This is a genomic window from Streptomyces sp. NPDC008086 (genome assembly GCF_042957325.1).
Taxonomy (GTDB): domain Bacteria; phylum Actinomycetota; class Actinomycetes; order Streptomycetales; family Streptomycetaceae; genus Streptomyces.
The window spans coordinates 1-115,343 of sequence record NZ_JBIBIA010000016.1 but is presented as its reverse complement, the minus strand read 5'-3'; the positions used below and the strand labels follow the sequence as shown (position 1 = coordinate 115,343).

The 115,343-nt window shown below is 70.2% G+C and carries 92 protein-coding genes, 2 pseudogenes and 1 riboswitch (1 of these 95 running past the window's edge); of the genes and pseudogenes, 66 read left to right on the top strand and 28 right to left on the bottom strand.

The window, feature by feature from the left end; all coding sequences use genetic code 11:
* The 4 genes from dapF to hflX all read left to right on the top strand — a co-directional run.
* Positions 1-440: the 3' portion of a diaminopimelate epimerase gene (dapF, locus tag ACFZBP_RS39245; RefSeq protein ID WP_391420763.1), read on the top strand. 430 nt of this gene lie to the left of the window's left edge; the window shows 440 of its 870 coding nt (coding positions 431-870); its start codon lies off the left edge, out of view; its stop codon occupies positions 438-440.
* A gap of 297 nt (positions 441-737) precedes the next feature.
* On the top strand, positions 738-2,927 hold the full coding sequence (locus ACFZBP_RS39240) for a RelA/SpoT family protein (protein WP_383456975.1): 2,190 nt from the start codon (positions 738-740) through the stop codon (positions 2,925-2,927).
* Positions 2,928-3,085: 158 nt separating this feature from the next.
* Entirely contained in the window at positions 3,086-4,738 is a 1,653-nt protein-coding gene (locus ACFZBP_RS39235) for a M1 family aminopeptidase (protein WP_391420762.1), read from the top strand.
* Between the two features lie 190 nt (positions 4,739-4,928).
* Positions 4,929-6,422 (top strand): GTPase HflX, encoded by a 1,494-nt coding sequence (gene hflX, locus ACFZBP_RS39230; RefSeq protein WP_383456981.1) that lies wholly within the window; start codon positions 4,929-4,931, stop codon positions 6,420-6,422.
* 90 nt (positions 6,423-6,512) lie between these two features.
* Here the strand turns inward: hflX and ACFZBP_RS39225 are convergent, their stop codons facing one another.
* Together ACFZBP_RS39225 and ACFZBP_RS39220 are read right to left on the bottom strand one after the other, a co-directional pair.
* Positions 6,513-7,724 carry a trypsin-like serine peptidase gene (locus ACFZBP_RS39225; protein ID WP_391420761.1) on the bottom strand — a complete coding sequence of 404 codons (1,212 nt, stop codon included), beginning with the start codon at positions 7,722-7,724 and terminating at the stop codon, positions 6,513-6,515.
* Between the two features lie 317 nt (positions 7,725-8,041).
* Entirely contained in the window at positions 8,042-9,262 is a 1,221-nt protein-coding gene (locus tag ACFZBP_RS39220) for a trypsin-like serine peptidase (RefSeq protein ID WP_391420760.1), read from the bottom strand.
* 354 nt (positions 9,263-9,616) lie between these two features.
* Between ACFZBP_RS39220 and ACFZBP_RS39215 the strand changes: the two genes are divergently transcribed.
* The 4 genes from ACFZBP_RS39215 to ACFZBP_RS39200 all read left to right on the top strand — a co-directional run bounded on the left by ACFZBP_RS39215 (position 9,617) and on the right by ACFZBP_RS39200 (position 17,217).
* The gene (locus ACFZBP_RS39215; protein WP_391420759.1) at positions 9,617-11,347 is read left to right on the top strand and encodes a diaminobutyrate--2-oxoglutarate transaminase family protein; all 1,731 of its coding nucleotides are present in this window, start codon (positions 9,617-9,619) and stop codon (positions 11,345-11,347) included.
* Between the two features lie 398 nt (positions 11,348-11,745).
* The gene (locus tag ACFZBP_RS39210; protein WP_391420758.1) at positions 11,746-13,842 is read left to right on the top strand and encodes an IucA/IucC family protein; all 2,097 of its coding nucleotides are present in this window, start codon (positions 11,746-11,748) and stop codon (positions 13,840-13,842) included.
* A 178-nt stretch (positions 13,843-14,020) separates the two neighbouring features.
* Entirely contained in the window at positions 14,021-14,953 is a 933-nt protein-coding gene (locus tag ACFZBP_RS39205) for a GNAT family N-acetyltransferase (protein ID WP_391420757.1), read from the top strand.
* A gap of 284 nt (positions 14,954-15,237) precedes the next feature.
* Complete coding sequence (locus ACFZBP_RS39200) at positions 15,238-17,217, top strand: helicase C-terminal domain-containing protein (protein ID WP_391420756.1); 1,980 nt, start codon at positions 15,238-15,240, stop codon at positions 17,215-17,217.
* A 205-nt stretch (positions 17,218-17,422) separates the two neighbouring features.
* On the opposite strand, the gene lexA is transcribed toward ACFZBP_RS39200, so the two are convergent.
* Positions 17,423-18,202, bottom strand: coding sequence for a transcriptional repressor LexA (gene lexA, locus ACFZBP_RS39195; RefSeq protein ID WP_383457003.1), 780 nt, complete (start codon positions 18,200-18,202; stop codon positions 17,423-17,425).
* A 564-nt stretch (positions 18,203-18,766) separates the two neighbouring features.
* On the opposite strand from lexA, the gene nrdR reads away from it, so the two are divergent.
* The 4 genes from nrdR to ACFZBP_RS39175 all read left to right on the top strand — a co-directional run bounded on the left by nrdR (position 18,767) and on the right by ACFZBP_RS39175 (position 24,134).
* Positions 18,767-19,333, top strand: coding sequence for a transcriptional regulator NrdR (gene nrdR / locus ACFZBP_RS39190; protein ID WP_391420755.1), 567 nt, complete (start codon positions 18,767-18,769; stop codon positions 19,331-19,333).
* 165 nt (positions 19,334-19,498) lie between these two features.
* Entirely contained in the window at positions 19,499-22,393 is a 2,895-nt protein-coding gene (locus ACFZBP_RS39185) for a vitamin B12-dependent ribonucleotide reductase (RefSeq protein ID WP_391420754.1), read from the top strand.
* Positions 22,394-22,683: 290 nt separating this feature from the next.
* Positions 22,684-23,811, top strand: coding sequence for a tyrosine-type recombinase/integrase (locus ACFZBP_RS39180; RefSeq protein WP_391420753.1), 1,128 nt, complete (start codon positions 22,684-22,686; stop codon positions 23,809-23,811).
* Positions 23,808-24,134 (top strand): helix-turn-helix transcriptional regulator, encoded by a 327-nt coding sequence (locus ACFZBP_RS39175; RefSeq protein ID WP_030184412.1) that lies wholly within the window; start codon positions 23,808-23,810, stop codon positions 24,132-24,134. Before ACFZBP_RS39180 ends, ACFZBP_RS39175 begins: the two co-directional genes overlap by 4 nt.
* Positions 24,135-24,208: 74 nt before the next feature.
* Here the strand turns inward: ACFZBP_RS39175 and ACFZBP_RS39170 are convergent, their stop codons facing one another.
* Complete coding sequence (locus tag ACFZBP_RS39170) at positions 24,209-24,358, bottom strand: hypothetical protein (protein ID WP_391420752.1); 150 nt, start codon at positions 24,356-24,358, stop codon at positions 24,209-24,211.
* 880 nt (positions 24,359-25,238) lie between these two features.
* On the opposite strand from ACFZBP_RS39170, the gene ACFZBP_RS39165 reads away from it, so the two are divergent.
* From ACFZBP_RS39165 to ACFZBP_RS39155, 3 genes are read left to right on the top strand one after another with little or no spacing between them, the layout of a single operon-like run.
* A complete protein-coding gene (locus ACFZBP_RS39165) occupies positions 25,239-25,874 on the top strand; it encodes a hypothetical protein (protein WP_391420751.1) in 636 nt (211 codons plus the stop codon).
* Positions 25,874-26,482 carry a hypothetical protein gene (locus tag ACFZBP_RS39160; RefSeq protein ID WP_391420750.1) on the top strand — a complete coding sequence of 203 codons (609 nt, stop codon included), beginning with the start codon at positions 25,874-25,876 and terminating at the stop codon, positions 26,480-26,482. Before ACFZBP_RS39165 ends, ACFZBP_RS39160 begins: the two co-directional genes overlap by 1 nt.
* Before the next feature lie 18 nt (positions 26,483-26,500).
* Positions 26,501-27,250, top strand: a complete 750-nt coding sequence (locus ACFZBP_RS39155) for a hypothetical protein (RefSeq protein WP_391420749.1) — start codon at positions 26,501-26,503, stop codon at positions 27,248-27,250.
* A gap of 183 nt (positions 27,251-27,433) precedes the next feature.
* On the opposite strand, the gene ACFZBP_RS39150 is transcribed toward ACFZBP_RS39155, so the two are convergent.
* Positions 27,434-27,967 carry a TerD family protein gene (locus tag ACFZBP_RS39150; protein WP_391420748.1) on the bottom strand — a complete coding sequence of 178 codons (534 nt, stop codon included), beginning with the start codon at positions 27,965-27,967 and terminating at the stop codon, positions 27,434-27,436.
* 153 nt (positions 27,968-28,120) lie between these two features.
* On the opposite strand from ACFZBP_RS39150, the gene ACFZBP_RS39145 reads away from it, so the two are divergent.
* The 3 genes from ACFZBP_RS39145 to ACFZBP_RS39135 all read left to right on the top strand — a co-directional run bounded on the left by ACFZBP_RS39145 (position 28,121) and on the right by ACFZBP_RS39135 (position 30,424).
* A complete protein-coding gene (locus ACFZBP_RS39145; protein ID WP_383457014.1) occupies positions 28,121-28,726 on the top strand; it encodes a YdbC family protein in 606 nt (201 codons plus the stop codon).
* Positions 28,727-28,846: 120 nt separating this feature from the next.
* Complete coding sequence (locus tag ACFZBP_RS39140) at positions 28,847-29,506, top strand: histidine phosphatase family protein (protein WP_383457017.1); 660 nt, start codon at positions 28,847-28,849, stop codon at positions 29,504-29,506.
* Positions 29,507-29,518: 12 nt separating this feature from the next.
* Positions 29,519-30,424 carry an ADP-ribosylglycohydrolase family protein gene (locus tag ACFZBP_RS39135; protein WP_383457020.1) on the top strand — a complete coding sequence of 302 codons (906 nt, stop codon included), beginning with the start codon at positions 29,519-29,521 and terminating at the stop codon, positions 30,422-30,424.
* 352 nt (positions 30,425-30,776) lie between these two features.
* On the opposite strand, the gene ACFZBP_RS39130 is transcribed toward ACFZBP_RS39135, so the two are convergent.
* Positions 30,777-32,324, bottom strand: coding sequence for a DHA2 family efflux MFS transporter permease subunit (locus ACFZBP_RS39130; protein WP_391420747.1), 1,548 nt, complete (start codon positions 32,322-32,324; stop codon positions 30,777-30,779).
* 187 nt (positions 32,325-32,511) lie between these two features.
* Here ACFZBP_RS39130 and ACFZBP_RS39125 point away from each other — a divergent pair, with 187 nt between their 5' ends.
* The 3 genes from ACFZBP_RS39125 (at position 32,512) to ACFZBP_RS39115 (ending at position 34,629) form a co-directional block, all read left to right on the top strand.
* Positions 32,512-33,135, top strand: a complete 624-nt coding sequence (locus ACFZBP_RS39125; protein ID WP_391420746.1) for a TetR/AcrR family transcriptional regulator C-terminal ligand-binding domain-containing protein — start codon at positions 32,512-32,514, stop codon at positions 33,133-33,135.
* An 82-nt stretch (positions 33,136-33,217) separates the two neighbouring features.
* Positions 33,218-33,919: a ribonuclease HII gene (locus tag ACFZBP_RS39120; RefSeq protein WP_383457031.1), complete on the top strand. Its 702-nt coding sequence runs from the start codon at positions 33,218-33,220 to the stop codon at positions 33,917-33,919.
* A 68-nt stretch (positions 33,920-33,987) separates the two neighbouring features.
* Positions 33,988-34,629, top strand: coding sequence for a hypothetical protein (locus ACFZBP_RS39115; RefSeq protein WP_391420745.1), 642 nt, complete (start codon positions 33,988-33,990; stop codon positions 34,627-34,629).
* A 467-nt stretch (positions 34,630-35,096) separates the two neighbouring features.
* Here the strand turns inward: ACFZBP_RS39115 and ACFZBP_RS39110 are convergent, their stop codons facing one another.
* Positions 35,097-35,732 (bottom strand): hypothetical protein, encoded by a 636-nt coding sequence (locus tag ACFZBP_RS39110; RefSeq protein WP_383457036.1) that lies wholly within the window; start codon positions 35,730-35,732, stop codon positions 35,097-35,099.
* 336 nt (positions 35,733-36,068) lie between these two features.
* On the opposite strand from ACFZBP_RS39110, the gene ACFZBP_RS39105 reads away from it, so the two are divergent.
* From ACFZBP_RS39105 to ACFZBP_RS39070, 8 genes are all read left to right on the top strand, one after another.
* On the top strand, positions 36,069-38,228 hold the full coding sequence (locus ACFZBP_RS39105) for a RecQ family ATP-dependent DNA helicase (RefSeq protein WP_391420744.1): 2,160 nt from the start codon (positions 36,069-36,071) through the stop codon (positions 38,226-38,228).
* A gap of 377 nt (positions 38,229-38,605) precedes the next feature.
* Positions 38,606-40,384, top strand: coding sequence for a DUF4192 family protein (locus ACFZBP_RS39100; protein ID WP_391420743.1), 1,779 nt, complete (start codon positions 38,606-38,608; stop codon positions 40,382-40,384).
* A gap of 757 nt (positions 40,385-41,141) precedes the next feature.
* Positions 41,142-43,010, top strand: a complete 1,869-nt coding sequence (locus tag ACFZBP_RS39095) for a glycogen debranching N-terminal domain-containing protein (RefSeq protein ID WP_391420784.1) — start codon at positions 41,142-41,144, stop codon at positions 43,008-43,010.
* A gap of 129 nt (positions 43,011-43,139) precedes the next feature.
* Positions 43,140-43,898: an NUDIX domain-containing protein gene (locus ACFZBP_RS39090; protein ID WP_062719454.1), complete on the top strand. Its 759-nt coding sequence runs from the start codon at positions 43,140-43,142 to the stop codon at positions 43,896-43,898.
* A gap of 198 nt (positions 43,899-44,096) precedes the next feature.
* On the top strand, positions 44,097-46,124 hold the full coding sequence (locus ACFZBP_RS39085) for an ATP-binding cassette domain-containing protein (RefSeq protein WP_391420741.1): 2,028 nt from the start codon (positions 44,097-44,099) through the stop codon (positions 46,122-46,124).
* Positions 46,125-46,286: 162 nt separating this feature from the next.
* Positions 46,287-47,174 (top strand): FadR/GntR family transcriptional regulator, encoded by an 888-nt coding sequence (locus tag ACFZBP_RS39080; RefSeq protein ID WP_383457046.1) that lies wholly within the window; start codon positions 46,287-46,289, stop codon positions 47,172-47,174.
* Between the two features lie 428 nt (positions 47,175-47,602).
* Positions 47,603-49,138: an RNA polymerase sigma factor gene (locus tag ACFZBP_RS39075; protein ID WP_383457049.1), complete on the top strand. Its 1,536-nt coding sequence runs from the start codon at positions 47,603-47,605 to the stop codon at positions 49,136-49,138.
* Between the two features lie 134 nt (positions 49,139-49,272).
* Entirely contained in the window at positions 49,273-50,130 is an 858-nt protein-coding gene (locus ACFZBP_RS39070) for a trypsin-like serine protease (protein WP_391420738.1), read from the top strand.
* 111 nt (positions 50,131-50,241) lie between these two features.
* On the opposite strand, the gene ACFZBP_RS39065 is transcribed toward ACFZBP_RS39070, so the two are convergent.
* Complete coding sequence (locus ACFZBP_RS39065; RefSeq protein WP_266961483.1) at positions 50,242-50,472, bottom strand: hypothetical protein; 231 nt, start codon at positions 50,470-50,472, stop codon at positions 50,242-50,244.
* Positions 50,473-50,917: 445 nt separating this feature from the next.
* Between ACFZBP_RS39065 and ACFZBP_RS39060 the strand changes: the two genes are divergently transcribed.
* The 3 genes from ACFZBP_RS39060 to ACFZBP_RS39050 all read left to right on the top strand — a co-directional run bounded on the left by ACFZBP_RS39060 (position 50,918) and on the right by ACFZBP_RS39050 (position 55,272).
* Positions 50,918-53,041 carry a type IIA DNA topoisomerase subunit B gene (locus tag ACFZBP_RS39060; RefSeq protein WP_383457055.1) on the top strand — a complete coding sequence of 708 codons (2,124 nt, stop codon included), beginning with the start codon at positions 50,918-50,920 and terminating at the stop codon, positions 53,039-53,041.
* Positions 53,042-53,260: 219 nt separating this feature from the next.
* Positions 53,261-53,683 carry a DUF485 domain-containing protein gene (locus tag ACFZBP_RS39055; protein ID WP_391420735.1) on the top strand — a complete coding sequence of 141 codons (423 nt, stop codon included), beginning with the start codon at positions 53,261-53,263 and terminating at the stop codon, positions 53,681-53,683.
* Entirely contained in the window at positions 53,680-55,272 is a 1,593-nt protein-coding gene (locus ACFZBP_RS39050) for a cation acetate symporter (protein WP_383457060.1), read from the top strand. Before ACFZBP_RS39055 ends, ACFZBP_RS39050 begins: the two co-directional genes overlap by 4 nt.
* 145 nt (positions 55,273-55,417) lie before the next feature.
* Here the strand turns inward: ACFZBP_RS39050 and ACFZBP_RS39045 are convergent, their stop codons facing one another.
* The 4 genes from ACFZBP_RS39045 to ACFZBP_RS39030 form a co-directional block, all read right to left on the bottom strand.
* Positions 55,418-56,098: a response regulator gene (locus ACFZBP_RS39045; RefSeq protein WP_062719462.1), complete on the bottom strand. Its 681-nt coding sequence runs from the start codon at positions 56,096-56,098 to the stop codon at positions 55,418-55,420.
* Positions 56,095-57,771, bottom strand: a complete 1,677-nt coding sequence (locus ACFZBP_RS39040) for an ATP-binding protein (RefSeq protein ID WP_391420732.1) — start codon at positions 57,769-57,771, stop codon at positions 56,095-56,097. The genes ACFZBP_RS39045 and ACFZBP_RS39040 overlap by 4 nt, the downstream gene beginning before the upstream one ends.
* A 168-nt stretch (positions 57,772-57,939) precedes the next feature.
* Positions 57,940-58,881, bottom strand: coding sequence for a sucrase ferredoxin (locus ACFZBP_RS39035; RefSeq protein WP_391420729.1), 942 nt, complete (start codon positions 58,879-58,881; stop codon positions 57,940-57,942).
* Positions 58,882-59,090: 209 nt separating this feature from the next.
* Positions 59,091-60,353, bottom strand: coding sequence for a citrate/2-methylcitrate synthase (locus tag ACFZBP_RS39030; RefSeq protein ID WP_391420727.1), 1,263 nt, complete (start codon positions 60,351-60,353; stop codon positions 59,091-59,093).
* A 133-nt stretch (positions 60,354-60,486) separates the two neighbouring features.
* Here ACFZBP_RS39030 and ACFZBP_RS39025 point away from each other — a divergent pair, with 133 nt between their 5' ends.
* A complete protein-coding gene (locus ACFZBP_RS39025) occupies positions 60,487-61,653 on the top strand; it encodes a citrate synthase (RefSeq protein ID WP_391420725.1) in 1,167 nt (388 codons plus the stop codon).
* Between the two features lie 200 nt (positions 61,654-61,853).
* Here ACFZBP_RS39025 and ACFZBP_RS39020 read toward each other — a convergent pair whose 3' ends face one another.
* Positions 61,854-62,090: a hypothetical protein gene (locus ACFZBP_RS39020; RefSeq protein ID WP_383457075.1), complete on the bottom strand. Its 237-nt coding sequence runs from the start codon at positions 62,088-62,090 to the stop codon at positions 61,854-61,856.
* Positions 62,091-62,371: 281 nt separating this feature from the next.
* Positions 62,372-62,869, bottom strand: coding sequence for a DUF6082 family protein (locus tag ACFZBP_RS39015; protein WP_383457077.1), 498 nt, complete (start codon positions 62,867-62,869; stop codon positions 62,372-62,374).
* Positions 62,870-63,245: 376 nt separating this feature from the next.
* Between ACFZBP_RS39015 and ACFZBP_RS39010 the strand changes: the two genes are divergently transcribed.
* Entirely contained in the window at positions 63,246-64,346 is a 1,101-nt protein-coding gene (locus ACFZBP_RS39010) for a CobW family GTP-binding protein (protein WP_383457080.1), read from the top strand.
* A gap of 21 nt (positions 64,347-64,367) precedes the next feature.
* On the opposite strand, the gene ACFZBP_RS39005 is transcribed toward ACFZBP_RS39010, so the two are convergent.
* Positions 64,368-66,824: a DNA topoisomerase (ATP-hydrolyzing) gene (locus tag ACFZBP_RS39005; protein WP_391420722.1), complete on the bottom strand. Its 2,457-nt coding sequence runs from the start codon at positions 66,822-66,824 to the stop codon at positions 64,368-64,370.
* A gap of 492 nt (positions 66,825-67,316) precedes the next feature.
* Here ACFZBP_RS39005 and ACFZBP_RS39000 point away from each other — a divergent pair, with 492 nt between their 5' ends.
* From ACFZBP_RS39000 to ACFZBP_RS38985, 4 genes are all read left to right on the top strand, one after another.
* The gene (locus ACFZBP_RS39000) at positions 67,317-68,669 is read left to right on the top strand and encodes a M16 family metallopeptidase (RefSeq protein ID WP_383457086.1); all 1,353 of its coding nucleotides are present in this window, start codon (positions 67,317-67,319) and stop codon (positions 68,667-68,669) included.
* Entirely contained in the window at positions 68,666-70,054 is a 1,389-nt protein-coding gene (locus tag ACFZBP_RS38995) for a M16 family metallopeptidase (RefSeq protein ID WP_383457089.1), read from the top strand. Before ACFZBP_RS39000 ends, ACFZBP_RS38995 begins: the two co-directional genes overlap by 4 nt.
* 235 nt (positions 70,055-70,289) lie before the next feature.
* Positions 70,290-70,453: riboswitch (cyclic di-AMP (ydaO/yuaA leader) on the top strand.
* A gap of 13 nt (positions 70,454-70,466) precedes the next feature.
* Complete coding sequence (locus tag ACFZBP_RS38990) at positions 70,467-71,252, top strand: M23 family metallopeptidase (RefSeq protein ID WP_383457091.1); 786 nt, start codon at positions 70,467-70,469, stop codon at positions 71,250-71,252.
* 217 nt (positions 71,253-71,469) lie between these two features.
* Positions 71,470-72,165 (top strand): GntR family transcriptional regulator, encoded by a 696-nt coding sequence (locus tag ACFZBP_RS38985; RefSeq protein ID WP_383457096.1) that lies wholly within the window; start codon positions 71,470-71,472, stop codon positions 72,163-72,165.
* Between the two features lie 190 nt (positions 72,166-72,355).
* Here the strand turns inward: ACFZBP_RS38985 and ACFZBP_RS38980 are convergent, their stop codons facing one another.
* Positions 72,356-72,637, bottom strand: coding sequence for an HPr family phosphocarrier protein (locus tag ACFZBP_RS38980; protein WP_016432192.1), 282 nt, complete (start codon positions 72,635-72,637; stop codon positions 72,356-72,358).
* A 178-nt stretch (positions 72,638-72,815) separates the two neighbouring features.
* On the opposite strand from ACFZBP_RS38980, the gene ACFZBP_RS38975 reads away from it, so the two are divergent.
* The 4 genes from ACFZBP_RS38975 to ACFZBP_RS38960 are packed head-to-tail and all read left to right on the top strand — an operon-like array spanning position 72,816 to position 78,188.
* Positions 72,816-75,662 carry a GNAT family N-acetyltransferase gene (locus ACFZBP_RS38975; protein WP_391420717.1) on the top strand — a complete coding sequence of 949 codons (2,847 nt, stop codon included), beginning with the start codon at positions 72,816-72,818 and terminating at the stop codon, positions 75,660-75,662.
* Positions 75,663-75,714: 52 nt separating this feature from the next.
* Positions 75,715-76,302, top strand: coding sequence for a DUF5998 family protein (locus ACFZBP_RS38970; protein WP_383457101.1), 588 nt, complete (start codon positions 75,715-75,717; stop codon positions 76,300-76,302).
* Positions 76,302-77,495, top strand: coding sequence for an alkaline phosphatase family protein (locus ACFZBP_RS38965; RefSeq protein ID WP_391420714.1), 1,194 nt, complete (start codon positions 76,302-76,304; stop codon positions 77,493-77,495). Before ACFZBP_RS38970 ends, ACFZBP_RS38965 begins: the two co-directional genes overlap by 1 nt.
* Before the next feature lie 45 nt (positions 77,496-77,540).
* Positions 77,541-78,188: a thymidine kinase gene (locus tag ACFZBP_RS38960; protein WP_391420712.1), complete on the top strand. Its 648-nt coding sequence runs from the start codon at positions 77,541-77,543 to the stop codon at positions 78,186-78,188.
* 19 nt (positions 78,189-78,207) lie between these two features.
* On the opposite strand, the gene ACFZBP_RS38955 is transcribed toward ACFZBP_RS38960, so the two are convergent.
* Complete coding sequence (locus tag ACFZBP_RS38955) at positions 78,208-79,011, bottom strand: VOC family protein (RefSeq protein WP_391420710.1); 804 nt, start codon at positions 79,009-79,011, stop codon at positions 78,208-78,210.
* A 295-nt stretch (positions 79,012-79,306) separates the two neighbouring features.
* On the opposite strand from ACFZBP_RS38955, the gene ACFZBP_RS38950 reads away from it, so the two are divergent.
* Complete coding sequence (locus ACFZBP_RS38950; RefSeq protein ID WP_391420708.1) at positions 79,307-80,158, top strand: rhodanese-like domain-containing protein; 852 nt, start codon at positions 79,307-79,309, stop codon at positions 80,156-80,158.
* A 95-nt stretch (positions 80,159-80,253) separates the two neighbouring features.
* Here ACFZBP_RS38950 and sepH read toward each other — a convergent pair whose 3' ends face one another.
* The 3 genes from sepH to ACFZBP_RS38935 all read right to left on the bottom strand — a co-directional run bounded on the left by sepH (position 80,254) and on the right by ACFZBP_RS38935 (position 84,271).
* Complete coding sequence (gene sepH / locus ACFZBP_RS38945; protein ID WP_383457113.1) at positions 80,254-81,291, bottom strand: septation protein SepH; 1,038 nt, start codon at positions 81,289-81,291, stop codon at positions 80,254-80,256.
* 462 nt (positions 81,292-81,753) lie between these two features.
* Positions 81,754-83,073, bottom strand: a complete 1,320-nt coding sequence (locus tag ACFZBP_RS38940; protein ID WP_391420705.1) for a D-arabinono-1,4-lactone oxidase — start codon at positions 83,071-83,073, stop codon at positions 81,754-81,756.
* Complete coding sequence (locus ACFZBP_RS38935; protein WP_391420702.1) at positions 83,033-84,271, bottom strand: MFS transporter; 1,239 nt, start codon at positions 84,269-84,271, stop codon at positions 83,033-83,035. Before ACFZBP_RS38935 ends, ACFZBP_RS38940 begins: the two co-directional genes overlap by 41 nt.
* A 208-nt stretch (positions 84,272-84,479) precedes the next feature.
* Between ACFZBP_RS38935 and ACFZBP_RS38930 the strand changes: the two genes are divergently transcribed.
* Together ACFZBP_RS38930 and ACFZBP_RS38925 are read left to right on the top strand one after the other, a co-directional pair.
* Entirely contained in the window at positions 84,480-85,607 is a 1,128-nt protein-coding gene (locus ACFZBP_RS38930) for a ferrochelatase (protein WP_391420699.1), read from the top strand.
* An 8-nt stretch (positions 85,608-85,615) separates the two neighbouring features.
* Complete coding sequence (locus ACFZBP_RS38925; protein ID WP_383457122.1) at positions 85,616-86,449, top strand: inositol monophosphatase family protein; 834 nt, start codon at positions 85,616-85,618, stop codon at positions 86,447-86,449.
* A 79-nt stretch (positions 86,450-86,528) separates the two neighbouring features.
* Here ACFZBP_RS38925 and ACFZBP_RS38920 read toward each other — a convergent pair whose 3' ends face one another.
* The gene (locus ACFZBP_RS38920) at positions 86,529-86,702 is read right to left on the bottom strand and encodes a hypothetical protein (RefSeq protein ID WP_217211399.1); all 174 of its coding nucleotides are present in this window, start codon (positions 86,700-86,702) and stop codon (positions 86,529-86,531) included.
* Between the two features lie 417 nt (positions 86,703-87,119).
* On the opposite strand from ACFZBP_RS38920, the gene ACFZBP_RS38915 reads away from it, so the two are divergent.
* The 4 genes from ACFZBP_RS38915 (at position 87,120) to ACFZBP_RS38900 (ending at position 90,657) form a co-directional block, all read left to right on the top strand.
* On the top strand, positions 87,120-87,773 hold the full coding sequence (locus ACFZBP_RS38915; protein WP_007385219.1) for a response regulator transcription factor: 654 nt from the start codon (positions 87,120-87,122) through the stop codon (positions 87,771-87,773).
* Positions 87,774-87,779: 6 nt separating this feature from the next.
* Positions 87,780-89,012, top strand: coding sequence for an ATP-binding protein (locus tag ACFZBP_RS38910; RefSeq protein ID WP_391420695.1), 1,233 nt, complete (start codon positions 87,780-87,782; stop codon positions 89,010-89,012).
* A gap of 405 nt (positions 89,013-89,417) precedes the next feature.
* The gene (locus ACFZBP_RS38905; RefSeq protein WP_005481602.1) at positions 89,418-89,714 is read left to right on the top strand and encodes a DUF4193 domain-containing protein; all 297 of its coding nucleotides are present in this window, start codon (positions 89,418-89,420) and stop codon (positions 89,712-89,714) included.
* A 13-nt stretch (positions 89,715-89,727) separates the two neighbouring features.
* Positions 89,728-90,657: a hypothetical protein gene (locus tag ACFZBP_RS38900; RefSeq protein WP_383457128.1), complete on the top strand. Its 930-nt coding sequence runs from the start codon at positions 89,728-89,730 to the stop codon at positions 90,655-90,657.
* 17 nt (positions 90,658-90,674) lie between these two features.
* Here ACFZBP_RS38900 and ACFZBP_RS38895 read toward each other — a convergent pair whose 3' ends face one another.
* Positions 90,675-91,136 (bottom strand): DUF3093 family protein, encoded by a 462-nt coding sequence (locus tag ACFZBP_RS38895; RefSeq protein WP_391420692.1) that lies wholly within the window; start codon positions 91,134-91,136, stop codon positions 90,675-90,677.
* Between the two features lie 111 nt (positions 91,137-91,247).
* On the opposite strand from ACFZBP_RS38895, the gene ACFZBP_RS38890 reads away from it, so the two are divergent.
* From ACFZBP_RS38890 to ACFZBP_RS38855, 8 genes are all read left to right on the top strand, one after another.
* On the top strand, positions 91,248-91,832 hold the full coding sequence (locus ACFZBP_RS38890; protein WP_391420690.1) for a hotdog domain-containing protein: 585 nt from the start codon (positions 91,248-91,250) through the stop codon (positions 91,830-91,832).
* On the top strand, positions 91,829-92,380 hold the full coding sequence (gene dut / locus ACFZBP_RS38885) for a dUTP diphosphatase (RefSeq protein WP_383457136.1): 552 nt from the start codon (positions 91,829-91,831) through the stop codon (positions 92,378-92,380). Before ACFZBP_RS38890 ends, dut begins: the two co-directional genes overlap by 4 nt.
* A gap of 1 nt (position 92,381) precedes the next feature.
* Positions 92,382-93,143, top strand: coding sequence for a DUF3710 domain-containing protein (locus ACFZBP_RS38880; protein WP_234765590.1), 762 nt, complete (start codon positions 92,382-92,384; stop codon positions 93,141-93,143).
* A 179-nt stretch (positions 93,144-93,322) separates the two neighbouring features.
* A complete protein-coding gene (locus ACFZBP_RS38875) occupies positions 93,323-94,495 on the top strand; it encodes an alginate lyase family protein (protein WP_391420687.1) in 1,173 nt (390 codons plus the stop codon).
* Between the two features lie 151 nt (positions 94,496-94,646).
* Positions 94,647-97,223, top strand: coding sequence for a DUF4118 domain-containing protein (locus ACFZBP_RS38870; protein WP_391420685.1), 2,577 nt, complete (start codon positions 94,647-94,649; stop codon positions 97,221-97,223).
* Complete coding sequence (locus tag ACFZBP_RS38865; protein ID WP_383457144.1) at positions 97,217-97,933, top strand: response regulator; 717 nt, start codon at positions 97,217-97,219, stop codon at positions 97,931-97,933. Before ACFZBP_RS38870 ends, ACFZBP_RS38865 begins: the two co-directional genes overlap by 7 nt.
* 20 nt (positions 97,934-97,953) lie before the next feature.
* The gene (locus ACFZBP_RS38860) at positions 97,954-98,352 is read left to right on the top strand and encodes an OB-fold nucleic acid binding domain-containing protein (RefSeq protein WP_037642785.1); all 399 of its coding nucleotides are present in this window, start codon (positions 97,954-97,956) and stop codon (positions 98,350-98,352) included.
* Between the two features lie 3 nt (positions 98,353-98,355).
* Positions 98,356-99,087: a DUF3159 domain-containing protein gene (locus ACFZBP_RS38855; RefSeq protein WP_383457148.1), complete on the top strand. Its 732-nt coding sequence runs from the start codon at positions 98,356-98,358 to the stop codon at positions 99,085-99,087.
* Between the two features lie 89 nt (positions 99,088-99,176).
* Here the strand turns inward: ACFZBP_RS38855 and ACFZBP_RS38850 are convergent, their stop codons facing one another.
* Positions 99,177-99,854, bottom strand: coding sequence for a TrkA family potassium uptake protein (locus ACFZBP_RS38850; protein WP_062719493.1), 678 nt, complete (start codon positions 99,852-99,854; stop codon positions 99,177-99,179).
* Positions 99,854-100,525: a TrkA family potassium uptake protein gene (locus ACFZBP_RS38845; protein ID WP_062719494.1), complete on the bottom strand. Its 672-nt coding sequence runs from the start codon at positions 100,523-100,525 to the stop codon at positions 99,854-99,856. Before ACFZBP_RS38845 ends, ACFZBP_RS38850 begins: the two co-directional genes overlap by 1 nt.
* A 543-nt stretch (positions 100,526-101,068) precedes the next feature.
* Here ACFZBP_RS38845 and ACFZBP_RS38840 point away from each other — a divergent pair.
* From ACFZBP_RS38840 to ACFZBP_RS38820, 5 genes are all read left to right on the top strand, one after another.
* Entirely contained in the window at positions 101,069-103,117 is a 2,049-nt protein-coding gene (locus ACFZBP_RS38840; RefSeq protein ID WP_391420680.1) for an amino acid permease, read from the top strand.
* A gap of 108 nt (positions 103,118-103,225) precedes the next feature.
* Entirely contained in the window at positions 103,226-104,554 is a 1,329-nt protein-coding gene (locus ACFZBP_RS38835; protein ID WP_391420678.1) for a TRAM domain-containing protein, read from the top strand.
* A gap of 732 nt (positions 104,555-105,286) precedes the next feature.
* On the top strand, positions 105,287-105,616 hold the full coding sequence (locus ACFZBP_RS38830) for a CPCC family cysteine-rich protein (RefSeq protein WP_391420676.1): 330 nt from the start codon (positions 105,287-105,289) through the stop codon (positions 105,614-105,616).
* Between the two features lie 46 nt (positions 105,617-105,662).
* A complete protein-coding gene (locus tag ACFZBP_RS38825) occupies positions 105,663-105,830 on the top strand; it encodes a hypothetical protein (protein WP_391420674.1) in 168 nt (55 codons plus the stop codon).
* Complete coding sequence (locus ACFZBP_RS38820; protein ID WP_391420672.1) at positions 105,815-106,333, top strand: hypothetical protein; 519 nt, start codon at positions 105,815-105,817, stop codon at positions 106,331-106,333. The genes ACFZBP_RS38825 and ACFZBP_RS38820 overlap by 16 nt, the downstream gene beginning before the upstream one ends.
* Before the next feature lie 144 nt (positions 106,334-106,477).
* Here ACFZBP_RS38820 and ACFZBP_RS38815 read toward each other — a convergent pair whose 3' ends face one another.
* The 3 genes from ACFZBP_RS38815 to ACFZBP_RS38805 all read right to left on the bottom strand — a co-directional run bounded on the left by ACFZBP_RS38815 (position 106,478) and on the right by ACFZBP_RS38805 (position 109,662).
* Positions 106,478-107,416 carry an NAD(P)H-dependent oxidoreductase gene (locus ACFZBP_RS38815; RefSeq protein WP_391420670.1) on the bottom strand — a complete coding sequence of 313 codons (939 nt, stop codon included), beginning with the start codon at positions 107,414-107,416 and terminating at the stop codon, positions 106,478-106,480.
* A gap of 91 nt (positions 107,417-107,507) precedes the next feature.
* On the bottom strand, positions 107,508-108,401 hold the full coding sequence (locus tag ACFZBP_RS38810; protein ID WP_383457165.1) for an alpha/beta hydrolase: 894 nt from the start codon (positions 108,399-108,401) through the stop codon (positions 107,508-107,510).
* A 40-nt stretch (positions 108,402-108,441) separates the two neighbouring features.
* Positions 108,442-109,662: an FAD-dependent monooxygenase gene (locus tag ACFZBP_RS38805; RefSeq protein WP_391420667.1), complete on the bottom strand. Its 1,221-nt coding sequence runs from the start codon at positions 109,660-109,662 to the stop codon at positions 108,442-108,444.
* Between the two features lie 201 nt (positions 109,663-109,863).
* Here ACFZBP_RS38805 and ACFZBP_RS38800 point away from each other — a divergent pair, with 201 nt between their 5' ends.
* Both ACFZBP_RS38800 and ACFZBP_RS38795 read left to right on the top strand, forming a co-directional pair.
* Positions 109,864-110,772 (top strand): LysR family transcriptional regulator, encoded by a 909-nt coding sequence (locus ACFZBP_RS38800; protein ID WP_383457170.1) that lies wholly within the window; start codon positions 109,864-109,866, stop codon positions 110,770-110,772.
* 581 nt (positions 110,773-111,353) lie between these two features.
* Positions 111,354-112,025, top strand: coding sequence for a phosphotransferase (locus tag ACFZBP_RS38795; protein ID WP_391420665.1), 672 nt, complete (start codon positions 111,354-111,356; stop codon positions 112,023-112,025).
* A gap of 457 nt (positions 112,026-112,482) precedes the next feature.
* On the opposite strand, the pseudogene ACFZBP_RS38790 reads toward ACFZBP_RS38795, so the two are convergent.
* Positions 112,483-112,828: pseudogene (locus ACFZBP_RS38790) on the bottom strand (sugar hydrolase); the annotation flags it as partial.
* Positions 112,829-113,152: 324 nt separating this feature from the next.
* On the opposite strand from ACFZBP_RS38790, the gene ACFZBP_RS38785 reads away from it, so the two are divergent.
* Both ACFZBP_RS38785 and ACFZBP_RS38780 read left to right on the top strand, forming a co-directional pair.
* The gene (locus tag ACFZBP_RS38785; RefSeq protein WP_391420663.1) at positions 113,153-114,832 is read left to right on the top strand and encodes a Tat pathway signal sequence domain protein; all 1,680 of its coding nucleotides are present in this window, start codon (positions 113,153-113,155) and stop codon (positions 114,830-114,832) included.
* A pseudogene (locus ACFZBP_RS38780) lies at positions 114,832-115,343 on the top strand (sugar ABC transporter permease); the annotation flags it as partial. The gene ACFZBP_RS38785 and the pseudogene ACFZBP_RS38780, both read left to right, overlap by 1 nt.

The window sequence follows — 115,343 nt, the reverse complement described above, 5'->3', positions numbered from 1 at the left end:
TCGGCGAGCGCAGCTGGCCCGCGCGGAACGTGAACATGGGCAACCCGCACGCGGTCGCCTTCGTGGATGACCTGGCCCACGCCGGCGACCTGTACTCGGCACCGCCGTTCAGCCCGGCCTCGGCCTACCCGGACGGGGTCAACGTCGAGTTCGTGGTCGACCGAGGGCCCCGGCACGTCGCGCTGCGCGTGCACGAGCGCGGCGCCGGCGAGACCCGGTCGTGCGGCACGGGCGCGTGCGCGGTCGCCGTGGCCACCGCGCGCCGGGACGGGGCCGATCCGGCGGCCACCGGCGCCCCCGTGACGTACACCGTCGATGTGCCGGGCGGCACCCTGGTGATCACCGAGCGGCCCGACGGCGAGATCGAGATGACAGGTCCCGCGGTGATCGTGGCCGAGGGGGAGATCGACGCGGAGTGGCTGGAAACATTCGTTCGCTGAACGGTTTCGTGGCGTGGTATCGGCGTCTCGGGCCGGGCGTGGCTTGAGCGGGGCGCCAACGGCCTCCCGAGGTGTTCGAGATCGCGAACGGCGGCTGGCCCTCTGGCGCAAAAACGTATACCCGCACACCCTCGCTCGAATGGGTGATCCGTTTCACGCTCGGCGAGAGGCGGTCAGTCGCACGTGATGGGCTCGGTAGCATCAAGCACCGGCCCGGACGGGGGAGATGTCGCCATCCCCTGAGCCGTGTCCGCCATGGGGTACCCCGTCCGCCGGTCCACGCAGCCGGAGGTGCCCATGAGTGCGGAGGCCACGAATTCCGCGACGCCAGGCCCGGTAGCAGGCCCTGTGACGCCTGCCGTGCCTCGCAGGAAGGCCCGTGCCCGCATCGACCTGCGCCGCCTCGGCCGGGCGGCGTTGCTCGGCCCCGCCTCGCGCGGCCGGCTGCCCGACGCGATCAGCCATGTAGTCGACGCCCACCGGGCCCACCATCCCGACGCGGACCTCGAGCCGCTGCGCCGCGCCTATGTGCTGGCCGAGTCCTCGCACCGCGGCCAGATGCGCAAGAGCGGCGAGCCGTACATCACGCACCCACTCGCGGTGACCCTGATCCTCGCCGAACTCGGCGCCGAGACAACGACCTTGACGGCCTCTCTGCTGCACGACACCGTCGAGGACACCGACGTGACGCTCGATCAGGTCGGCGAGCAGTTCGGCGCGGAGGTCCGCTTCCTCGTCGACGGCGTCACGAAACTGGAGAAGGTCGACTACGGCGCCGCCGCCGAGCCCGAGACCTTCCGCAAGATGCTCGTCGCCACCGGCAACGACGTCCGCGTGATGTCGATCAAACTCGCCGACCGGCTGCACAACATGCGCACCCTCGGCGTGATGCGCCCCGAGAAACAGGCCCGCATCGCCAAGGTGACCCGTGACGTGCTCATCCCGCTCGCTGAGCGGCTCGGCGTCCAGGCGCTCAAGACGGAACTGGAAGACCTGGTCTTCGCGATCCTGCACCCCGAGGAGTACGAGCACACCCGGGAGCTGATCGTCGGCAACGCCTCGCGCGACGACGATCCGCTCGCGGAGACGGCCGACGCGATGCGCACGGTCCTGCGCGAGGCCGGCATCCAGGCCGAAGTCCTGATCCGGCCACGGCACTTCGTCTCCGTGCACCGCGTGTCCCGCAAGCGCGGCCGACTGCGCGGCGCCGACTTCGGGCGGCTCCTGGTGTTGGTGAACGAGGACGCGGACTGTTACGGCGTTTTGGGCGAACTGCACACCTGTATGACGCCGGTCGTCTCGGAGTTCAAGGACTTCATCGCCGTCCCCAAGTTCAACCTGTACCAGTCGCTGCACACGGCTGTCGCCCGCGCGGACGGCCAGGTCACCGAAGTCCTCATCCGCACCCACCAGATGCACAAGGTCGCCGAGGCCGGTGTCGTCGCGCTGGGCAATCCCTACGCTCCTCCTTCGGAGGAGCAGGCCACTGCCGGCGACGGCGAGCGCGCCGACCCCACGCGCCCCGGCTGGCTCTCCCGCCTCCTCGACTGGCAGGAGGCCGCCCCCGACCCGGACACCTTCTGGTCCACCCTGCGCGAGGACCTCGCCCAGGACCGCGAGATCACCGTCTTCCGGCCCGACGGCGGCACCCTGGGCCTGCCCGAGGGCGCGACCTGTGTGGACGCCGCCTACGCGCAGTACGGCGAGGACGCGCACGCGTGCATCGGCGCACGCGTCAACGGCCGCCTGGCGACCCTCAGCACCGTTCTGCGGGACGGCGACACCGTCCAACTCCTCATGGGGCAGGACCCGGCCTCGGAGCCCTCCAGGGAGTGGCTGGAGCACGCGCACACGCCTGCCGCCCGGATCGCCATCCAGCGGTGGCTGGCGGCTCATCCCTCGCAGGGGGCCGCGGAGGTCAAGGAGGCCGGAGTGGCCTTCCGGGGCGCGGCCGACGGAGGCATGAGCCAGACGGCTGCCTCGGAGGGGGTAGCGGCGCGGCCGGGTTCGGAGGGTCCGGTCGGCCGGTCCGAGGACGGTGACGTACTCGTCGACCGTCCCGGCGCGACCGTACGCCTCGCCGGCTGCTGCACCCCCGTACCGCCCGACGAGGTCACCGGATTCGCCGTGCGCGGGGGAGTGGTGACCGTTCACCGCGTCGAGTGCTCCGCGGTGGCGCGTATGAAGGGCGCCGGACGCGCGGAGATCGGCGTGCGCTGGGGGGAGATCACCGAGTGCCGGGTGACCCTCGTCGCCGAATCGTTCGTTCGCCCCCACCTCCTGGCGGACCTCACCGAGGCCATGGCCCTGGAAGGCGCGGAGATCGTCTCGGCGACGGTCGAACCCCCGACCCAGCAGCGTGTACGCCACACCTACACCGTCCAGTTGCCGGACGCGGCGCTGCTGCCGGGGCTCATGCGGGCGATGCGGAACGTGGGGGGCGTGTACGACGTGAGCAGGGCGCAGCCGCAGACCCAGGGGGCGTGAGCGGGGAGCGTGCGCGGGGGTGTGAGGGCGTGAGGGTGCGACGCGGGGGCGTGAGGGCGCGGGGTGCTCCGACGGCTGCACCCACCTGACATACCCGTTCGAGTGGGCCGGTCGCGCGTCGTCGACGCCTCGCACGCGCGCGCTGATAGCCGTGGTGCATGCTGCTCACCCCCCGCACCGAGGCTCGGCGACCAGTCCCTGGCGCTCTCCGCACCCGTCCCGGGAACCGTCGACGGGCCCAGGCGTCCGCCCTGGTCGCCCTCGCCGCGTCCTTCGGCCTGCTCGCCGTGAGCGCCCCGGCCGAACCCCTGGGCGTCGGCGACCGCCTCTTCCCGCACCTGGGCAACCCCGGCTACGACGTGGCCTCGTACGACCTCTCCTTCACCTATCCCGGCACGAACAGCAAACCCCTCCAGGCCGTCACCACGATCGACGCCTGGACGACGAAGGACCTGGACCGCGTCAACCTGGACTTCGCCCACGGCAATGTCGAGTCCGTCGAGGTCGACGGGGCGCCCGCGACGTTCCGCAGCGCCGGTGAGGACCTGGTCGTCACGCCGAAGGAGCCGTTGGCCGACGGCAGCTGGACACAGATCACCGTGCGGCACACCAGCGACCCCGTCTACGGCAAGACCAGGGAGGGCGGCTGGGTGCGGACCACGGACGGCCTCGCCATGGCCAACCAGGCGGACGCCGCCCATGTCGTGTTCCCGTGCAACGACCATCCCTCCGACAAGGCGATGTTCACCATCCGGGTCACCGCGCCCAACGGCTACACCGCCGTGGCCAACGGCCTGCCGACCGACGTGGACCGCGTGGGCGGCTCGACGACCTGGACGTACCGCACCCGCCACCCCATGGCTACCGAGCTCGCCCAGGTGTCCATCGGCCGCTCCGAGGTCGTGCACCGCACCGGGCCGCACGGACTGCCCGTCCGGGACGTCGTGCCCGCCAAGGCCCGCAAGCAGCTCGAACCGTGGCTGAAGAAGACCCCGGGCCAGATCTCCTGGATGGAGAGCAAGGTCGGGCGCTACCCCTTCGAGACGTACGGCCTGCTCATGGCCGACGCCGCCACCGGCTTCGAACTCGAGACGCAGACGCTCTCCCTCTTCGAGCGGGACCTCTTCACCGACTCCGCCTTCCCGAAGTGGTACATCGAGTCGATCATGGTGCACGAGTTGGCGCACCAGTGGTTCGGCGACAGCGTCAGCCCACGCGCCTGGTCCGATCTGTGGCTCAGCGAGGGGCACGCCACCTGGTACGAGACCCTGTACGCGGCGGAGAAGGCGGGCCGGCCGATGGAGGCGCGGATGAAGGCCGCGTACGCCGCCTCCGACCGCTGGCGTGCGGCCGGCGGGCCGCCCGCGGCGCCCAAGGTCGCCGCCGCCGGCCAGAAGAACGGGATCTTCCGGCCGAACGTCTACGACGGTGCGTCCCTGGTCCTGTACGCCCTCCGCCAGGAGATCGGCGCCCCGGCCTTCGAGCGCCTGGAACGCGCCTGGGTGCAGCGCTACAAGGACCGTTCCGCCACGACCGCGGACTTCGTCGCGCTGGCGGAGGAGATCTCCGGACGCCACCTCGACGGCTTCATGCAGGCCTGGCTGTACGGCGAGAAGACCCCGCCGATGCCCGGTCAGCCGGAGTGGAAGTCGGCGGACCCGACGAAGACGGCTGGGAAGAAGGCGACCGGGAAGAAGGCCGCCGGAAAGAAGACCAGCGGGAAGGCGGCTGTGAAGACGGCTGGGAAGAAGGCCGCCGCCAAGAAGGCCGCCGCCAAGACGGCCGCCGGGAAGAAGGCGACCGGCGAATAAGGCGGTGACGAGACGTGCCGTGCCGTGCGACCATCTTCAGGTCGGCACGGCACGGTGCGCGGGAATCTCCCGGGGCACTCGTGCGTTGTGGGTAGTGACGGAAAGTCTCCGGGCGCTACGGACCCGTTCCGAAGGCCAGGACCACTGCCACCGTCGCCGCAAACGGATTCCCCATCGACGTAAGGACCCAATGACCTCCTCTTCTTCCCCTTCCCAGGACACGCAGCGCTTCGCGCACACCTATCCCGAAGGTCTTCGGGCCGATGCCCTGATGGAAGAGGACGTCGCCTGGAGCCACGAGATCGACGGAGAGCGGGACGGCGACCAGTTCGACCGCTCCGAGCGCGCGGCTCTGCGCCGCGTGGCGGGCCTCTCCACCGAACTCGAGGACGTCACCGAGGTCGAGTACCGCCAGCTCCGCCTGGAGCGGGTCGTGCTCGTCGGTGTCTGGACCTCGGGGACCGTGCAGGACGCTGACAACTCCCTCGCCGAGCTCGCCGCCCTCGCGGAGACCGCGGGCGCGCTCGTGCTCGACGGTGTGATCCAGCGCCGCGACAAGCCCGACGCGGCCACCTTCATCGGCTCCGGCAAGGCCCTGGAGCTGCGCGACATCGTCGTCGAGTCCGGCGCCGACACCGTCATCTGCGACGGTGAGCTCAGCCCGGGCCAGCTCATCGCCCTCGAAGACGTCGTCAAGGTCAAGGTCATCGACCGTACGGCCCTGATCCTCGACATCTTCGCCCAGCACGCCAAGTCCCGAGAGGGCAAGGCGCAGGTCGCGCTCGCGCAGATGCAGTACATGCTGCCGAGGCTGCGAGGCTGGGGCCAGTCGCTGTCCCGGCAGATGGGCGGCGGCAAGGGCGGCGGCCTCGCCACCCGTGGTCCCGGTGAGACCAAGATCGAGACGGACCGGCGTCGGATCCGCGAGAAGATGGCGAAGATGCGCCGGGAGATCGCGGAGATGAAGACCGGCCGCGAGATCAAGCGCCAGGAGCGTAAGCGCCACAAGGTGCCCTCGGTCGCCATCGCGGGCTACACCAACGCCGGCAAGTCCTCCCTGCTCAACCGCCTCACGGGCGCGGGTGTACTGGTCGAGAACGCCCTGTTCGCGACCCTCGACCCGACCGTGCGCCGGGCCGAGACCCCGGGCGGACGGCTGTACACGCTGGCCGACACGGTCGGTTTCGTACGGCACCTGCCGCACCACCTGGTCGAGGCGTTCCGCTCCACCATGGAGGAGGTCGGCGAGTCCGACCTGATCCTGCACGTGGTGGACGGCTCGCACCCGAACCCGGAGGAGCAGCTGGCCGCCGTGCGCGAGGTGATCAGGGACGTCGGCGCGACCGACGTGCCGGAGATCGTCGTGATCAACAAGGCGGACGCGGCCGACCCGCTGACGCTCCAGCGGCTGATGCGGATCGAGAAGCGCTCCATCGCGGTCTCGGCCCGCACCGGTCAGGGCATCGACGAGCTGCTCGCGCTGATCGACAACGAGCTGCCCCGCCCGTCGGTCGAGATCGAGGCGCTCGTGCCGTACACGCACGGCAAGCTGGTCGCCCGTGCCCACACCGAGGGCGAGGTGATCTCCGAGGAACACACCCCGGAGGGCACGCTGCTCAAGGTGCGGGTGCACGAGGAGCTGGCGGCAGATCTCGCGCCGTACGTTCCGGCGCCGACCGCCTGAGCCATGCCGTAGCTACACCGGCTACCGGGCCGTGGATACGCCGAAGGCCTGCCCCTCACACGGGGGGCGGGCCCTTCGTATGCGCGGGTGTCAGCGACCGCCGTACGTCTTGCTCATGTACTGGTACACCGATTCGGCGCCCGGTCCCAGCTGCGGGCCCGCGAGCCAGGTGTTGTCCTCAGGGCCGATCGACGTGTTCGACACCAGCTTGGTCTCGCCGTCCACCACCCGGAACCAGCCGCCGCCTGAGGAACCGCCGGTCATCGTGCAGCCGATGCGGTACATCGTCGGCAGGGCCGTGCTCAGCGAGAACCGGCCTGGCTGGTCGAGGCACTTGAACATCTGCATGCCGTTGTACGGCGGTGCCGCCGGGTAGCCCCAGGCCCCCATCGTGCCGGCCTCGGTCGCCGACGGCGCCGAGAAGTCCACGTCGAGGGCGGCGCCGACCGTCTCCTCGAGCGACTTGGAACCCTGCTCCGGCTTCACATGCAGCACGGAGTAGTCGTACGCGGCACCCGCGCCGCCGGTCTCCGAGCCGCCCTGGATCCACTCGTTGGACGTCGAGACCCAGTCCGCCCACCAGTTGCCGTACGGGGCGACCTCGGTGGCGTTCGCGTTGCTCAGCTGCGCCGCGGACTTGCCGAGGTCGTTGTAGGCCGGGACGAAGACGATGTTGCGGTACCAGCCGCCGTCGCCACCGGCGTGCACACAGTGGCCGGCCGTCCAGACGAGGTTGGACTTGCCGGGGTGGTTGACGTCCTTGACGACCGTGCCGGAGCAGACGGCCGGGCCGTCGGGGGAGTCGAAGAAGACCTTGCCGACCGGGGCCGCGTTGTCGTGGTACGGCGTCTTCTCGGCGGTGGCCTGCACGGGGGCGGGCTCCGGGTCGCTCACGCCCTGGTCGGCCGAGGCGTCCTGCGTGGTGACCGTCTTGTTGGCCTCCTTGGCGGACTGCATCCGATCGGGCTTCCAGAGGCCCTCGATCACCGGGTTGACGAAGTCCTTGGCCTCACTCAGCCACTTGTCCTTGTCCCAGTCCTTCCAGCCGCCGCTGGCCCACTTGTCGACATCGATGCCGTGCTCCTGGAGCTTGTCCGCGATGTCGGTCGGGATCTGGATCTTGCCGTCGCCGATCCCGTCGGCCGCCTTGGAGGCGGCGACATCGGCCTTGTCGCTCGCCGCCTGCTCCACCGAGCCGCCACAGGCGGTCGCGGTGAGCGCGAGGGCGGCGACGAGGCCGGTGGCCGCGAGGGCGGAACGCCGTCTGCGGCGCGGAGCTGTGGGCATATGTGTGGAACGCATGGTGCGGTAACCCCCGTTGAAGCGTGCTGAGCGGAGCCGTGGTGCCGGTGCCTGATGTCAGGCACCGATCACGAAACGTCGATACTGATCGCGAAATGCCAGATGTCGGTCATGGAGAGCCGTGCACGCTCTCGTGCCGCCCCCTCGGACGCGACACCCCACTATGCCCGGGGAGTTGAGGGCGAACGGCGGTGAGCCGGTGAAGGTTTCTCTTCCGACTCACCGCCGCCGATGCCCACGGTGCCGCGGTCCTTTTCCGTCACCGGCTTCCGTCTCCGTCACCGGTTTCCGGTTCAGTCACCGGCTTTTGGTCGACGTCACTGACCGGCGAACTTCTCGCTCACCTTGTCGAAGATGCCGTTGGCCTCCTTGCCCAGCCGCGGGCCCGCAAGCCAGCCCGACTCCACCGGGCCGATGGAGGTGTTGGAGACCAGCGCCGGCTTGCCGTCCGAGCCCGTCGCGACCCAGCCGCCACCGGAGGAACCGCCGGTCATGGTGCAGCCGATGCGGTACATGGTCGGATCCGAGGCCTTGAGCGACAGCCGACCCGGCTTGTCCTGGCACTGGTACAGCTTCTGGCCGTCGAACGGCGCGGCGGCCGGGTAGCCGATCGCCTTGATGCTGTCCACGTCGGGGACGGCGGGCGCGTTGAAGTCCACCGGCAGCGCCGAACCGACCATCTCCTCCAGGGACTTGCCGTTGCTGCCCTCCTCCGGCTTCACATGCAGCACCGCGAAGTCGTACGAGGCGCCGTCCCCGCTCGTCGCACCGCCCTGCGCGATCCACTGGTCCGAGGTCTGCGCCCAGTCGGCCCACCAAACGCCGTACGGAGCGACCTGCTCCCGTGTGGCGTTCTTGATCTCCGCGGCCGACATGCCCGCGTCGTTGTAGGACGGCACGAACGCGATGTTGCGGTACCAGCCGCCGCTCTTGCCGGCGTGCACACAGTGACCGGCCGTCCAGACCATGTTGGACTTGCCGGGGTTGGCCGGGTCCTCGACGACCGTCGCCGAGCAGACCATCGTGCCTTCGGGGGAGTCGAAGAACACCTTGCCCGCCTCCGGGGCGTTGGCGTGGTACGACGTCGGCACGGCTTGGGCGTCCACGGGCTGCGGCGTCGGGTCGGTCACACCCTGGTCACCGGAGATGTCGCTGTCGTCGACGCCCCGGTCCGGATCCTCGGCGTCCCGCATACGGTCCGGGTCCCACAGGCCTTCGATGATCGGGTTGATGTAGTCCTGCGCCTCGCGGAGCCAGTCGTCCTTGTCCCACTGCTTCCAGGCGCCGCCCTTCCACTTGTCGATGTCGATCCCGTGCTCTTTGAGCTTGTCCTTGATGTCGTCCGGAATCGTGATCTTGCCCTCGCCTCCGGCCGCCGCGGACGGGGTGGCGGCGCCACCGGCCTCGGCGTCGCCCGACTCGCAGGCCGTGACGGTGAAGGCCAGCGCCGCGGCCAGCGCGACCACGGGGAGCGGGGAGGTGGTGCGGCGCGTGTTCCTCCCTCGACGAGCGGTGAACGACGGCCGTATCGAACGCATGATCTGACTCCCCCTGGGATGACGGTACTTGGCGCCGCGGCCGTGCATTCCCGTGGATCCATCGCTGGTCCGGCGGGGTCACGGCGCGTTGGGACGGCACCACACACTATGCGCTCGCTGTGGGGGTGTTCCGACGGAACGGCAACGGTTCCGTCACGGCAAGGATCTTGAAGCAACCCGTAACCCGGGGAACGGTCCGGGGTTGGTAGCGGTGGGGGGCCTGCTGTCCGTGTGCGGTTCCCCAGTGCCCAGTTCCCCGGAGTTTCGAGTGGACGCTCGCGGGGCTTCGTATGTCGGGTCGGGCGAGGATACGAGAGACCTGCTCGCCCCTGGACAGCGGGAGGACAGGGAGCCATGGCAGTGACCGAATCTGTGCGCGGGGAAACATCCGAGTCGACGGGGACGCACCCGGTGCACGAGGGGATCCTGCGGCGGCAGTCGGCGCGCGAATCGGCGGCACGCACCTACGCGCGTGCCCTGCCCATCGTGCCGGTGCGGGCGCGCGGACTGACCATCGAGGGGGCCGACGGCCGCCGCTACCTGGACTGTCTGTCCGGTGCCGGGACCCTGGCACTCGGACACAACCACCCCGTGGTCCTCGAGGCCATCCGCAAAGTCCTGGACTCGGGCGCACCGCTGCACGTCCTGGACCTGGCGACCCCCGTCAAGGACGCCTTCATCACCGAGCTGTTCCACACCTTGCCGCCCGGCTTCGCCGACCATGCTCGCGTGCAGTTCTGCGGCCCGGCCGGCACTGACGCGGTGGAGGCCGCGTTCAAGCTCGTCCGTGCCGCCACCGGACGCAACGGAATCCTCGCCTTCAGCGGCGCCTATCACGGGATGACCGCCGGAGCGCTCGAAGCGTCCGGAGGCGCCTTCGACGTACGGGTCGCGCGCCTGCCCTACCCGCAGGACTACCGCTGCCCTTTCGGGGTCGGTGGCGAACGAGGCGCCGAACTCGCCGCCCGCTGGACCGAGTCCGTTCTCGAAGACCCCAAGTCGGGAGTGCCCCATCCCGCCGGGATGATCCTCGAACCCGTCCAAGGCGAGGGCGGCGTGATCCCCGCGCCGGACGGCTGGCTGCGGCGCATGCGGCAGATCACCGCCGACCGCTCCATCCCACTGATCGCCGACGAGGTCCAGACGGGGGTCGGGCGCACCGGTGCCTTCTGGGCAGTGGAGCACAGCGGCGTCACCCCGGACGTCATGGTCCTCTCCAAAGCCATCGGCGGCAGCCTGCCCCTGGCAGTCATCGTCTACCGCGACGAACTCGACGCCTGGCAACCCGGCGCCCATGCCGGAACGTTCCGCGGTAACCAGCTCGCCATGGCCGCCGGCACAGCGACCCTCGCCTACGTCCGCGAGAACCGGCTCGCCGAGCGGGCGGCCGAACTGGGCTCGCAGATGCTGCGCCAACTCCAGGCGCTCGCAGGCGAGTTCACCTGCATCGGCGATGTGCGGGGTAGGGGGCTGATGATCGGCGTCGAGGTGGTGGAGCCAGCTGAGTCGGCGCGAACAGATGGGGCGCGGACGGCGAACATGGCGGCGCTCGAGGGGGCGGGCAGCGGGTCGGGTCCCTTGGTTCCTCTGGGAGGGCAGGGACGTGGTCCCGGCCAGGCTTTGCCTGCTGGTTCCGATGATCTGGGTTGGCCTGGAGGGGGCGTGGCGAACGGCCTCGTGGGTGCCAGCCCGGCCCGGACACCTGGCCGCCCCTCGGAGGACCTGGCACCCGGTGGTGAGGAAGCATGGGCGCTGGCGGCAATGCGGGACCAGGATCGCCACCCACGCCCAGCTGCCCCTGAACTCGCCGCCGCCATCCAACGGGAGTGCCTTCGACGCGGCCTGATCGTCGAACTCGGCGGCCGCCACTCCAGCGTCGTACGGCTGCTTCCACCCCTGACCATCACCGATGAGCAGGCCAACGCAGTACTGGACCGGCTGGCCGACGCCGTGGACGCGGTGTCCCGAAACCACGTCGGCCACGACGGGACTTACCAGCCGCACCCGGGCCGTCGAAAGCACGGCGACCGAACCACTCGTACGGATCGGACGGGCCGGGCCGACTGGGCCGATCGTGCCGTGTGACCCGGCAGCCGATGAGGGCGCCGCGCCACCTACCTCGAGCTGCGCCGTCGCGTCGGCGGATCCCGCCATCTCCTCGGCCTCAGTCGATCGGCCGGAGCCCGATCGCCGCTTTGCGCCCGTTCGAAACATCACCGCCAACTGACACACCTCCCTCCGAGCCCATTTCTGAAACGCGGGCCCCTCACGGCACCGCTCACCCTCACCACCAGCACGGCGGCCGTCGCCGCACGGCAGGAACCACCTCAAGAGGACCAGCCTTGACCACCACCCACGCGACCGACGGCGGTAGCGATACCCGCGCGCAGAGCGCGTCCGCTCGACGACTCTCCCAGCAGGCCGCTGAGCCGCCTGTGCCAGCTCAGGGCCCCGCCGCTTCCCAGCCGTCGGCACTGCCGCCCATGCAGCGAAGTGCGCCGGACGCGGAGTCGCTGTACCAGGGCCCCGCCGACCTCCTGGAGCATCCCGACCCGCATATGGCAGCCCAGGCTGCCGCAGTGGAGAACCTGCTCCGCTGCTGGGTGCGCGAGACGAGCGTCCCGGCACCCGAGAACGGGATCCTCCGAATCCCCTTGCCGGCCACCGGCACCGCCCTGCTGGTCCCGGTCCTCTACTGGTCCCCGACGGGGTACCACCGCTTCGGTCTCCCGCACCTGGCCGACAGCCCGCCCCACTCCACGCCGACCGACGCGGTCACCCTGGCCGCACTACTCCTCAGGGAGACGCCCGGCGACGGCACCCCTGCTGGTGGCGAGGGTCCCCTGTCGGCCTCCACCACCGATACCGCAGCACCTTCGACTGCCGCCGCATCGTGTGCCGGGACCTCCCTCGCTTCCTCGTCCGTGCTACCTTCCGCCGCTGCTTCCGTGCCTGCGGCTGCGGCTGCGTCTCCGACCTCTGCCGTGTCTCCGACTCCTGCCGCGCTCCTGACCCCTGTCGCGTCTCCGCTCCCTACCGTGCCTCCGCCCTCCGAGTCCTCCGCCTCTCCAAGGCCCACGATCCCGCCCCTCCCCGCGCTCTCCTCTGCAGCCACTGACCTCGTTGCCCGTGTCGCCGACTCCGTCCGGCGAACCGTCACGTTCATCAGCGAGCGTCGGGAAGACCCTGCCGACTGCCCCGACCGCTTCCTCGCGGCCGAGCAGGCGCTTCTGCTGGGACACCCGCTCCACCCGACGCCGAAGAGCCGCGAGGGTCTCTCCGACACCGAAGCTCGGCGGTACTCGCCCGAGTTGCACGGCTCCTTCCCCCTGCACTGGTTGGCTGTCGCTCCCTCCCTGCTGGCCGCTGACTCTGCTTGGACCGAACGGGGCCGGGCTGTCCCCGCCGCCCACCTCACAGCCCGACTCGCCGGGCCTGACCTGCCGCTGCCCGACGGGTTCGCGGCCCTCCCCCTGCACCCTTGGCAGTACCGCGAGGTCCTGTACCGCTCCGACATCGCCGCCCTGGTCGAGGCCCGTCTGCTCCGGGACCTCGGCGCCCACGGCGCCTCCTGGCACCCCACCTCCTCCGTCCGAACCGTCCACATGTCCGGCGCCCCCTCCATGCTCAAGTTGTCCCTGGGCCTGCACATCACCAACTCCCGCCGTGAGAACCTCCGCAAGGAGCTGCATCGCGGTGTCGAGGTGCACCGCCTCCTGCGCAGCGGCCTATCGACCCAGTGGCGGGCCGCGCACCCGAGGTTCGACATCGTTCGCGACCCGGCATGGCTCGCCGTCGACGGGCCGGACGGTGCTCCTGCCCCCGGCCTCGACGTGGTGATCCGGCACAACCCCTTCAGGCCTTCCGACGACGTGTCCTGCGTGGCCGGCCTCGTTTCGCCACGCCCCTACGCACAACCCGGCACTGCCTCCGGCAGACCTCGGACGGGCAAGGAACTCCTCAGGTCCCGTCTGGCCGAGGTGGTCACGCATCTCGCCGCCCGGACAGCGCGTCCTCGCGGGGCCGTTGCTGCCGAGTGGTTCCTGCGCTATCTCGAACAGGTCGTCCGTCCGGTGCTGTGGCTGGACTCCGAGGTCGGGGTCGCCCTGGAGGCACACCAGCAGAACACCCTGCTCCTGCTGGATGGCGAAGGCTGGCCCTCAGGTGGCCGTTACCGCGACAACCAGGGCTACTACTTCCGTGAGTCCCGGCACACGGAACTGGACACCCGGCTTCCCGGCATCGGCGAGTGCAGCGACACCTTCGTCTCGGACGAGGTCACCGACGAGCGCTTCGCGTACTACCTCGCGATCAACAACGTGTTCGGTCTCATCGGCGCGTTCGGTTCCCAGCGTCTTGCCGACGAGCGACTGCTGCTCGCAGCCTTCCGTCGTTTCCTCGGCGACGTCGCCTCCGGGCCCGCCCGCTTGCGCACAACACTGCCTGCACACCTGCTCGACTCACCGGTCCTGCGGTGCAAGGCGAATCTATTGACCCGTGTGCACGGCCTCGACGAACTCGTCGGCCCGGTCGACACGCAGTCCGTCTACGTCACCATCGCGAACCCCCTCCACACCTGACCTGACCCTCACGGTCGACTCCCGCCATTCCGTACTTGCCTCCTGGCGGCCGCCAACCCTCGCCTCCGTCGCTCTCCGCCGCTCGACTTCTGTGCTCCCGACACCGCCTCCGGCTATCACCAACCTCCTTCATCCCTGAGGAACATGAACCACCCCGTCTCCTGAGAGGAGCGTCGCCGTGCCTCCCACCGACGCGAGTACCGACGCCGATACCGCCCCCTTCACCGACATCGGTACTGCCACGAGCGCAGGGGCTCGTGAGAGTCGTGGCGGTCCCGCTGCCGACGCGAGCGCGGACGGTGAGGACACGCTGGACGTGCCCCTGCCCGACGAGATCACCGCGCTCTTCGCGGAGGACACGGGTGGCGGCGTGGCAGGGAGCCTGGGCGGAGGCTCTGCAGCGGGGGCGGCGGCCGCACCCGTGCCTGATCCCGTAGCCAGGCCCGTGCCGGAGTCCGAGCCCGTACTCGATGTCCCAGGCGGGCGCATGCCCGATCCTCCAGCCGCACCAGCGCCAACCTCCGACCTGTCCGTCGCCGAAGATCTGCTCGACCACATTGGCGACTGGGGGCCGATCAGCACGCCCGCAGGAGTGCTGCACATGGTCCCCGTGCGGGTCGACCGGGACCTTCCGATCATCGACCGTTGGATGAACGATCCCGCCGTCGCGGCGTTCTGGGGACTCGCCGGGTCCCAGAACGCGACCGAGGAACACCTGCGAACCCATCTCGCCGGTGACGGACGCAGCGTCCCGTGCCTGGGCTTGTTGGAAGGCACGCCGATGAGCTACTGGGAGATCTACCGAGCGGACCTCGATCCGCTGGCCCGGCACTATCCGGCTCGGCCCCATGACACCGGTGTCCATCTCCTCATCGGAGCCGTCGGTGACCGTGGCCGAGGACTTGGTGGAGCCCTCTTGCGAGCAGTCGCCGACCTCACCTTCGACAAGCGTCCCGCCTGTGCCCGCATCGTCGCCGAACCCGACATTCGCAACACCCCTTCCGTCGCCGCCTTCCTCAGCGCCGGCTTCCGGTTCTCCGCCGAGGTCGACCTGCCCACCAAACGGGCCGCCCTCATGGTCAGAGACCGAAGTCTGCGCCACATGCTGTGACGCCACGTCGCAGCGTCATCACTCTTGGTACACCGCTCGCGGCAATCCGGTTCCCACTCCCGACGAACCGGTTTCAGGCAGAGCCGATCTCTTGTCCGGCCCGCCCACATCACAGACGTTCAGCCGTCGACCCCGACCGAACCAGTCCCAGTCCCACCCGACCCGATCCCGCACCCACCCGAACCGATCCGATCCCCACCCGAGGAATCCCAGGTCTTGATCCCGCCGCTCGTCCCCACCGTGGGCACCCCCTTGTCAGTGCCGGGCCGTAGGGTGGTCGCGCTATGACAAAGCCCTCACTCCCTGAACTCCTGCATGCTGCCGTCACTGCCGTCGGCGGTACGGAGCGCCCCGGCCAGGTGACCATGGCCGAATCCGTCGCGGAGGCCATCGACGGCGGGTCCCATCTGCTGGTCCAGGCCGGCACCGGCACCGGAAAGTCGCTGGGCTACCTCGTGCCCGCGCTCGCTCAGGGGGAGCGCGTCGTCGTGGCGACGGCCACCCTGGCGCTCCAGCGCCAACTCGTGGAGCGCGATCTGCCGCGCACCGTCGAGGCACTGCACCCGCTGCTGCGCCGCCGCCCCGAGTTCGCGATGCTCAAAGGCAGGTCGAACTACCTGTGTCTGCACCGCCTGCACGAAGGTGTGCCGCAGGACGAGGATGAGGGCCTCTTCGACCAGTTCGAGGCCGCCGCACCCACCAGCAAGCTGGGACAGGACCTGCTGCGGCTGCGCGAGTGGTCGGACGAGACGGAGACGGGTGACCGGGACGACCTGACGCCCGGTGTGTCCGACCGGGCCTGGTCCCAGGTGTCGGTGTCGTCGCGTGAGTGCCTGGGTGCTTCCAAGTGCGCGTACGGCGCCGAGTGCTTCGCCGAGATGGCCCGCGAGCGCGCCAAGCTCTCGGAGGTCGTCGTCACCAACCACGCCCTGCTCGCCATCGACGCCATCGAGGGCGCCCCCGTCCTCCCGCAGCACGAGGTCCTGATCGTCGACGAGGCGCACGAGCTGGTCTCCCGGGTCACCGGGGTCGCCACCGGCGAACTCACGCCGGGCCAGGTAAACCGCGCGGTGCGCCGCGCCGCGAAGCTGGTCAACGAGAAGGCCGCCGATCAGCTCCAGACCGCCGCGGAGGGGTTCGAACGGCTGATGGAGCTTGCGCTGCCGGGCCGCCTGGAGGAGATCCCGGAAGACCTCGGCTACGCGCTCATGGCGCTGCGTGACGCCTGCCGTACCGTGATCTCCGGGATCGGGGCGACTCGCGACAAGTCGGTGCAGGACGAGGACGCCGTCCGCAAGCAGGCGCTTGCCTCGGTGGAGTCCGTGCACGACGTGGCGGAGCGCATCACGAACGGCTCCGAGTGGGATGTCGTCTGGTACGAGCGTCACGACCGTTTCGGGGCTTCCCTGCGCGTGGCCCCCATGTCCGTGTCGGGCTTGTTGCGGGAGAAGCTCTTCGCGGATCGGTCCGTCGTGCTGACCTCCGCGACCCTGAAGCTCGGCGGCGACTTCAACGGCGTGGGCGCGTCTCTGGGACTCGCCCCCGAGGGCACCGAGGGTGATGACCTTCCACAGTGGAAGGGAGTGGATGTCGGCTCACCCTTCGAGTACCGCAAGCAGGGCATTCTGTACGTCGCCAAGCACCTGTCGCGCCCTGCGCGGGACGGCGACCGGGCCGACATGCTCGACGAGCTGACTGAGCTCATCCAGGCGGCAGGCGGCCGTACGCTCGGCTTGTTCTCCTCGATGCGAGCCGCTCAGTTGGCCGCCGAGGAGCTTCGCGCCCGTATCCCCGAGTACCCGATCCTCCTCCAGGGCGAGGAGACGCTCGGCGAACTGATCAAGAACTTCGCTGCCGATCCGAAGACCTGCCTCTTCGGCACGCTGTCCCTCTGGCAGGGCGTCGATGTCCCCGGCCCGAGCTGTCAGCTGGTCGTCATGGACAAGATCCCGTTCCCGCGCCCCGACGACCCTCTGATGAGCGCTCGCCAGAAGGCGGTGGAGGACGCCGGTGGCAACGGCTTCATGGCGGTCGCTGCCACGCATGCCGCGCTGCTCATGGCGCAGGGCGCCGGCCGCCTCGTGCGGGCATCAGGGGACCGTGGCGTGGTCGCCGTACTGGACCAGCGGCTGGCCACGGCGCGGTACGGGAGCTATCTGAAGGCTTCACTGCCTGACTTCTGGTACACGACGGACCGTAACCAGGTCCGGAAGTCGCTGGCCGCCATCGACGCGGCGGCGCAGAAGTCGGAAGCGGAACAGTGATCGGGGGTTAGCCTGTCGCGCCGCGACAGGCTAACCCCCGATCTTGCAGCCACTGACGTCGGGGTCGGGACCGCGGACGATCTGAAGCCGCACAAGCCCCGGAACAGCGCAGGGCACCGGGAACAGCACAGGGCCCCGGAACCGGCGCAGGGGTTCCGGGGCCCGGTCAGAGGGCGACGCCGTGGCGCTTCGCCCGCCGCGGCGGTCAGACGCGCCGCAGCACGGCGACCACCTTGCCCAGGATGGTCGCGTCGTCACCGGGAATCGGCTCGTACGCAGCGTTGTGCGGGAGAAGCCAGACGTGGCCGTCCTCGCGCTTGAAGCGCTTGACGGTGGCCTCGCCGTCGAGCATGGCGGCCACGATGTCGCCGTTCTCGGCGACCGGCTGGCGCCGGACCGTGACCCAGTCGCCGTCGCAGATCGCGGCCTCGATCATGGAGTCACCGACGACCTTCAGGACGAACAGCTCGCCGTCACCGACCAGCTGCCGGGGGAGCGGGAAGACGTCCTCGACGGACTCCTCCGCGAGGATGGGGCCACCGGCGGCGATGCGGCCGACCAGCGGAACGTACGACGCGGCGGGCTTGCCGGTGGTGTCCGTGGGCGCCACGGAAGCGGCCTGGTCGGAGCCGCGCACCTCGTACGCACGCGGACGGTGCGGGTCACGGCGGAGGAAGCCCTTGCGCTCCAGTGCCATCAGTTGGTGTGCCACCGAGGAAGTGCTGGACAGGCCGACCGCCTGGCCGATCTCCCGCATCGACGGCGGGTAGCCGCGCCGCTGCACGGAATCCCTGATGACCTCGATCACACGGCGCTGGCGATCGGTAAGCCCTGAGCTGTCGGCCCGGATGCCGGGAGGTCGGCCCGGCAGGGAGCGCTTGTGCCCCTCGGGATTCATGGCTTCGTTCATCGCATGCACCGGCTCGAGTCGGCCCTGGGAGCGGTCCTGGGCAGTGATGGTGGCACTGTCTGCGGTGGTGGTCACGTCGGCCCCTCTCGATGGTCTCCCTGCTGCACAACGGTAGTTGCTTTCGAAAGGTTGCGCCAAACACACGTTCGAGTGAAAAATCGCGAATCACCTGACGTGATCGTGTGTCCGGGTGTATGGCTGGCGCTCGGTCCGACGGGCAAAAGGGCTCATTGTTGTACCCTTCACCGCCGGGGTGACGACCTCGTGGGTTGTCGCCCCAGTCTGCCATCCGAGATCGGATCAACCCGGGACCGACCCCCATCTGTGCGGGAGTCCCACGTCCCCTTCGTGCGGCGCTCACGGTATCTCCGTATGTGCCGGGGCGATACGGCCGTGCACCAAAGCGTGCGGCGCGACGGTGTGGGCGTACGCCGCCTGGCACGGTTGGTGCGACACGCGAGAACCGTGTCGATGTATGAGCCAATCCCCACATCTAGTGGTTGGATTGCGGCAGCAGCCCAGAAGTTGTGGTCCCCCCGGTCTTCGACCGCTCGGAGATCGCCTATGCTTGGGGCTGCTTCGAGGGGCCCATGAGGTCCAGCGAGGCTATTGAGTCTGCTGTGAGGAGGGTTGGGAGTTATGCACTGCCCCTTCTGCAGGCACCCCGACAGCCGCGTCGTCGACAGCCGTACGACCGACGACGGTACGTCGATCCGCCGGCGCCGCCAGTGTCCTGACTGCTCCCGTCGTTTCACGACGGTGGAGACATGCTCGCTGATGGTGATCAAGCGGTCCGGAGTCACCGAGCCGTTCAGTCGCACCAAGGTCATCAACGGCGTGCGCAAGGCATGCCAGGGACGACCGGTCACCGAGGACGCGCTCGCCCAGCTCGGCCAACGGGTCGAGGAGGCGGTGCGAGCCACCGGAAGCGCCGAGCTGACCACCCACGACGTGGGGCTGGCCATACTCGGCCCGTTGCAGGAGCTCGACCTCGTGGCCTTTCTGCGATTCGCGTCCGTCTACCGGGCGTTCGACTCGCTCGAGGACTTCGAGGCCGCGATCGCGGAACTCAGGGAGGCGACGGGACGCCCCGCCGCGGACGACGACCGCGAAGACGACGCCGACGCAGTCACGGGGGGCCAGGAAGACGAGCGCGGGCCCGGAGGGACTGCACAGGTCCCCGTGCCCGCCAACGCCGCCGACTGAGGGCGGGCCGGATCCGGTCCTCGGACCCTCGGATCCGGCCGAGGAGCGGCGACAGAAGACCTGCTGCGGGCGGCAATCGGACGGTGCCCGCAGCACCAGACAGAACATGTGCCACGGGGAACATCGGGGCACTTCAGGGCGTTTTAGCCCGTACAGGGAGGCGGCATGACAGAGACGGCGAGCGGTCCGGCACGGAGTTCCCGTGCCAAGGGCACCAAGGCGACCAAGGGACTGCGTATCGAGCGCATCCACACCACCCCCGGCGTACACCCGTACGACGAGGTGGCCTGGGAGCGCCGTGACGTCGTCATGACCAACTGGCGCGACGGCTCTGTGAACTTCGAGCAGCGCGGCGTCGAGTTCCCCGACTTCTGGTCGGTGAACGCGGTCAACATCGTCACCAGCAAGTACTTCCGCGGTGCCGTCGGCACCCCGCAGCGCGAGGTGAGCCTCAAGCAGCTCATCGACCGCATCGTGAAGACGTATCGGAAGGCCGGCGAGGACTACAAGTACTTCGCCTCGCCCGCCGACGCCGAGATCTTCGAGCACGAGCTGGCCTACGCCCTCCTGCACCAGATCTTCAGCTTCAACAGCCCCGTGTGGTTCAACGTCGGTACGCCCCAGCCGCAGCAGGTCTCCGCCTGCTTCATCCTGTCCGTCGACGACTCGATGGAGTCGATCCTCGACTGGTACAAGGAAGAGGGCATGATCTTCAAGGGCGGCTCCGGCGCCGGCCTGAACCTCTCCCGGATCCGTTCCTCCAAGGAGCTGCTCTCCTCCGGTGGCAACGCCTCCGGTCCGGTCTCCTTCATGCGCGGCGCAGACGCCTCTGCAGGAACGATCAAGTCGGGTGGCGCCACGCGTCGCGCCGCCAAGATGGTCATCCTCGACGTCGACCACCCCGACATCGAGGACTTCATCGAGACCAAGGTCAAGGAAGAGGAGAAGATCCGCGCCCTGCGCGACGCGGGCTTCGACATGGACCTGGGCGGCGACGACATCACGTCCGTCCAGTACCAGAACGCCAACAACTCGGTCCGCGTGAACGACACGTTCATGAAGGCTGTCGAGGCCGGTGGCAAGTTCGGCCTGACGTCTCGCATGACCGGCGAGGTCATCGAAGAGGTCGACGCCAAGGCCCTGTTCCGCAAGATGGCCGAGGCCGCCTGGGCCTGCGCCGACCCCGGCATCCAGTACGACGACACCATCAACCACTGGCACACCTGCCCGGAGTCCGGCCGGATCAACGGCTCGAACCCCTGCAGCGAGTACATGCACCTGGACAACACGTCCTGCAACCTGGCCTCGCTGAACCTGATGAAGTTCCTGAAGGACGACGGCAAGGGCAACCAGTCCTTCGACGTCGAGCGCTTCGCGAAGGTCGTCGAGCTCGTCATCACCGCGATGGACATCTCCATCTGCTTCGCGGACTTCCCGACGCAGAAGATCGGTGAGAACACGCGCGCGTTCCGCCAGCTCGGCATCGGCTACGCCAACCTCGGCGCCCTGCTGATGGCGACCGGCCACGCGTACGACTCCGACGGCGGTCGCGCCCTCGCCGGCGCCATCACCTCTCTGATGACGGGCACGTCGTACAGGCGTTCCGCCGAACTCGCCGCGGTCGTCGGCGCCTACGACGGCTACGCCCGCAACGCCCAGCCGCACCTGCGTGTCATGAAGCAGCACGCCGACGCCAACACCGCGGCCGTCCGCATGGACGACCTGGACACGCCGATCTGGGCCGCCGCCACGGAGGCCTGGCAGGACGTGATCCGCCTCGGTGAGAAGAACGGATTCCGTAACTCCCAGGCGTCCGTCATCGCCCCGACCGGCACCATCGGTCTCGCGATGTCCTGCGACACCACCGGTCTCGAGCCCGACCTCGCGCTGGTCAAGTTCAAGAAGCTGGTCGGCGGCGGCTCGATGCAGATCGTCAACGGCACCGTCCCGCAGGCCCTGCGCCGCCTGGGCTACCAGGAGGAGCAGATCGAGGCGATCGTCGCCCACATCGCCGAGCACGGCAATGTCGTCGACGCCCCCGGCCTCAAGCACGAGCACTACGAGGTGTTCGACTGCGCCATGGGCGAGCGCTCCATCTCGGCGATGGGCCACGTCCGCATGATGGCCGCGATCCAGCCGTGGATCTCCGGCGCCCTGTCCAAGACGGTCAACATGCCGGAGTCGGCGACCGTCGAGGAGGTCGAGGAGATCTACTTCGAGGCCTGGAAGCTGGGCGTCAAGGCGCTCGCCATCTACCGCGACAACTGCAAGGTCGGCCAGCCGCTCTCCGCCAAGACCAAGGAGAAGGAGAAGGCCGAGATCACGGAGAAGGCCGAGGCCACCATCCGTGAGACGGTCGAGAAGGTCGTCGAGTACCGCCCGGTCCGCAAGCGCCTCCCCAAGGGCCGTCCCGGCATCACGACGTCCTTCACGGTCGGCGGCGCCGAGGGCTACATGACCGCCAACTCCTACCCGGACGACGGTCTCGGCGAGGTCTTCCTGAAGATGTCCAAGCAGGGCTCGACTCTCGCGGGCATGATGGACGCCTTCTCCATCGCCGTCTCCGTCGGCCTCCAGTACGGCGTGCCGCTGGAGACGTACGTCTCGAAGTTCACCAACATGCGCTTCGAGCCGGCCGGCATGACGGACGACCCGGACGTGCGGATGGCGCAGTCGATCGTCGACTACATCTTCCGCCGTCTGGCGCTGGACTTCCTGCCGTTCGAGACGCGTTCCGCGCTCGGCATCCACTCCGCCGAGGAGCGTCAGCGCCACCTGGAGACCGGCTCCTACGAGCCGTCCGAGGACGAGGTCGATGTCGAGGGCCTGGCCCAGTCGGCGCCGCGCGCCCAGGAGCTGAAGGCCGTCGCCACGCCGAAGGCCGAGGCCTCGGCTGCCAAGCCTGCTCCGCAGCAGGCCCACACCAGCGCCGAGCTGGTGGAGATGCAGCTGGGCATCCAGGCGGACGCCCCGCTGTGCTTCTCCTGCGGCACGAAGATGCAGCGGGCCGGGTCCTGCTACATCTGCGAGGGCTGCGGCTCGACCAGCGGCTGCAGCTGACACCGGGCGGCGTTGCGTCGGATGCAACACCCGACGTAGCTGAACCTGAAGCGTGATCTCTGCGAGGGAGGGGCGTCAGCTCTGGGCCGGCGCCCCTCTCTTTCCGCAGTTGGTACACCACGACTGCGTTCTGAGAACACGCGTCGCGCCGAAGGCGCGAGAAGAGATCGTTCCGGGGCGCGAAGAAGTGACACTGGCCGTCCCAGGCCTACACCCGGGGCGGTTAGCCCCGATTCCGCTGGCCAGACACGCCGCCGTAACCAATTCAACGATGTTGCGTTGAATGCATCGTGAGTCGAGGGGTGGATCTGCCGGGTGCCGCGCGCCTGGTGCTGGCCGACGGCGTCGTGCATCTGGAACCGGAGCCTGCGGTTTTCGAGGCGATGCTGGACGGCTGGGCCCGGCAGCAAAGGACCCGGTTTCTGGACGAGGACGGGACGATCAAGCCGCGACTGTCGGTGGTGCGGCGGTTCGCGGAGTTCACCAATCAGTACCCCTGGCAGTGGGAGCCTGCCGAGGTCGAGGCGTTCATCGACCACCTAAGGTCGCGGCGCAGGAAGTTCGCCGTGTCCACCGGGCGGAACTACCAGAACGCGCTCCGGATGTTCTGCGAGTACGCCACCGACGCTCGCTACGGCTGGCCCGTGCGCTGCCTGGAACGCTTCGGCCAGGCGCCCGTGCAGAACCTGCACGAGTGGAACACGGTCACCCACAGCAGCGAGTACGAGGGCGACGCCGGTCGGCGCCCGCTGACCTACGACGAGGTCCAGGCCCTTCTCGACGCGGCTGACGCACGGGTCGCCGAGATCCGGTCCCGGCGTCGCAAGGGTTCACTTGCTGCCCTTCGGGACGCGATCCTCCTCAAAACCGTCTACGCCTACGGGCTCCGTCGTCAGGAAGCCTGCGGGCTGGGCCTGTCTGACCTACGGCGGAATCCGAAGATGCCGCAGTGCGGCCGGTTTGGCGGCCTGTTCGTGCGCTACGGAAAGTCCTCCAAGGGAGGCCCTCCCAAGCGTCGCACCGTCTTGACCGTCCCTGAACTGGACTGGGGCGTCGACCTCCTCGACCAGTACCTGGAGGAGGTCCGCCCGGCCTTCTCCCCGGGAAAGCACCCCTCACTCTGGATCACCGAACGCCGCGGTCGGATGTCCGCCCGCCGCTTGGACGAAGTCTTCGAGACCGCCCGCAAAGCCGCGGGCCTGCCCGAAGAACTCGACTTGCACGGGCTCCGCCACAGCTACGTCACGCATCTCGTCGAGTTCGGCTACCCCGAGCGGTTCGTCCAGGACCAGGTTGGCCACGCCTACGCCAGCACCACCGCGATCTACACCGGCGTCTCGGACGAGTACCGCAACCGGCTGCTGCAGCGGGTGTTGAAGGAACGCCACGGCGATCTCTGGGAGGACGACGAGACGTGATCAAGAAGATGGGCTACCACTGGCACCTGCGGCAGATCATGGCCACCAGGCAGATGTTCCAGACCACGGACCTGGTCGGGCCGCTCGCCGAACGGGGCATCACGCTCTCCCGCGAACAGGTCTTCCGTCTGGTCACCCAGCCCCCGCAGCGGCTGTCGATGGACACCCTCGCGGCGCTCTGCGACATCCTCGGTTGCCAGCCCGGCGACCTCATCGAGGTCCGGGTCGTTAACGAGGAGATCCGCAAGACCGCAGACGAAGCACCGGTCCGGTCGCTGCCGACCGTCCGCCGGACCACGATCCGCCGGCCCGAGGGACTATGACCAAGGCCCGCGACCGACAGCGAGCCGAACGGCGACAGGCCGCTCTGGACCGCGTGATCACCGCCGTCACCGCCTCACTGCCCGGCCTCGACCGGGCGGAGGCCGTTCACGCTGTCTCCGAGGCACGGGCCGCCCGGGGCATCCCGCTCCGCGACCTCGACCAGCACCTCGCCGACCACCCCACGGCCCTGATCTCTGGCGAAGCCCACTGCCCGCCCTGTCATCGTCCGCCTCGCCAAGGTCCTGCACACCATGGGACACACGGCCGTGGTCCGGCCTGCCTGCACCGACTGCGGAAGATCCAACCTGGACCTCCCACGGCTGCGCCAACGGACGCCTCTGCATCAACTGTTCCGCCCGCAGCAGCAAGGGCACCTGTGGTCGATGCGGACGCACCAACACCCGGCTCGCCGCCCGCCGAGCCGAGGGCCTCATCTGCTACTCCTGCTACCGCGTCGCCCCGGACGTCGTCGAAGAATGCGTCGCCTGCGGCCAACTCCGCATGCCGGTCACCCGCCGCCCGGATAATTCACCGATCTGTGCGTCCTGTTGGACCGGGCCCCAGTACACCTGCGTGAGCTGCGGCGCCCTCGGCCCGGCCAAGTCAAACGGTCCCGAGGCACCGATCTGTGCGTCCTGCCACCACCAGCAACAGAAGCCGGTCAGGGAATGCGGCCGCTGCGGACAAGTACGACGCATCGCTCGTCGGGCCAGCGGCTCCCAGCCGGACATCTGCGAGGACTGCTGCAACGGGCCCACGAAGACCTGCTCCACCTGCGGGAAAGTCCGCCCCTGCCACCGTGGAGCGGACGGCGCATGGACCTGCCGGACCTGCCGCCCAGGGCTCACCCAGGAGTGCTGCCGCTGCGGACGGACCCGCCGAGTCCACACCCGCTGGCCGATCGGCCCAGTCTGCTCGACCTGCTACACCGTCGTGCTCGACGCGCCCGCGACCTGCACCGGCTGCGGCCGCCACCAGCCACTGATCGGCATCGCCGAGGACGGCACCGGGATGGCGGAGCCTGCGCGGGCACCGCCTTCGACTGCACCTGCCGCACCTGCGGACTCGGCGCCCGGACCTACGCCGACGCCCAATGCCGCTGCGTGCTTACCGCCCGCCTCCAACAGTTGCTGTCCGGCCCCGACGGGCACATCCCGGCACAGCTACAGCCGCTGCGGGACGCTCTCGCCCTGGCCGAGCGGCCCCGCGGCATCCTGCACTGGCTCAAGCACAGCCCGAACGCCGCCCTCTTCGCCAGCCTGGCCGCCTCCGGAGAACCGATCACCCACCAACGTCTCGATCAGCTTCTACCCAGCCGACACCTGCATTACGTCCGCCACACCCTCGTACACCTCGGAGCCCTCCCAGGACGAGATGAGGAACTTGACCGCATCCCTGCATGGCTGGACACGGTCCCCGACCGCCCCGTCGGCCACGTCCAGATGGTCCGTCCCTACGCGCACTGGCACCTGCCTGCGGCGAGCCCGACGACGCGCCGCCCAGCGGAGCCGGGCTCGTTCCTCCGCACCCGTGTCCTGGTGGCTCTGGAGTTCCTCACCTGGCTGGACGAGCACGGCCTCGACCTGGGCGGACTTCGGCAAGACCGCCTCGACCGCTGGCTGGACACGGGCAACACCCGCACCTACGCAATTCGCTACTTCCTGTCCTGGACCACCGGCCGCGGCCTCACTGGCAAGCTCACTGTCCCTTCCATTCCGCGTCGCAGCCCAGCCAGCTGATGGACGAGGACGGCCGCTGGCAGCTGCTGAAACGGTGCCTGACCGACTCCACGATGGCTCTGGACACCCGGGCCGCCGGCGCACTGATCCTGCTCTTCGGCCTGCATGCGTCCCACGTCCGGCACCTGACCGCGACCCAACTCGTTCACCGCGATGGCAACAGCTACCTCACCGTCGACCGGCACCCGATCCTGCTGCCGCCCCGGCTCGCCAGACTCCTCCACCAGCTGGCCGAAGCACCCCACACCCGGGCCGCCCTCACCTGCACCAACCGCGGCGAGCCATGGCTCTTCCCCGGTCTGGTCCCCGGCCGCCCCGCCTCTCAGACCGGCCTCAGCTCAAAACTCCTGTCCCACGGCATCGACACCAGACCGGCCCGGAACGCGGCCCTGGTCGCGCTCGCCGGTGACCTGCCCGCACCGGTCCTCGCGAGCATCCTCGGCCTCCACCCCAACACCGCAGTTTGCTGGGCAGGGTTCGCCAAGACCTCCTGGGCCGACTACCTCGCCGCCCGCGCCCACGACATGCAAAGGCATTCAGGCAAGGATGTCCAGGACGGAGTCCCCCGTCTCCCTTCAAGCAGAAACAGGCAGGACAACTGCCACTGACTCCGAGACCATCAGCCAATGACCACAGAACCGCATCTGCTGTCCCTCCGCATCGTCGTGCCACCGCTGGGAAGCCGACACGGCGCCGTGGAATGCCGACCGATCATCAACGGACGAGACATCCTGGCCGACGTGTTCGACGAGGGGCCGGCAGATGACCCTCGGTATCTGTTGGGGCAGCATGCGCCGCTTCACGCGACAGACACGCCCCGCGAGGTTCGGCTTGCCGAGGCCGAGTGCACGGAAGGATGCTGCGGCGCTGTCTACGTGACCATCAGGCGCGAAGGGCAGCACGTGGTCTGGAGCGGCTGGCGCAACCCGGATGAAGACGATGTCGACCTCCCAGAGCTTCGATTCGACGTCAATCAGTACGACGCGGAGGTCCGCCGGGCCTCGACCGACCGCAGCTGGGAGTGGCCGGCCCGAACAGTCGCCCGGCTTCTTGAAGAACGGCTCCGGGAGCGGGTCGGCTGGCTGACGACCTGGGAATGCGAACTGGGAGCCGTCTCAGCTTGGCACTGGGAACCTGACCAGATCAGCGTCTGGCTGTTCCATCCCGGCCGCTCCGCGATCAGAGAGGACCGTCCCTGGCTTCAGTTCAGGATGACCCTTCCGGTCTCCGGAGACGACCCGGGCGACCAAGCAGAGCGCCTTGAGGCTCGTCTCACGGCCGAAGACCCCCGCGAGGTCGCTGAGGTTTGCGGCGGCTCGAAGGAGTTTGCCGATCAGCTTGGCTACCCCTGGCCAGGTCCCCGACGTCGAGCATGAAGAGCGGTTGAGGCGAGGAATACGACACGCCAGCAATAAGTGGTCTCCGCCAGTACACCGGGCAGGGGCATGGCCCCGGACGCCGGGGAGCCGTTGAGGTGACCCGGCGAACGCGCTGAAGAGGGGCGCCGACATAAGGTCGGCGCCCCTCTTCGTCGTATGCCCGGCGGACCTACGAGTGGCTCAGGTCTGGCGAGCGCTGCCCATCGTCGCCGTGAACGTCTCCGGGTCCTCCTCGAAGCCGTGGATGCCCGGGTGGAAGTCCCATGCGCTCGATCCGTCGCGTATGAACTCCGCGACCGTCGTCGCCGTCGCCCCGAGGACACCGCCGAAGTCGTCCTCGGCCATGACGGTGTAGCCCTCGCGGATGCGCAGGGCCGGATTGACGACGCTGACGAAGGTGCGCTTCGCGGGATTCTGCTGGATCACCACACCGACCATCACGCGCGCGTACCGGCTGTCGAGCCGGTCGAGCTCCACGGTGAGGACCTCGTCCCAGCCGAAACCCTTGCCGTCCTTGCTGTCCCGGTTGAGATAAATCGTTCCGTCGGGAGAACGGCTGTCGAAGTGCACCACGTACGCGGGATCGCCGTACGGGTCGCTCGCCAGGTAGGTCGCGGCGACGAGGTCCAGATCGGTGGGCGGCTGACCCGCCGGACTCGGATCCCACTTGAGTGAGATCTCGACCTTCCGGATCCCCTTGTTGATGGCGTTCACCAGGCTCCCCTTCCCCGTTTTGCGTTGTCTCAGCCCGAACTGCCCAGCAGACAAGGCCGGTTGTCCATCCTGCCACGCGCGCGGGAGCGTACGCCGAAGAGCACTCCTGCCGAGAGTGACCAGCGCCACGCTCCGTGGCCTTACGATGGCGCGGTGCTGGTCAAGTGGATTCGCTGCACCGTGGTGGACCGCCGCGGCTTCGAGCGGGGGCAGCGAAAGTGGGCGGGGCTTCTGGGGGAGCCGGGATTTCGGGGGCAGGGTGGTGGCTGGAGTCGGGGGCGGCAGGGGGTGGCGCACATCTTCTCGTTCTGGGAGAGCCGTTCCTTCTACGACTCCTTCATGGCCCGCTCCCACGACAGACTGGCGACGGCGCAGTCGGGCACCTTCAAGGACATGCAGGTCAGACTCTTCGACTACCGCTTCGACGTGAAGACCGGGTTCGAGCCGCGCTTCACCGACGCGGATCTCGTCAGGGTGGCCCACTGCCGTGTCCACGAAGAACGGGCGGAACACTTCACGCTCATGCAGGAGAAGGTCTGGAACCCCGCTATGGCCGGCTCCCCAGGCATGATCCGCGGGCTGTTCGGCGAGGCCCCGGGGCATGAGTTCCTGGTGCTGTCGATGTGGCGGTCGGCCGCGGAACACGGTAAGTACCGCACGGAGCGCGTGGAGCGACTGGCGCTGCGAGCCCAGACCGAGGCCGACATCGCGGCCCTTACGGGTGACATCGTGGAGCTCGAATCGACCTGGACGGTTTGAATTCCGGACCCGCCAAAAGTGCGTTTTGACGCGGCCCGGTGGTGCAGGAAATGTGTGACCTACGCCGTATGGGGCCCGTACGAGTCTTCGATGGGCCGTGACCCGATCTAGGGTTTTGGCATGGCACGACCACGGCGCATCGTCCTTGTCCGGCACGGCGAGTCAACGGGCAATGTTGATGACACCGTCTACGAGCGTGAACCCGACCACGCCCTCGCCCTGACCGCGCGGGGCCGACTGCAGGCGGAGGAGACCGGAAAACGACTGCGGGAGGTGTTCGGCCGGGAACGGGTGAGCGTGTACGTCTCGCCGTATCGCCGTACGCACGAGACCCTGCGGGCCTTCCACCTGGACCACGAGCTCATACGCGTACGCGAAGAACCCCGGCTGCGCGAGCAGGACTGGGGAAACTGGCAGGACCGCGACGACGTACGCCTTCAGAAGTCCTACCGGGACGCCTACGGCCACTTCTTCTACCGTTTCGCCCAGGGCGAGTCCGGCGCCGACGTGTATGACCGGGTCGGCAATTTCCTGGAGAGCCTGTTCCGCAGCTTCGAGGCCCCCGACCATCCGCCGAACGTGCTGCTGGTGACCCATGGACTTGCCATGCGGCTGTTCTGCATGCGCTGGTTCCACTGGACGGTCGCGGAATTCGAGTCACTGTCGAACCCAGGGAACGCAGAGATGCGGATGCTCGTTCTCGGGGACGACGGCAAGTACACGCTTGACCGGCCGTTCGAACGCTGGCGAGATCCGGAACCGTACGGGATCACCGGATAGAGTGGCAGAGCGATGACCGCTGACTCATCTCCCGAAGGGCGCCTGGAGCGCGCCCTGGCAAGCCTGCGCGGACTCGCGGTGGGCGACGCGCTGGGCTCGCAGTTCTTCGTTCCCGTGAACTACCCCCTGCTGAAGCGCCGCGAGCTGCCCCCCGGCCCCTGGCAGTGGACGGACGACACGGAGATGGCCTGCTCCGTGGTCGCCGTCCTGGCCGCCCACCACCGCATCGACCAGGACGCCCTGGCCCGCTCCTTCGCCGAGCACCACGACTTCGACCGTGGCTACGGCCCTGCCGTCAACCGGCTGCTGCGCCTGGTCCGGGAGGGCGGCGACTGGCGCGAGCTGTCGGCCGCACTCTTCAACGGACAGGGCTCCTGGGGCAACGGCGCCGCGATGCGGATCGCGCCCCTCGGCGCCTGGTACGCGGACGACCCGGAGCAGGCGACCCACCAGGCCGAGATCTCCGCCTACCCCACGCATCAGCACCGCGAGGCCGTGGTCGGCGCCATGGCTGTCGCCGCGGCTGCCGCGCTGGCTGCCGCTCCTGGCGGCCCACCCAGCCCCGAGGCGCTGCTCGACGACGTCATCGCCCTCGTGCCGAAGAGTGCGGTCGGAGCAGGTCTACGACGGGCCCGGGACATGCTCGACTACGGCGACGCGGGCACCGTCGCGGCTGTCCTGGGCTGCGGACGCCGAACGACGGCCCACGACACCGTGCCCTTCGCCCTCTGGTCGGCGGCGCGGACCCTCGGCGACTATGAGCGGGCCTTCTGGACGACCGCCCAGGTCGGCGGTGACGTGGACACCACGTGCGCCATCGTGGGCGGTGTGATCGGTTCCGGGAAGGCCGGGTCGGTGCCGGTCGAGTGGGTGGAGCGCACCGAGGCGTTCCCCGAGTGGCTGGCGACTTCGGCGTAGCGCTTCGGACAGCCGCTGCCCGCGCCGCATCTCGATAACTTTCCGTGCGCGCCGGGAACTCTGTGTGATCGGTCATCCGTTGTCATGGCAGTTGGTGTGCGGCCCCACTGGGGCTGTGCGCGCATGACATATGAGAGGCGCTGGGGGTGAAGCCATGGAGTTCGTGTCGGTGCTGGGCGCGCTGTTCGTCGCGGCGGTCGTCGCGTGGAGCGGTGTCCGGCTTCCCCGCGTCGGATCGGCTCGTCGCTCGCCGGTCGCCGTGAGGGTGGAGCGGATGGCCGGCTCGTCGTCCTCGCAGGAGGTCCCCCGCACGCGATCCGGCCATCCGCGGCCCTTGGCGGGCCGGGCTGAGTCACCCGGCCATCGGACCCGCCGTCCCGGCGAGGGCGTCAAGATCACTCTTGCGGACCCGGATCACGAACCATGCCGTGGCCAGGGCGAGTACCGCCATCGCCGCGGCTGCCACGAAGCCCATCGATATGCCGTGGGTGAGCACTTCGTGCCCCCAGGAACCGGGCAACTGCTGCGTCTTGGCGAACTCCGCCTTCTGTTCGGCCGATCCCTCCGCCATGAACTTCGGGAACTGCTTCTCCGCCTCGTCCTTGCTGGCCGAGCCGAACACGGTCGTCAGGATGGACAGGCCGAGCGAACCGCCCACCTGCTGCGTGGTGTTGAGCAGTCCGGAAGCCGCGCCGGCCTCGTGCTGGGCGACACCGGATACAGCGGTGATCGTCAGGGTCACGAAGTTCAGGCCCATGCCGAAGCCGAACGCCAGCATCGGGCCGAGGACTCCGCCGACGTACGAGCTGTCGGAGCTGAGAAGGGTCTGCCAGGCCAGCCCGATCGCCGTGAGCGCCGATCCCACGAGCATGAACGGCTTGGGACCGAGTACCGGCAGGAAACGCTGCGACAGGCCCGCGCCGAGCGCGATCACGACCGTCACCGGCAGGAACGCGAGTCCGGCCTCGATCGGGCTGTACTCCAGCACGTTCTGTACGAACAGCACGATGTAGAAGAACATCCCGAACATCGCCGCGGCGAGGCTGAGCATGATCACGTACGTGCCCGAGCGATTGCGGTCGGCGAACATTCTGAGCGGCGTGATGGGTTCCTTGGCCCGCGACTCGATGAACGCGAAGGCCAGCAGCAGGACCACCGCGGCGCCGAAGGACCCGATGGTCAGGCTGTCCCGCCATCCTTCGTCCGCGGCGCGGATGAAGCCGTAGACCAGGGAGGCCATACCCGTCGTCGAGGTCAGTGCGCCGGCGATGTCGAAGCGGCCGGTGTGCCGTTCGGACTCACTGATGTACAGCGGCGTGAGGACGGCGATCACGATGCCTATCGGCACGTTGACGAAGAGCACCCACCGCCAGTCGAGCCATTCGGTGAGCATGCCCCCCGCGAGCAGACCGATGGCGCCACCGCCCGCGGAGACGGCGGCGAAGACGCCGAACGCCCGGTTGCGCTCGGGGCCTTCCGGAAACGTCGTGGTGATGAGCGCCAGCGAGGTGGGCGAGGCGATGGCGCCTCCCACGCCCTGGAGCACGCGCGCGGCCAGCAACTGCCAGGGCTCCTGGGCGAGTCCGCCGAGCAGGGACGCGAGCGTGAACAGCAGAATGCCGGACATGAAGACTCGGCGACGGCCCAGGATGTCGCCCGCGCGGCCACCGAGGAGCAGCAGACCACCGAATGTGAGTGTGTAGGCGCTGACGACCCAGGTGAGGTCGGTGGTGCTGAACTTGAGGGCGTCTTGAATGTGCGGGAGCGCGATGTTCACAATCGTCGCGTCGAGTACCACCATGAGTTGGCAGGCCGCGATGACGGTGAGCGCGATGCCGGGATGCCCCTCCCGGCGGGCCGCACCTGGTTTCTGATCCTTGATCAACTGAGAGGTTGTCACTATGGGTCCCCCACAAATGCCTTAGTGAACGCTCGCGTTCACTGCCGCGACAACCGTAGTGAGTCCCCAGTAGTGAACGCAAGCGTTCACTTAGGTTGTCGTTGTGCGGTCCGTCCCCCCGTAGTGGCCGCGCAGTGCATCCCTGTCCCCGGAATCCCCGCTTCCCTTGTTCGTTGGAGACGCTCAGATGGTTACCTCGCGCTGGACGGCCGCCCCCGCTCAGACGGCCTCTCTCCGCCGGCGTGGCGCTGTGCTCGAACGCGCGATCCTCGACGCCGCGCTGGAACAACTCAGTACGGTCGGCTGGAACGGCCTCACGATGGAGGGCGTCGCCGCCGGCGCGCAGACCGGGAAGGCGGCCGTCTATCGGCGGTGGCCGTCCAAGGAGGACCTCGTCGCCGATGCGCTGCGTGCCGGGCTGCCGCGGTTCGAGTCGGCTCCCGATCTGGGGACGGTGCGCGAAGATCTGCTCGAGCTGTGTCGGCAGGCCCGTGAGGCGATGTTCTCGCGCCCCGGTTTCGCGCTGCGATCAGTGATTCACGAATGCGACAGCCTCCAGGCCGAGCGGTTTCATGGCGTGATCTTCGAGGGAGTCGTGGAGCCCACGATCGGGTTGCTCCGGGAGGTCATCACCCGTGGCATCGCTCGAGGAGAGGTGCGGGCTGATGCGGCTAACGGCTATGTGTTCGACGCCATTCCAGCGATGATGATGTACCGATCGAAGATGTGCTCAAGCGAATGGAACGACCGCGATCTCGAGGAGATGATCGACCAGTTGATGCTTCCACTGCTCCGCCCGACGCGCGCCTGAAGCGCCACTGCGGCGGCCTGGAGATCGCTTCGGTGAACCGGGGTGTCGAAGCCCGCCGCGGTCGGCGTACGCTAAGGGCGCCATGCCGTACGAACCGCCTACTCACACCGTCGAGCGCTCCCTTCGAGCCACGACCGGAGCGAAGATCATTGCCGGTGTCGACGAGGTGGGGCGCGGCGCGTGGGCCGGTCCCGTCACCGTCTGCGCGGCGATCACCGGACTGCGTCGGCCCCCCGCAGGGCTCACCGACTCCAAGCTGCTCACCATCAAGCGGCGCACCGAGCTCGCCGATCTGTTGCGGACGTGGGTGACGTCGTACGCCCTCGGGCACGCCTCTCCGGAGGAGATCGACGATCTGGGGATGACGGCCTCGCTGCGGCTTGCCGCGGGGCGCGCCCTGGAAGCCCTGCCCGTCCGTCCCGACGCGGTGATCCTCGACGGGAAGCACGACTACCTCGGGGACCCCTGGAGGGTCCGGACGGTGATCAAGGGCGACCGGTCATGTGTGGCGGTCGCGGCGGCCTCGGTGATCGCCAAGGTGCAGCGCGACAAAATGATGGCCGAACTGGGTATCGACCATGCAGACTTCGGTTTTGCGGACAACGCCGGGTATCCGTCACCCGTGCACAAGGCCGCACTGGCGGAGCGGGGGCCCACCCCGTACCACCGGTTGTCGTGGGCGTATCTTGATGCGCTGCCCCAGTGGCGGCATCTCAAGAAGGTCCGCACCTGGGTGGAAGGAAGCGTTCCGGAGATCGAGGGTCAGCTCGGCTTCGATTTCTGACGATTCCGCTCGCACTTGTGTGCCACCCGCTGACGCGAGCCGCATCAGTGTTTGATAAATATCAGCTCATGCCTCTCATTCCCGAGGAGCCTCAGATTCACGAGAGTGCCCAGGGTCCCCGCGCCACGCCGGCCAGCGGCCGTACCGCGCCGACCCCTCGCCCCGTACCCGGCCCCCGCCCCGCGGCTCCGTCGCGTCCCGGCCGACCCGGGCCCCCGCGGCCCGCGCCGCCGGTGCAACGTACGCCGCGCGATGTGGCCGTGACCAAGCCCGGGCCGACCGGTCCGCTTGCCCCCGTCGCCACCGCTCCGGCTGCGGCGACCCCGCAGATCCAGCTGATCCCGGCTTCCCCCGAGGGCGCGCTCGACGCCGCCGAGGAAGCCGTCGACCTGCTCCTGGATTCGGGCCGCGCTCCCAGCGACGTGCTGGTGATCACCACGGGAGAACAGCACCCGTGGGCCGCCCACGAGCTGTCCTTCGGCGAAGCCTCCTACTGGGCGCAACACGACGCGGGGGACGACGTCTTCTACGCCGATGCCGCGGCCGCGGATCGTGCCGCGGTGCGTCCCGTGGTCGTGGTGGCCGTCAACGGTGGCCCCGACACCGCTGCTGCCGCCGCCCTGCCCCTGGCCCTCGGCCGGGCCGGTGCCCTGCTGATCGTCTGCGGTGACCCGCAGAGGATCAACTCGGTGCTGGGCGCGGGCGTCTGAGCCGGATCCGGCTCGTCCGGGGGAAGCTCCGCGGGACACCGGGGGGACAGGACGCCGTCGCCGAGACGGCGTCTGCACGGTGCCGCCTTTGGTGTGCGCGGACGAGCGGAGAGCTCGCTGCGCACACGTTCGGCGAACCCTGGTGAGCGTCCATGCCGACGGGCGGTCGTCGTGGGTCGTCCCGTGGCGACGGGCCCTTGACCTGTCGTTGCTCGATCGCGATCGAGCAGCTCCGGTCGCTTGTGTCGTGGCGTCCCCGTTGCCGATGTCGTGCGGCGCAGCGCGCGCAGCTGCCATCGCTTTTCGTACGGCAGGCGCCGTATCTCGGACGGCAGGCGTCGCGTCCCGTCCTGCTGCCGTCGCGCCTCGTGCTGCAGCGTCGGATCTCGTGCGGCGGGAGCCGCGTCGCTGACTTCGCACGGAGTGGCCGTGCTGTCGCTGTCAGCCGAGAAGCCCGGTCCGTGGCCTCAGCGGGCAGCCGCGCGTCGCAGTACCTCTGAGGCCGCGCCCCCGGTGCGGGGCATCGGGAGCGGTGACTCGGACGTGGCGAAGGGCTCTGGTGCCGAGTCGGTGTTGGGGCGGCGGCCGCCGCGGCCCTCGCCGAGGACCTGCCAGCCGTCCTGGGTCAGCGTGATGTACGCCCCGCACCGCAGCCCATGCAGCGTGCAGGCGTCACGCAGCCCCCACATCCACGCGCCGTCCTCCTCCGTCCAACGGGCGTCGCCCTCGCGGCAGTAGAGCAGCACCGCGGTGCGCACCGGGGTGCGGCGCCGCAGGTCGTGCGGGATGACGCGGCGCAGCTGGGCGAGCAGTGCGTTGCGGAACATCCAGCCGTCGGCCGGGGCCGGGCGGCGAATGAACGAGGCGCTCGCCCGCAGCCGCTCGTCCGGGTCGAGGACGGCCACGATCGCCGTCGCCGGTTTGGGGCGGTGCCGGGAGTGCAGACCGCTGACGACCTCGCGGGGGTTGCGCAGCAGTGGGATGCCCGCGGCGGCCCACTCCGCGGGTTCGAGCATGCGGGCCAGAGGGTTGGCGGATGCGGCGGACAGGTCGGCTGACGTCGACATGGATGCCGCGGAGGACGGAGCGAATCCGAAGGTCACGGTCCTCCCTTCGGCTACGCGCCCACACTACGGGCGAGGTCGGAATCGGGGGAGCGCACACCGCAGCAGAGCCCTACCGGACCACGGACGAGCCGTGCGGGGAGCGGACTTCAATTCTTCCTGCCGAACCTGAATGCGGCAACGAGCAATTGGGGCCACCGACCGTTATCTGGTGGTGCGAGGGTTATATCCCTACCCAGTGCGTCACTGTGCGATGCATGGGGCGGCCATGCATCGCGAGGTCGTAGCTGCTCACCAGCTCTGCCGACGGCACAGGAGCGCCGGTCGCGCAGGGTGAGGTAGCTGATTGTCAGTGCCATCGGGTTGCATGGAGGCATGAACAATCCGGAGCTCCGTGCTGAAGCCGATGCCATCCTCGCCGGGCTCGTCGGTGCCCAGGAGGGGGCGGCGCGGCTGCGTGAGGACCAGTGGCAGGCCGTGGCGGCTCTGGTGGAGGACCGCCGACGCGCCCTGGTGGTGCAGCGCACCGGCTGGGGCAAGTCAGCTGTGTACTTCGTCGCCACCGCCCTGCTGCGCCGTCGGGGCGCCGGTCCGACCGTGATCGTCTCGCCGCTGCTGGCTTTGATGCGCAACCAGGTCGAGTCGGCGGCCAGGGCCGGCATCCAGGCGCGGACCATCAACTCGGCCAACCCCGAGGAGTGGGACACGATCTACGAGGAGGTCGAGCGCGGGGAGACCGACGTTCTCCTCGTGAGCCCGGAGCGCCTCAATTCCGTGGATTTCCGCGATCAGTTGCTGCCGAAGCTCGCGGCGACGACCGGCCTGCTGGTGGTCGACGAGGCACACTGCATCTCCGACTGGGGCCATGACTTCCGGCCCGACTACCGACGGCTCCGGGCGATGCTCGCCGCGCTGGCCCCCGGCGTTCCGGTGCTGGCGACCACGGCGACCGCCAACGCGCGCGTGACGGCGGACGTGGCCGAGCAACTGGGCACCGGCGCCGGTGAGGCACTGGTGCTGCGCGGCTCGCTGGAGCGGGAGAGCCTGCGGCTGGGCGTGGTCCAGCTGCCGGACGCCGCGCACCGCCTGGCCTGGCTGGCCGAGCACCTGGACGAGATGCAGGGCTCCGGGATCATCTACACGCTCACCGTGGCCGCGGCCGAGGAGGCCACCGCCTTCCTGCGACAGCGCGGCTTCCACGTGGCCTCGTACACGGGGCGCACGGAGAACGCCGACCGCCTGCAGGCCGAGGCGGACCTGCTGGCCAACCGTGTCAAGGCGCTCGTCGCCACGTCGGCGCTGGGCATGGGGTTCGACAAGCCGGACCTGGGCTTCGTGGTGCACCTGGGCTCGCCGTCCTCGCCGATCGCCTACTACCAGCAGGTCGGTCGCGCCGGCCGCGGTGTCGAGCACGCGGATGTGCTGCTGCTGCCCGGCAAGGAGGACGAGGCCATCTGGCGCTACTTCGCCGATACGGCGTTCCCGCCCGAGGCACAGGTCAGGCAGACGCTCTCGGCGCTGGCCGACGCGGGACGACCGCTCTCGGTGCCGGCCCTCGAGGCTGCGGTGGATCTTCGGCGGACCCGGCTGGAGACCATGCTCAAGGTCCTCGACGTGGACGGGGCGGTCCAGCGGGTCAAGGGCGGCTGGATCTCCACCGGCCAACAGTGGATCTACGACTCCGAGCGGTACGCATGGGTGGCGCGGCAGCGGACGGCGGAGCAGCAGGCCATGCGGGACTACGTGAGCACGTCCGAGTGCCGGATGGAGTTCCTACGCCGACAACTGGACGACGAGGGCGCCGCCCCGTGCGGCCGCTGCGACAACTGCGCGGGCACCTGGATCGCGTCGTCCGTCTCGGCCGAGGCGCTGACAGGGGCGGCGAAGGAGCTCGATCGCCCCGGGGCGGAGGTCGAGCCGCGCCGGATGTGGCCGACGGGGATGCCCGCCCTGGGCATCGACCTCAAGGGACGTATCCCGGCGAAGGAGCAGTGCTCCACCGGGCGGGCCCTGGGGCGGCTGTCGGACATCGGCTGGGGCAACCGCCTGCGCCCCCTGCTGGCCGAGAACGCGCCCGACGGCCCGGTCCCCGACGACGTTCTTCAGGCCGCGGTCGCCGTGCTCGCCGACTGGGCGCGCTCACCGGGCGGCTGGGCACCGAACGTCCCGGACGCCTCCGCTCGTCCGGTGGGCGTCGTCGCCGTACCGTCCCTGGCCCGCCCGCAACTGGTCGCTTCCCTCGCCCAGGGCATCGCCGGCATCGGCCGCCTGCCCTACTTGGGGAACCTGACCCACACCGGGCCGAGCGGCGCCCACACGGTACGGCGCAGCAACTCCGCGCAACGCCTGCGGTCACTGTCCGGCACGTTCACTGTCTCCGAGGAGCTGGCGGGTGCCTTGGCCAGCTCCCCGGGACCGGTGCTGCTCGTGGACGACTACACCGACTCCGGCTGGACCCTCGCCGTCGCGGCGCGGTTGCTTCGCCGGGCAGGCAGTGGAGAGGTGCTTCCTTTGGTCCTCGCTGCGGCGGGGTGACCTCGCAGAGAGGCGTGACGTAGGGCTGTGCGCCGGGAGCGAACTCGCTACCGGTGTGTGCGCCGAGATCGTGGAGGAAGCGGTGGACGTGCTCGCGGCTCCCGCAGGGGGAGACGTTCAGCGAACTCGCGAACTGCCTGTCTTCGTAGGCGAGTTCTGCGTGTGGTTCGTTGCGGAGGACGCCTGGTAGGGCCGCCGGGGCCAAGGGGAGCTAGCTACCGCTTGCGCTGGAAAGGGCGGGTGCGCGGGGCCGGTGTGTTGTGTGGGATGCCGGTCGATCCTGGCGCAACTGGCCGTGGTGGCCAGGTTGTCGTGGCCCTGATCGGACTTATCCACAGGGTCAAGCGGAGCATCGCGATCCGGGAGATCGTCTTCGCATGACGAATCACAGCGACACCAACGGATCTCCTGAGCACGACGACAACCCGGGCCGTGAGAACCACCCGGCTCCTGGAGCAATCGACCCGAACGACACGCCTGAGATGTACGTCGCGCCTGCCGGGTCCGACGAAGACCACGGGCGCCCGCGACACGTGGCCCAGCTCGACTGCACCCCGCACGAAGCGCACCTGCCCGCGCACCAGGTCACCCTGCGCACCCCGGCCGAACTGGCCGACGCCCTGCCCTATCTCCTCGGATACCGCCCGGAGGACAGCATCGTGCTCGTCGCGCTGCACGACAGCGCCGGTCGCGGCCGGTTCGGCGGCCGGGCGCGGCTCGGCATCCCCGCGAGTGCGGACGACTGGGACTCCGCTGCCACGCAGCTGGCTCACGGGTTGGTGACGGGCAGCGAGCGCAGGGGAGCCCGGCCGGAGCAGATGGTCGCCTTCCTCTGCCAGGAACCGGCAAAGGGGCAGACGGGCCGACAGATCATGGAACAGCTGCGACCGCTGGCCCAGAAGATGCGTGTCGCCTGCGGCAGCCTCGACGTGCCGGTGATCGAGGCGCTCTGCATCTCGGACGGTCGCTTCTGGTCCTACTGCTGCGATCGGGTCGAGTGCTGCCCGCCCGAGGGTCGCTCCATGGGCTTGCCCGGTACGTCCGTGCTGGCCGCGGCGGCCACGTACGCCGGAGTTCAGGTACGCGGCACACTGCGCGAGTTGCGGGCCAGGCTGCTGCCCCTTGAGACCGCTGTCGCCCTGGAACAGGAGGCCGCTCTGGACAAGGCCGGCCTGGCGCTTGTCTCCAGGATCCTCGACGACGCGACGCGCGGCGGTGTGGCCCAGGAGACGCTCGAACTGGCCGAGCGACTCATGGGCCGGTTCGCCGCGGCTTCGCCGCTTTCCGGAACGCTCACGTCGGACCTCCGGGACGACGAACTGCTCGGGCATGACGAAGCCGCGAGGCTGATTCTGGGTCTGCAGGACCGCGCGACCCGTGACCGGGCGGCCGAGTGGATGGAGGGCGACGAGGCCGGCCCTGCCCTCCGGCTGTGGCGGGCGCTGGCCCGCCGGTGTGTCGGTGCGTACAGCGAGCACGCGGCGGCGCCTCTGACCTTGGCCGGTTGGGTCGCCTGGTCCACCGGCGATGATCTGGAGGCCCGAGAAGCCCTTGCCATGGCACTCGGCGCGGACCGCGACTATCTCTTCGCCCGTCTGCTGCACCAAGCCTGCAACGAGGGTCTGGACCCTGAGTCGATCCGCCGCTGTCTGCGTTCGGAGCGTGAGGGACGTGAGGGACATCAAGGACGTGAAGGGGGTCGTGAGGGCTGCGAGGGACGTGAGGCACAGGAGGGGCGTACGGGCCGCGAGGGATCTCAAGGATGCCGGACGTCCGGCGGACGCCAGACGCCCGAGGGGGAGGCTGCCAGGCCTCTCGGCAAGCCCGCAGACGCGAAGGAGCCGCTGAGGGGCGAACCGGCGAGGACCGCGCTTAATTCCGACGCCGGTGATCGTCACCCGCCCCGGCACCCCGCGGGTTCGACCGGCAGTCTCCCCCGCTCCGCGAGGCCCACCGGGCGAGCGCAGAAGTCGAGCTCCTCCCGCCCCCGCGCCTCAGCGGGGACCCACCCTGCTGCTCCGCGGCCGGGCGCCACGGTTGCGCGCGGTTCGAAGGGCACGGCTCTGCGTATGCCGAAGAAGGGCGCGGTTCGTCGCGGTGAGCCCCGTCCGGACGGCGCGCGCCCTGCAGGCACAGGGGGCGAGGGGGATGTGTGAGCGGTCGCGGCAGACCGGTGGCCGCTCCCGTCGTCGGACTGACAGCTCCGGTGGGCGGCATGGTGCCCCGTGCAGTGGAGAGCACGACAGCCACGGAGCGTGCGCCCCGGCCACCAATCGACTCCGCCCACCCGGCGCACCTGATGAAAGGGGCGGCCCTCCGGTTGAAAGGGACGGCCCTCCAGATGGGTTACCCCGCCCCGGGCGTGACCTGGAGGGATCCCTCCCCGTTCACCTGAGTGGCGGAACGCCTGAACCGGCCGTGCCGCCGCACCGCCCCTGTCACTCCGGGGCCCCCAGCCGGCGCCGCACACGCCCGAGGCGCACAGAGCGCAGAGGAAGTCGCCCCATGCCACAGCCGACTCCGGTGCCACCGCAGACTCAGACCTCGCCGCCCGCCGAAGAGCGCTCCGCAGCCGGTGGGTCGGTCCCGTCCCAGAGGTTGGACACGGGACTGCCTCCGTCCACGGGCGGTACAACATGGCGCGTGCCCAGGCCGATGCACGATGCTCCTCCTCGGCTCGAGCAGCCGAATCGGCCGACGGACCAGAGCCGGGCGGCGCCCCTCGCACCCACGAGCACGCACACGGCAACGCCGACATCAGCCGAGCCTGTACGGCGTTTTGCCCAGCCCCACGGCACCCCCTCGTCGGCTCAGCCCTCGACCGCACGGCGCTTCTCCGACCTGCCTTCCACCCACGACGCGCTGATCTGTGTCGCTCTGCCGGGCTTCGCCATCTCCACGGGGCAGGGGCAGCTGACCGGCCGGGGACTCGACGGGTTCTACCGGGCGGGCCGACGCGTACTGTCGCGCTGCCAGATCCGTGTGGCGGGACGTGAGCCGCTGGCGGTCCAGGCCAGGATGACCGCAGCCGATCGCGCCCGCTTCGTGGGCACGCTGCGCAGCTCCCCGCAGGCGGGCCCGGACCCGGACGTCGTCGTCGAGCGAATCCGCCACGCGGACGGCACCGAGAGGATCACGCTGCACAGCGCGGCGGTCCGGCCCCTGCGCCTGCCGGTCGAGGTCGCCCTGGGCACGGACCTGGCCGATCTCGGCGCCATCGCGGGCGGCAATCCCGGGCCGGAAGTCCCCGCCACCGTCCACGACTCCGGTCTGCGCTGGTCTTCCGCCAGGGGCAAGTCGGTTGTGACGGCCGACCCGCCGCCCGCCGAGGCACTGGCCTCCGCGGGGCTGCTGCGGTGGGAGTTCGCGCTGCCCCCGGGCGGCAGCGTGAGCATCGAACTGAGGGTGCGGCCGGACGGAGCCGGCCGCGTCCGCGCGGCGGGCCGAGCGGCGACCAGCCCGCTGGCGACCGCGCGGGCGGCCGGAGACGATCCCGGGGCGGAGGCGTTGCTGCGGACGAGCATCGAGGACCTCCAGGCCCTGCTGCTGCGCGACCCGGCCCACCCCTCCGACGTCCACTTGGCCGCCGGGGCACCGTGGCGCTGCGGACTCGCCCCGGCCGAAGCCCTCGCCGCGGCCCGCATGGCCCTGCCCCTGGGCACCCGGCTCGCCGCAGGCACGCTGCGCACCCTCGCCCGCACCCAACTCCCGCCCCAGGCGACGCGGTCCGGCATGATCCCCGCGCCGATACGGGACGCGGGCACACATCTGCCACCGCTCTGCACGGGCACGGAGGCCACGCTGCTCTTCCCCGCGCTGCTCGCGGAGGCCCGACGCTGGGGACTGCCCGATCCGGAGACCGAAGAACTCCTCCCGGCCGCCGAGCGCTGTCTGACCTGGCTGCGGACCACGGTGGGCGAGGGTACCTACCTGCCCGACCCGCACCCCGGAGGCCCTGTCCGCTGTGAGACCCAGGCCCACGCCCATCGCGCCGCGCTGCTCGGGGCCGATCTGCTCGACGCCTGCGGCAGACCGGGCGGCGCGGAGCTGCGGCAGTGGGCCGGGGCACTGCGGACGGCGTTCCGTGCCGACTTCTGGCTCGATGACCTGGGCGGCGGCCGGCCCGCGGCTGCCCGGGTCCCGGACGGGCGCCTGGTGCCGCATCTGGGCGCTGCCGCCGTCCACCTCCTCGACACCGGCCTGTTGGGCGGGGGCGAACAGGCCCCCGGCCTGCTCGACAGGGTGCAGACCGAACAACTCGCCCGGCTGCTCGGCGGCCCGGCCATGGACTCGGGCTGGGGCCTTCGGGGACTGGGCCTGAGGGAGACGGGGCACAGCCCGTTCGGTCACCGCAGTGGCGCCGTCCGGGTCCACGAGACCGCGCTCGCCGTCGCGGGGCTGACCTCCGCCGGCTACGAGAAGGAGGCGAGTGGACTGCTGCGGGGCGTACTCGCGGCCGCTGCCTCGTTCGGCAACCGGCTGCCCGACATGTACGCGGGAGAGCGATGCACAGATGGCGGCGCCCCGCTCCCGCATCCGGCGGCCTGTCGCCCCGCGGCCACGGCGGCGGCAGCCGGAGTGCTGCTGTTGACCACGCTCGCGGGTATCCGCCCGGACGCTCCGGCGGGGACGGTCACACTCCGCCCCGTGCGCAGCGCACCGCTCGGCGAGATCGTTCTGACGGGTCTCCGGGTCGCCGGCGCACCCTTCTCCGTACGGGTCAGCCGACTGGGACTCGCCATGGTCGAGGAGGCTGCCGAGAGGCTGCAACTGCGAGCGTGACCTCGTACGACGTCCTGGGGCGTGAGCACATGCAGAGGGGTGAGGCTCATACCAAGCCGAATTGGATCAGCCGTCGATGCGGCCGACGAAGGGAGTGTTTATCGTCAAGCAGACGACTATGATCGCCGCATGCCCTACGACCCGTCAGCCTTTCCGCCCTTTGCCGTCACCGTGGACCTGGTCGTGCTGACCGTGCGCCGCCATGCCCTGTGCGCGCTGGCGGTGCGCAGGGGCGAACCGCCGTTCCAGGGGCGCTGGGCGCTGCCCGGTGGGTTCGTACGGGCCGACGAGGACCTGTCGCAGGCCGCAGCGCGCGAGTTGGCCGAGGAGACCGGGCTGCGTGCCCACGACCCTGCCGTTCCGGCGCAGGACAACGGCGCTCACCTGGAGCAGCTCGCGACCTACGGCGACCCCAAGCGGGATCCCCGGATGCGGGTGGTCAGCGTTGCTCACCTGGCGCTGGCTCCCGACCTGCCGGCACCCCGCGCCGGAGGCGACGCCAGCAATGCCCGCTGGGCGCCGGTCGACGAACTCCTGAAGCAGGGCGGCTACGGCCGCGACGGCGAACCGGTCGCGCCGCTAGCCTTCGACCACGCGCAGATCCTGGCCGACGGTGTGGAGCGCGCCCGTTCCAAGATCGAGTACTCGTCGCTGGCCACGGCGTTCTGCCCCACCGAGTTCACCGTCGGAGAGCTGCGCCGGGTCTACGAGGCGGTGTGGGGCGTGGCGCTCGATCCGCGCAACTTCCACCGCAAGGTGACGGGCACGCCGGGCTTCCTCGTCCCCACCGGCGGCACCACCACCCGCCAGGGCGGCCGCCCCGCCCAGCTCTTCCGGGCCGGCGGCGCCACGCTGCTGAACCCACCGATGCTGCGCCCCGAGGTCTGACAGGAGGGACCGGGGCGCGGCGCCGGCCCGGACGCGAACCGATGCCTATCCGGGCCCGTCCGGCTCCAGTTCACGCTCGGTCCGTACTCGGTCCGTGCTCGGCATGACGGCCACGGGACCCGGCCGGACCGACTCCGGCCGTTGCAGCGGGCCTTGCCCTACCCGAAAAAACGGACATAGCGCGCTATCTTGCTGCGAGTGATCCAGGCCATCGGACTGACCAGCGACCCTCGCAAGGAGCTTCCCCCCGCCGTCGACGACGTCTCCTTCGAGGCGCGCGCCGGACGCGTCACCGCGCTGCTCGGGGCGTCGGGAGCGGGCAAGACGACGGCGCTCAGACTCATGCTCGAACTCCAACGCGGCCGTGGCATCACCTACTTCAGAGGCCGCCCCCTGCACCGCATCGCCCACCCCTCGCGTGAGGTCGGCGTGCTGCTCGGCGACCTTCCCGGCCACCCGTCACGCACGGTCCGCGGCCACCTGCGCATGCTGTGCGCCGCCGCGGGCGTACCGGCCCGGCGAGCCGACGAAGTCCTGGAGGTCGTCGGACTCGTCAGCCTGCGCGAGGAACGCCTCGGCACCCTCTCGCGCGGCATGGACCGCCGCCTCGGTCTCGCCTGCGCACTGCTGTCCGACCCGCACACCCTCGTGCTCGACGACCCCGCGGGCGGGCTCTCGGCCCGCGAGAGCCGCTGGCTGTACGGCATGCTGCGGGCCCACGCCGACCAGGGCGGCACGGTCCTGCTGACCACGGCCGACCCGAAGCAGGCCGCACGCACCGCAGACCGGGTCGTCACACTTCAGCGCGGCAGGCTCATCGCCGACCAGGAGGTGGCCGACTTCGCCCGCACCCGGCTGCGCCCGCGCGTCGCCGTCCGCACCCCGCACGCCTCCCGCCTGGCCGCCGTGCTCACCAAGGAGGCGCGCACCGCCCACCGCTCCGTCGAGGTCGTACGTGAGAGCGGCAATCGCCTGTCGGTGTACGGCAGTACCTGTGCCGATGTCGGCGAGACCGCGTTCCGTCACGGCATCCTCGTGCATCAACTCGCCGACGAGATCGGGGACATGGGGCCGGACACCGAGGCGGGCACTCGCACGGCCCAGCCGCGGGCCCACGAGGTGCCACAGGCGCCGGACGCCGCGCTGGCCACGGCCGGGGGCCGCGGGCGCAAGGCCACGCCGCCGGCGCCGGAGAGAGGGTTCCCCGCGACCGACGACCCCGCGGCCGCGAGCAAGGCACCGCACGGGCCGGGCCGAGAACCGGCCGCGACCGATGCACGGGACGCCGCAGGGGGGCAGCAGGCGTCGGCGGAGGTTCCGCAGGCGCGGGCGGGCGGTCCGCGACCAGCCGAGGCGCCCGCGGGCGGCTCTCGCGCGTCGGGGGCCGGTTCGCGCTCGTCACGCTCTTCCGCCGTCCCTCTTCCCGATCTCCCGCCCCCTATCTCCGTCCGCCCCGCCCCCAGCCCCCTCCGTCCCCTCCGCTACGAGCTCCGTCGCGCCGTCGGTGTCGGCATGAGCTTCGCCACCGGTGCCGCCGTGCTCGTGGTGTCCGCTCTCACCGCCGTACTGCTGGCGCGCGTCGGGCACACGCCTCAGCACCGTCTGATGGCGGCCTGGCCGCAGCAGCTGCCGCTGCCGCCCGCGGCGCTCGGAGCCGGGCTGCTCGGTGCGGTCGCGTTCGGCGACGAGTTCCGCCACCCCGCCCTGGCCGCGGACCGCGGCACCGTCCCCCGCCGGCTGGGGCTGCTGGCCGCGAAGCTCCTCGTCGCCTCCGCCACCGCGCTGGTGCTGGCCGTCCTCACCGTGGGCTGCGACACCGAAGTGCTCTATCTCGTCTACGGACGGGAGCTCGCTGAAGTTCCCGGCGACTGGCTTGCGCTGAGCGCGAGTTGGATCGGGCTCGTGGTCGGCTGTGCCTGGGCCGGCGTGCTCGCCGCGGGGCTGTTCCGGTCCACCACGGCCGGGCTCGCCGCGGTGGTCGCCGTACCCGTCGTGGTCGTACCCCTCGTACAGAAGGCCTTCGAAGGGCCGTCTGTGCGGACGGCGGCAGGGTTTCCGCTGCGGCTGCGGGAGCTGCTGCTGTCGCAGTGGCCGTTCGGGGGCGAGCGGTATCTGGAAGCCGCCGCGCGCGTGGTCGCCCAACCTGTCGGCGGCGCCCTGACGTTGTCGCTCACCGCCCTGCTCTGCGCCTATGTCCTCACGACCCTGCGCAGCAGGGTCAGGTGACGGCGTCCCCGCAGCTCCCGGTCCTGTCGTGCGCACAACTCCCCGGGGAAAGCCCATTTCTTTCCGATAAGGCGTCAATTGCGACGGGGTGAGCGATCACCCTTTCGTGTGCTTTTCACCAAAGACCTCAAGGGAGTTGAGGACGGCGCCGACAAAGGATCCGTGAGTACCCTTGCGCACACCATGATGACCGCCGCCCGCGCCACCGACTCCGGTCTTGCCGGCCCGGGCGATCTCGACCGCTACCCCTACGCCGAGGCCACCGTCGCCGACCGCGTCGGAGCCCCTGCCTGGGACGGCGCGGAGCCGGAACTGGGCCGTGTGGGCCGTCGCGCCGCGGGCAGCCGCGGACGCGGGCTGCACGGCCAACTCGTCCAGCAGCTGGGCCAGATGATCGTCTCGGGCGACCTGGGCGCCGACCGCCCGCTCGTGCCCGAGGAGATCGGCCAGCGCTTCGAGGTCTCCCGCACCGTCGTCCGCGAGTCGCTCCGTGTCCTGGAGGCCAAGGGCCTGGTCAGCGCCCGTCCGAACGTCGGCACGCGCGTGCGTCCCGTCAGTGACTGGAACCTCCTCGACCCGGACATCATCGAGTGGCGGGCCTTCGGGCCGCAGCGCGACGACCAGCGCCGGGAGCTGAGCGAGCTGCGTTGGACGATCGAGCCGCTGGCCGCCCGCCTCGCCGCCGGGCACGGGCGCGACGACGTCCAGCAGCGGCTCGGCGACATGGTCGAGATCATGATTCACGCGATGGGGCAGGGCGACGTCCTCACGTTCTCCCGTGCCGACGCCGAGTTCCACTCGCTGCTCATCCAGGTCGCGGGCAACCGCATGCTGGAGCACCTGTCGGGCATCGTCTCGGCCGCCCTCCATGTGTCAGGCGGCCCGGTGACCGGCTGTGACCGGCCGAACGAGACGTCGCTGGCGCAGCACAGCAGGATCGTCGACGCCCTCGCCGCCGGTGACGGCGCGGCCGCCGAGACCGCCATGCGTCAACTGCTCACCGTCCATCCCGAGGTCGAGCGCGTGGTGCCCGCCCCCCGCGAGCACTGACCGCGCCTCCGGGGGCGCGGCCGGGACTGCCTCCCCCTCCTGTGGCATCTCCCGGTCTGAGTGCCCTCTCCCGTCGGACCCGCAGGATCCATCACGGATCCTGCGGGTCCGACGGTGCGACGAGGCCGTGTAAAAGGCCGTACAGTGCTTGGTCCAAGCTGCGGGCGACCCGTTCTGTCCGCGTCTGCCCGCTTTTGATCGGTTACGGGATGTGACTCGGGCCACGCAGATTGGGCGTAACGCTCGGGGGAGCAGCGCGATGACCTAAGAGGTGATAGCCGAGGAGGGAATACGGACGCCGCTCAAGGCGCTGTGCATCTTCCCGGCCCCCGCCCGCACCGTCGGCCCAATCCCCAGGCCGGTGGTCGGCTCCTGTCCGCCGTGGACGGGGCCGGAAGCCGTTTTTTCAACGTTCCGAGAGGTTGTTCGTGTCGGCCAGCACATCCCGTACGCTCCCGCCGGAGATCGCCGAGTCCGTCTCTGTCATGGCTCTGATTGAGCGGGGAAAGGCTGAGGGGCAGATCGCCGGCGACGATGTGCGTCGGGCCTTCGAAGCTGACCAGATTCCGGCCACTCAGTGGAAGAACGTACTGCGCAGCCTCAACCAGATCCTCGAGGAAGAGGGTGTGACGCTGATGGTCAGTGCCGCGGAGCCCAAGCGCACACGAAAGAGCGTCGCAGCGAAGAGTCCGGCCAAGCGCACCGCCACCAAGACGGTCGCGGCGAAGACGGTGACCACCAAGAAGGCCACCGCCACCGCCACGCCCGCGGCGCCTGTCGCCGACTCCGCCGTCGAGGACGACGCCCCCGCCAAGAAGGCCGCCGCCAAGAAGGCGACGACCGCCAAGAAGGCGGCCGCGAAGAAGACCGTCGCGAAGAAGACGGCGGCCAAGAAGACGACCGCCAAGAAGGACGACGCCGAGATCCTCGAGGACGAGGTGCTCGAGGACGCCCCCAAGGGCGGCGACGAGCCCGAGGGCGCCGAGAGCGCCGGCTTCGTGCTCTCCGACGAGGACGAGGACGACGCGCCCGCGCAGCAGGTCGCGGCCGCCGGCGCCACGGCCGACCCGGTCAAGGACTACCTCAAGCAGATCGGCAAGGTCCCGCTGCTCAACGCCGAGCAGGAGGTCGAGCTCGCCAAGCGCATCGAGGCCGGTCTCTTCGCCGAGGACAAGCTGGCCAACGCCGACAAGCTCGCCCCCAAGCTCAAGCGCGAGCTGGAGATCATCGCCGAGGACGGCCGCCGCGCCAAGAACCACCTCCTGGAGGCCAACCTCCGTCTGGTGGTCTCCCTGGCCAAGCGCTACACCGGCCGCGGCATGCTCTTCCTGGACCTCATCCAGGAGGGCAACCTCGGTCTGATCCGCGCGGTCGAGAAGTTCGACTACACCAAGGGCTACAAGTTCTCCACGTACGCCACCTGGTGGATCCGTCAGGCGATCACCCGCGCCATGGCCGACCAGGCCCGCACCATCCGTATCCCGGTGCACATGGTCGAGGTCATCAACAAGCTCGCGCGCGTGCAGCGCCAGATGCTCCAGGACCTGGGCCGCGAGCCCACCCCGGAGGAGCTGGCCAAGGAACTCGACATGACCCCCGAGAAGGTCATCGAGGTCCAGAAGTACGGCCGCGAGCCCATCTCCCTGCACACTCCGCTGGGCGAGGACGGCGACAGCGAGTTCGGTGACCTCATCGAGGACTCCGAGGCCGTCGTCCCGGCCGACGCGGTCAGCTTCACGCTGCTGCAGGAGCAACTGCACTCGGTCCTGGACACCCTGTCCGAGCGCGAGGCGGGCGTCGTCTCGATGCGCTTCGGTCTCACCGACGGTCAGCCGAAGACCCTCGACGAGATCGGCAAGGTGTACGGCGTGACGCGTGAGCGCATCCGCCAGATCGAGTCCAAGACCATGTCGAAGCTGCGCCACCCGTCGCGGTCCCAGGTGCTGCGCGACTACCTCGACTAGGTCGCATCCAGTACGACACATGAGGCCCGGTCTCCCGAGTGGAGACCGGGCCTTCGTGCTGCCGCGCGGGTGCGGGGTGCGGTGGGCTGAATCACGCTGGGTGTCCCATGACCACTCCAGAGTGAGGAGCGTGCATGCGTCGTCCTTTTGTCCGGGCCCTGGCCCGGCCACTGGTCCTGGCGGCAGCAGCTGCTGCCATACCGTTGGCGTCGGCCGCCCCCGTGGCTGCCGACAGCGTTGTCGTCGGGGGCTTCCCGGTCGATGTGTCGGACAGTCCATGGACCGTGGCACTGGCCAGCCGTGACCGGTTCGGGGGTACGCGGGCCGGTCAGTTCTGCGTCGGTGTGGCGGTCAGCCGGTCCACGGTGCTCACCGCGGCCCACTGCCTCAGCAAGGAGGTCCTCGGGGCGGCACCGCAACAGGTGCGCGACCTCAGCGTCATCACGGGCCGTACGGACCTGCTGTCCGGCCGGGGCCAGGAGATCCGGGTCCGCGGCAGCTGGGTGAACCCCGCCTACGACGGCGTCACCAACGCGGGGGACTTCGCCGTGCTCTCCCTCGCCCAGTCGCTTCCCGCGAGCGCGGTCATCGCGATGGCGCGGGCCGGCGATCCCGCCTATCTGCCCGGGACTCCCGCCCTGGTCTACGGCTGGGGGGACGTCACGGGGGCCGGCGACTACCCGCGCAGCCTGCGGGCGGCACGCGTGCACGTACTGCCCGACGCTCTGTGCGGACAGGCGTATCCGGGCAGTGGGGAAGGCAGGTACATGCCGACCAGCATGGTCTGCGCCGGGGAACAGGAGGGAGGCAGGGACGCCTGTCAGGGCGACAGCGGAGGTCCCCTGGTCGCTCGGGGGAGACTGATCGGCCTTGTGTCCTGGGGCTCCGGCTGCGGGCGCACGGGCAATCCCGGCGTCTACACCAGGGTGTCCGAGATCCTGAGGACCATGGGGTGGCGGGTCGCGGTGCGCGGGCACCGCGCCGACGGCTGAGGGAGGCTGCAGGCCCGCGGGATATGAGCGCGGGCGGCCGCCCCTGCTCTCAGGGGCGGCCGCCCGTCGACCGGCCTGTGCCGGAAGCTGGCTCGTCGTTAATGCGAGGTGTCAGCGCTCTTCTTCGGACGCCGATGCGGGAGCGGACGTCAACCGCTCCGTCTCGTCCTGTATCTCAGCGGCGATCTTCTTGAGTTCCGGCTCGAACTTGCGACCGTGGTGGGCGCAGAAGAGCAGTTCTCCGCCGCTCAGCAGGACGACGCGCACGTACGCCTGGGCGCCGCAACGGTCGCAGCGGTCAGCGGCCGTCAGCGGGCTCGCGGGGGTCAGAACAGTAGTCACGTCGCCTCTTCTCTAGCTCGACGAGCTGTCGTACCAGGGTCAACATCCAACCAGCCCCAAAACGTTCCCGCTCGTGGCTTCACCCAGAGTGAAATTTTTTCGAGGGCGGCCGGCTGCTGCCGGCTTGGCGGCGAATGTGCCGTATTGCGTCGGTGTCTTGCTTACGGTTTCGCGCTGTCGGTCAAGGTCGGTCCTCCCGGCTGGCTTGCCGGTTTGTTCATGAGGACGTGCCCGGAGCCTAAATGGTTCATGCCTGGAAGGGAACGTGATATGTACTTCACCCCATCGAGGGATCGAACATGCATACGACTCTGGACTAGTCTGTGTTCCGCACGAGGGTGGCGTTACAACGGCTCTACCAGGCCTCGGTACCCTCTTGACGGCGACCGAAGCCGAGCCCTTACCCAACAGGGCGCCATCTGAAATTCAGCGAGGAGCGAACCGCGTGACCGCCGAGACGTCCGTGCCGTCCACAGCGCTGCTGGCAGGAGCAGACCGGGACGGTTCCAACTACACCGCGCGGCACCTGCTCGTCCTCGAGGGGCTCGAGGCCGTACGCAAGCGCCCGGGCATGTACATCGGGTCGACCGACAGCCGTGGCCTGATGCACTGCCTGTGGGAGATCATCGACAACTCCGTCGACGAGGCCCTCGGCGGGTACTGCGACCACATCGAGGTGATCCTCCACGACGACGGATCCGTGGAGGTCCGGGACAACGGCCGGGGCATCCCGGTCGACGTCGAGCCCAAGACCGGGCTGTCCGGCGTCGAGGTCGTCATGACCAAGCTGCATGCCGGCGGCAAGTTCGGCGGCGGCTCGTACGCTGCCTCCGGCGGTCTGCACGGCGTGGGCGCCTCCGTGGTGAACGCCCTGTCCGCGCGGCTGGACGTCGAGGTGGACCGCGGCGGACACACCCACGCCATCAGCTTCCGGCGGGGCGTGCCCGGAGCCTTCGCCGCCGACGGTGCGAACGCCAGGTTCGAGGCCAAGAGCGGCCTGCGCAAGACCAAGAAGATCCCCAAGACCCGCAACGGCACGCGCGTGCGGTACTGGGCCGACCGTCAGATCTTCCTCAAGGACGCCAAGCTCTCCCTGGAGAACCTCCACCAGCGCGCCCGCCAGACCGCGTTCCTGGTGCCCGGCCTGACCATCGTCGTCCGCGACGAGTTCGGTCTCGGCGAGGGCGGAAGCAAGGGCGAGGAATCCTTCCGCTTCGACGGCGGCATCAGCGAGTTCTGCGAGTACCTGGCCACCGACAAGCCGGTCTGCGACGTCCTCCGCTTCGGCGGCCAGGGCACCTTCAAGGAGACCGTCCCGGTCCTGGACGAACACGGCCAGATGACCCCCACCCAGGTCACCCGCGAGCTCGACGTCGACGTCGCCATGCGGTGGGGCACCGGGTACGACACGACCCTGAAGTCCTTCGTGAACATCATCGCCACCCCCAAGGGCGGCACCCATGTCGCCGGCTTCGAGACGGCCGTCACCAGCACGATGAACGAGGTGCTGCGCACCAAGAAGCTGCTGCGTGTCGCCGAGGACGACATCGTCAAGGACGACGCCCTCGAAGGCCTCACCGCGGTCGTCACCGTCCGCCTCGCCGAGCCGCAGTTCGAGGGCCAGACCAAGGAGGTCCTCGGCACCTCGGCGGCCCGTCGCATCGTGAACACCGTGATCTCCCGGGAGCTCAAGGCGTTCCTGACCTCCACGAAGCGGGACGCCGCGGCTCAGGCCCGGGTCGTCATGGAGAAGGCCGTCGCGGCCGCCCGTACGCGCATCGCGGCCCGCCAGCACAAGGACGCCCAGCGCCGTAAGACCGCCCTGGAGTCCTCGTCGCTGCCCGCCAAGCTCGCCGACTGCCGTAGCGACGACGTCGACCGCAGTGAGCTGTTCATCGTCGAGGGTGACTCCGCGCTCGGCACCGCCAAGCTCGCCCGGAACTCCGAGTTCCAGGCGCTGCTGCCGATCCGCGGCAAGATCCTCAACGTCCAGAAGTCGTCCGTGACCGACATGCTGAAGAACGCCGAGTGCGGCGCGATCATCCAGGTCATAGGAGCGGGCTCCGGCCGGACCTTCGACATCGACGCGGCGCGCTACGGCAAGATCATCATGATGACCGACGCCGACGTGGACGGCTCCCACATCCGGACGCTGCTGCTGACGCTGTTCCAGCGCTACATGCGGCCGATGATCGAGGCCGGCCGGGTGTTCGCCGCGGTTCCGCCGCTGCACCGCATCGAGCTGATCCAGCCCAAGAAGGGGCAGGACAAGTACGTCTACACGTATTCGGACCGGGAACTGCGCGACAAGCTCATGGAGTTCCAGAGCAAGGGCATCCGCTACAAGGACTCCATCCAGCGCTACAAGGGCCTCGGTGAGATGGACGCCGACCAACTGGCCGAGACGACGATGGACCCGCGGCACCGGACCCTGCGCCGGATCAGCCTCACGGACCTGGAGGCCGCCGAGCGGGTCTTCGACCTGCTGATGGGGAACGACGTGGCGCCGCGCAAGGAGTTCATCTCCAGCTCGGCGGCGACGTTGGACCGGTCGCGTATCGACGCGTAGCCGCTGCGCTGGGCTTGAGCCGTGTTTTCGGCCTCGGCTTCGCCTTCGGCACCTGTTCGGGTCCCCACCCGCACCGCCGTGCGGCTCTCGTCGTCGGGCGCGGGTGGCCCCTGTGGGGCGTTTTCGCCGTTGGCGGCTTTGCCGTGTGTCGTCACCTGATGGGGTGAAGACCCGAGAGAAGTCAGGTCGGGGATCTTTCCGTTCTGTCCATGCTTGGGCATGTACTCAGACGATCCCTGGTACGACGCCCTCGCCTCCGGATGGGGGGAGGCGGACGTCACCGACACGCCCGAGGCCGCGCCGCCCCGCGCGGGTGACGTGTACCTCGAGGTACAGCGCAGTGCTGCCTTCCAGGAGGTGCGCAGCCGGTATCGGAGGTTCGTGGTGCCGGCGGTCGTGGGGTTCCTTGCGTGGTACGTGGCGTACGTGGTGGCCGCCACGACCGCGCCGGGTCTGATGGCCCGGCCCGTGGCGGGTGCCGTGAACGTGGCGATGGTCGCGGGGCTCGGACAGTTCCTCACGACCTTCCTGCTCACCTGGGCCTACGCCCGCCACGCACGCCTGCGGCGGGACCGGGCCGCGCTCGAACTCAGGTGGGAGACCCAGGAACTGACGCGCGTCACCGGGGGCGGTGCCTCGTGACGGACGACCATCAGACCCTGGCGCTGCTTCTGTTCAGCGTGTTCGTCGCGATCACGCTGGCGATCACGACATGGGTGAGCCGCGACCGGCAGGGTTCGGCGGAGGAGTTCTACGCGGGCGGTCGGCTCTTCACTCCCATGGAGAATGGTTTTGCCATCGCCGGCGACTACATGTCGGCCGCCTCCTTCCTCGGCATCTCCGGCCTCATCGCCCTCTTCGGCTACGACGGGATGCTGTACTCGGTGGGCTTCCTCGTGGCCTGGCTCGTGGTGCTGTTCCTCGTGGCCGAACTGGTGCGCAACTGCGGGCGGTTCACGCTCGCCGACGTCGTCGCCGCACGAGTGCGGGAACGCCCCGTGCGGATCGCGCTGGGAACTTCCTCGGTCACCGTGTCCGTTCTGTATCTGGTGGCGCAGATGGTGGGCGCGGGCACCCTGGTCGCGCTGCTGCTCGGGGGCGAGGGCGAGGCGACGCGGGCCTGGACCGTCATCGGCGTCGGCGCGCTCATGGTGATCTATGTGTCGTGGGGAGGGATGCGGGCCACCACCTGGATCCAGATCGTCAAGTCCGTCCTGCTGCTCGGCGGCACCGTCGCGTTGACCGCGCTCGTCCTGGTGCGCTTCCACGGCGACTTCGACCGGCTGCTGCTCACCGCGGCCGAGCGCAGCGGTCACGGTGAGGCGTTCCTGGCGCCCGGGCTGAAGTACGGCGGTGACTGGACGTCCCGGTTCGACTTCATCAGCCTGGGCCTCGCACTGGTCCTGGGCACCGCCGGACTGCCGCACATCCTGTCCCGCTTCTACACCGTGCCCACCGCCCGCGCGGCCCGGCGCTCGGTGGTCTGGGCGATCGGACTCATCGGCGGGTTCTACCTGATGACCATCGTGCTGGGCTTCGGCGCCGCGGCGATCGTCGGACCCGACGCCGTACGGGGGTCGAACGCGGCCGGGAACACGGCGGTCCCGCTGCTCGCCCTCGACCTGGGCGGCGGCGCGGACTCCACCGGAGGAACGGTTCTCTTCGCCGTCGTGGCCGCCGTCGCCTTCGCCACGATCCTCGCCGTCGTCGCCGGGATCACGCTCTCCTCCTCCGCCTCCGTGGCCCACGACCTGTATGCCTCGCTACGGCGCCGACGCGCCCGGCCGCGCCGGGAGGTGGCCGTGGCGCGCGTCGCCGCGGTCGGCATCGGCGTCGTCGCGATCGCCCTCGGACTGCTCGCCCGCGACCTCAACGTCGCCTTCCTCGTGGGCCTCGCCTTCGCCGTCGCCGCGTCCGCCAATCTGCCGGTGCTGCTCTACTCGCTGTTCTGGCGCGACTTCACCACGCGGGGCGCCGTATGGGCCGTCTACGGAGGCCTCGTCCCCGCCGTGGTGCTGGTGCTGCTGTCGCCGGTGGTGTCGGGCAGCCCCGAATCACTGCTCCCCGGCGTCGACTTCCAGTACTTCCCCCTCCAGAACCCGGGCCTCGTCTCCATCCCGCTGGGCTTCGTCGCGGGCTGGCTCGGCGCTGTCACCTCGGCCGAGATCCCGGACCAGGCCAAGCACGCGGAGACCGAGGTGCGGTCGCTGACGGGGGCGGGAGCGGTCTAGGGCGGCGCCTTCGTCGTACGACCGCCTCCGACGCCGTATGGCCGAGGCCACTGTGCGCTGTCGAGCGGTCGGCTGACATTTCGGCGCCCGGCGTCCGTATCAATGGGAGGCACGGTTCCCTTCCCCCGCCCCCACGGGCCGTGCCTCAGGCGCGGGTCGCCCACACGTAACGGTGTTCCGGGCGGCCCGCGTCCCCGTACTTGAGGGTCAGCCGGGCCCGTCCCGTGCGTTCCAGGAGCTTGAGATAGCGCTGGGCGGTCTGGCGGCTCACCCCCGTGCGCTCGGCGATCTCCTGGGCCGACAGCGGGCCTTCGGCGTTCATCAGAGAGCGGCGTACGAGTTCCGCGGTGGTGGGGGAGTGGCCCTTGGGCAGGTCGGGCTCCGAGGACGCGGACAGCGCGCCGAAGATGCGGTCCACCTCGGCCTGCTCGGCCTCGCCGCCGCCGTCCAGGGTGCGGCGCAGCTCCGCGTACGCCTCCAGCTTGGCCCGCAGCCCGGCGAAGGCGAACGGCTTGACCAGGTACTGGAGTGCGCCGTGCCGCATCGCCGCCTGCACCGTCGACACGTCCCGGGCAGCCGTCACCATGATCACGTCGGTCTGGTGGCCGCGCCGGCGCATCTCCTGGACGACCGACAGACCCGTCTCGTCCGGCAGGTAGTGGTCCATCAGGACCAGATCCACGCGGGGCAGCTCCTCCACCTGGCGCAGCGCCTCCGCCGCGCTGTGGGCCTCGCCGGCCACGTGGAAGCCCGGCACCTTCTCGACATAGGCGCAGTTGACCCGCGCCACGCGCGTGTCGTCGTCCACGACCAGGACCTCGATCATCGCGACTCCTCCTCGGCGACGGGCTGCGCGTCTGACGGCACGGCGAGGGCCGGTTCCAGGTCCGGCCCGGCCAGTGCCTCGGGCAGGACGACGGTGAACTCCGCACCCCCGCCGGCCGCCTCGCCCACCGCCGCGCTGCCACCTTGCCGTTCCGCGAGCCTGCGCACCAGGGAGAGCCCTATGCCGCGCTCCCGGTGCGCGGGCGGCTTCTTGGTGGACCACCCCTCCGTGAAGATCAACTCGCGCTGCTCCTCTGGGATTCCCGGGCCCGTGTCGCGCACCCTGAGGATCGCGGTACGCCCCTCCGCACGCAGTTCGACCTCCACGCGCGCGTGCGCGGTGCCGGCGGCGGCGTCGAGGGCGTTGTCCACCAGGTTGCCGACGATCGTGACGAGGCCCCTGGGGTCGATCAGCCGGTCCGGGAGCCCGGTGCGGTCCGCGAGACGCAGTGCGACACCGCGCTCCGCGGCCACGGTCGCCTTGCCGACCAGCAGGGCCGCGAGCAGCGGGTCCTGGATCTTCTCGGCGACCTGTTCCGCCGTGTCCCGGTGATCGCCGACCACCTCGCCGACGAACTCCACGGCGTCGTCGTACATCTCCAGCTCCAGCAGCCCGAGCAGCGTGTGCATACGGTTGGCGTGCTCGTGGTCCTGGGCGCGCAGGGCGTCGATCAGGCCGCGTGTCGAGTCGAGCTCCCGGCCGAGCTGCTCCAGCTCGGTGCGGTCGCGCAGGGTGGCGACGGCGCCGCCGTCGTCGGTGGGCATGCGGTTGGTGACCAGCACGCGCTGACCGCGGACGGTGAGCAGATCGGTGCCGGTGACCCGGCCGGCCAGGACGTCGGTCGTGCGACCCTCGCCGAGCGCCTCGTCGAGAGACCTGCCGACAGCCTCGTCGCCGATGCCCAGCAGCCGAGCCGCCTCGTCGTTGAGCAGGCGGATACGGCCCGAGCGGTCCAGCGCGACGACGCCCTCCCGGATGCCGTGCAGCATCGCCTCGCGCTCCGCGAGCAGCGCCGAGATGTCGGAGAAGGCCAGGTCATGGGTCTGCCGCTGGACCCGGCGCGAGATCAGCCAGGCGGCCAGCGCGCCGACCGCCAGGGCGCCGCCCGCGTACGCGAACAGCTCGGGGATCGTGTGCAGCAGCCGGGCCCGCACGCTGTCGTAGGCGATGCCGACCGAGACCGCGCCCACGATGTCGCCGTCGCCGTCCCGCAGGGGCACCTTGCCGCGGGCGGTGCGGCCCAGGGTGCCGTTGTCGATCTGCATGACCTCGTGGCCGGCGAGGGCCTGGCCCGGGTCGGTGGAGACGGTCCGGCCGACCTCGCCCGGGGTGGGATGGGACCAGCGGACCCCGCGCCGGTCCATCACCACGATGTACTCGGCCTTCGTGGCCTTACGGATGCGTTCCGCCTCCCGCTGGACCGGCCCGCCGACCGTCGCGGACGTGTGCGCGAGATCCTCGGCGATCTGCGGCTGGGCCGCGGTGGTCTGCGCGATCGACAGTGCGCGGCGCATCGCCTGGTCGTCCAGCTGGTCGCTGAGCGGAGCGAGGAACAGCCCGGTCGCGAGCACCGCGACTCCCGCGGCGATGGCCACCTGCATGAGCAGCACCTGCGCGAACATCCGCCGGGGCAGACCGAGGCGCAGGCGACGGGCGGGGGGAGTGGGGCTCATACCCATGACGGTACGTGGACGCGCGGGAAGTGCCGTAGAGGGGTGTGGCGTGGATCTCTTGATCAATGTCGACGGCCATGATCAATGCCATCAATGGCGACGGACATGATCGACGTCATCAATGGCGACGGACATGATCGACGTCCGGATCAAGGTCCGGGGGCACCATCAACTTGCGAGTGCCGTTGTCATGGTGAACTCGCGCACCGTCACCACGTCCATTCGCGCGGGCGAGCCGAGCACGGAGCCACAGCTCTCGGGGCGCGGCGGCAGAGAGGCGCCCTGTGCCACGCCGACCCGCCAGTGGCGCCCGTCCCTGTGGGCGACCGTCACTTCCCAGTGCGGAGCCGCGCCGTCCGTCCGTACGACACTCAACGCCCCCGCGGCGTGCTCGCCGGAGGCCCTGCGTACGGCCAGCTCGGCCGCCTGGGCGGGCCGCTCCCACGCCGAGTTCCCACGGCACCCCTCGACGACGATCCGGCCCTCCTGGGCGCCGTGCAGGACCTCCTTGACGGCGTGGGCCTGCGCCCGGCCGTACGCGTAGCCGTACGGCAGCACCAGCAGCGTCGGTGAGAACCGGTGTCCACCCAGATGAGTGACCTCCCAGACGCCTTCGACGCCGGAGGCGGCGAGCTCGGCCGCGAGGGGGCGCCCGAGGAGCGCGCAGCAGCGGTCCCGCTTGCCGTTGGTGCAGACGAGGGCGAGAGGGTCGTCTGTGTGGGGGCGCCCCTGGAGTGCCGAGTCGAAGGTGTGGTGGTCACCCATGCCGAGGGCGGCGAAGTCCAGCTCCAGCAGTTGCTCGGGGTCGGTGATCGTGGCGGCGTGCAGCCATGCGTTCCCGGGGACGGTGTGGGCCGCGTAGACCTGTCGCTCGGCGGCGGTGCCGCAGTCGGCGTGACGGCCGGGGCGGCGGATCAGGGCGACGCGTACGCCCGTGCCCTTCGCGGCCGTCTCCAGGGCTCGGCCCAGCACCGGGTCCAGGTGGCTCTGCGTGAGTGCCTTGGCACCCCACGGGCCGGGCTGCTCCACCAGCAGCCAGGTCGTCGCGGTCGCCGCGGTCCCCGCGATGGGCTCGTCGAGGTCCTGCGAGACGGTTGAGCACGTACTCACAGAGGTGAGCCTAACCTGACTTGGGTGGCAGTGGCGGGTCGAGGGGGCTGCTCCAGGGCTGGCCGTGGGCCTGTGCTGGACCTGCGCTGCGCCCGTACTGCGCCTGCACTACGCCTGCAGCGGGCCCGCACTGCACCAGGAGTGCGCGTGTAATGCGCCCCCTTTCCTGCTCCGGGGTGCGCCCCTGGGGACGGGGAGGCGCGGCTGTCCTACTCCGGCAGCGGCAGTGGCTGCGGCGGCTTCGGGCCCGTGTAGTGCCCGCTCGGTCGCATGCGCAGTGGTCGCTCGTCGTACTCCTCCAGGGCGTGCGCGATCCACCCCGCTGTACGGGCCACGGCGAAGATCGTCTCGCCCGCCGTGTAGGACATGCCGGAGGACGTCGTGAACACGCCCAGGGCCAGGTCGACGTTGGCGTGCAGCGGGGTGTGGCGGGCCGCCGTGGCGGCGATGTCGCGGGCCGCGGCGAGGGCGGGCGCGGCGTGGGGGATCTCCTCGAGGAGGTCGAACAGGACACGCGCGCGTGGGTCCTCGCCGGGGTAGAGCCGGTGACCGAGCCCGGGAATGCGTCGGCCGGCCCGTAGTTCCTCGGCGATGACGGGACCGGCGTCGCCCCGGTCGAGCACCTCCATGATCAGCTTGTGGGCGAGGCCGCTCGCCGCCCCGTGCAGGGGGCCCTCGATCACGCCCAGGCCGGCGGAGACGGCGGCGTAGGCGTGGGCGCGGGCCGACGCTGCGACCCGTACGGCGAGGGTGGAGGCGGCCAGGTCGTGATCGACGAGCAGGGCGAGGGCGGTGTCCAGAACGCGCAGTGCGGCCTCGTCGGCGGACCGTCCGCTCAGCTGTCGCCACAGCCGCTGAGCGATGGAGCCCTGGTCGTGATGGGTGTACCGCGCGGGCCCGAGCGAGGCGACGAGGGTCGGGATGAGGACGCGCGCGGTGCCGAGCACGGCCTCCTCGGCCAGGTCGAAACGCAGCGGGTCCGCGGTCGCGGCGGCGATGGTCGCCACCCGCAACCGGTCGGTGGGGCCGACGTGTTCGGACAGGGCCTCGACGGCGCGACGGGCGGCGGTGACGGAGACCTCGGGGGCGGTGAAGGTGACGCCGGGGCGCAGCTCACCGGTCCACAACCACTCGGCCACCTCCTCGTAGGAGTGCCGGGCGGCCAGTTCGGTCGCGTCCACGCCTCGGAAGTAGTAGCGGTCCGTCTCGATCAACGTGAGTCCGGTCCGGACGGACAGCTCGCCGGCCGCCCCTGAACTGGTCGCGCCCTCCCGCCTGTTGCGCCGGGCGAGCCTCTCCACTTCCCCGGCGTCGAAGGTGCTGCCCCGGCCGCCGGGTGCGCGGCGGCTGCTCAGGTGTCCGCGGCTCACGTACGCGTACACGGTCTCGGGCTTCACGCCGAGCAGTTCGGCGGCTTCCTGGGTGGTCAGCCGCCGTGTTGCAGGGCCGGGGGCGGGCTCTTGATCGCGCATGGGGTCACCGTATCCAGGAAGTCGGACGTTGATTTCGGACGCTGATCTGAAGAACGACTTCAACATTGATTCAATCAATATTGACAAGAAATCAGTCAATCATGGACAGTCGAATCAAGTCCAGGGAGGAATCATGTCCGTCAACAGGTCAACAACCGCGTTCGTCGAGGTCCCCCGCGGGCTGGCGGGTGTTGTCGTCACCGACACCGAGGTGGGCGACGTCCGAGGGCTCGAGGGCTTCTACCACTACCGCCAGTACTCGGCCGTGGAGCTGGCGCAGACCCGTCCCTTCGAGGACGTCTGGCACCTCCTGGTCCATGGCGAACTGCCGGACGCGGAACGCTCCGCCGCCTTCGCCGCCGAGACCGCGTCGCTGCGGCGGCTGCCCGACGAGGTGTGGGCCGCGCTCCCCGCCATCGCGGCGGCGAGCGGAGGGTCCGGGCCGTTGGTCGGCCTGCGTACGGCGCTCTCCTTGCTCGGCGCGGCACAGGGCTTCCAGCCGGTGTACGACATCGACACCGACGCGCGTCGTCGGGACACCCTCGTCGCGGCCGGGGCCGTACCGACTCTGCTCACCGCGCTGCACCGGCTGGGGGCGGGGCTTGAGCCTGTCGAGCCGCGCGAGGATCTGTCGTACGCGGCGAACTATCTGTACATGTTGACGGGAGCGGAGCCGGATCCGGAGCGGACCCGAGCCGTGGAGCAATACTTGATCTCAACCATTGACCACGGATTCAATGCGTCAACCTTCACGGCTCGGGTGATCACCTCCACGGGAGCGGATGTCGCGGCGTGCCTGGTCGGGGCCGTGGGCGCGCTGTCCGGGCCTTTGCACGGTGGTGCGCCCAGCCGGGCGCTGGACACCCTGGACGCGATCGGCACGCCCGACCGCATCGACCCCTGGATCCGCGAACGCGTCCTCGCGGGCGACCGGATCATGGGTTTCGGCCACCCGGTCTACCGCACCGAGGATCCCCGGTCCCGGATGCTTCGCGAGATAGCCCAGGGCTTCGGCGGACCGCGCGTCGAGTTCGCGGTGGAGGTCGAACGCCGGGTCGAGGCGATCCTCGCCGAGCTGAAACCCGGTCGCGAGCTGCACACGAACGTCGAGTTCTACGCGGGCGTGGTCATGGAAATCTGCGGTCTGCCGCGCGAGATGTTCACACCGACGTTCGCCGCCGCGCGGGTCGTGGGCTGGAGCGCCAACATCCTGGAACAGGCACAGGACTCGAAGATCATCAGGCCGGTGGCGCGGTATGTGGGGCCGGGGGCGCCGGTGAGGGTGCCGACGGCTGCCTGACATCGGGAGGAGATCGTACGCACCCCGGCATACGTGTGGCCTGGTGCCGTTCTGGCGCCAGGCCTCATCGGGTGGGGATCGAGCAGTGACGGGGTGCCGGCTGCTCGCCGGGTCGGTTGTCCGGCTCGCTCAACGGTTGCGCGCGGCCGGGGGAGCCTCGACGGTACGGTCTGGGGTGGACGCGTCCTCGTGCGGTGGGCTCAGGCGTCGGGGATGTCCGCCTTCGCGCGGATGAGCGTCTCCCGGCTGACGATGACGATGCGCTCGTACTCGGCGCGGGCGGCATCGGCGGGCAGTTGCGGGTCAAGCGCCTCGGTGGCCTCGGTGCCGATGACGGCGAAGTTGCCGTCACTGAGTTCGAATACGTCCGGGCAGGTGGATCCTGAACTACTGCCTCGGGCGCTGGGGGGCACACCGATGCGGCGCACGATCTTCAAAGGTACCGGTCCTTACGAGCAAAAGGTCTGGGCATACTGGGTGGGGAGCAGGTTACTGGTGTTCCAGATGCCCTTGTGGCTGGACGGCAAGAAAATCACTCAGTCGCGCCCTTGTCTGTTCGCTGTTGACCGCCTCGGCGCTGCGGGCCCCCTCAGCCGGGTGGGCGGATCGTCGGCGAACTCACTTCTCGACCCTGTCGGTGGACCCGAGTGATGATCACGGCCCGTCGTAAGAGGCGGCCCGTGAACCCCTGAGGGATCTGACCAGGATTGGGCTCAGGTCAATCGGTCGGCGGGTCGCCGACAACCCACCACTCGTCCGTGTCGGATTCGTCGAGGTCCCGCACGAGACCGTCGACCATGCGGCCCAGCTGGGCTTCCACCGAGGACTCGTCCAGGCTGGCGCGCATGTGCGTCGATGCCTCCCAGTACTCCCGGAAGACCGGACTCTGGAAGAACTCCCGCAGACGCGTGTACAGCTCCTCCCGATCCAGGAGTTCCGCCTGATAGAGGTGGTAGAGGTGGACGTACCACGCGTTGGCATAGAAGAACTGCCGTCGCCTTTCCGCCGGGATGCTCTGGTCGTAGGTGTCGATCACCGCGGCCAGGGTGGGATCGTCGATGGCCCTGGCCAGCAGCTCCCAGTGCATACGCTGCTGATGGGCCAGAGCGGTACGTCGGATCGCCAGCTCCTCGAGTGCCAGTTGCCGCTCGTGCTGACGGACCTTCTCCGAGCGCCATTGACGCATTGCCAGCGTCACGGTGGCGGTGGCGGCCATGAGAGCTAGCGTGGCGGAGCCGAGCCTCTTTGCGGAACTTTTCTGTGTGGCCATGTCAATTACCCCCGATCAGGCGGCCGCCGGCCGGTCGTCGGGGTGCGGGTCGACTGGAGGGGACCGGCGAGCGGTGGGCGGCGCTTGCCGTCTCCCAGAGTGCCGAGCGGCTCTGATCGGCGGGGAGGCGGAGAGGAGGCGCACGGAGGGAAGCGAGGGTCGCACACTCCGGCGCCATGCCCAACGTCTGCCCGGCAAGTGCTGCTAACAATCGTTCACTTCGCGGTGATTATTCCGGCTCGTATCCTGGGTCGGCATTCAACCTTCGTATGTGCGCCGACCCGCGAGCCGGTGCACCCGTCGGCGTGAGAGAGGTCGCACGTTGAGCCAGCCGAGCCCCGGTCCGCAGCAGATCCCGGTCGTCGTCCTCGCCGGATTTCTCGGTTCCGGCAAGACGACGCTGCTCAACCACCTCCTCCACCGCAGCCAGGGCACCCGCATCGGCGCCATCGTCAACGACTTCGGCGCCATCGAGATCGACGCCATGGCGGTCGCCGGCGCGCTCGGCGACTCCACCCTCTCCCTCGGGAACGGCTGCCTGTGCTGCGCCGTCGACCCCGGTGAGCTGGACGTCTACCTGGAGCGGCTCGCCCGCCCGGCCACCGGCATCGACGTCATCGTCATCGAGGCCAGCGGCCTCGCCGAGCCGCAGGAACTCGTACGCATGGTGCTCGCCAGCGAGCATCCGGGCATCGTGTACGGCGGGCTGGTCGAGGTGGTCGACGCCGCCGAGTTCGACGGCACCCGCGCCAAGCACCCCGAGATCGACCGGCATCTCGCCCTCGCCGACCTCGTCGTGGTCAACAAGCTCGACCGGGCGCCGGACGGCGACCGTGTGCTCGACCTGGTCCGCGGGCTCACCGACCGCGCCGCCGTCGTCTCCGCCACCTACGGCCGTATCGACCCCGAGTTCCTCTTCGACTGCCGGCCCAGCGAGGAGCGCATCGGGCAGCTGTCCTTCGACGACCTGCACGACCCGTACGACCCGCATGACCGCGCCGGCGGGGCGGACAGCGGCGCCCATCACGCCCACCTGCACACCGGCTACGACAGCCTGTCCTTCGTCTCCGAAGTCCCCCTCGACCCACGCCGCTTGATGGAGTTCCTCGACAGCAGGTCGGAGGGGCTGTACCGGATCAAGGGGTACGTCGACTTCGGCCCGTACGACACCGCCAACCGCTACGTCGTCCACGCCGTCGGCCGCTTCCTGCGCTTCTACCCGGAGCGGTGGAGCGCCGGCGATGCGCGCCTCACCCAGCTGGTCCTCATCGGCTCCGGCATCGACGCGCCGGCGCTCGGCAAGGAGCTGGAGGCCTGCAAGAGCGACGCCCCACACGCCGACGAACATGGCATGTGGGGCGTGCTGCGATACGTACCGGAGGCGGAGGAAGAGGCCGCCGCCCAGGAGGATCAGGCTGATTAGGGCGTGATCCGCCCGGCAGGCCTAGACCGGACCGGCCACCACCGACACCGTCTTCCCCAGTGACACGCCCGAACCGTCGCGGCGCGGGTCGATGTCCGGGAGGTCGGCCGGGGTGCCGTTCTTCTGCGCGGCCCGTGCCGGGACGGCGCCCGCCCAGGCCAGGGACAGACAGTCCTCGCCCTTCAGGAACCGCTGGCAGCGCACACCACCGGTCGCGCGACCCTTGCGGGGGTACTGGTCGAACGGGGTCATCTTGGCCGTCGTCTGGACCGAGTCGTCCAGCGTGCCGCGCGAGCCCGCCACCGTGAACACCACCGCGTCGACCGCCGGGTCCACCGCCGTGAAGGAGATCACCTTCGCGCCCTCCGTCAGCTTGATGCCCGCCATACCGCCGGCCGCCCGGCCCTGCGGGCGGACCTGCGAGGCCTGGTAGCGCAGCAGCTGAGCGTCGTCCGTGATGAAGACCAGGTCCTCCTCACCGGTGCGCAGCTCGACCGCGCCGACGATCCGGTCGCCCTCCTTCAAGGTGATGACCTCCAACTCGTCCTTGTTGGACGGGTAGTCGGGCACCACACGCTTGACCACACCCTGCTCGGTACCGATCGCCAGGCCCGGCGAAGACTCGTCGAGCGTGGTCAGGCAGACCAGGGTCTCGTCGCCCTCCAGGGAGACGAACTCCGACAGCGGTGCACCGCCCGAGAGGTTCGGTCTCGACGCCGTCTCCGGCAGCTGCGGCAGATCGATGACGTTGATCCGCAGCAGCCGGCCCGTGGACGTCACCGCGCCCACCTCACCGCGGGCCGTGGCCGGCACCGCCGAGACGATCACGTCGTGCTTGGAGCGCTTGGCCTCGCCGTCCTCCGCGAACGGGTCGCCGTTCGCCGTACGGGCCAGCAGCCCCGTCGAGGACAGCAGCACCCGGCACGGGTCGTCCGCCACCTGGAGCGACGCCGTGGGGAGCGGCGCACCTGCCGACTCCAGCAGGACCGTGCGGCGCTCGGTGCCGAACTTCTTGGCCACCGAGGCCAGTTCGGCGGAGACCAGCTTGCGCAGCTCCGCGTCCGAGTCCAGGATCCGGGTCAGCTCGGCGATCTCCTCGTTGAGCCGGTCCTTCTCCGCCTCCAGCTCGATGCGGTCGTACTTGGTGAGCCGGCGCAGCGGCGTGTCGAGGATGTACTGGGTCTGGACCTCGCTCAGCGAGAAGCGCTCCATCAGGCGCTCCTTCGCCTGCGCGGAGTTCTCGCTGGACCGGATCAGCCGGATGACCTCGTCGATGTCCACCAGCGCGGTGAGCAGGCCCTCGACCAGGTGCAGCCGGTCGCGACGCTTGGTGCGGCGGAACTCGCTGCGCCGCCGTACGACCTCGAAGCGGTGGTCGAGGTAGACCTCCAGGAGTTCCTTGAGGCCGAGGGTCAGGGGCTGGCCGTCGACCAGCGCGACATTGTTGATGCCGAAGGACTCCTCCATCGGCGTCAGCTTGTACAGCTGCTCCAGGACGGCCTCCGGCACGAAGCCGTTCTTGATCTCGATCACCAGACGCAGGCCGTGCTCGCGGTCGGTGAGGTCCTTGACGTCGGCGATGCCCTGGAGCTTCTTCGAGCCGACCAGGTCCTTGATCTTGGCGATCACCTTCTCCGGACCGACCGTGAAGGGCAGTTCGGTGATGACGATGCCCTTGCGGCGGGCCGTCACCGTCTCCACGGACACGGTCGCGCGGATCTTGAAGGTGCCGCGGCCCGTCTCGTACGCGTCCCGGATGCCGGAGAGGCCCACGATCCGGCCGCCAGTGGGCAGGTCGGGGCCCGGGACGTGCTTCATCAGCGCGTCCAGATCCGCGGTCGGGTAGCGGATCAGGTGGCGGGCGGCCGCGATGACCTCGGAGAGGTTGTGCGGCGGCATGTTCGTGGCCATGCCGACCGCGATACCGGAGGCGCCGTTGACCAGGAGGTTCGGGAAGGCGGCGGGCAGGGCCACCGGCTCCTGCTCCTGGCCGTCGTAGTTGGGCGTGAAGTCGACCGTGTCCTCGTCGATCGACTCGGTCATCAGGCTCGTCGCCTGGGCCTGCCGGCACTCGGTGTACCGCATGGCGGCCGGCGGGTCGTCGTTGCCCAGCGAGCCGAAGTTGCCGTGGCCGTCGACCAGCGGGACGCGCATCGAGAAGGGCTGCGCCATGCGCACCAGCGCGTCGTAGATCGACGCGTCGCCGTGCGGGTGCAACTTACCCATGACCTCGCCGACGACGCGGGCGCACTTCACATAGCCGCGGTCGGGGCGCAGGCCCATCTCGTTCATCTGATAGACGATGCGGCGGTGCACCGGCTTGAGACCGTCGCGGGCGTCCGGCAGGGCCCGGGAGTAGATGACCGAGTACGCGTACTCGAGGAAGGAGCCCTGCATCTCGTCGACGACGTCGATGTCGAGGATCTTCTCCTCGTACGAGTCGTCGGGCGGCGGGTTCTTCGTGCTGCGGCGGGCCATCGCTGCCGGCTCCTTAGGTTTCTGGTCGCTCGAGCGTTTGCGGTATCTGACGCGGACCATTGTGGACCGCGGCACTGACAACCGCCGACCAGGACCCGATGTTGGGCTCCGGCCCGGCGTCGGTGAAGTGTCGCCGACGCCAGGCCCCCCTCGCGACACAGGGTGCGGACGGAGCCCGAACCGCCCTGGACGTGGCCGCGCTTGCGAGCGGCGGGACGGAAGGCAAGCGCGCGCCACGAGACCGTTCACTCGGCGGAGTGATCGCCGGGCACAGCCCCAGGCAGCGGCGCTCGCGACGACCACGCCCGCGCCGCCGGGCCGCCGCGCCGCCACTGCGGCGCCCGGCGTCCCCGGCCCCCCTTCGCCGCCGTCCGGGCACGGCGTTCCGACCGGGAACTTCGCCGACCCTTCGGACGCTGCATACAGTGGCAGGAACTGAAGCCGAACTGCTCGGCACAACGCAGCGCACGCGACCGGAAGGACACCTTGCCCATGGGTCACACGGCCACACCGGAGGCACAATCCGGCGGCCTCACCGCGACGGAGCACCGCCTGGCCAACGGCCTGCGCGTGGTGCTCTCCGAGGACCACCTCACGCCGGTCGCCGCGGTCTGTCTCTGGTACGACGTCGGCTCCCGCCACGAGGTCAAGGGCCGTACCGGACTCGCCCACCTCTTCGAGCACCTGATGTTCCAGGGATCGAACAGTGTGAAGGGCACGGGCCACTTCGAGCTCGTCCAGGGCGCGGGCGGCTCGCCGAACGGCACCACCAGCTTCGAGCGCACCAACTACTTCGAGACCATGCCCGCCCACCAGCTGGAGCTCGCGCTGTGGCTGGAGGCCGACCGCATGGGCAGCCTCCTGGTGGCGCTCGACGAGGAGGGCCTGGAGAACCAGCGCGACGTCGTCAAGAACGAGCGCCGCCAGCGCTACGACAACGTCCCCTACGGCACGGCGTTCGAGAAGCTGACGGCCCTGTCGTACCCCGACGGCCACCCCTACCACCACACGCCGATCGGCTCGATGGCCGACCTGGACGCGGCCAGCCTGGAGGACGCCCGCGCGTTCTTCCGCACCTATTACGCGCCCAACAACGCCGTGCTGTCGATCGTCGGCGACATCGACCCGGAGCAGACGCTCGCCTGGGTCGAGAAGTACTTCGGCTCCATCCCGGGACACGACGGCAAGCCCGAGCCGCGCGACGGCTCGCTGCCCGACATCATCGGCGAGCAGCTGCGGGAGGTCGTCGAGGAGAACGTTCCCGCGCGCGCGATGATGGCCGCCTACCGGCTCCCGCAGGACGGCACACGTGAGTGCGACGCGGTCGACCTGGCGCTGACCGTCCTCGGCGGGGGCGAGTCCTCCCGCCTCTACAACCGGCTCGTCCGACGCGACCGTACGGCCGTGGCGGCCGGCTTCGGCCTGCTCCGCCTGGCCGGCGCGCCCTCCCTGGGCTGGCTGGACGTGAAGACCTCCGGCGACGTCGAGGTGCCCGTCATCGAGGCGGCCGTCGACGAGGAGCTCGCCCGGTTCGCGGCGGACGGTCCCACCGCCGAGGAGATGGAGCGCGCGCAGGCCCAGCTGGAGCGCGAGTGGCTGGACCGGCTGGGCACCGTCGCGGGCCGCGCCGACGAACTGTGCCGGTACGCCGTCCTGTTCGGCGACCCGCAGCTCGCCTTCACCGCCGTACAGCGCGTCCTCGCCGTCACCGCCGAGGAGGTCCAGGCGGTCGCCAAGGCCCGTCTGCGTCCCGACAACCGCGCGGTGCTGGTGTACGAGCCTGTCGCCGACGAGGCCGAGGACGCGCAAGCCCCCACCGACGAGAACGAGGAGTCGGCGCAGTGACCGAGCTCGCCAGCATGGAGTTCCACCCGCAGCCCCAGGCCGGCGAGGCCCGGCCCTGGGCGTTCCCGGCGCCCGAGCGCGGCGAGCTGGACAACGGCCTGACGGTCCTGCGCTGCCACCGCCCCGGCCAGCAGGTCATCGCCGTCGAGGTCCTCCTGGACACGCCCCTGGACGCCGAGCCGAAGGGCCTGGACGGCATCGCCACGATCATGGCGCGAGCGTTCTCAGAGGGCACCGACAAGCACACCGCCGAGGAGTTCGCCGCCGAGCTGGAGCGCTGCGGCGCCACGCTCGACGCGTACGCCGACCACCCCGGCATCCGCGTCAGCCTCGAGGTGCCCGTCTCCCGGCTGCCGAAGGCGCTGGGGCTGCTCGCCGACGCGCTCAGGGCGCCCGCGTTCGACGACGCCGAGGTCGAGCGCCTGGTGCGCAACCGGCTCGACGAGATCCCGCACGAGCTGGCCAACCCCTCGCGCCGGGCCGCGAAGGAGCTCTCCAGGCAGTTGTTCCCGGCGACCTCGCGCATGTCCCGCCCGCGCCAGGGCACCGAGGACACCGTCGCCGGCATCGACTCCGCGGCCGTACGGGCCTTCTACGAGCGGCACGTACGCCCCGCCACCTCCACCGTCGTGGTTGTCGGCGACCTCACCGGCGTCGACCTCGACGACCTGCTGGGCGACACCCTGGGCGCCTGGACCGGCTCCCCGGCCCAGCCCCGTCCGGTCCCGCCGGTGACCGCGGACGACACCGGTCGCGTCGTCATCGTGGACCGCCCCGGTGCCGTGCAGACGCAGCTGCTGATCGGTCGTGTCGGCCCGGACCGGCACGACCGGGTGTGGCCCGCGCAGGTGCTCGGCACGTACTGCCTCGGCGGCACCCTCACCTCCCGTCTGGACAAGGTCCTGCGTGAGGAGAAGGGCTACACCTACGGTGTGCGCGCGTTCGGCCAGGTCCTGCGCTCCGCACCGGACGGCACGGGCGCGGCCATGCTCGCCATCAGCGGCTCGGTCGACACCCCGAACACCGGTCCCGCGCTGGACGACCTCTGGAAGGTCCTGCGCGGGGTCGCCGGCGAGGGCCTGACCGACGCCGAGCGGGACTTCGCCGTGCAGAACCTCGTCGGAGTGGCCCCGCTGAAGTACGAGACGGCCGCCTCCGTGGCGAACACGCTGGCCGACCAGGTCGAGCAGCACCTGCCCGACGACTACCAGGCGAAGCTGTACCAGCAGCTCGCCGCGACCGGCACCGTCGAGGCCACCGCCGCGGCCGTGAGTGCCTTCCCGGTGGACCGGCTGGTGACGATCCTGGTCGGCGACGCGGCCGCGATCCGCGAGCCCGTCGAGGCCCTCGGCATCGGCGAAGTCACCGTCGTGACAGCCGAGTAGACCGTCGTGACGGCCGAGTAGAAGGCGGCACCCCGCCGGACGACGGCACGCGCGCGTAAGGGGCCCTGGTGACTTCCAACTCACCAGGGCCCCTTTATGCCCGAATTGGGGGAGAGGTTGCCTGTCTGGCCTGTGGGATGCGCTACAAAAGCCGCGATCCGTTTGGGGATTGAAAGTCGCCCCGCTTAGCGTCTTCCGGGCTGTTCGTCAGGCAGTGCGCCGCGCCCGCGGCACCGGACAGTCATCGCCGAGTCCCCGTACGGCGCGAGCCAGGGGAGCCGGGGACCCGCCCGTAGTCCCTGGGGTGAATCGGACGCCCGCGCAGCCGCGAGGGGGCCCGTAGGAGACCTTCCTGCTCCGAACCCGTCAGCTAACCCGGTAGGCGAGAAGGAAGGAAAGGATCAGCCACTACATGGCGTTCACCTGCGCCACCGGGAAGAACCGCGCCTCCGGGAAGCACCGTCGCCCCGGCCGGTTCGAGCGCACCACCGCCCGCGCGGCGGGCGTCGCCGCGCTCACCGCCACCGGCGTCATAGGCACCCTGGCCGCCCCGGCGCTCGCCGCCGAACCCGCCGTCGAGCAGACCGGCCTCATCCCCGTCATCAGCGTCGACGACACGCTCGCCGACCAGATCGACGCCCAGGCCGCCGCCCAGAAGCAGGCCGCCCAGGAGGCGGCGGCCCGCAAGCAGGCCGCCGAGGAGGCCGCGCGCAAGAAGGCGGCCGAGAAGGCCAAGCAGGAGCGCGAGGCCAAGGAGCGCGCCGCCCGCGAGGCCGAGCGCAAGCGCCTGCTGTCCTACGTCGCCCCGATCTCCGGCTCGTACGTCTCCACCGGCTACAAGACCGGCGGCGCCGTCTGGTCCTCCGGCAGCCACACCGGCGTCGACTTCCACGCCGCCAGCGGCACCTCCGTCCACGCCGTCGGCTCCGGCACCGTCGTCGAGGCCGGCTGGGGCGGGTCGTACGGCAACAACATCGTGATCAAGATGAACGACGGTACGTACACCCAGTACGGCCACCTGTCGTCCATAGGCGTCTCGGTCGGCCAGACCGTCACGCCGGGCCAGCAGATCGGCCTGTCCGGCGCCACCGGCAACGTCACCGGACCGCACCTGCACTTCGAGGCCCGCACGACCGCCGAATACGGCTCCGACATCGACCCCGTCGCCTACCTCCGCTCGCACGGCGTGAACGTCTGACGCCTCCCGCGCCCCACCCGAGGCCCGCTTCCCGCAGCTGAGCCTCCCCGAAGCCCCGGCTCCCGAGCCGGGGCTTTCGGCGTTTCTAGGACGATCGGCTGACCAAAAAATATCCATGGATTCCGGCCCGCCGTCGGAAATTCCGGCCGGTTGCAATAGAGTCACTGAACACACGTCATTCGTCGACGTTTCACGGGGATTAAGGCGGAGGTCGGTCATGCGTATTCCGGCGCACTCGGTATGCACCGCGATCCGGGACGACATCGTCGCCGGCGTCTACGAGCGCGGCGGCCGGCTCACCGAGGAACTCCTCGCACGCCGCTACGGCGTCTCCCGCGTCCCCGTGCGCGAGGCCCTGCGCACCCTGGAGGCGGAGGGCTTCGTGGTGACCCGGCGGCACGCGGGCGCGTGCGTCGCCGAACCGACCGAGCAGGAGGCCGCCGACCTGCTGGAGATGCGCACCCTGCTGGAGCCGCTCGGCGCCGCCCGGGCCGCCCAGCGGCGCACCGAGGCCCATCTGAAGGTCCTGCGCGGCCTGGTCAGGCTGGGCCAGGAGCGGGCCAGGAGGGGCAACAGCGAGGATCTGCGCTCGCTGGGCGGCTGGTTCCACGAGACGCTGGCCCAGGCCTCCGGAAGCCCCGCGCTGGCCTCGACGCTGACCCAGCTGCGCCACAAGATCGCCTGGATGTACTCGGTGGAGGCGCCGGTCAACCCCGTGGAGTCCTGGGCCGAGCACGGCGCGATCGTGGACGCGGTGGCGCGCGGTGACGGTGAGCGCGCCCGGGGTGTCACGGCCCTGCACGCAGAGCGTGCGATGAGCGCGCACCGGCTGCGGTTCGGCTCCGGCGGGGATCGCGCCGAGCGTGTGAGGAATTCGCAACATCCCGTAAACATGCCGAGCCTGCGGCATTAACACGGGCGCCGTATACAAAGAGGAGATATTCGGCGGCGGTCTATTTCCGCTGCCCTTTTCGGGTGTGTCGCCAATTCCTCCTGTCGCCTCTCCCCGGAAATGCCTCCGCCTGCCCGAAACAGCGAAGCCGCGCCCGCCGAAAAGGCAGACGCGGCTTCACCGATTTGTCGGGGAGTCCCGCTCAGGTCCTTCAGACCGTCTCGGGCAGCTCCTCGAGACCCTCGGAGACCAGCTTCGCCAGCCGGTCGAGGGCGGCGTCCGCACCCTCGGCGTCGGAGGCGAGGACGATCTCCTCGCCGCCCTGGGCGCCCAGGCCCAGCACGGCGAGCATGGAGGCCGCGTTGACGGGGTTGCCGTCGGCCTTGGCGATCGTCACCGGGATACCTGCGGCCGTGGCGGCCCGGACGAAGATGGAAGCGGGGCGGGCGTGAAGGCCCTCGGCCCAGCCGACGTTGACGCGGCGCTCAGCCATGTGATGCTGCCCTTCGGTGTTCAGGGTTGTCTAGACCAGTTTCCCACACCCGTGAAGCCCGCCGGGAGGGACAAAACGTCCCTCCCGAGGTGACCGTCGGGTCGCGGCCTCGACCCGACATACGTCCTCCACAGACTGCCTCGCGCCGTTGTCGTACGCGAGCCGTACTCTGGGCCCCATGCAGAGCGCCTCGGACCGGCACGAGTACCCCGCCCACTGGGAAGCCGACGTGGTGCTGCGCGACGGCGGCACCGCACGCATCCGCCCCATCACCGTTGATGACGCCGAGCGCCTGGTCAGCTTCTACGAGCAGGTGTCGGACGAGTCGAAGTACTACCGCTTCTTCGCGCCCTACCCGCGACTGTCCGCGAAGGACGTCCACCGCTTCACGCACCACGACTTTGTGGACCGGGTGGGACTCGCGGCCACGGTGGGCGGCGAGTTCATCGCCACCGTACGCTACGACCGGATCGGCGCCGACGGAATGCCCGCGTCCGCCCCGGCCGACGAGGCCGAGGTCGCCTTCCTCGTCCAGGACGCCCACCAGGGCCGAGGCGTCGCCTCCGCGCTGCTCGAACACATCGGCGCCGTCGCCCGCGAGCGTGACATCCGTCGCTTCGCCGCCGAGGTGCTGCCGGCCAACACCAAGATGATCAAGGTGTTCACGGACGCCGGATACACGCAGAAGCGCAGCTTCGAGGACGGCGTCGTACGCCTGGAGTTCGACCTGGAGCCGACGGACCGCTCGCTCGCCGTGCAGTACGCGCGCGAGCAGCGCGCCGAGGCCCGGTCCGTACGCCGCCTGCTGGTACCCGGCTCGGTCGCCGTCATCGGCGTCGGCCGCGCCCCCGGAGGCGTGGGCCGCAGCGTCCTCGGCAACATCAGGGACGCGGGCTTCACGGGACGGCTGTACGCGGTGAACAGGGCGTTCCCTCAGGACCTCAAGGAGGTCGACGGGGTCCTGGCGCACCGCTCGATGCGGGACATCGACGAGCAGGTCGATCTCGCGGTGGTCGCCGTACCCGCCGAGTACGTCCCCGACGTGGTCGCCGAGTGTGGCGAGCACGGCGTGCAGGGTCTGGTCGTGCTCTCCGCCGGGTACGCCGAGAGCGGGCCCGACGGCCGGGAGCGGCAGCGCGAACTCGTCCGGCAGGCGCGCGCGTACGGCATGCGCATCATCGGGCCGAACGCCTTCGGGATCATCAACACCTCCGCCGACGTACGACTCAACGCCTCCCTGGCACCCGAGATGCCCCGCCCCGGCCGGATCGGCCTGTTCGCCCAGTCCGGCGCGATCGGCATCGCCCTGCTGTCCCGGCTGCACCGGCGCGGCGGTGGCGTGACCGGAGTCACCGGCGTGTCGACCCTCGTCTCGTCCGGCAACCGCGCCGACGTGTCCGGCAACGACGTCCTGCAGTACTGGTACGACGACCCGGACACCGACGTCGTGCTGATGTATCTGGAGTCCATCGGCAACCCCCGCAAGTTCACCCGCCTCGCCCGGCGCACGGCGGCCGCGAAGCCGCTGGTCGTGGTCCAGGGCGCACGGCACGGCGGCGCGGCGCCCCAGGGCCATGCCGTACGGGCCACCCGGCTGCCGCACGCCACGGTGTCCGCGCTGCTGCGGCAGGCCGGCGTGATCCGCGTGGACACGATCACCGAGCTCGTGGACGCGGGCCTGCTGCTCGCCCGCCAGCCGCTGCCGGCCGGCCCGCGCGTGGCGATCCTCGGGAACTCCGAGTCGCTGGGCCTGCTGACCTACGACGCCTGCCTCTCCGAAGGGCTGCGGCCGTTGCCGCCGCTGGATCTGACGACCGGGGCGTCGGCGGCCGACTTCCACGAGGCGCTGTCGCACGCGTTGGCCGACGAGACGTGCGACGCGGTCGTCGTCACCGCCATCCCGGCGATCGGGGGCGCCTCGACCGGCGACGCGGAGCTGGCGGAGGCGCTGCGCTCGGCGGCGGAGCGGGTCCCGGGCAAGCCGGTGCTGGTGGTGCACGTCGAGCTCGGCGGGCTCGCGGAGGCCCTGTCGGCCGCGGCGAGCACCGCACCGCAGGCGGCCACCACGGCGCCCGGCATCGCGAACCGGGCCCACCCCTTCCGCCCCCTGGACTTCCCGGCCGACCCCCCGCCCGCCCCGACCGACACCGCCGACGGCGCCCCTCGGCTCATCCCCGCCTACCCAGCAGCCGAGCGAGCCGTCCGCGCCCTCGCCGAAGCCGTCAAGTACTCCCAGTGGCGGCGCGAGGCGGCCGACCCCGGCCGGGTGCCCGAGTACGACGACATCGACGAGAAGGGCGCCGCCCGGCTGATCGGCGGGCTCCTCGCGCGCGGGCAGGGGCTCACGCTCGGCACGGACGAGACCGCCGACCTGCTCGGCAAGTACGGCATCCAGGTCCACCGCGCCCTGCACGCCCCCACCCCCGACGCGGCCGCCGACGCCGCCCGCACCCTCGGCTACCCCGTCGCCCTCAAGGCCACCGCCCCCCATCTGCGGCACCGCGCCGACCTTGGTGGCGTCCGGCTCGATCTCGCGGACGAGGAGCAACTGCGGCGGGCGTACGCCGAGTTGACCGAACTGTTCGGCACACCGGAGGAGCTGCGGCCGGTCGTGCAGGGCATGGCGCCGCGCGGCGTCGACACCGTCGTACGGGCCGTGATCGACCCGGCCGCCGGTGCCGTGCTGTCCTTCGGGCTCGCCGGGGCCGCCTCCCAGCTGCTCGGCGACATGGCGCACCGGCTCATCCCGGTCACCGACCGCGAGGCCACCTCGATCATCCGCTCGATCCGGACGGCACCGCTTCTGTTCGGCTGGCGCGGCTCCAAGCCCGTGGACACCCCAGCTCTGGAGGAACTGCTGCTGCGGGTGTCGCGGCTGGTCGACGACCACCCCGAGGTCGTCGCGGTCACCCTGGAGCCGGTCGTCGTCGCCACCCACGGCCTGAGCGTGCTCGGCGCCTCCGTCCGCCTCGCCCCGCCGCCCGCCCGCGACGACCTCGGACCGAGGACCCTGCCCTCGTACTGAGACCGCCCTGAGCGGTGCCTCGCAGTCAGTGCGCCCCCGTAGGATGGGCCTCATGGCCAAGACCAGTACGACGACCCAGGGGCTGCGTGCGGCGATCGAGCGCAGCGGCTACTACCCGGCCCTCGTGGCCGAGGCGGTGGAGGCCGCCGTGGGCGGCGAGCCCATCCGGTCGTACCTGGTCCACCAGGAGACGACGTTCGACCAGAACGAGGTGCGGCGGCATGTCACCGTCCTCGTCCTCACCGGCAACCGGTTCATCGTCAGCCACACCGACGAGCAGGCCGCGGACAGCACCTCCCCGACGCCGTACGCCACCACCTCCACCGAGTCGGTCAAGATCGGTCGGATCTCGTCGGTCGTCGTCAGCCGTGTCGTCGCCAACCCGGAGCAGTACAAGCCGGGCACGCTGCCCCGCGAGGTCGTGCTGACCATCGGCTGGGGCGCCGTCTCCCGTATCGACCTGGAGCCAGCGGCCTGCGGCGACCCCAACTGCGAGGCCGACCACGGCTACACCGGCAGCTCGACGGCCGACGACCTCAGCCTCCGGGTCAGCGAGGCCGGTGACGGCCCCGAGACCGTCCGCCAGGCCCTCGCCTTCGCCCAGTCGCTCTCCGAGGCGACCGCGGACCTCACTCGCTGATGGCGCAGTTCACCGCCTGGGAATCCCACCCGGAACCCCTCGCCGTCCACTCCGCGCCCGTCCCCGAGTACGGCAGCGGCTCGCTCGCCGACCTGCTGCCCACGCTGGCCGCCGGCATGGGCGTACCGGAGACGACCGCCGCGATCCCCGAACTGACCGCCACCGACCGCAACTGCGTGTTCCTGATCGACGGACTCGGCTGGGAGCAGCTCAGGGCGCACCCCGAGGACGCGCCGTTCATGACCTCGCTCCTGAGCAGCTCGCGCGGCGGCACCGGACGCCCCATCACCGCTGGCTACCCGGCGACCACCGCGACCTCCCTCGCCTCCGTCGGCACCGGTCTGCCGCCCGGCGCGCACGGCCTGCCCGGATACACCGTGCGCAACCCCGAGACCGGCGAGCTGATGAACCAGCTGCGCTGGAACCCGTGGACGTCACCGCGCGTCTGGCAGCCGTACCCCACCGTCTTCCAACTGGCACAGCAGGCGGGCGTGCACGCCGCCCAGGTGTCCTCGCCCACCTTCCAGAACACCCCGCTGACCAAGGTCGCACTCAGTGGCGGAACGTTCCTCGGGCGGCTGACCGGCGAGGACCGCATGGACCTCGCCGCCGAGCAACTGGCCGCCGGCGACCGCTCCCTGGTCTACACGTACTACGCCGAACTCGACGGCGCCGGCCACCGCTACGGCGTCGACTCCGACACCTGGCGCGGCCAGCTCATGTACGTCGACCGGCTCGTCCAGCGCCTCGCCGAACAGCTGCCGCCGCGCAGCGCGCTCTACGTCACCGCCGACCACGGCATGATCGACGTGGCCTTCGACGAGGAGCACCGCATCGACTTCGACGAGGACTGGGAGCTGCGCGCGGGCGTCGCCCTGCTGGGCGGCGAGGGCCGGGCCCGGCACGTCTACGCGGTGCCGGGCGCCGCGGGCGACGTGCTGACCTGCTGGCGCGAGGTGCTCGGCGAGCAGTTCTGGGTGGCCTCCCGGGACGAGGCGATCGAGGCGGGCTGGTTCGGGCCGCGGATCGACGAGCGGGTGTACGACCGGATCGGCGACGTGATCGCGGCCGCGCGCGACGACGTCCTGATCATCGCGTCCGAACGGGAGCCGAAGGAGTCGGCGATGGTCGGCAACCACGGTTCGATGACCCCCGCCGAGCAGCTGGTCCCCCTGCTCGAAGTACGCTCCTGACGACTCCCCCCGTTCTCCTCGCTGCCGAAAGGTGCTCAACTCAACATGCCCGAGCTGGTGTTCTTCTCCGGAACCATGGACTGCGGGAAGTCGACGCTGGCCCTCCAGATCGAGCACAACCGTTCGGCGCGCGGCCTCCAAGGCATGATCTTCACCCGTGACGACCGGGCCGGCGAGGGCAAGCTGTCGTCGCGGCTCGGCCTGGTCACGGACGCGGTGGAGGTCGAGGACGGCCAGGACCTGTACGCGTATCTCGTCGACCACCTCTCGCAGGGCGGCCGCGCGGACTACGTCATCGCCGACGAGGCCCAGTTCCTGGTGCCGGAGCAGATCGACCAACTCGCCCGCGTCGTCGACGACCTGAGCATCGACGTCTACGCCTTCGGCATCACGACTGACTTCCGCTCCAAGCTGTTCCCCGGCTCCCAGCGCCTGGTGGAACTGGCCGACCGGGTCGAGGTACTCCAGGTCGAGGCGCTGTGCTGGTGCGGCGCCCGCGCAACCCACAACGCCCGCACGATAGGCGGCGAGATGGTGGTCGAGGGCGCCCAGGTCGTCGTCGGCGACGTCAACCAGGCGGACGCCGTCGGCTACGAGGTCCTGTGCCGCCGCCACCACCGACGCCGTATGACGGCCGCCAGCGCCCGGGCGGCGGCGCTGTCCCCGGACGTCCTCCCGGTGCAGCCGGTCTGAGAAGCGCCCCGGGCCCCGGTCAGCGCGGGTTCTGGAGCAGCGAGAACCGGGCACCCTCCGGGTCGGCCACCGTCGCCACCCGGCCGTGCTCGCTGTCGTGGGCCGGTTCGAGGACATGACCGCCGAGGTCGGCGACCCGCGCCACCGACTCGTCCGTGTCGGCGACCTCGAAGTACGTCATCCAGTGCGGACCCCGGTCGCGCGGCAGGGCATTGCCCACACCGTGGATACCGGCGACCGGCCGGCCGTCGATGTGCAGGGTCACGTAGTCGAAGTCGGCGGAGACCACCGGCGCCTCCTCGTAGGCGAAGACGGTCTCGTAGAACTTGGCGACGTTGACCGACTCGAAGGTCAGCAACTCGTTCCAGGCCGGGGTGCCGGGCACGCCGGTGATGGCCGTGCCCCGGTGCTCCGCGCCCTGCCAGATGCCGAAGACCGCGCCGGAGGGGTCCGAGCAGATCGCCATCCGGCCGGCCTCGCCGGCGTCCAGCGGGCCCACGCCGACCGTGCCGCCGCACAGCCGTACGGTGTCGGCGGTCAGGCCCGCGTCGTTCGAGGCGAGGTACGGCGTCCAGGCGATGGGGAGGTGACGGTCGGGCGGCAGCTGGCCGATGCCGGCCACCTCCTGGCCGTTCAGCAGGGCCCGCACATAGGGGCCGAGCTGCTGGGGACCGGGCTGGAACTCCCAGCCGAACAGCGCCCCGTAGAACTCCTGGGTCGCGGCCGGCCCGTGCACCATCAGACTCACCCAGCAGGGCGTGCCGGGCGTGTGCCGAGCGTGCGTCTCGCCGTGCGGGCCGGCCGACCCCCGTGCCTCGGTCATCGTCACTCTCTCCTCGGCCCCTCGCGGTGGCCGCGTCGCTTCCGCTGTCCGCCCCCGTGCCGATGCTCGCACCACCCGCGGCCACGCGCGCCGCGGGCACGCCGCCGCGCGACGGCAGCTGCCCGGAGGATGCCGGGTGTGCGATTTACGGCCCGTTTCCGTGCGATTGCCGATGGATGTCCATCGGCTGTACAGCATGTGCCTGATCCCGTACGCCTCGTGATCGGACCTGTCCGGCCGAGCAGAGTAGCCGGACCTCGACCAGGGGGCCACCCCGTGCGCAAGGATGGTGACCATGAACGCCATCATCTCCGCATCCGAACTCGCGAGCGAACTGGCGGGCGAGAACCCGCCGGTGCTCCTCGACGTCCGCTGGCAGCTCAGCCTGGCCAAGTCGGCAGGTGAGCCGCCGTTCGACGGCCGGGCCGAGTACGAGGCCGGGCACCTCCCCGGAGCGGTCTACGTCGACCTGGACCGGGAGCTGGCCTCCGCACCCGGCGCGCACGGACGCCACCCGCTGCCGGACTTGGCCGAATTCGGTGCGGCGATGCGCCGCTCGGGCGTGTCGTCCGGGACGCCGGTGGTCGTGTACGACGGCGGACAGGGCTGGGCCGCGGCCCGGGCGTGGTGGCTGCTGCGCTGGACGGGGCACCCCGACGTGCGGGTCCTCGACGGCGGGTTGCCCACCTGGGTGGGACCGCTGGAGACGTCCGTACCGACTCCGGCGGAGGGCGATTTCGAGCCCGCCCCGGCGACGACGGGCCTTCTCGACGCCGACGGCGCCGCCGCGCTCGCCCGCTCCGGGCTGCTGCTGGACGCGCGGGCGGGGGAGCGGTACCGCGGCGAGGTGGAGCCGATCGACCGGGTCGGCGGCCACATCCCGGGCGCCGTCTCCGCGCCCACGAACGAGAACATCGGCCCCGACGGCCGCTTCCTGTCCGCCGAGGAACTCGCGGACCGCTTCAAGTCGCTCGGCGCCTCCGAGGGCACGGAGATCGGCGTGTACTGCGGCTCAGGTGTCTCCGCCGCCCACCAGGTGCTGGCCCTGGCGGCCGCGGGGATCCCCGCGGCGCTGTACGTCGGTTCGTGGTCGGAGTGGTCCTCGGACCCGTCCCGGCCGGTGGCCGTGGGGCCGGACCCGCAGTAGGGCGGCACAGCACGAGGGCCGCGTCGCGACCGACGCGGCCCTCGTCCTCGTACGGCCGCGTCCACAGCCGCACGACCGACTACTGATCCCGCTGCCTACTCCTGCTTCTTCCTGCGCGTCCCGAACACGATCTCGTCCCAGCTGGGGACGGCCGCTCGGCGGCCGGGGCGGACGCCGTCGGCTTCGGCCTGACGGTCCGTCGCGCCGATCAGGCGGTCGCGGTGGCTGCCGACGGAGCGGGGCATGAGCACGTCCGCGTAGGCGGAACCGGCTGAGGCGGCCGGGGCGGGAGGTTCCTCCGTGACCGGTTCGGCCGGGGGTTCTTCCTCTTCGGGCTCCGACGGGCGTTCCGGCACCACCAGGTCACCGCGGAAGCTGGGCACCGCTTCCAGCAGGCTGGTCAGCGAGTCCCGTTCCTCCGCGGTCTCCTCGGCGGGTTCGGAGGCCTGGGCCGGCAGGCTGGGCCGCGCCGTGTCGAGGGCGCGGTCCATCGAACGCTCGCGCGGAAGCCGGGCGATACGCGGCACGAACGGGAAGCTGGGCTCGGGCGCGGCGAGGTCCTCGGACTCACCGATCAGCGAGCGCGCCTCCTCGTCGACGGCCTGCACGAGCCGCCGGGGCGGGTCGTACGTCCAGCTCGCCGAGTGCGGTTCGCCCGCCACCATGTAGACCAGCAGCACTTCCCAGGTGCCGTCGTCGCGGCGCCACGAGTCCCACTGCACGGTGTCCTTGTCGGCGCCGCGCAGCAGCAAGCGCTCCTGGACGGCCTCGCCGAGCTGCGGACCGGCGGCGTTCTCGCCGGGCCGGCGGACGGGAGTTTTACGGGCCCTTTCGGCCATGAACGCGCGCTCGGCGAGGACGGGGCCCTCGAAGCGGCGGACGCGGTCGACGGGGATGCCGGCGAGTTGGGCGACCTCTTCCGCGGTCGCACCAGCCCTTATACGCGCCTGGATGTCGCGGGGGCGGAGATGGCTCTCCACCTCGATCTCGATCTGGCCGAGGCGGGGACGGTCGCCGCGCACGGCGGCGCGCAGGCGTTCGTCGATCGGAAGGGTGTACTCCGTCGCGTCGGCAGCCTTCAGCACCAGCCGTGTGCCGTCATTGGAGACGGCCACGACACGCAGTTCGGGCATGGGGACCTCCCGGGTGGTGCCTGCCGACGTCACGTGCGTCGCTGCTTCCGCTAGTCGAGTGTGGCCTGCCCGGGTGCAGCCTGCCACAACCTTGCCGAGTTGCCCGGCGTGTCGGGCGCGGGCCCTGGATCGCCGTTATGGCACGGTTACCTATTCGCAACGCTAAGTGACCAACTCCGTCACCCTGTGCAACTAGCCCCCTCCCGGCGGTCCTTGAAGGCCACGGACACCCAGGCGGGAGACCGGACCCAGGGCTCGCAACAGTACTCCATTTGGGCCACGTGCGTGGATTGGCACGCCGCCCAACTTCTGGCAAGAAGCGTGACTCAGCCGTCGGTTGAGCGGTTTTCGGATCTTGGACGTGGCGTACTTCACCCAATCCGCAGAAACGGAACCGATGGATTCCGCCATTCGTCGCGGAGGCCGCGGTTCGGCCGGATCTGTTCGGCCGCGTCCGGTCGGCTAGGCCCCCAACACCCGCCGCAGGTAGTCGTTCTGGAACCGGCGGTCCGGGTCCAGCCGGTCCCGCAGCTCCGTGAACTCGCCGAAGCGCGGGTACACCTGCGCGAGGTACTCGGCGTCCCGCGTGTGCACCTTGCCCCAGTGCGGCCGCCCCTCGTGCGCCGTGAGGATCCGCTCGGCGGCGGTGAAGTACCGCTGGAACGGGGTGCCCTTGACCATGTGGACGGCGATGTACGCGCTGGCACGGCCCGAGGCGGTGGAGAGGGTGATGTCGTCGGCGGGCGCGGTGCGCACCTCGACCGGGAAGCTGACCCTGAGGCCGGAGCGGTCGACCATGGCCTTCAGCTCGCGCAGCGTCTCGACGACGGCCTCGCGCGGGACGGCGTACTCCATCTCCACGAAACGCACCCGGCGCGGCGATGTGAAGACCTTGTAGGGGATGTCGGTGTACGTCCGCGCGGACAGGGCCTTGCTGGAGACCTGGGCGATGGCGGGGATCATGGCGGGCACCGCGCGGCCCACCCACTGGGCGACCTGGAAGACGCCGTTGGAGAGGAACTCGTCCTCCAGCCACCCCTGGAGCTGCGGCACCGGCTTCTCCGGGCCCGCGCTGCGGTTGTTGCGCTTGGTGTTGGTGTTGCCGGTGTGCGGGAACCAGTAGAACTCGAAGTGCTCGTTCTCCGCCCACAGTTCGTCGAAGTCCGCGAGGACCCGGTCGAACGGCATCGGCTCCTCGCGCGCGGAGAGCAGGAAGAGGGGCTCCACGGCGAACGTGATCGCGGTGACGACGCCCAGGGCGCCGAGGCCGATCCGGGCGGCCGCGAAGACCTCGGGGTTCTCCTTCTCGGAGCAGGTCAGCACCGAGCCGTCCGCGGTGACCAGCTCCAGTGCCCTGATCTGGGCGGCGATCGACGCCGAGTCGCGGCCCGTGCCGTGCGTGCCGGTGCTGGTGGCGCCGGAGACCGTCTGCTCCATGATGTCACCCATGTTGGTGAGCGACAGACCCTCACGGGCCAGGGCCATGTTGAGCCGCTTGAGCGGGGTGCCGGCCTCGACCGTGACCGTCATGGCGTCCCGGTCGACATTGCGTATGCCGGTCAAGAGTTGAGGGTGGATCAACACACCGTCGGTCGCGGCGACGGACGTGAACGAGTGCCCGCTGCCGACCGCCTTCACCGGAAGGCCGTCCTCGGCGGCCCGGCGTATCTCCGCGGCCAGTTCCTCGACGGAGGCCGGAGTGACCTCGCGCGCGGGGCGGGCGGAGATATTGCCGCCCCAGTTACGCCACGTGCCGTTCCTGCCGCTCGCTGTGCTGCTCAACGGTGCCTCCCCGACGCGGAGCCGGCCTGCTGAGCCGGCGGTACCCCAGGAAACCGACCGCGACCGCGACGGCCCCGGACACCGCCGGAACCCCGTACCCGGCGTCCGCGCCGGCGGCGTCGATCACCCAGCCGGCCGCGGAGGAGCCGAGCGCGACCCCGACCGCGAGCCCGGTGCTCACCCAGGTCATGCCCTCGGTCAGTTGCGCGCGTGGTACGTGCTCTTCGATCAGGGACATGGTGGTGATCATCGTGGGAGCGACGGCCATGCCCGAGACGAACAGCGCCACGGCCAGAAGCGGCAAGTTTCCGACCAGTAGGAGGGGGATCATACTCACGGCCATCGCGCATATGCCCAGCAGCCAGCGAGGTTCGGGCGCCCCCTTGAAGCGCAGCAGCCCGAAGACCAGGCCCGCCCCGCAGGAGCCCGCCGCGTACAGCGCGAGGACCACGCTCGCGGCGCCCTTGTGTCCCTGCTCGTCCGCGAAGGCCACCGTGACCACGTCGACGGAGCCGAAGATCGCGCCGGTCGCCACGAAGGTCGCCACCAGGACCTGGAGCGCCGGGGCCTTCAGGGCCGAGCGGCCGCCCTGCTTCTCCCGCGGATGCGGCGCCGGCTCGGTGGCCCGCTGGGCGGTCAGCCAGAAGACACCGACCGCTAGGAAGCACCCGGCGAGCAACGGCCCGGCCTCCGGGAACCACGCCGTGGACAGGCCGATGGAGATGATCGGCCCGAAGATGAAGCACACCTCGTCGATCACGGACTCGAACGAGTACGCCGTGTGCAGTTGCGGTGTGTCCCGGTACAGCGCGGCCCAGCGGGCACGCGTCATCGCCCCGACGCTGGGCACACAGCCGATGCCGACGCAGGCCACGAACAGCACCCAGTCCGGCCACCCGTAGTGCGCGGCGAACAGCAGCAGGGCCCCCGCCACGAGCGAGATCAGCGTCGCCGGACGCAGCACCCGCCGCTGCCCGTACTGGTCGACCAGCCGTGAGACCTGCGGACCCGCCACCGCGGCGGCCAGCGCGATGGTGGCCGACAGGGCGCCGGCGAGGCCGTACCGCCCGGTCAGCTGGGAGACCATCGTGACCACGCCGATGCCCATCATCGACAGCGGCATCCGGCCGAGGAAGCCCGCGGCGGAGAAGCCCTTGGTGCCGGGGGCGGCGAACAGGGCGCGGTAGGGGCTCGGCACGGGGGTCTCCGGTCAGGCGGGAGCAGCGGCGCTGCGGGCGAAGGGCGTCAGGGTGGTGACGGTGGTACGGGGGTCGCTCGTAAGGCGTGAGGACAGCCGATACAGCTTACGAGTCAGGTGACCCTCACGCACAGGCCGGAGGTGACGGGAACCGGGGTGGTCACCCCACCGTTTCCCGGCTGTCAGTACCGGATGACAGGATCGATCCATGCCAGACGTGCGCGATGCCACCCCCTACGACGCCCTGCTCCTGCTCTCCTTCGGCGGCCCCGAGGGCCCGGACGACGTGATCCCCTTCCTGGAGAACGTCACTCGGGGCCGGGGCATCCCCAAGGAACGCCTGAAGGAAGTCGGCGAGCACTACTTCCTGTTCGGCGGCGTCAGCCCCATCAACGACCAGAACCGCGCCCTGCTGGACGCCCTCCGCAAGGACTTCGCCGAGCACGGCCTGGATCTGCCGATCTACTGGGGCAACCGCAACTGGGCGCCCTACCTGACGGACACCCTGCGCGAGATGGTCGCCGACGGCCGCCGCCGCATCCTCGTCCTGGCCACCAGCGCCTACGCCTCCTACTCGGGCTGCCGCCAGTACCGCGAGAACCTCGCCGACTCGCTCGCCGCCCTCCAGGCCGAGGGCCTGGAGCTGCCGAGGGTCGACAAGCTGCGGCACTACTTCAACCACCCCGGCTTCCTGGAGCCGATGATCGACGGGGTCCTCGCCTCCCTCGCCGACCTCCCCGAGGACGTCCGGGACGGCGCCCACATCGCGTTCTCGACCCACTCGATCCCGAACGCCTCGGCGGACACCTCCGGCCCCGTCGAGGACCACGGCGAGGGCGGCGCGTACGTCGAGCAGCACCTGGACGTGGCCCAGCTGATCGCCGACGCCGTCCGCGAGCGCACCGGCGTCGACCACCCCTGGCGGCTCGTCTACCAGTCCCGCTCCGGCGCCCCGCACATCCCGTGGCTCGAGCCCGACATCTGCGACCACCTGGAGGAGCGCCACTCGGCCGGCGTTCCGGCGGTGGTGATCTCGCCCATCGGGTTCGTCTCCGACCACATGGAGGTCCTCTACGACCTCGACACCGAGGCCAAGGCCAAGGCCGAGGAGCTGGGGCTGCCGATGCGCCGCTCGGCCACCGTCGGCGACGACCCGCGGTTCGCCGCCGCCATCCGCGACCTCGTCCTGGAGCGCGCGGCCGTGGAGCGCGCGGAGGAGGTCACGCCCTGCGTCCTCGGCGGGCTCGGCGCGAGCCACAACCTCTGCCCGGTGGGCTGCTGCCCGGCCCGCGCGCCCAGGCCCGCCGCGGCGGGCGCCGACAGCCCCTACGCGTGAGGAACCCCGTGACCGACGTGAGTGACGCACCCGACCCCCTGCACGCGCAGCTGCTCGAACTGGCCCAGGAGGCCGCTCGCCGCGCGGGAGAGCTGCTGCGCGACGGCCGTCCGGCCGACCTCGCCGTCGCGGCGACCAAGTCGAGCCCGATCGACGTGGTCACCGAGATGGACATCGCGGCGGAGAAGCTGATCACGACCCTGATCTCCGAGCACCGCCCGGACGACGGCTTCCTCGGCGAGGAGGGCGCCTCCACCGAGGGCACGAGCGGCGTCCGCTGGGTGATCGACCCCCTGGACGGCACGGTCAACTACCTCTACGGACTGCCCACCTGGTCCGTCTCCATCGCCGCCGAGCGGGACGGCGAGACGGTCGTCGGCGTCGTCGCCGCCCCGATGCGCGGCGAGACGTACCACGCGGTGCGCGGCGGCGGCGCCTGGGCCAGGGGAGCGTGGGAGGGCGAGCGCAGGCTCGGCTGCCGCCCCGCGGCCCCCCTGGAGCAGGCCCTGGTCTCCACCGGCTTCAACTACGTCACCGAGGTCCGCACCCACCAGGCCGACGTCGCCCAGCGGCTGATCCCGCTCCTGCGCGACATCCGCCGCGGCGGCTCGGCCGCGATCGACCTCTGCGACCTGGCCGCGGGCCGCCTGGACGGCTACTACGAGCGAGGGCTCAACGCCTGGGACGTGGCCGCGGGGGACCTGATCGCACGGGAGGCGGGAGCGTTGACGGGCGGGCGGCCGGGGGAGCGGCCCTCACGCGATCTGACGGTGGCTGCCACGCCGGGGGTATTCGAACCGCTCCAGCGGCTGTTGGAGGAGTTCGGAGCCTGGCACGACTGACGCGCGCCCTTGCGGCTCTCGCGGCAGCAGGCCCCCGGCGCTGGATTCGCCGGGGGCCTGCTGTTGGTCTGCGCGTTGGTCAGACGCTGGACGCGCCGACTTCCACACCGTGTTCGGCGGCGAGACGGCGCAGGTCGTCGAGCTCGCCCTGCTCCACCTCGACGAGGAAGTCGTCGCCCTCGTCACGAGCCCGCGTCAGGTCGGTCTCGGTCGCCCTTATGCGCTGCAGAAGTCCTGCGGTGAATGCGTCCATGCTGCGCCCCCTCGTCCTGGGTCGTGGGTCGATGGCACGGGGGTGTGCCGTTCGGAAGGGACGATCACGTCTCCGGTGGATGCCCAGCGCTGCCCAGGCCGGGCGGCGACGGTGCCGGACACCCACACCCGCTCTGCGGAAAGCGGATCGCCTTGTGCCGCTTGGTGTCGCGGCACAAGCAGAGCGTGATCGCGGGGTGTACATGCCGTCCTCCCCCCGCTCTCTTCCGCGGAAACCTCAACCGGAAGAGAAAATCTCGCATTCCCGGGCTTCATACCTGTCCCTCATGGGCCGCTCACCCGTCTTACCGCCGACTTATGACCGAAAAGGGCAGGATGGAGGCCGAGACACCCGACGAACCCCTGCCCGCGAGCGAGGACCAGCGCTACGCGGGTGGACACAGGAAGGACAAGCGACGTGCGCGTACTCGTCGTCGAGGACGAGCAACTGCTCGCCGATGCGGTGGCCACCGGACTGCGCCGGGAGGCCATGGCCGTCGACGTCGTGTACGACGGTGCGGCCGCCCTGGAGCGCATCGGCGTCAACGACTACGACGTGGTCGTGCTCGACCGCGACCTCCCGCTGGTGCACGGCGACGACGTGTGCCGCAAGATCGTCGAGCTGGGCATGCCCACGCGCGTGCTGATGCTCACGGCCTCCGGCGACGTCAGCGACCGCGTCGAAGGGCTGGAGATCGGCGCCGACGACTACCTCCCCAAGCCCTTCGCCTTCAGCGAGCTGACGGCACGCGTACGTGCCCTCGGCCGCCGTACGAGCGTGCCGCTGCCGCCCGTCCTGGAGCGCGCCGGCATCAAGCTCGACCCCAACCGCCGCGAGGTCTTCCGCGACGGCAAGGAGGTGCAGCTCGCCCCGAAGGAGTTCGCCGTCCTGGAGGTGCTGATGCGCAGCGAGGGCGCGGTCGTCTCCGCGGAGCAGCTGCTGGAGAAGGCCTGGGACGAGAACACCGACCCGTTCACCAACGTGGTCCGGGTGACCGTCATGACGTTGCGCCGCAAACTGGGAGAGCCGCCGGTGATCGTCACCGTGCCCGGTTCCGGCTACCGGATCTGATGCCTCATGGCTGCTGCACCCGCGCCTCCCCAGACGCCCCCGAAACCCACCTGGGACCCCCGGAAGGCCGAGCCCGTCTTCCCGTGGCTGCGCCCCACCATCCGGATACGGCTCACGCTGCTGTACGGCGGCATGTTCCTGATCGCCGGGATCCTGCTGCTGTCGATCATCTACCTGCTGGCGGCTCAGGCGCTGCACGTGGGCAGCGATCTGCCCTTCAAGATCGCGGAGGGCAAGGTCACCAGCAATGTCTGCGACCTGCCGTCGAGCGCCACCCCCGAGGTGTTCAACGACGCGATGAACTCCTGCGTCAACGAGCAGCGCCGGCACGCCCTGGACGATCTGCTCAGCCGATCCCTCCTGACCCTCCTCGGCCTCGCCGTCATCGCCTTCGCCTTCGGCTACGCCATGGCCGGCCGGGTGCTGTCGCCGCTGGGCCGGATCACCCGGACCGCGCGTGCGGTGGCGGGCTCGGACCTGTCCCGGCGTATCGAACTGGACGGCCCGGACGACGAGCTGAAGGAGCTCGCCGATACGTTCGACGAGATGCTGGAGCGATTGCAACGGGCCTTCACCGCGCAGCAGCGCTTCGTGGGTAACGCCTCGCACGAGCTGCGCACCCCGCTCGCGATCAACCGCACGCTCCTCGAGGTGCATCTGTCCGACCCGGGCGCGCCGGTGGAGCTCCAGCAGCTCGGCAAGACCCTGCTGGCCACCAACGAGCGCAGCGAGCAGCTCGTGGAGGGCCTGCTGCTGCTCGCCCGCAGCGACAACCAGATCGTCGAGCGCAAACCGGTGGACCTCGCGGAGGTGGCCGAGCAGGCCGTCGACCAGGTGCACGCGGAGGCGCAGGCCAAGGGCGTCCTGATCCGCGGCGAGCAGAAGCACGCCGTCGTCCAGGGCAACGGCGTACTGCTGGAGCGGATCGCGCTGAACCTCGTGCAGAACGCCGTCCGGTACAACGTCCCGGAGGGCGGCTGGGTCGAGGTGACCACCGACGTCCAGCACGGGCAGGCGGTGCTGATCGTCGCCAACACCGGGCCGGTGGTGCCGGCGTACGAGATCGACAATCTGTTTGAGCCGTTCCGGCGGTTGCGCACGGAGCGGACGGGCAGTGACAAGGGCGTGGGCCTGGGGCTGTCCATCGTGCGATCGGTGGCGCGGGCGCACGGCGGGCACATTTCGGCACAACCACGGGAAGGCGGCGGTCTTGTGATGCGGTTCGCGCTGCCGATCTGAGATCATGTGCGCCGACACTCGGCAGGTACTCGGGGATGTTCGCTTTGCGCAGAATTTTCTGGGCACTCTGCGAACACCCACGTGTGTGATCGATCACAGGGGCGGTTTTCCGGCCATCTACTCTCCGTGATCATGGAGCCTGTCGGAAAGCCGGGAAAATCCGGGTTTTCGAGGGTCTTGATCACGGGAAGTACACGGTGAGACGCCTTTGAACTGCGGCATTAGGACCGTGTACGGTCCCGTTCGCCATCCAAGCCGATCACTCTTGAGGAGTCCGGTTGGGTGTCGATTGAGTAACAGACCTTGATGTGAGGCAAAATCTCCGCCTCGGGTCGGGCACAAGTCCGGCCTCTCACGCGTTACGTGCGCTGGAGACACCGCAGACACCCAGAGGGGGAGAGCGACATGGCAACGGATTACGACACCCCACGCAAGACCGACGACGACGTCGACTCGGACAGCCTTGAAGAGCTGAAGGCCAGGCGGAACGACAAGTCGACGTCCGCAGTGGACGTCGACGAGTTCGAGGCCGCCGAAGGCCTGGAGCTGCCCGGCGCGGACCTCTCCAATGAGGAGCTGGCCGTCCGGGTGCTGCCGAAGCAGCAGGACGAGTTCACCTGCATGAGCTGCTTCCTGGTGCACCACCGCAGCCAGCTGGCCCGGGAGAAGAACGGTCAGCCGATCTGCCGCGACTGCGACTGAGGTCGGGTCGGGCATGACTGGCTCGACCCCTCCTTGGAAGCGCCGCTCCCGGCGGTCGGGAGCGGACGAAGGGCCGTCCGGCGGCCCGTACGGCGCGCGTGACGACGAGCGGGGCTCATCCGGTACGGGAGCCTCGCTCGAACCGGTGTCCGGGACAGACCTCCCGGCGCCCGTGACGGTTCCCGCGCCCGTGACCAGACGGCGGGCCGCGGCGATCCGGCAGAAGGCCCGGGAAGGCGTCCGTAAGGGCGGCAGCCGCGCCAGGGCAGGTCTCGGGTACCTGGCGGACCGGATCATCGAGAACGCCCCGCGGATCCCCGTACGCGACCTCGCGACCCTTCGCCGGCAGTTCCCCGGCCTCGGGCCGGAGCAACTCGCCGACAAGCTCGTGGCGGGCGCGGCGAACGCGAGCTCGACGGTCGGCGCTGGAGTCGGTGCGGCGGCGATGCTGCCCGTGCCACCCGCGATGCCGACGGAGCTGGCCGCCGAGATCACCGGTGTCGCGGCGATCGAGCTGAAGCTGATCGCCGAACTGCACGAGGTGTACGGCGTACGCCCGCCCGGGAACCTCAAGGCCCGCAGCACCGCGTATCTGACCTCGTGGTCCGAGGAACGCGGCATCGACCCGATGAAGCCGGCGACGATAAACGCCGCTCTCGGGGGGCAGATGAAGCGCGAGCTGCGTCAGCAGATCATGAAGCGCACCGTCCGCAACCTGCCGAACCTGATGCCCTTCATGGTGGGGGCCGCCGTCGGCGCGGTCATGAACCGCCGGGACACCAAGAGACTCGCGGCACGCGTGCGTGCGGACCTGCGCAAGGTCGGGGTGCCCTGGGACGAGCTGCCCCAACTGCCGCCCCTGGAAAGCCCGGAGCGACCGCTGGAGATGGGCGAGATCGTGCGGGACCTCGGGCGCGGGACGCTCGGCGATCCGGAACGGTGAAGGCCCGCTCTGGTGTGCTAGGCCGAGGCCTTCGCCGCCACGATCGCCTCCGCCAGCCGCTCCGGCTCACGGGTCGACAGGTAGAGGTACGGCGTCGGGTCCTCCGGATCGGTGACCTCCACGCGCAGGGCCGTGGGGATGTAGGCGCGCAGCAGCAGGAAGGCGCGGGTGTCGGCCTTGTAGGTGCGCCAGGCGCGGGCCTCCTCGGCGTCCATGACATGTGCCTCGCCCAGGGCCCGCACCGGGATCTTCGCCTCGCCGGCGATCAGTGAACCGCCCACCACCCGGATGCGCAGCGAGCCGTACGAGCTGGCCACGACGGCCGCCGCGGCGGTGCCGCCGACCAGGCCGCCGAGCATGGGCAGCGTGCCGAACGGCAGAAGGATCAGGGCGAGGGAGACCCCGACCAGGAACGAGATCAGCCACCAGGAGCGGGGGGCGGTGAGTCGTTCGTCGTACGGGGCGGCGGAGAGCTGCATGGAGCCAAGCTTGGCACGGTGTCCGATTGCCGCCCGAGTCAGGGGGCCGGTGCGAAGCGCCGTCAGGCAGGGCGGCGGTGGGAGACGGGCGGGCGGGTAAGGTCTGCGGCTGTGAGTGGTACTTCAGCGGCTCTCAAGCCTCCGGTCGACGCCGTGAAACCGGCCCGTCACCCCGATGCTCCCGCACCGGGTGAGCTCCTCGGCGCGCACTACGGCGAGTGCTTCGGCTGCGGTGGCGAGCAGGCCCATGGGCTGCACCTGGAGGCCCGGGCCGGGGACGCCGTCAGCATCACGGCCGAGTTCACCGTGCAGCCCGCCCATCAGGGCGCGCCTGGTCTTGCGCACGGTGGGGTCCTCGCGACCGCCCTCGACGAGACCCTCGGCTCGCTGAACTGGCTGCTGCGCACCATCGCCGTGACCGGGCGGCTGGAGACCGACTTCGTGCGGCCCGTGCCGGTGGGCACGGTGCTGTATCTGGAGGCCGAGGTGACGGCGGTGGCGGGCCGCAAGATCTACTCCACCGCAACCGGACGGATCGGCGGCCCCGACGGGCCCGTCGCCGTCCGTGCCGACGCCCTCTTCATCGAGGTGAAGGTCGACCACTTCATCGACAACGGCCGCCCGGAGGAGATTCGGGCCGCCATGAACGACCCGGACCAGGTCCGGCGTGCCCGTGCCTTCGAGGTGAACCCGTGAGCCGTGCCCCCTTGGACGTGCTGATCAGGCGCGTCGACCCGGACGTACCGCTGCCCGCGTACGCGCACCCCGGTGACGCGGGAGCGGACCTGCGCACCACCGAGGGGCGCGAGCTGAAGCCGGGGGAGCGGGCCGTACTGCCCACCGGGGTGTCTGTAGCCCTCCCGGAGGGGTACGCGGCGTTCGTGCACCCCCGGTCCGGTCTCGCCGCCCGCCTAGGTGTCGCCCTCGTGAATGCCCCGGGGACGGTTGATGCCGGGTACCGTGGGGAGATCAAGGTGATCGTGGTGAATCTCGACCCGCATGAGACCGTGCGGTTCGAGCGCTTCGACCGGATTGCCCAACTGGTCGTCCAGCAGGTCGAGAGGGTCCGCTTCCAGGAGGTCGCGGAGCTTCCCGATTCGGCACGGGCCGCAGGGGGCTTCGGGTCCACCGGCGGGCATGCCGCCGTGGGCGGTACAAGCGATACAAGCGGTGAGGCCGCCGATGGCGGCGCAACGGGTGGGAATCGATACGCTTCGGTCGTATCCGACCGGGAAGGACAGTGACGTGTTCGGACGTCGCAAGAAGAAGGGTGCCGCCGAGGACGCGGCCGGCGAGCCCGAGCAGGTCGTCGACGGTGTCGACACTGAGGCGGACGACGACGGTGAGCGCGAGCGCGTGAGGCTGGAGCCGGAGCCGCGGCCCGACGGGCCCTGGGACAGCTCCGAGGTCCGTGAGCCCGGCGAGGGCCGGGTCGACCTGGGCGGCCTGTTGGTACCGGGCGTCGACGGCATGGAACTGCGCGTGGAGGTCGCGGGCGACGCGATCGTCGCGGCGACCGTCGTGCTGCGCGACAGCGCCATCCAGCTGCAGGCCTTCGCCGCGCCCAAGCGCGAGGGCATCTGGAGCGAGGTGCGCGAGGAGATCGGCTCGGGCATCACCCAGCAGGGTGGCATCATCGACGAGGTCGAAGGCCCCCTGGGCTGGGAGCTGCGCGCCCAGGTACCGGTTCAGCTGCCGGACGGCACGGGTGGTTTCCAGGTCGTGCGGTTCGTCGGCGTGGACGGACCCCGCTGGTTCCTGCGCGGTGTGATCTCGGGTCAGGGTGCCGTGCAGCCGCAGGCGGCCGGGCTGCTGGAGCAGATCTTCCGGGACACGGTCGTGGTCCGCGGCGAAGGCCCGATGGCCCCGCGTGACCCGATCGTCCTGAAGCTGCCGAACGACGCCCAGATGGTGCCCGAGGGAGTCCAGCAGGAGGAGGCCGGTTCGCGCTTCTCCGGCGGCATGGGCCAGCTCCAGCGCGGACCGGAGATCACCGAGGTTCGCTGAGCGATCCCGAGGTTCGCCGGGCAGGGCAGAAACAGCAGGGCCGCACCCCGTACAGGGTGCGGCCCTTTCTCGTGCGTGAACCCTTGACGGCGCATTGGTCTGTACCTACCGTCTCCCGCCAACGCGTCTGTTCATAAAGGCGCTTCGCGTTCACATACGAGAACGGAAGGCCCCCAAGCATGCGCAGAACCGCACTGTTCGCGGCCGCGGCCGCCCTCGTCGCCGGTGTCCTCGCCTGGCCGACCGGCGCCGGCGCCGCCCCCAGCACCTTCGTCCACCCCGGAGTCACCGTCTCCAAGGGGCAGTTGGACTTCACCCGCTCCAAGGTCAACGCCGGCGCCCAGCCCTGGAAGGGCGCCTTCGACCGGATGATGGCGAGCAAGTACGCCGACCTGAACCGCACCCCCAAGCCGCGCGCGGTCGTCGAGTGCGGCTCGTACTCGAACCCCAACCACGGCTGCACCGACGAGCGCGAGGACGCGATAGCCGCCTACACCCAGGCCCTCGCCTGGTACGTCACCCGCGACGAGCGGCACGCGCGGAAGGCCATCGAGCTGATGGACGCCTGGTCCGCGGTGATCAGGGACCACACCAACAGCAACGCGCCCCTCCAGACGGGCTGGGCAGGCTCCTCCTGGCCCAAGGCCGCCGAGATCATCAAGTACACGTACACCGGGAACTGGGCGAACTCCGGCCGGTTCGCGACCATGCTCCGCACGGTCTACCTGCCGGAGATCATCAACGGATCGAACTCCAACGGGAACTGGGAGCTGTCGATGATGGAGGCCGCCGTCGGCATCTCCGTCTTCCTGGAGGACAAGGCGTCGTACGACAAGGCCATGGGGAAGTTCCGCACCCGCACCGCCGCCTATGTCTACCTGTCGTCCGACGGTGACCTGCCCAGGACCGTGCCCAGCCAGAACCTCGACACCCGCGAGAAGATCGTCAACTACTGGCAGGGGCAGGGCACCTTCGTCACCGGCCTCACCCAGGAGACCTGCCGGGATCTCACGCACACCGGGTACGGCATCTCGGCCATCTCGCACGTCGCCGAGACCAGCAGGATCCAGGGCCAGGATCTCTACGGCACGGACGTCGGCGAGCGGCTGCGGCACGCGCTCGGGTTCCAGGCCAGGTATGAACTCGGTGAGACCGTACCCGGCTGGCTGTGCGGCGGCTCGCTCAAGCGCGGGCTCGGGCCGGTCACCGAGGTCGGGCACAACGCCCTGGCCAACCGGCTCGGCCATGCCATGACCAACACCGAGACGCTGAACGAGCGCAACCGCCCGGCCGGCAGCAACAACCTCTTCGTGGCCTGGGAGACCCTCACCCACGGCGACAACCCCGGCTGAGCCCTCCCGGGGTCGAGCCCATGACGTCCTGGTGGGAGCGTCAGAGTTGCGTCAAAGACGCTCCCACCGCCGCACCCGGCCCTATTTGTCGCGATTATTGGCCGTAAGGTCGACGCTGCGTAGGCAGCAGTGGCCGAACACAATGAGGACCATGGGACGCGGCAAGCTTCGGATCTATCTCGGTGCGGCACCGGGCGTCGGCAAGACGTACGCGATGCTGTCCGAGGCGCACCGGCGTGTCGAGCGGGGCACCGACTGTGTGGTCGCCTTCGTGGAGCACCATCAGCGACCGCGCACCGAGGTGATGCTGCACGGCCTCGAACAGATCCGGCGCAGAGGGCTCGAGTACCGGGGCGGCACCTTCACCGAGATGGACGTGGACGCCGTCCTGGCCCGGCGGCCCCAGGTGGCCCTCGTCGACGAACTCGCCCACACCAATGTCCCGGGCTCCCGCAACGCCAAGCGCTGGCAGGACGTGGAGGAGCTGCTGGCGGCGGGGATCGACGTCATATCGACCGTCAACATCCAGCACCTGGAGTCCCTCGGCGACGTCGTGGAGTCGATCACCGGCGTCCGGCAGCAGGAGACAGTGCCGGACGAGATGGTGCGCCGGGCCGACCAGATAGAGCTGGTCGACATGTCGCCCCAGGCGCTGCGCCGACGCATGGCGCACGGGAACATCTACCAGCCCGACAAGGTCGACGCGGCTCTCTCCAACTACTTCCGGCCCGGCAACCTGACCGCGCTGCGCGAGCTGGCGCTGCTGTGGGTGGCGGACCGGGTCGACGAGTACCTGAACCAGTACCGCAGTGACCACCGGGTGTCGAGGATCTGGGGTTCGCGGGAGCGGATCGTGGTCGGGCTGACCGGTGGTCCGGAGGGCAGGACCCTCATCCGCCGGGCCGCCCGGCTGGCGGAGAAGGGCGCCGGCGGTGAGGTACTGGCCGTCTACATCGCCCGCAGCGACGGACTGACCTCGGCCTCGCCGAAGGAACTCGCCGTCCAGCGCACCCTCGTCGAGGACCTCGGCGGAACGTTCCACCATGTCGTCGGCGACGACATCCCGGCCGCCCTGCTCGACTTCGCGCGCGGTGTGAACGCCACCCAGATCGTCCTCGGCTCCTCGCGCCGCCGGAGCTGGCAGTACGTCTTCGGACCGGGCGTGGGCGTGACCGTGGCCCGGGACTCGGGCCCCGACCTCGACGTGCACATCGTCACGCACGAGGAGGCGGCCAAGGGGCGCGGACTGCCCGTGGCCCGGGGAGCCCGCCTCGGCCGGTCCCGGATCCTGTGGGGCTGGTTCACCGGCGTCGCCGGTCCGGTGCTGCTCACCCTGCTGCTGACCCACATCGACGCCGACCTCGGCCTCGCGAACGACATGCTGCTGTTCCTGACCCTGACGGTGGCCGCGGCCCTGCTCGGCGGGCTGTACCCGGCCCTGGCCTCCGCTGCGGTCGGCTCGCTGCTGCTCAACTGGTTCTTCACCCCGCCCCTGCACCGCATCTCGATCGCCGACCCGAAGAACCTGCTCGCCCTCGTGATCTTCGTCCTGGTGGCGCTCGCCGTCGCCTCCGTGGTCGACCTCGCCGCCCGCCGCACCCACCAGGCGGCCCGGCTGCGCGCCGAGTCGGAGATCCTGTCCTTCCTCGCGGGCAACGTGCTGCGCGGCGAGACCGGCCTGGAGGAACTCCTGGAGCGGGTCCGCGAGACCTTCGGCATGGACTCGGCGGCCCTGCTGGAGCGCGAGAGCGACGTCGACCCGTGGACGCGGGCGGGCGAGGTGGGCCAGGGACCCGCGCCGGAGCGGCCGGAGGACGCGGACGTCGACGTACCGGTCGGCGACCACATGGCGCTCGCGCTGACCGGCCGCGTACTGCCCGCCGAGGACCGCCGGGTGCTCGCCGCCTTCGCCGCGCAGGCGGCCGTCGTCCTGGACCGGCGCCGGCTCCAGGAGGAGGCCGACCAGGCCAAGGAGCTGGCCGAGGGCAACCGCATCCGTACCGCGCTGCTGGCCGCCGTCAGCCATGACCTCCGTACGCCGCTCGCCGGCATCAAGGCGGCGGTCTCCTCGCTGCGGTCCGACGACGTGGCGTGGTCGGAGGAGGACGAGGCCGAGCTGCTGGCGGGCATCGAGGAGGGCGCCGACCGGCTGGACCACCTGGTCGGGAACCTCCTGGACATGTCCCGCCTGCAGACCGGTACGGTCACGCCGCTGATCAGGGAGATCGACCTCGACGAGGTGGTGCCGATGGCGCTGGGCGGGGTGCCGGACGGAAGCGCCGAGCTGGACATCCCGGAGACGCTGCCCATGGTCGCCGTGGACCCCGGGCTGCTGGAGCGGTCGGTGGCCAACCTGGTCGAGAACGCCGTCAAGTACAGCCCGGACGACCGCAGGGTCCTGGTGGCCGCCAGCGCCATCGCGGACCGGGTCGAGGTCCGGGTGGCCGACCGCGGGCCGGGCGTCCCGGACGACGCCAAGGAACGTATCTTCGCGCCCTTCCAGCGCTACGGCGACGCCCCGCGCGGCGCGGGAGTCGGTCTCGGACTCGCGGTCGCCCGCGGGTTCGCCGAGGCGATGGGCGGCACGCTGAACGCCGAGGACACGCCCGGCGGCGGCCTCACCATGGTGCTCACCCTGCGGGCGGCGGGATCGCGCGCGGAGCTTGTCGAAGAGGGGGGCGTGCCAGTGGAGCACCCCGTGGAACCAGAAAGGCAGACCACATGCTGAGCCCGACCGCGGGGACCTCCCAGACCCCCACGAGGGTTCTGGTGATCGACGACGAGCCGCAGATCGTGCGCGCCCTCGTGATCAACCTCAGGGCCCGCAAGTACGAGGTCGACGCGGCCCACGACGGGGCCACCGCCCTCGAACTCGCCGCCACCCGCCACCCCGACGTCGTCGTCCTCGACCTCGGACTGCCGGACATGGACGGCGTCGAGGTCATCCGGGGCCTGCGCGGCTGGACCCGGGTGCCGATCCTGGTGCTGTCCGCCCGGCACTCCTCCGACGAGAAGGTCGAGGCCCTGGACGCGGGCGCCGACGACTACGTCACCAAGCCCTTCGGCATGGACGAACTGCTCGCCCGGCTGCGGGCCGCCGTACGCCGCGCCGAACCCACCGGGGGCGGCGAGGACGACGTGATGGTGGAGACCGAGGAGTTCACCGTCGACCTGGCCGCGAAGAAGGTCAACCGGGGCGGGAAGGACGTACGGCTGACCCCCACGGAATGGCATCTGCTGGAGGTGCTGGTCCGCAATACGGGACGTCTCGTCAGCCAGCGGCAGCTGCTGCAGGAGGTGTGGGGGCCGTCGTACGGGACGGAGACCAACTATCTGCGGGTCTACATGGCCCAGCTGCGCAGGAAGCTGGAGGCCGATCCTTCGCACCCCAGGCACTTCGTCACCGAGCCTGGGATGGGCTATCGGTTCGAGAAGTGATGCCCGGTAGGCTTCAAGACATGAGTGCTGTTCCTCGTTCCGAAAAGTCGGTGGGCCGGTTCCGGCGCATGCTCGACCGGCTCTCCTCGTCGCAGGAGGACCTGGAGTCCGAGGAGCTGCGCGAGGACGCCGAGACCGCCGGCTGTATCAAGATCGGTGACTGCCGTGACCGACAGATAGTGACGGTTACTGGTACCTTGCGCACGGTCACCCTGCGGCCACGCGCGGGCGTTCCGGCCCTGGAGGCCGAGCTCTTCGACGGCTCCGCCGCGCTGGACGTGGTGTGGCTGGGCAGGCGCTCCATAGTCGGGATAGAGCCGGGGCGCCGGCTCATCGCATCGGGCCGGATCTCCATGAGCCGGGGCCGCCGCGTGCTGTTCAACCCGAAATACGAACTGAGACCCCTCGGACGGGAGTAGCCGGTGACGTCGCTCGACAAGCCGACTGAAGACACCACCGACACCACCGCGAACGCCGAGCACGACGCCCGGGCGGTGACCGAGGCCGCCCTGTTCGAGGCCTTCGGCGGCGTGCGCGGCATGATCGAGACGGTGCTGCCGGGGCTGCTCTTCGTCACCATCTACACGATCAACAAGGACACGCACCTCTCGGCCATCGCCGCGCTCGCGGTGTCCCTGGTGCTCGTGGTCGTCCGCCTGGTGATGCGGGACACCGTCAAGCACGCGTTCAGCGGTGTCTTCGGCGTCGCCTTCGGTGTCGTGTTCGCGATGATGACCGGGGAGGCGAAGGACTTCTACCTGCCCGGCATGCTCTACACGCTGGGGCTCGGGCTCGCGTACATCATCACCACGCTGTGCGGGGTGCCGCTGATCGGGCTGATCCTCGGGCCGGTGTTCAAGGAGAACCTCTCCTGGCGCACGCGCAATCCCGGCCGCAAGAAGGCCTACGCGAAGGCCAGTTACGCCTGGGGCGCGATCCTGCTGGCCAAGTGCGCGATCCTCTTCCCGCTGTACTGGTGGGCCGACACCACGCAGTTCGGGTGGGTCCTGATCACGCTGAAGATCCCGCCGTTCCTGCTGGCCGTATGGCTGACCTGGGTCTTCCTGGCGAAGGCACCCGCGCCGATTGACGTGTTCGCCGAGATGGAGGCGGAGGAGAAGGCGCGGGAGGCTGCTGCTCGGTCAGCCGAGTAGGTGGCCTGCGTCGGTCCGAGCGTCACTGTAGGAAAGGGCGCCCCCGGGAATCCCAGGGGCGCCCTTTCCTGTCGTATCGCGCGAAGCGGCTAGCTCGCCGTGTCCTCCCGGCGGACCGACAGCAGGTCCTCCAACTGCTCCTCGCGGGCCTGGGCGGCCACGAAGAGGAGTTCGTCGCCGGCCTCCAGGGAGTCCTCGCGGGACGGGGTGAGGACCCGGGTGCCGCGGATGATGGTGACCAGGGACGTGTCCTGGGGCCACTCGACATCGCCGACCTGGGTGCCGGCCAGGGCCGACTCCTCCGGCAGGGTCAGCTCCACGAGGTTGGCGTCGCCGTGGCTGAAGCGGAGCAGCCGGACCAGGTCGCCGACGCTCACCGCCTCCTCGACCAGGGCCGACATCAGACGCGGGGTGGAGACGGCCACGTCGACGCCCCAGGACTCGTTGAACAGCCACTCGTTCTTGGGGTTGTTCACACGGGCCACGACGCGCGGCACGCCGTACTCCGTCTTCGCCAGCAAGGACACGACCAGGTTGACCTTGTCGTCGCCCGTCGCGGCGATCACCACGTTGCAGCGCTGAAGGGCCGCCTCGTCCAGGGACGTGATCTCGCAGGCGTCGGCCAGCAGCCACTCCGCCTGGGGCACGCGCTCGACCGAGATGGCGGTCGGCGCCTTGTCGATGAGCAGGACCTCGTGGCCGTTCTCCAGCAGTTCGCCCGCGATCGAGCGGCCGACCGCACCGGCACCGGCAATGGCGACCCTCATCAGTGACCGCCCTCCTCTTCGGGACCCTTGGCGAACGCCGCCTCGACCTTGTCGACCTCGTCGGCACGCATCATCACGTGCACCAGGTCGCCCTCCTGCAACACCGTCTGCGAGGTGGGCAGGATCGCCTCGCCGAGCCGGGTCAGGAACGCCACGCGGACGCCCGTCTCCTCCTGGAGCCTGCTGATCTTGTGGCCCACCCAGGCCGTGGACGTGTGCACCTCGGCGAGCTGGACGCCGCCGGTGGGGTCCCGCCACAGCGGCTCGGCGCCCGAGGGGAGCAGGCGGCGCAGCATCTGGTCGGCCGTCCAGCGGACCGTGGCCACGGTGGGGATGCCGAGGCGTTGGTAGACCTCGGCGCGGCGGGGGTCGTAGATCCGGGCCGCGACGTTCTCCACGCCGAACATCTCGCGGGCCACGCGCGCGGAGATGATGTTCGAGTTGTCCCCGCTGGAGACGGCGGCGAAGGCGCCGGCCTCCTCGATGCCCGCCTCGCGCAGGGTGTCCTGGTCGAAGCCGACGCCGGTGACCCGGCGGCCTCCGAAGCCGGGGCCCAGCCTGCGGAACGCGGTGGGGTCCTGGTCGATCACGGCGACCGTGTGCCCCTGTTGCTCCAGGGTCTGGGCAAGAGCGGAACCCACCCTTCCGCAACCCATGATGACGATGTGCACGGTCTTACCCCGCACTCCTCGTTAGGCGTCTGACTTGCGTGAACGTGGTGCTCATATCCTTCTCTCGGTTCGCCGGGCAACAGGCGCGGGCCGGTCGCGGACCGCTGGGCAACATCATGCCGGGGAATGCCGGGGATGATCCCTCGCGGTACGGATCGTGGACCGCCGTGCAGGCCGGCCCGCGTGTGCCTCGGTCCACCGTAACGTCCGCCTCCGACACACCGACCGGCGAGTCGGGTGTCCCGTACGACCCCCTCAGCGGCGGTTGAAGCTGCGGAGACTGGCGAGTGCCAGGAGGCCGAGTCCGGCGAGCGAGACGAGGGCCCCGACGAGCTCGGCGGCCGTCTGCGACATGAGGTCTCCCGGATGTGATGAGCGTACTGACGCAGGTGGGCTGATCCGCAGGTACGCAGGTCATGGAGGCACGGGGGCGGCGCGACGGCCCGCGCCCGGCGCGTGCGGGGCACGGAATTCACCCCGGCGCCGCGCGCGATTTCACCCGGATGTGCCCCGGCCCAGCAGGGGGGCCTACGATTCTCTGTTGTGTCCAAACTGACCGACGTGCCCAAACGGATTCTGATCGGGCGCGCGCTGCGCAGTGACCGGCTGGCGGAAACGCTCCTGCCGAAGCGCATCGCTCTGCCCGTCTTTGCCTCCGACCCGCTGTCCTCCGTGGCATACGCGCCCGGAGAAGTACTGCTGGTCCTCTCCATCGCGGGCGTGTCGGCGTACCACTTCAGCCCCTGGATCGCGGTCGCGGTCGTCGTCCTGATGTTCACCGTGGTCGCCTCCTACCGGCAGAACGTGCACGCCTACCCCAGCGGTGGCGGCGACTACGAGGTGGCGACCACCAACCTCGGTCCCAAGGCCGGACTGACGGTCGCGAGCGCCCTGCTCGTGGACTACGTGCTGACCGTCGCCGTCTCCATCTCCTCCGGCATCGAGAACCTCGGCTCCGCGATCCCGTTCGTGGTCGAGCACAAGGTCGAGTGCGCGGCCGCGGTGATCCTGCTGCTGACGGTGATGAACCTGCGCGGCGTCCGGGAGTCCGGCGGCCTCTTCGCCATCCCGACGTACGTCTTCGTCGTGGGCGTCTTCATCATGATCGCGTGGGGCGCGTTCCGCGGGCTGGTCCTGGACGACACCATGCGGGCGCCCACCGCGTCGTACGAGATCAAACCGGAACACGAGGGCCTCGCGGGCTTCGCGCTCGTCTTCCTGCTCCTGCGCGCCTTCTCCTCCGGCTGCGCCGCGCTCACCGGTGTCGAGGCGATCTCCAACGGCGTCCCGGCCTTCCGCAAGCCCAAGTCGAAGAACGCCGCGACCACGCTCGCGGCGATGGGCCTGCTGGCCGTCACCATGTTCTGCGGCATCATCGTGCTCGCGCTGGTGACCAAGGTCCGCATGGCCGAGAACCCGGCCGTCGACCTGATCAAGGACGGCGTCGCGGTCGGCTCCGGCTATGTCCAGAACCCGGTGATCACCCAGGTCGCCGAGGCCGTCTTCGGCAAGGGCAGCTTCTTCTTCGTCGTGCTCGCGGCGGCCACCGCCCTGGTGCTGTTCCTGGCGGCGAACACCGCCTACAACGGCTTCCCGGTGCTCGGCTCGATCCTCGCCCAGGACCGCTATCTGCCGCGCCAGTTGCACACCCGCGGCGACCGGCTCGCCTTCTCCAACGGCATCGTGCTGCTGGCCGGCGCGGCCATGCTCCTGGTGTGGATCTACGGCGCCGACTCCACCCGCCTGATCCAGCTCTACATCGTCGGCGTGTTCGTGTCCTTCACGCTCAGTCAGACCGGCATGGTCCGCCACTGGAACCGCCTCCTGGCGACCGAGAGGGACCAGGCCAAGCGCCGCCACATGATCCGCTCCCGCGCGATCAACACCTTCGGCGCCTTCTTCACCGGCCTGGTCCTGATCGTCGTGCTCGTCACCAAGTTCACGCACGGCGCCTGGGTGGCCCTGCTCGGCATGGTGATCTTCTACGGCACGATGACGGCGATCCGCCGCCACTACGACCACGTCTCCGAGGAACTCGCCGCCCCCGAGGGCCCGAGCGACGACAGCGTACGGCCGTCCCGCGTGCACTCGGTCGTCCTGGTCTCCAAGATCCACCGCCCCGCCCTGCGCGCCCTGGCCTACGCCAAGCTCATGCGCTCGGACACCCTGGAGGCGCTCAGCGTCAACGTCGACCCGGCGGAGACCAAGGCGCTGCGCGAGGAGTGGGAGCGGCGCGGGATCGACGTACCGCTGAAGGTGCTCGACTCGCCCTACCGCGAGATCACGCGGCCGATCATCGAGTACGTCAAGGGGCTGCGCAAGGAGTCCCCGCGCGACGCGGTGTCGGTGATCATCCCCGAGTACGTGGTCGGCCACTGGTACGAGCATCTGCTGCACAACCAGAGCGCGCTGCGGCTGAAGGGCCGGCTGCTGTTCACGCCGGGCATCATGGTGACCTCCGTGCCCTACCAGCTCCAGTCGTCCGAGGTGGCCAAGGCCAGGGCCCGCAAGCGGCAGGACTGGAACGCGCCGGGATCGGTGCGGCGGGGCCCGGCCCAGGAGCGGGCCAAGGAGCCGGACAACCAGCGCTGACCGGGGCGGGGCACGGGTTCGAGCACGTAGACTGGTGGGCTGTTGTCAGGCCCTCCACAGCTCTTGGGGAGAGGGCCGCATCCCCTCTCGATCTGGAGTCACCCCACCATGCAGGCAGAACCGAAGAAGTCGCTGGTGGGGGAGGAGTACGAGGTCGAGATCGGCCCCGTCGCCCACGGCGGGCACTGCATCGCCCGCACCGACGCCGGCCAGGTGCTGTTCGTCCGGCACACGCTGCCCGGCGAGCGGGTCGTGGCCCGGGTGACCGAGGGCGAGGAGGGCGACCGCTTCCTGCGCGCCGACGCCGTCGAGGTGCTGGACGCCTCCAAGGACCGCATCGAGGCGCCCTGCCCCTTCGCCGGTCCCGGCCGCTGCGGCGGCTGCGACTGGCAGCACGCCAAGCCCGGGGCACAGCGCCGGCTGAAGGGCGAGGTCATCGCCGAGCAGCTGCAGCGGCTCGCGGGGCTGACGCCGGAGGACGTCGGCTGGGACGGCACGGTGATGCCGGCCGAGGGCGACAAGCTGCCCGCCGGACAGGTGCCGCAGTGGCGCACACGCGTGCAGTACGCGGTCGACGCCGACGGGCACGCCGGACTGCGCCGGCACCGCTCGCACGAGGTCGAGCCGATCGACCACTGCATGATCGCCGCGGAAGGTGTCAGCGAGCTGGGCATCGAGAAGCGGGACTGGACCGGCATGGCGTCGGTCGAGGCGATCGCCGCGACGGGTTCGCAGGACCGCCAGGTGATCCTCACCCCGCGGCCGGGGGCGCGCCTGCCGATCGTGGAGCTCGACCGCCCGGTGTCGGTGATGCGGGTCGGCGAGAAGGACGGCGGCACGCACCGCGTCCACGGTCGCCCCTTCGTCCGCGAACGCGCCGACGGCCGTACGCACCGCGTCGGCAGCGGCGGCTTCTGGCAGGTCCACCCGAAGGCCGCGGACACCCTGGTGACCGCCGTCATGCAGGGCCTGCTGCCCCGCAAGGGCGAGATGGCCCTCGACCTCTACTGCGGCGTGGGCCTCTTCGCCGGCGCCCTCGCCGACCGCCTCGGCGACAAGGGCGCGGTCCTCGGCATCGAGTCCGGCAAGCGCGCGGTGGAGGACGCCCGGCACAACCTCGCCGAGTTCGACCGCGTGCGGATCGAACAGGGCAAGGTCGAGGCGGTGCTGCCGCGCACGGGGATCACCGAGGTGGACCTCATCGTGCTGGACCCGCCTCGGGCGGGGGCGGGCCGGAGTACGGTCGCGCACCTTGCGTCGTTGGGGGCGCGGCGGATCGCTTATGTGGCTTGCGATCCGGCTGCGTTGGCGCGGGATTTGGGGTATTTCCGGGAAGGGGGGTATCGGGTGCGGATGTTGCGGGCGTTTGATTTGTTTCCGATGACCTCGCATGTTGAGTGTGTGGCCATTCTTGAGCCCGCCTCGAAGAGCGTCTGACCTGCCGGTTCTTCTGGTTCTTCTGGTTCTTCTGGGTTTCGGGCGGGTCCGGCCGACCTGTTTTCATGAGTGCATGACGTCGAGTGCGCCGAATGCCGGACGGACGGCTCTGACCTGCGGTTTCAGCCAGTGTCGTGGGGGGGGCGGGCGTTGCGCCGCGATCTCCGCGGGGGCGGTGCGTGGCAGTCTCGACGCTCATGTGACGCTCGATCTGATGGCGCGTCAGGTGCTCGTGAGTGTGTGGTCAAGCCCATTCCGCTCGCGTGTGCGGTGTACCGCCTCGCGTGACGAAGGGACGAAGGCGCGCCGGGGGTGTGGCGGCGATTTACGAGCATCATCAGCCGCGTCGAGGAGGAGGCCCAGGCAGGCCGACCGGGCCTCGATCCAGACTGTCGCGATCCGGTTTATCCGCCGCCTTGTTTTCGTGTCCTGGCCCGGGCGACCGGCACGTACGTCCTCACCTGCGACGCCCGGCGGGCGATGACCATGCTGCTGGTCGTCTGCCCGTGCGCGGGCCGGCTTCGCCAGCGATGAGCGCGGCCATCGGCAACGGCGCCCTGGTCAAGAGCGGCACTCACCCGCAGGGCGGCGGCCAGGTCACCGCCGTCGTCCTTGCAAGACCGGCACCCTCAACATCAACCGCCCGCTCGTTACCAGCGTCGTCGCGCTCCACGAGAACCACACCCCCGCCCAGCTGGGCAGTCTCGTTTGGATCATGAAGAGAGCGGAGCGATGTCAGCCATGGTCTCTGAAGAATCGCTCTCCAGTCCGTCGAACAACGCCGCTGGCAGCCTCATCGCATGCCCCTGCTGTGTCCAGCGCACCCTGGAGGGACGGGCCAATTTCGAAGTCTGTCAGGAGTGCGGCTGGGAGGACGACGGGCAGGATGACGGGGACGCCAACATCGTGCGGGGTGGGCCCAATGGCAGGCTGAGCCTGAGGCAGGCACGGCTGGACTATCTGGAGTCAGCAGCCAAGGGATGCGATGAGTCTATGACGCGTGGCGGTGAAGGGCTGTGGATGTCGGAAGCACGGCGTCAGATGCCATACGTGGCTGAATAGGGCAGCGTCCGGCAACGATGTCCCTCGTTGGGACTCGCGGGCCGCCGTGCCCTGGCGGTTGCCGGTGCTGTGGTCGAAGAGCGTCGTCACCGGCGTACTCGTCGTGCCCGTGGCTGTCGGCGGCGCGCTGGCAGAGTTCGGGCTGGGTGCTCGGTCCCTCGACGGCCAGGGCATCTCCATGTCCCACGTGGGCGACGTGTGCTGCGTTCCCTGACGGGAGCGGGCCTCTATCTGGGACTGGTGGGCGTGTGGGGTGTGGCCCTGGGCTCGCTGTTGCGCTCCACAGCGAGCAGCATCACCGTGCTGGTGGGTAGCCTGCTGATCCTGCCGGGCCTGACCTCGCTGCTGCCCGCGTCCTGGAAGGACGCCAGCACGCCGTATCTGCCTGGCAACGTCGGCCAAGCGGTGACGCACCTGCACCGGGCCACCGACTCGCTCGGCCCCTGGGCGGGCCTGGCGGTGTGCGCCGCACGGGTGGCGCTGACACTGGCTGGGGCGGCGTACTCGTCCGCACGAGATCCGGTGTCCCTCCGGGGGCCTTACGGCTCCTCAGGCAGCACAGCGGTGCGCAGCGCGTCCTGCACGGAGGCGCGGGATGGGACGCCAGGAGTGACCGCGGTGCCGGTGGTGGCTTTGGTGACGGTGTCAATCAACCAGGTGACCCACGGGGGCGCCGAGCCACCGCCGGTGTCGGCCGGTGGCCGACACCGGCCATGACACCGCCTTGCCCGCACGCCGGATCGACCCGCATCCGGCGCCTGAGCGCGCCGGATACAGGCATCCTGCGACCCTCTGTCAGGAGGGGATCTGCCACTGCTGCTGGGGCGCGCCGGGGCCGGTGGAGAGCCCACGAACGGTCGTCTACGGCCGCGGTGGGCGCAGGACGGGGACGCTGTCGCGGAACGCGGCAGCGTGCTTGTCGATCTCCTGGCGGTCCGGCTCCAGTGCGGCGGCGCTCAGCAGTTCCCGGTAGTGCTCCTCCAGCTCCGTGAGGGTGTGGACGGAGGAAGCGGTGCCGGCGGGGGAGAAGTCGACCCGGACGTCGCCGTCCTCGACGGCGAAACGGCCCGCGGCCCCACAGGTGCCGCATTCGGCGTGGCCGCCGCGCAGCACGATCAGGTCGAGGTGGCACATCGGACAGGTGCCGGGCTCTCCCAGGAACCGGACCTCGTCGTGGGGGAGCCCGAGTTGCCGGGCAACCGCGCCGCCCAGCCGCTCGGCGCGCAGCACAGCCGCCTGGTCGGTGGCTATGCCGCCCAGGCCGCCGGGGGTGGGGACTTCCATCTGGTCGGCGACGGCCATGTGCAGGGGGAAGGCCAGGGCGTGCAGAGTGGGCAGCGTCAGCGTGCGCCAGTGGGGTGACGGGCAGCCACCCACGGCGATGAAGCCGGCCACGCGCGGCTTGAGGACCCGCGGGTCGGGGGCCGTGTCGACGCCCAGAAGGCCGCGAATCTCCTTCTGCTCGGCCGGGCCGTGTTCGCGTGGGGCGAGGGCCTCACGGACGAAGACGACGTCCGTGCGCGGACCGAAGGCGCGGTCGATGAGGAGCTTCAACGCGCCCGGTGCGCTTCGGGTGTAGGTGGGGGAGCTGACGATCACGCCGTCCGCGTCGAGCAGCCGGTCGCAGAACCAGGCCGCGTCGTCCCCGGTGTCCGCGGTGGCGGCGGTCACCAGGGACAGGTCGGTCAGCCGTACCATCTCGACGGCTGTTCCTTCGCGCGCGGCCGCGGTGAGCGCGGCCTTCAGCAGTACCTCGGCACTGCCGTCCTCCTGCCCGCAGGCAAGTCCGAGCAGACGCATTGACGACACCTCTCTGTGTGGTCGGGGACGGGGGGCGGTCCGTCGGGCCACGCGGCTCCGGCGGACCGGACGGGAGCGGATGGTGGGGCGGTCAGCCGCGCAGGGTGGCGGCCAGCCAGTCGGCGCTGCGGGTGATGATCTCGGGGAAGTGGTTCGAGAGGATCTCGTAGTGCTGGCCCGGGTACTCGATAACCTCCTTCGGGCCGGGGATCCGCTCGAACATCTCGCGGGCCTCCTCGACGGGGGCGACGGTGTCCTTGGAGGCGAGGATCATCAGGACCGGGGCGGTGATGCGTTCGGCGTAGGCACGCGCCTCCATCTCGAAGATGCGGTCGAGGGTCGAGATGGTGATCGCGTTCCGGAAGCTGGGCAGCTGGTGGATCATGTTCTCGACGAATTCCAGACCCTCCTGGTCGCTGAACATGACCGGGTCCCCGGGTTCCGGGACACCGTGCAGGCGGATACTCGCGGCCGGCTCGCCGCGCAGTTGGGCCTGACGGTCGGCGGGGATGAGAGCTTCCAGCTCCGCGAGCGTGTCGGCCGGTTGGAGGGTGCGTGCGCTCCAGCCGCTGACCGGCGGGATGATGCCGACGACCGCTTTGACCCGGCGGTCGGTGGCGGCCGTGAAGAGGGAGTTGGCGCCACCGATGCTGATGCCCCACAGGGCGATGCGGTCGGGGTCGAGGTCCTCGCGCAGGGTCAGATGGGTGATGACGTCGCGCAGGTCCCGGCACTGCTGCCAGGGATCGAACTGCTGACGGGGTTCGCCGTCGCTGTAGCCGGTGTTGCGGTGGTCGTAGATCAGGCAGGCCAGACCGGCGTCGGTGAAGCCCTCGGCCATGGCGAACATGGATTCAGCGGGACCGCCCAGGCCGCCCTGGAGGATGGCGACGGGCGGGCGTTCGGGACCGTCGGTCGGGCGGAACAGTTTGCCCCGCAGGGTCAGTCCCGACACTCGGAACTCGATGTCTTCGGCGACAGGCATGATTCTCCTCGTGGTGCGGCTCGTGTAGGGGAGGCGGCGATCAGGTGTGACTGACGGGGAGGTCGTCGGGCAGGAAGTCGATGTCGACGGCCCGCGGGTCGGCAGAGGCGCGCAGGATGGGGAAGACCTCGGCGCGCATCTCGGTCTCGTACTCGGCCACGGCCGCCGCCACAGGTGTGTCACCGTGGGCGGCGCGCTCCAGGGCCCGGGTGAGGGCCGCGGCGTCGCGCAGTGCCGTGTTGGCGCCGGAGCCGAACGAGGGAGGCATGGCGTGGATCGCGTCACCGAGCAGGGTGACACGGCCGGCCGGCCAGGGATCTGCCGCCTGAAGGTGACGCATGGACACCGGGAAGATCGTCGACGCGTCGACGTGCTCGACGAGATCGGCCAGGGCGGGGTCCCAACCCCGTACCGCGGTGCGCATCAGCGCGTGCAGGGTTTCGGCGGAGCTGTGCCACAAATCGGGAGCCCCGGCGGCGAAAGGGCTGCCGGGCAGTAGGGCGAGGTTGACCATGATGTAGGGATCGACGGGATCGACGGCGGCGCCGGGCGCCAGTTCGGCCACCGCCTCGGCGACCTGCCTGCGCGGACGGTACACGCCGTACGCGAACATCGCGCCGTTCGGCTCCGCGGCGATGGCGAAACCGTCGAACAGTGCCTCGGGCAGGCCCGCTGCCAGATCGTCGGTCAGCGGTGCGGTGGAGTACAGGCCGCGTATGCCGGTGTCCACGACCGGAACGTCGGGCAGCAACTGCCCGCGCACGACGGAGTTGATGCCGTCGGCGCCCACCAGTACGTCTCCGGTCTCGCTCGTGCCGTCGTCGAGCAGCACCCGCACCTCCTCGCCGTCCGTCTCGAAGCCGGTGACGGTGCTGTCGTAGCGGACGATGTCCTCCAGGCCCAGGCCAATGATCTGGCGCAGCGTGCGCCTGTTGACCGCTGTGTGGGGCCGCCGCGGGTCGTTGGGCGGGCCGATGTGGGGACGGGCGCCCAGTTCGCGGGCCTGGTGGTCGAGCATGACCATGACCTCACGGCGAGGCGTCTCGCGCGAGGTCTGCATGTACAGCTCGAAGAGGTTGTCCGGCAGGCACTGCTGGAGAGCGCGGCCACCCGCGCCGTTCATGTGCAGGCGGTAGCCGGCCCGTCCGATGCCCGGCGCGCTCTCGTAGACGGTGCAGCTGATGCCCGCGCGGCGAAGTCCCTGCGCCAGACAGAGCCCTCCGATGCCTCCGCCGGCGATCAGGACATGGAACGACGGCATTGTCGCCTCCTTGATGGGCTCGGAACACCTGCATCGATCGGTGCAGGCCCGAGAATGCGAACGTCTGGGGTGGTGGCGGTCCGTCTGATGCGAGGTCCCGCCGAGCCGTGTCACCACTCTTGCGTCCGCGCTGGGATCAGGGAAGCCGAAATCACCTATGCTCGACATAGGCAGAGCTGATGATCATTCGAGGTGGGTGCCGTGAATCTGGACCTCAACCTGCTGACGTCGCTGGACGCGCTGCTCCAGGAGCGCAGTGTGACGCGGGCCGCACAACGGCTCGGTCTCAGTCAGCCCTCGCTGAGCGCAGCCCTGGCCCGGCTGCGCCGGCACTACGGTGACGAACTCCTCGTCAGGGTGGGCAACAGCTACGAGCTGACCCCCCTGGCGGAACGACTGGTGGAACACACCGAGCAGGCCCTGAGCTGGGCGGACCGAGTCCTCCGGACGCGCCCCGACTTCGATCCCACGCAGGCCCGGCACGAGTTCACCGTGATCATGGCCGACTGCCAACTGCCCACGTTCGGACGGGCCTTGGCCGACCTGGTCCGCACCGCCGCGCCGAACGTGCGGCTGCGGTTCCAGCACAGCACCGAACGGGTCGTGCAGCAGGCGCTGGACCACCTGCGCACGGTGGACGCCCTCGTCCTGCCCCAGGGCATCCTGTCGAACATCCCCACCTTCGACCTGTACAAGGACCGTTGGGTGTGCGTGATGTCCGCCGACCGCGTCCCGGCCGTCCTCGGGCGGGAGGAACTGGCGCAGCGTCCTTGGGTGTTGCCCTACCGTCACCCGTCGCCGGTCTTCTCCCCGTTGAACCGTCTGCACGCCGAGGGCATCGAACCGCACGCGGAGATCGTCACGGAGAACTTCCTGGCCATTCCCCACCTGGTCGTCGGGACCGACCGGATCGGCCTGATGCCCGAACGGGTCGCGATCCCCACCCTCTCCGGACAACCGATCACCGTCGTCCAACCCGACTTCGAGATCGGCCACTTGGTGGAGTCCCTGTGGTGGCATCCCCTCCATGAGCGGGAGCCGGCCCACATATGGCTGCGCCGCATTGCCGCTCAGGCCGGCCAGGCAGTCGAGAGCGGCCCCTTGGCGTGAGGAAGTGCCCTCGGGCGGGGCGCGGAAGGTGTACAGCAGCCGGTCGACATCGAGCGCGGACACCCGGGTGTCGGCCCTTGCGGGAGGGGCGGCCGCTCGGGCAGGCGATGCGCCGAAGAAGGAACCGGTGGCAGAGGCGGCAGCCGTGGCCTCGGCTCCTTGCAGGAGACGCCGTCGTCTGACGGAGGAAGGCATCTCGCACCTTGCGGTGGGGGAAGGTGACTGCTTGGTCGTCGGTGCGTTCGCTCACCGGTCGGGCGGCCGGGCGCGACGCCTGGCCTCTGGAGTGAGCGGGGCGGGGCCCGCTGGGGCAACTGGTCGTCGCGCCTGCTCGGGCTGCCCCGAGCAGGCGGGACGGGCTGTCGACCGTGACGCTCGTTTGACGCTCTGGGCTCACCCGCGCTGCGCGGCAAGCCGAGAAAGCTGCTCTGACCTGGTCCTTTCCGTGAACTGCTCAGGCCGACATTTTTCCGATGACGTCGCATGTGGAGTGCGTGGCGATCCTCGAACCTGCTGGCAAGGAGTCATGACCTGCGCTTTTGTTGTCCGGGAAGCGGCGTGCCGTGGCTGATGATCGGTGGATGCGTCCGTTGAAGCATGGCTACACCAACCACACCGTCGGCGACGGGTCCGTGGTGGAGAAGACCTATGAGGGTCCGGATGCCGAGCTCAGGCTTGATCGCGAGCATAAGCTGCTGACCCGGCTACAGGGAGTGCTGCCCATGCCGCCGGTGCGCGGAGCCGACGCCGGTACCCTCACGCTCGGCTTCGTGGCTGGTGTGCCCGGCCAGGAACTACTGGACGCCGGTCACGCGGCGGCGGTCCTGGAGACGTGCGGGAGGCTGCTGCGCCGCATCCACGCCACCGAGAGGAGCGTGCTGGCGGTGGGCGCGCACGCTGCCGGCAAAGTGCTCGTGCACGGTGACTTTGGGCCCAACAACGTGCTGCTCGACCCTGTCACCTTCCAGGCCACCGCAGTGGTCGACTGGGAGTTCGCCCACCTCGGGGAGCCGGTCGAGGACCTGGCCTGGTGCGAGTGGATCGTGCGGATGCACCACCCCGAGCACCGCCAGGCGCTCGACCACTTCTTTCACGCCTACGGCGGGGAGGTGCCGCCCTGGCCGGTTCGCCAGGCCGCCATGCTGGCCAGGTGCGAGGCGTTGCGGCAGTTCTGCCACCGCTGGGAGCCGAACGGTGCGGGCATGCGGCAGTGGCGGGAGCGCGCCGCCGCCACAGGGGGCTGGCAGGAGTAGCAGCCAGGATCCCGAGCCCTGGTGGAGCGGGGCTGGGCCGTGACGTGACGGTGGCCGCACGGTTTCTTCGAGTGTGACCAAGAAGTGAGCCCGTGCGGCCTTGGCCAACGAGTTCCCTGACCAGGTCAGCGCTCCGCTGAAGAGGCCAAAGGACGACGCCATGACCAAGGTGGGGAGCACCCGCCCTCAACCTGCGCACGGCGGGCGGCGCGACGGTGACGGTCCGCCTCGAACTGGTCGGCCTCGCCGACGGCCGGCCGGCACGCCGGGCTGCGCCACTACGCGCCCACCTACCCCGCACCGGACCGCGCAGTCCGAGGCGGACGTCCTGCACACTGGTCCCCGACAACGGGAGCGCTCAATCGGCGAAGCCGTGGGGCTCGGCCGTACCCGGCAAGAGCGTGAGCACTACCAGTACCGGACCGTCACCCACGAAGAGATCGACCGAGCGTGTCTTCGGGGACCTGACGTTCAGGCCCACTCGGTCGTCGCGGGCGCCCATCGCGCGGGTTGCCGTGGAGACGGCCACGTCGGCTCACCGTACGAGACGGTGTTCCAGGTCGCACCGAGGCCGACCGCCTGGGCGAGAACGGTGGCCGGGCCCATCCAGGCGACGCGATGCAGGGCCTCCTGGCCGCAGTGGAAGGCCGCGATGCCCAGGCGCTTGACGGCGCGCGTGAACTCATGCAGGCATCCCATCTTCTCGTCGAGGGTGAGCCGCGACAGAAGGTCGTCGATGCGCTTCGCGAATGCCAGCTGTGAGCGCGGAACGGCGGTGGTGTGTGCGCCGTGTGTGCAGACACGTGGGACTCCCTTGAGGTAGAGCCGAGAGTGCTTTCGAAGCGCTTCGATGCATGCCAGGGGCACTAGGAGAGCGTCAAGAGATCGACTCCGTTCGTCAAGGAGGAACTACGGGGAGCCTCCTCCAGTGCCTCGGAGGAATCTTTGAAGCGACCCTTGTGCGCCCATGGGCGTTCACTTAACCTCGCAGCAATATCGAAGCGCTTCGACTGCGTATACGTCGACAGTGATGGGATGTCCGCTTTCAGCTCAGCTGGTTCAAGTCACGCCACCGCAGCCGACGGCCCACCGCCGGGTGTCCGGGTGCGCCATGAAGGGTTGACGCAATGACGCCGAACGTCGCCTCCATATCCTCAGGACCGAGCCGGAGAAGTTTCCTAGCCTCCACGGCGGTCGCCGTCGCAGCGGTGGCCGGGGGGATGCCACTGCTGTCCGCCTGTGGCGGTTCGGACGGTGGGAAGCGCGAAGGGGCCACATCGGGCAAGGCGGCCGACAAGTTGATCCCGACATACGTCGCCAGCAAGATCGCCCAGCCGGACATCCCGTCGAAGAACGGTTCCGCGGCCGGCTACACCAGCAAGATCGACCTCGCGGCCCTCGCCACCTCGGTTCCGGAAAAGCTCGGTACCGGCGCTCCCCTCAAGATCATGGGCCCGCTCTGGGGTACCCCGCCGAAGCCCGGAAACCCCTACTACAAGACACTCGACGAGGTCGCCGGCACCAAGATCACCTGGCAGAACCAGGACGGCATCACCTACGGTGAGAAGCTCGGGGCCGTCCTCGCCTCCAGCTCCATACCCGACATGGTGGTCGTGCCCGACTGGGAACTGGTCGGCAAGATCCCGAACGCGGTCACCGCGAAGTTCATGGACCTCGGCCCCTACCTGGCGGGCGACAAGGTCAAGAAGTACCCGAACCTGGCCGCGATCCCCTCCGACGCCTGGCGCATGAGCATCTTCGGCGGCGCCCTGCGCGGTATCCCGATGCCCGCCGCCCCCGTGCCCAACATCGTGCCCTTCTACCGCAAGGACATCTTCGACAAGAAGGGCTACACCGTCCCCAAGTCGGCCGACGAGTTCCTCAGCTGGGCCAAGGAGGCCACCAGCGCCAAGGCCAAGGTGTGGGCCTGTTCTGACATGAGGTGGTCGGCGGCAGGCATCTTCGGTGTCCAGCCTGCCGGGCCGCTCGGCTGGAACATCGGGGGCGACGGCAAGCTGACGTATCGCATCGAGCATGCTGAGTACCTCGAACATCTGGAGTGGGTCCGCAAGCTGTTCGCCGCCGGTGTCGTACATCCCGACGACAAAGCAAACACGGGCGACCCCGCCCAGCGGTTCACCTCCGGGCAGACACTGGTCTACAACCAGAACATGTCCGACTGGTACGGCAAGGCCACCGAACAGGCCCGGTCCAACCCGGAGTTCCAGATCGAGGGCATGGACTACTTCGGCGCCGACGGCGGCAACCCGACGCTGTATGCCGGCCAGCCCGTCACCATCTGGTCGATGATCCGCAAGGGCGCCTCGAAGGAGACGGTCGAGAACGCGCTGGCCGCCGCAAACTTCGCGGCGGCGCCCTACGGCACCAAGGAGCGGATGTACGTCGACTACGGCGTCGAGGACACCCACTACACGGTCAAGAACGGCGTCCCGATCAAGAACGACCGGGGTATCCAGGAGGTGAACAACGCCTGGGTGCTGCTAGCGGCCCCGGCTCCCTACCTGGCCCACCCCGACCTCCCCGAGATCACCCGCAAGCAGGTCGAGTGGCAGCAGCGGCAGGGCGCCTTCGTCAAGAAGACGTCCACCTACGGCATGAAAATCGTCGAGCCGAGCCGCTACGCCACCCTTTCCAGCCAGTTCGAGCAGTTGGAGATCGACTTCGTGCGCGGCAACAAGAAGCTGTCCGACATACAGCAGGCCATCTCCACCTGGAAGTCCTCCGGCGGCGACAAGCTGCGCGACTGGTACAAGCAGCTCCTCGACAAGAACGGCAGTGGCACCTGATGTCCATCACGGCCGGGAGCAGGCCGGACGGGACCCGTCCCCCCGCGGCCGTCGAGGAACCGACGGCCGCGGTCGCCGCAGCCACCGTGAAGGAGAGCGTGCCGCGCAGGGCCGGCAAGACGGGCAAGGTTCCCTTCCGGGTCCGGTGGCGCCGCGACCGCGCGCTCATCCTCATGACCCTGCCTGTCATCGTCCTGCTCGTGATCTTCAACTACGTCCCGCTGCTGGGCAATGTCGTCGCCTTCCAGGACTACGACCCGTACGTCTCCAGCAACGGCGTCACGGCGATCTTCCACAGCCCGTGGGTCGGCGTGGAGCAGTTCTCGCGGATGATCGACGACCCGTTGTTCTGGAGCGCGACGAAGAACACCGTCGTTCTGTTCGTGCTCCAACTGGCGCTGTTCTTCCCGGTTCCTATCGCCCTCGCGCTGGTCATCAACAGTGTGATCCGGCCCCGGGTGCGGGCCGTGGCGCAGGCGATCATGTATCTGCCGCACTTCTTCTCGTGGGT

Coding starts and splice junctions, on each gene's coding strand:
- ACFZBP_RS39235 (WP_391420762.1), top strand. CDS start 3,086: ATGCTGCTCACCCCCCGCACCGAGGCTCGGCGACCAGTCCCTGGCGCT.
- ACFZBP_RS38950 (WP_391420708.1), top strand. CDS start 79,307: ATGAACGCCATCATCTCCGCATCCGAACTCGCGAGCGAACTGGCGGGC.
- ACFZBP_RS39120 (WP_383457031.1), top strand. CDS start 33,218: ATGCCGTACGAACCGCCTACTCACACCGTCGAGCGCTCCCTTCGAGCC.
- ACFZBP_RS39160 (WP_391420750.1), top strand. CDS start 25,874: ATGGACGAGGACGGCCGCTGGCAGCTGCTGAAACGGTGCCTGACCGAC.
- ACFZBP_RS39240 (WP_383456975.1), top strand. CDS start 738: ATGAGTGCGGAGGCCACGAATTCCGCGACGCCAGGCCCGGTAGCAGGC.
- ACFZBP_RS38975 (WP_391420717.1), top strand. CDS start 72,816: ATGCAGAGCGCCTCGGACCGGCACGAGTACCCCGCCCACTGGGAAGCC.
- ACFZBP_RS38980 (WP_016432192.1), bottom strand. CDS start 72,637: ATGGCTGAGCGCCGCGTCAACGTCGGCTGGGCCGAGGGCCTTCACGCC.
- ACFZBP_RS39155 (WP_391420749.1), top strand. CDS start 26,501: ATGACCACAGAACCGCATCTGCTGTCCCTCCGCATCGTCGTGCCACCG.
- ACFZBP_RS38965 (WP_391420714.1), top strand. CDS start 76,302: ATGGCGCAGTTCACCGCCTGGGAATCCCACCCGGAACCCCTCGCCGTC.
- ACFZBP_RS38985 (WP_383457096.1), top strand. CDS start 71,470: ATGCGTATTCCGGCGCACTCGGTATGCACCGCGATCCGGGACGACATC.
- sepH (WP_383457113.1), bottom strand. CDS start 81,291: ATGCCCGAACTGCGTGTCGTGGCCGTCTCCAATGACGGCACACGGCTG.
- ACFZBP_RS39210 (WP_391420758.1), top strand. CDS start 11,746: ATGCAGCGAAGTGCGCCGGACGCGGAGTCGCTGTACCAGGGCCCCGCC.
- ACFZBP_RS39025 (WP_391420725.1), top strand. CDS start 60,487: ATGTCCGTCAACAGGTCAACAACCGCGTTCGTCGAGGTCCCCCGCGGG.
- ACFZBP_RS39100 (WP_391420743.1), top strand. CDS start 38,606: ATGACGAATCACAGCGACACCAACGGATCTCCTGAGCACGACGACAAC.
- ACFZBP_RS39170 (WP_391420752.1), bottom strand. CDS start 24,358: ATGACAGGGCGGGCAGTGGGCTTCGCCAGAGATCAGGGCCGTGGGGTG.
- ACFZBP_RS39005 (WP_391420722.1), bottom strand. CDS start 66,824: ATGGCCCGCCGCAGCACGAAGAACCCGCCGCCCGACGACTCGTACGAG.
- ACFZBP_RS39215 (WP_391420759.1), top strand. CDS start 9,617: ATGGCAGTGACCGAATCTGTGCGCGGGGAAACATCCGAGTCGACGGGG.
- ACFZBP_RS39220 (WP_391420760.1), bottom strand. CDS start 9,262: ATGCGTTCGATACGGCCGTCGTTCACCGCTCGTCGAGGGAGGAACACG.
- ACFZBP_RS38990 (WP_383457091.1), top strand. CDS start 70,467: ATGGCGTTCACCTGCGCCACCGGGAAGAACCGCGCCTCCGGGAAGCAC.
- ACFZBP_RS38810 (WP_383457165.1), bottom strand. CDS start 108,401: ATGCCTGTCGCCGAAGACATCGAGTTCCGAGTGTCGGGACTGACCCTG.
- ACFZBP_RS38970 (WP_383457101.1), top strand. CDS start 75,715: ATGGCCAAGACCAGTACGACGACCCAGGGGCTGCGTGCGGCGATCGAG.
- ACFZBP_RS38815 (WP_391420670.1), bottom strand. CDS start 107,416: ATGCGTCTGCTCGGACTTGCCTGCGGGCAGGAGGACGGCAGTGCCGAG.
- ACFZBP_RS39140 (WP_383457017.1), top strand. CDS start 28,847: ATGGCACGACCACGGCGCATCGTCCTTGTCCGGCACGGCGAGTCAACG.
- ACFZBP_RS39200 (WP_391420756.1), top strand. CDS start 15,238: ATGACAAAGCCCTCACTCCCTGAACTCCTGCATGCTGCCGTCACTGCC.
- ACFZBP_RS39040 (WP_391420732.1), bottom strand. CDS start 57,771: ATGAGCCCCACTCCCCCCGCCCGTCGCCTGCGCCTCGGTCTGCCCCGG.
- ACFZBP_RS38795 (WP_391420665.1), top strand. CDS start 111,354: ATGCGTCCGTTGAAGCATGGCTACACCAACCACACCGTCGGCGACGGG.
- ACFZBP_RS38860 (WP_037642785.1), top strand. CDS start 97,954: ATGAGTGCTGTTCCTCGTTCCGAAAAGTCGGTGGGCCGGTTCCGGCGC.
- ACFZBP_RS38785 (WP_391420663.1), top strand. CDS start 113,153: ATGACGCCGAACGTCGCCTCCATATCCTCAGGACCGAGCCGGAGAAGT.
- hflX (WP_383456981.1), top strand. CDS start 4,929: ATGACCTCCTCTTCTTCCCCTTCCCAGGACACGCAGCGCTTCGCGCAC.
- nrdR (WP_391420755.1), top strand. CDS start 18,767: ATGCACTGCCCCTTCTGCAGGCACCCCGACAGCCGCGTCGTCGACAGC.
- ACFZBP_RS39185 (WP_391420754.1), top strand. CDS start 19,499: ATGACAGAGACGGCGAGCGGTCCGGCACGGAGTTCCCGTGCCAAGGGC.
- ACFZBP_RS39000 (WP_383457086.1), top strand. CDS start 67,317: ATGGGTCACACGGCCACACCGGAGGCACAATCCGGCGGCCTCACCGCG.
- ACFZBP_RS39070 (WP_391420738.1), top strand. CDS start 49,273: ATGCGTCGTCCTTTTGTCCGGGCCCTGGCCCGGCCACTGGTCCTGGCG.
- ACFZBP_RS38900 (WP_383457128.1), top strand. CDS start 89,728: ATGACTGGCTCGACCCCTCCTTGGAAGCGCCGCTCCCGGCGGTCGGGA.
- ACFZBP_RS39135 (WP_383457020.1), top strand. CDS start 29,519: ATGACCGCTGACTCATCTCCCGAAGGGCGCCTGGAGCGCGCCCTGGCA.
- ACFZBP_RS38830 (WP_391420676.1), top strand. CDS start 105,287: ATGTCAGCCATGGTCTCTGAAGAATCGCTCTCCAGTCCGTCGAACAAC.
- ACFZBP_RS38805 (WP_391420667.1), bottom strand. CDS start 109,662: ATGCCGTCGTTCCATGTCCTGATCGCCGGCGGAGGCATCGGAGGGCTC.
- ACFZBP_RS39055 (WP_391420735.1), top strand. CDS start 53,261: ATGTACTCAGACGATCCCTGGTACGACGCCCTCGCCTCCGGATGGGGG.
- ACFZBP_RS38835 (WP_391420678.1), top strand. CDS start 103,226: ATGCAGGCAGAACCGAAGAAGTCGCTGGTGGGGGAGGAGTACGAGGTC.
- ACFZBP_RS39030 (WP_391420727.1), bottom strand. CDS start 60,353: ATGCGCGATCAAGAGCCCGCCCCCGGCCCTGCAACACGGCGGCTGACC.
- ACFZBP_RS39105 (WP_391420744.1), top strand. CDS start 36,069: ATGAACAATCCGGAGCTCCGTGCTGAAGCCGATGCCATCCTCGCCGGG.
- ACFZBP_RS38930 (WP_391420699.1), top strand. CDS start 84,480: ATGCCAGACGTGCGCGATGCCACCCCCTACGACGCCCTGCTCCTGCTC.
- ACFZBP_RS39015 (WP_383457077.1), bottom strand. CDS start 62,869: ATGGCCGCCACCGCCACCGTGACGCTGGCAATGCGTCAATGGCGCTCG.
- ACFZBP_RS38960 (WP_391420712.1), top strand. CDS start 77,541: ATGCCCGAGCTGGTGTTCTTCTCCGGAACCATGGACTGCGGGAAGTCG.
- ACFZBP_RS39090 (WP_062719454.1), top strand. CDS start 43,140: ATGCCCTACGACCCGTCAGCCTTTCCGCCCTTTGCCGTCACCGTGGAC.
- ACFZBP_RS38865 (WP_383457144.1), top strand. CDS start 97,217: ATGCTGAGCCCGACCGCGGGGACCTCCCAGACCCCCACGAGGGTTCTG.
- ACFZBP_RS39225 (WP_391420761.1), bottom strand. CDS start 7,724: ATGCGTTCCACACATATGCCCACAGCTCCGCGCCGCAGACGGCGTTCC.
- ACFZBP_RS38895 (WP_391420692.1), bottom strand. CDS start 91,136: ATGCAGCTCTCCGCCGCCCCGTACGACGAACGACTCACCGCCCCCCGC.
- ACFZBP_RS38910 (WP_391420695.1), top strand. CDS start 87,780: ATGGCTGCTGCACCCGCGCCTCCCCAGACGCCCCCGAAACCCACCTGG.
- ACFZBP_RS38870 (WP_391420685.1), top strand. CDS start 94,647: ATGGGACGCGGCAAGCTTCGGATCTATCTCGGTGCGGCACCGGGCGTC.
- ACFZBP_RS38875 (WP_391420687.1), top strand. CDS start 93,323: ATGCGCAGAACCGCACTGTTCGCGGCCGCGGCCGCCCTCGTCGCCGGT.
- ACFZBP_RS39125 (WP_391420746.1), top strand. CDS start 32,512: ATGGTTACCTCGCGCTGGACGGCCGCCCCCGCTCAGACGGCCTCTCTC.
- ACFZBP_RS38850 (WP_062719493.1), bottom strand. CDS start 99,854: ATGAGGGTCGCCATTGCCGGTGCCGGTGCGGTCGGCCGCTCGATCGCG.
- ACFZBP_RS39045 (WP_062719462.1), bottom strand. CDS start 56,098: ATGATCGAGGTCCTGGTCGTGGACGACGACACGCGCGTGGCGCGGGTC.
- ACFZBP_RS39115 (WP_391420745.1), top strand. CDS start 33,988: ATGCCTCTCATTCCCGAGGAGCCTCAGATTCACGAGAGTGCCCAGGGT.
- ACFZBP_RS38920 (WP_217211399.1), bottom strand. CDS start 86,702: ATGGACGCATTCACCGCAGGACTTCTGCAGCGCATAAGGGCGACCGAG.
- ACFZBP_RS38955 (WP_391420710.1), bottom strand. CDS start 79,011: ATGACCGAGGCACGGGGGTCGGCCGGCCCGCACGGCGAGACGCACGCT.
- ACFZBP_RS38905 (WP_005481602.1), top strand. CDS start 89,418: ATGGCAACGGATTACGACACCCCACGCAAGACCGACGACGACGTCGAC.